The organism is Rhodoferax sp., from assembly GCF_030646845.1.
In the GTDB taxonomy this organism is placed as follows: Bacteria; Pseudomonadota; Gammaproteobacteria; order Burkholderiales; family Burkholderiaceae_C; genus Rhodoferax.
On sequence record NZ_JAUSLE010000003.1, the window covers coordinates 1 to 115,343 of the forward strand.

Consider the following 115,343-nt stretch of genomic DNA (forward strand, 5'->3'; position numbering starts at 1 on the left):
GCGCCGGTCAGCGCTACAACCGCGAAACGCTGGAGGTGCTGTACAAGGGCAAGAACATCGCGCAAATTCTGGACCTCACGGTCGAAGTAGCGCATGAATATTTCAAAGCGGTGCCAACCATTGCGCGCAAGCTGCACACGCTGCTGGACGTGGGCCTGAGCTACATCCGCCTGGGGCAATCGGCCACCACGCTGTCGGGCGGCGAGGCGCAGCGCGTCAAGCTGGCGCTCGAACTCAGCAAACGCGACACCGGGCGCACGCTCTACATCCTGGACGAACCCACGACCGGTCTGCATTTCGCCGATATCGACCTGCTGCTCAAGGTCCTGCACCAGTTGCGCGATGCAGGCAACACCATTGTGGTGATCGAACACAACCTGGACGTCATCAAGACCGCCGACTGGGTGATTGACATGGGACCGGAGGGCGGTGCCGGGGGTGGCACGGTGGTGGGCGTGGGCACGCCGGAAGACATTGCCGCCAATCCGGCCAGCCATACCGGGCGTTACCTGAAACGGCTGCTTTGACCAACGGCTAGCGTTTGATACAGGCTGACTCGCCGCCTCAGATGGCCAGGCCGGTTGACAGCGCGTCGCCTTCATGCCGCATGGCATGCTGCCGCACAAATGTCTCGAACTGGTCCGCAGGCAAGGGCTGACTGAAAAGGTAACCCTGCACTTCGTCACAGCCCTGCTCGCGCAAAAAAGCCAGCTGCCCCTGCGTCTCCACCCCTTCGGCGATGGTCTGGAATCCCAGGCTGCGCGCCAGTGCGATGATGGCAACGACGATGGCCTTGTCGTCCGGGTCATCGGTGATGTCCCGGACAAAAGACTGGTCGATCTTGAGCTTGTAGACAGAGAAGCGCTTGAGGTAGCTGAGCGACGAGTAGCCAGTGCCGAAATCGTCAATCGACATGCGCACGCCGCGCTGCTGCAGGTTGTCCATGACGGCGATCGCGCCCAGCGGGTCGTTCATCGCCACGCCTTCGGTCAGCTCCAGTTCCAGGCACTGCGGCTCCAGCTTGGCCTCGGCTAGAACCTGTGTCACCAGCTCCGGCAGATTGGCATGGCGGAATTGCACGGCCGAGAGGTTGACCGCGATTTGCTGGACCGGCAGGCCGGCATCCAGCCAGGCGCGCAGCTGGCGGGTCGCGGTCCTGAGCACCCATTCGCCTATCGGCAAAATCAGTCCGCTTTCCTCTGCAATCGGGATGAATTCCGCCGGCGACACCTGGCCCAGCGCGGGATGGCGCCAGCGCAGCAAGGCCTCCATGCCGACCACACGGCCATCATGCAGCGACACCTGCGGCTGATACACCACATACAGCTGCTGCAACTCCAGGGCCCGGCGCAGGCCATTTTCCAGTTGCAGGGCGCGGGCCGATTGCGCCTGCATCTGGGCGGTGAAAAAGCGAAAGGTGTTGCGGCCAGCCTGTTTGGCACGGTACATGGCGGTGTCGGCGCTCATCGACAGGGCTTCGAAGGTATTGCCGTCCGCGGGATAAAGGGCGATGCCGATGGAACAGGTGATGGCCAGCTCCTGCTGGGCAATCTGATGCGGTTGCGCCGCAGTCTCCAGCAACTTCGTCGCCACACGCGCGGCGCCCTCCGCATCGGTACCCGTGCACAGCAGCACAAACTCATCGCCACCCACGCGGCACACCGTGTCCTCGTCACGCAGCGCAGCCTTGAGGCGCTGCGCCACCTGGATCAGCAACTCGTCGCCCACGGGATGCCCCAGCGAATCGTTCACATATTTGAATCGGTCCAGGTCCAGGAACATCAGGGCCAGCGGTTCACCGTGGCGCTGCGCATGGCTCAGGGCGGTGTCAATCCGGTCCTGCAACAGGCGGCGATTGGGCAAGCCCGTCAACGGGTCGAAATCAGCCAGCAGGTGGATGTGTGCTTCATCCTCCTTGCGCTTGCTGATGTCGGTGGCGATCCCGACATAGCTCATCACGGCCCCGCTGCGGTCGCGCAGCACGCTGATGGAGAGCCACTCCGGGTACAGGGTGCCGTCCTTGCGGCGGTTCCACAATTCGCCCTGCCACTGCCCGTGGGCTTGAATGGACGCCCACATGGATTCGTAAAAACCGGCATCGTGCCGGCCCGAAGAGAGCATGCGGGGATCGCGCCCCATGACCTCGACTTCGCTGTAGCCCGTCATCCGGCTGAAGGCCTGGTTGACGCGCACGATCTTACGCTGACTGTCTGTGATCACGATGGCTTCACTGCCCTGCTCAAAGACCTTGGACTTCAGTTGCAGCTCCACCTCGGTCTGCTTGCGTTCAATGGTTAAGGCGGTGAGGTGCGCGGCCATCTCGATGAGGTCGATCTCATGGGGCTCGGGCATGGCCGGCGTCCGCCGGTAAATCGCAAAGGCGCCCAGCGCTCGGCTGCTGCCGTTGCGAATGGGTTCGGACCAGCACGATGCGAGGCCGGCCTTTTGAGCAAGCGCCCTGTAGTCGACCCAACAAGGATCACTGGCGATATCACCGGCAATGACGCGCTGGCCGGTAAAGGCGGCCGTACCGCAAGAACCCGACTGCGGCCCAGTCAGCAGGCCGTCAATGGCCACACAGTAGAAATCGGGCAGGTTCGGCGCAGCGCCCAGGCGCAGGTACTGACCGTCGTCATCCAGCAGCAGAACGGAACACAGCGCGCCAGGCAGGGTCGCTTCAATCTTGAGGACGAAATCCGTGAGTATCTGCGGCAGTGGCAAGTCGCTGGTCAGGCGCTCCAGCATGAAGCGGCGCAAGACATCCATTTGCTGCGCGCGTCCCCGCGCCGCCTCGCGGTCAAAGTTCAGCAGCGCGTGGTCAATGTCGGCCGCCATTTCAAGCAGCAGGTCTTGAGCCTGCTCATCAAAGGCGTGGGCCTCGCCGGCATACACCGTGAACGCACCCGTCACCACACCGCCGCGGTGCAGGGGCAGGGCAGCGGACGCTGCCCATCCATACTCGGCGCTCAGCGCGTGCCATGGCGCCGTGATCGGATCAGCCTGATAGTCCTGGCACCAAAACGGCTGGTCATTGCGTACGGCGGTGCCGGTCGGGCCCCGGCCAAAAGGATCATCAGCAGCCACCGTGATGTGAATTTCCTGCAGATACTCAACCCCTGCTCCACACGAAGCCGCCGGCCTGACCGTTCGGCTTGACGAGTCGGTCAAGCCAATCCATGCCATTTTCATGCCCCCGTGTTCAACCGCGGCCCGGCAGATTCCCTCAAAAAGTTCCTGCTCATTCGTGCACCGCACGATGGCTTGATTGCAGGTGCTGAGTGCAGCATAGAGTCTGGCCTGGCGCAGGAGTTTGACGTCAGACTGCTGGCGTGCACGCTCTATTTCATGGAGCTGGCGCTGCGTCTGGGCCAGCCAGCCCAGCACACTGTCGCCCCTGCCCGGGGCAACGGCAATGGCCTCAGCGAAGTTGCCCCGCCCGATGCGGGCGATCTGCGCATGAAGCTCGTCCACAGAGCCACCCAGCGTGGTGCGCAGCGTCTTCAAGGTGCGCCAGAGGGCCAGCAGCAGGCCCAGCCCCACGAGGATGAATGCCAGGCGCAGCAGGGTGGCATGCTTCGCGGCCTCACGGACAGCCAGCAGGGTGCGCTGATCCGTCAACTCATAGAACTCGTTGAGTGGCCGCATGATGTTGGCTTTGGCCTGGTGGTAATCACCGTCATGCAGCATCTGGCTGGCCCCGATGCGACGGGTGTCAAGATTGAGGCCCGGAGACTCAACAAGCGCCATGGCGGCAAACTCAATACGGGTGAGCGCGTCTGAGTTGGCCTTGGCTTGCGCCAATTTGCGAAATTCATCCTCACTGAAACCGGCCTGCTGCATCATCGAGAGCAGCGCCACGCTGGAGCCGCTCCCGATCCCGGGAGGCTTGTCATCGAGCACCACGAGGTCCCAGTAAATGCCTTCGTAATTGACCGGCCGCGGCTTCCTGCCCTCGCGGATGTCCAGGATGTCCAGGTAGTGCTGTTTGTAGACGGGATTGCCGGTGAACACATAGGTGCGAACCATGCGGGTCAGATCATCGGACGACTGGCGCAACTCGTCTGCCAGCAGGCGCGACTGGTAGCGCCGCTCATGGGCATGGTCAATCCGCTTTTCCGAGTAGACATACACGGCAAACAAGGCGATCAGTGCGCACGTCAAGACCACCGCCAGCCGCAGGCTGCGCGAAAACGGTGATGTGGCGGTGGGGGGGGTCATGAGGACATACGGAAGGAGTCTGATGTTGACAGATTATTCACCACCTGTCAGACAGAAACACCCCGGTGCGGCTGCTCGTCACCGTGGCCCGGCTCTTCATTGCTATTAATATGATAGCTATCGACGCTTATTTTACGGGGCCTACAAGCGCATTTACATTCAAGTCCGGACTGGCCGGCTGTTCATCCAGGTGCGCCATCGCGGCCACAGCAGGTTCAAGGCCAGACCCCCCATCACCAGCGCTGCCGCGCCCAGCTTCCAGGCGGGCAGGCCCTCGCCCAGCCACAGGGCCGCGCCGCCCATGCCAAACAGCGGCACCAGCAGCGCCATCGGCGTGATGGTGGCGGCCGGGTAGCGCGCCAGCAGCCAGCCCCAGGCCGCGTAGCCAAACAGCGAGTTGGCCCAGGCCTGCCACGCCACGGCCGCCCAGGCGAACGCGTCAGCCCCGCGCACACCCGCTGACACCGCGTCCCACCCTTCCACGAGGACAGAAAGCGCCGCCAGCGGCGGCACGGCAAAGAGGCTCGACCACACCACATAGGCCACCATGTTGACCCGTCCGGCTTGCCGCGCCACGATGTTGCCACCGGCCCAGGACAGCGCCGCCAGCAGTATCAGACCCAGGCCCAGCAGGGTGGTACTGCCGTCGGTATGCATCACGATGATGCCAATACCAGCGGTTGCCAATGCCAGCGCCAGCCACTGAACGCCCTGCAGCCGTTCACCCGACAGGCGCATGGACAGCCCGATGGTGAAGAACACCTGAATCTGGATCACCAGCGACGCCAGACCCGGCGAGATGTGGCCGTTCATGGCGACAAACAGCAAGCCGAACTGGCCCACGCCGATCAAAAGTCCATAGCCGGCCAGGTTGCGCCACGGCACGTTGGGGCGCGGCAGAAAGAATATCGCGGGCAGCACGGCCAAGGCGAAGCGCAGGGTGGCAAACAGGAGCGGTGGCATATGGCCCAAAGCCAGCTTGATCACCACGAAGTTGGTTCCCCACACCGCCACCACGGCCAGCGCCAGCAGGAAGTGCTTCAGGGAGAGCGTGCTTTTCATGGGCCTATTGTCGGGCAGTCAGCGCACACCACTCACATCTTCCCGAGCGTGCCGCGCACCAGTGTCCTGAGCGTATCCGCCAGGAAGGGCTCAAAGTCCAGGCACATGGATTGCAGGCTGGCGTCCGCAGCGATGACCCGTGCGATCACCGGTGGTGGGTCGGCCAGCTGGGTGATGCTGATCACCAGGGCGTGGGTCTGCAGCACGAGGGTCATGGCGTCTTCAAGGCTCAAGCCCGGAATTTTGGGCGCAATGGCGGCACCCGCCTCGGTGAGCAAGTCACGCAGGAACAACTTGAAATTCCGGGCGGACGCCTCGTCAATATTGGGCTCGATCACCGTATGCAGCAGCACCAGCAGGCGGCGTAATACCGGTCGCTCGGCCAGGCTGCGCGCCACCGCGTTCGGCACGGCGCGTGCCGGCTGGGTGGAGCGCAGGCGTTTGAGTGTGAGCGTCAGGCTATCCAGCCACTGCGTCAGCTCGGCGCGCACCAACTCCAGAAACAGGGCCTCCTTGGTGGCAAAGTAAATGTAGGCCGTGCCCTTGGCCACGCCCGCCGCCTCGGCCACCCGCGCGATCGTCACGGCCTCAAAACTGGCGTGCGCGAACAGGCGCGTGGCGGCCTCGGTCAATTGCGTGCGCCGCACATCCTTGTCGGCCTGACTGCGGGCGCGCTGTTTGCTGACGAGTTTCTTTGGGGCAATGGGCATGGGAAAGCGTGGGCCTCGCCAGTCAGGTGGTGAGTGGCAGCGCGCGCTGGCGCGTGCCCGTGAGTGCAAACAGCGCATTGGCCACCGCGGGTGCCAGTGGCGGCACACCCGGCTCACCCACGCCACCCGGCGCGCGCGTGCTGGGCACGATCCAGGTCTCGACCACGGGGGCCTCGGCCAGCGTCACCATCGGGTAACTCGGGAAATTGCTCTGCTGCACCACGCCATCCTTGATGTCGATCCTGCCGTACAGGGCCGCTGTCAGGGCGAAGATCACCGCACTCTCCATCTGCTGCGCCACCGTGTTGGGGTTGACCACGGTACCGCAATCCACCGCGCAGACCACGCGGTGCACGCGCGGCTTGCCGCCGTGCAGCGAGACCTCGGCCACTTCGGCGACGATGGAACCAAAAGACTCATGCAGGGCAACACCGCGCGCACGCCCTGCTGGCAACTTGCCGCCCCATTGCGCCTTTTCGGCCGCGAGGTTGAGCACCGCGAGGTAACGCGGCGCCTCCTTGAGCAGGGCGCGACGAAACGCCACCGGGTCCTGCCGGGTCTCGAAGGCCAACTCGTCCATGAAGCCTTCCGAGAAGAAGGCGTTATGCGAGTGGCCAACCGAGCGCCAAAAGCCCACCGGCACATCCATGCGGGTGGCCACATGCGACATGTGCTGGTGGGCAAAACCGTAGGGCAGATCGAACAGGCCCTCAGACGCGGTTTTGTCCGGCATGTCGAACGGACCGGACAAGGCGGGCAAGCCGCGCGCCATCCAGCGCGGCGTGATGGCGTCCCCGGCGGACTTGATGCGCAGGCTGCTCACCGAGCCTTGCCCGTCGACTGCGGCGCGCAGGCGGGCCACATGCATCGGGCGGTAAAAGTCGTGCATGGTGTCTTCCTCACGCGTCCATGCCAGTTGCACCGGTCGGCCGCCGCAATCCATCGCCACGCGAACAGCCTGGGCCACATAGTCGACTTCCAGACGGCGACCAAAGCCGCCGCCGAGCAGGGTAACGTGCAGGGTGACGTCGTCGATAGCAACCCCCGCCACTTTGGCAGCGACGGCGCGCGCCATCTGTGGCACCTGCGTCGGCACCCAGACCTCCACCTTGCCGTCTTTCACCTGCGCCGTGCAGTTCATGGGTTCCATGGTGGCGTGCGCCAGATAGGGGGCGCGGTAGACCGCCGCGACCACCCGCGTCGCCCCCGCTTCGGCCTGGTCGATCTCGCCCTTCTCATGGAAGGTGGAACCACTCCCTGTCTCCAGCGCGGCCAGCAGGCTGCCTTCGATCTGCTTTGAATCGAGCGCACCCTTCGCGCGCTGCTGCCATGTCACCTCTACCGCCTGCGCGCCCTGACGGGCATGCCACGTGGTCTGGCCCACCACCGCAAAGCCGGCGGTCGACCCAACCAGCGCCTCCAGCGGCACCAGCCGCTCCACACCAGGCAGGGCCAGCGCCGCCCTGGCCTCAATGGTCCCGGGTGTTCCGCCCAGCATGGGGCACAGGCGCACCTGGGCGAACACCATGCCCGGCAGGCGCACGTCAAGCCCAAACTGCGCGCTGCCGTTGGTCTTGGCAGGGATATCGGTGCGCAAGGCAGGCTGCCCAACCAGCGTCCAGTCTTTGCGATTCTTGAGGATGACGTCACCCGGGGCCGTGCCCGCCGCCCCTTTGGCCAACTCACCATAGTGGGCCGTCTTGCCAGACGCATGGGACACCACGCCGTTCTCGACGGCCAGCTCCCGCAATGGCAACTGCCATTGCGCAGCGGCAGCGCCGAGCAGGCTGGCACGGGCCGTCGCAGCGGCGGTACGCAGCGGCTCCCAGGCGTCGGCCACGCTGGACGAGCCGCCGGTGGCGTTGATACCCAATTCGCGCGCGATCTTGCCCACCACCCACTCGCCCACTCTGACCTTCGCCGGCTTGTTCCCGCCCTCCGATTCCAGCGGGTGAAAGGGCAAACTCGCAACCAGCATCGCCACGTTGCCGTAAATCATGTCGGCGCCGGCCTGCTCAAGGCGCACACGCGCCAGGGGCACGTCCAGCTCTTCGGCCACCAGCATGGCCAACGCTGTGTGCACGCCCTGACCCATTTCGCTGCGCGGCATGGCCAGCACCACGGCGCCATCAGCCGTGATCTTGATCCAGCCATTGAGCGCCACATCACCCTGTGTTGGCAGCATCAGCTCCGGCGAGCCCAGGCGCGAACGCGCCGGCATCACGCCCCAGCCCACCACCAGTGCGCCTGTAGCGCCCAGTGCGCTCAGTATCCAGGTACGGCGCTTCATGCGGCGGCTCCGGCTGCGCGGTGAATCGCGGCGCGCACCCGCTGGTAGGTGCCGCAACGGCAGATGTTGGTCATGGCCTCGTCAATGTCAGCGTCCGTCGGCTTGGGGATCTTCTCCAGCAGCGCGGCAGCCGCCATCAGCATCCCGCTCTGGCAATAACCGCACTGCGGCACCTGCTCGGCAATCCACGCCGCCTGCAGCGCATGCGGCTGGTCCGCCGTGCCCAGGGATTCAATGGTCTGAATCTGCTTGCCCGCCACGGCGGCGACTGGCGTGACGCAGGAACGCACCGCCAGCCCATCCACCCGCACCGTGCAGGCGCCACAAGCGGCCACGCCGCAGCCAAACTTGGAGCCGGTCATGTTCAGAAGGTCGCGCAGCACCCACAGCAGGGGCATGCCGGGGTCGGCATCGGCCTGCACCGATTTGCCGTTGATATTCAACTCCATGTGTTCTCCTGCAAAGTCACAAATGACTGCGGGTCACATAATAAATGAACATCGGTCATCTATCCAGGCGAGTCTTCTTCTGACCAGGCTGAACGCGCTCCAACGATGAATGGTGACCGGCAGGCCTTGCTGCGCCCGGCAATCAGGGCGCGGGCGTTATCAACGGCGAAGCGGCGAACGCCGGGGCCGGCGCGTCGCGCAACTCCCTGCGCAGAATCTTGCCCAGGTTGGTCTTTGGCAGGGGCTCGGTTCGGAACTCGACGATCCTGGGCATCTTGTAGCCGGTCAGGTGCTGGCGGCAATGCGCAAGCAAGGCCGCTTCGGTCAGCGCCGGATCGTTCCTGACCACGATGATCTTCACAACCTCGCCGGACCGCTCGTCGCGCGCGCCGATGGCCGCCACTTCCGCCACGCCCGGGTGCAAGGCCACCGCGTCCTCGATCTGGTTGGGAAAGACCTTGAAGCCCGACACGATGATCATGTCTTTCCTGCGATCGGTGATCTTGAAGTAGCCGCGCTCGTCCATGTAGCCCATGTCGCCGGTACGCAGCCAGCCGTCAGAAGTGAACACCTTGGCAGTCTCGTCGGGCCGGTTCCAGTAGCCGGGCATGACCTGCGGGCCCCGCACACAGATCTCGCCGACCTCGCCAGGCAGGAGTTCGTTGTCACTGTCGTCAAGAATGGTGGCCTCGGTCGACGGCACCGGGATACCGATTGTTCCAGTCCACTGCTCGATGCCCAGCGGGCTGGAGATCACGACCGGCGAGGTCTCGGTCAAACCGTAACCTTCGATGATGGTCACGCCGGTGCGCTGCTTCCAGCGCTCGGCCACCACGCGCTGCACGGCCATGCCCCCGGCGCTGGTGAGCTTCAGGGCACGGGTATCCACGTCCGCAAACTCGGGTGCATCAAGCAGCGCCCGGTACAGCGTGTTGACGCCAATGATGATCGTGAAGGGGTATTTCTTGAGGTCGTGGATGAAGGCGTGCATATCCCTCGGATTGGTCACCAGGATGGTATGCGCGCCGAACTTCATGAAGACGAGCGCGGAGGTCAGTGCGTAGACGTGGTACAGCGGCAACGGGCAGACGAAGATCTCCTTGCCCTCCACCAGGTCACGCGCCATCCACAACGCCATCTGCTGCACATTGGCGACCAGGTTGCCATGCGTCAGCATGACGCCCTTGGCCACGCCGGTGGTGCCGCCGGTGTACTGCAGAAATGCAATGTCCCTATGGCTCAGCGGCACGTGCTGCAGTGTTTGTCCACGGCCTTCGCGCAAGGTGGCATTGAATTCGATCGCACCCGGAATCTTCCACTCCGGCACCATGTGTTTCACGTACTTGACAACCACGTTGGTCAGCAGTTCCTTGACCACCGGGAACATGTCGCCAACCTCCGTCGTGATGACCCTGAGATCCAGCGCAAGATTTTTTTCCAGCACCTGTTGCAGCGTGTGGGCAAAGTTCTCCAGCACCACGATGGCGAGCGCGCCGGAGTCCTTCAACTGGTGCTCCAGCTCGGGCACTGTGTACTGCGGATTGACGTTCACCACCACGAGACCGGCCCGCAGCACACCAAACAGCGCCACCGGGTATTGCAGCAGGTTGGGCATCATGATCGCAACCCGGTCGCCCTTGTGCAACCCCAGCGAGTTCTGCAGGTAGGCGGCAAAGTCGCGGCTGTGCTGGTCAAGCTCGGCGTAGCTCATCGACGCCCCCATGTTGCTGTAGGCCGGCAAGTCCGCAAAGCGGTCACAACTGCGTCGCATGACCTCCCGCAACGAGGCGAACTCGTCTACATCGGCCTCGGCCGCCATCCCTGGCGGGTAGCTCGTCAACCAGAGCTTGTCCATATTCACCTCTCCGTTTTTTGTGTGTCATTTCCCGGACACCCTTGCCGCCGGGGGAGTCTGGTGTGAGCGCTATCGTAGTCCAGCCGTCGATTGAGCCGGACCGCGCGCGGGAACCGTTCGCCCTGGAACCCCACCAAACCAGCGGATCAGGACGCTGGCGCCGGCGCGTCGCGCAACTGCCGGCGCAAAATCTTGCCCAGGTTGGTTTTGGGCAGAGGCTCGGTGCGGAACTCGACAATCTTCGGTATCTTGTAGTCGGTCAGGTGCTGGCGGCAATGCGCGAGCAAGGCCGCTTCGGTCAGCGCCGGATCGATCTTGACCACGATGATCTTGACGATCTCGCCGGACTTCGCATCGGGCACGCCGATGGCCGCCACCTCGGCGACACCTGGATGCATGGCCACGGCGTCCTCGATCTGGTTGGGAAAGACCTTGAAGCCCGAGACGATGATCATGTCTTTCTTGCGGTCGGTGATCTTGAAGTAGCCGCGTTCGTCCATGAAGCCCATGTCGCCGGTCCTCAGCCAGCCGTCAGCAGTGAACACCTTGGCGGTCTCGTCGGGCCGGTTCCAGTAGCCCGTCATGACCTGGGGGCCGCGGATGCAGATTTCACCAACCTCGCCGACCGGAAGTTCTCTCCCATCGTCGTCAAGCACGGCCGCCTCGGTCGACGGAAACGGCATGCCAATGGTGCCGGTCCAGTCGACGATGTTCAGCGGGTTGCAGATCGCGCCGGGCGAAGTCTCGGTCAGCCCGTAGGCCTCAATGATGGGCACGCCGGTGGCCGCCTTCCAGCGTTCGGCCACCACGCGCTGCACGGCCATGCCGCCGGCATTGACCACCTTCAGGCTGTGCAAATCGACTTCCGAAAACTCAGGCGCGTCCAGCAGCGCCCGATAGAGCGTGTTGACGCCTATCATCACCGTAAGCTTGTGCTTCTTGAGATCGTGGATGAAGGCATGCATGTCCCTCGGGTTGGTGATCAACACGTTGTGCGCCCCGATCTTCATGAACACAAGGCTCGAGTTCAGCGCGTAGACGTGGTACAGCGGCAACGGGCAGACGAAGATCTCCTTGCCGTCCAGCAGATCACGGGCGATCCACGCGCCTACCTGCTGCAGGTTCGCCACCATGTTGCCGTGCGACAGGACAGCGCCCTTGGCCACGCCGGTGGTGCCGCCGGTGTACTGCAGAAACGCGATGTCGCTGTGACTCAGCGGCACATGGTGCAGGGTTTGTCCACGGCCTTCGCGCAGGGTGGCATTGAATTCAATTGCGCCCGCAATCTTCCACTCCGGCACCATGTGTTTCACGTACTTCACCACGACGTTGGTCAGCAGCTCCTTGACCACCGGGAACATGTCACCGACCTCCGTCGTGATGACCGTCAGCTTGAGCGCCGGGTTCTTCTCCAGCACCTCCTGCAAGGTGTGGGCAAAGTTTTCCAGCACGACGATGGCCACAGCGCCCGAGTCTTTCAACTGGTGCTCCAGCTCGGGCACCGTGTACTGCGGATTGACGTTCACCACCACCAGGCCGGCCCGCAGCACGCCAAACAGCGCCACCGGGTATTGCAGCAGGTTGGGCATCATGATCGCGACCCGGTCGCCCTTATGCAGCCCCAGCGAGTTCTGCAAGTAGGCGGCAAAGTCGCGGCTGTGCTGGTCAAGCTCCGCGTAGCTCATCGCGGCACCCATATTGCTGTAGGCGGGCAAGCTCGCAAAGCGCTCGCAACTGCTTCGCAGCACCTCCCGCACCGAACTGAATTCGTGAACATCCACCTCGGCCGGGATCCCTGGCGGGTAGTTCTTCAACCAGAGCTTATCCATGTGACTGTCTCCTTTTCTGACCGCACGTGCATCCTGGACCCGACGGCGCGCCGGGAGTCCGGCGTGTTGCGGCACGCCTCAGGATGCTGACAACCGTGCAGAAAATCCAGTCTAGGAAGTGGCCGCTACGCCAGCTTGATATTTCTCAACGTCAAGCCCTGCTGGAGGCGCTTTTTTTGGCACGTTCAGGTTCAGCACTGATCGAACACCAGCCTGACGCCCGGATTTCTTTGAAAGCAGGGCACCAGCCCTCGTTGAATTTGCGTATGTCGCTATCTATTCGATAGCATCAGAGCATAAAGCCGAGATTGACCGGGTAACCGGTTCCGCCAAAATGGCCGAGGTTGGGCAGGATGCCGGTGAGTTCACCGTCAGCCACGCCAAACCATTTGGCCAGCGTCGCGGCGTACTGGTCTACCGAGGTACTGGGCAGCAGCCGGCCTTGCCCCACGTGCCACTGGTCTTCCGGCGCGGCGGTATTGGCGACACTGACCGGCGGTGGGACGCCGTAGAACGCTTTGCCGTTGACCGCACCGCCCACCACCAGGTGATGGCTGCCCCAGCCATGGTCCGAGCCGTCACCGTTGGAGGCCAGGGTCCGGCCGAAGTCGGAGGCGGTGAAAGCCGTCACCTTGTTGGCCACCCCCATCTCGACCGTGGCGTCGTAAAACGCCGTCATGGCGGCACTCACCCGGCCCATCAAAGCGGACTGCTGCCCAACCAGGTTGTCGTGCAGGTCAAAGCCGCCCAGTGACACAAAGAACACCTGGCGCGTCGCGCCGAGCGTGGCCTGGCCCTTGATCAGGCGTGCCACCATTTTCAGCTGCTGTGCAAAGCTGTCGGTCGGAAACACCGTGGCAGGAGGCGTCAGCGCCAGGGCCGCCGTCACCGAGCCTTCCGCATTGATGGCGCGCTGGGTGACCCGGTTGTATTCGTTTTCCAGTTTCTGGGGCCTGGCTTGCTGAATCAGGCTGTTGAGGGCGCCGCGCACTGCACTGGAGCCATAGACCGTGGGGTCTGTGGCGGGTCGGATCCGGATGGCACCGGTGGTGCTGACCTGGTACTGCAGCGCCGTGTCACCCGACAGAAAGACCGCATTGCCCGTCACCGACATGCAGGTAAACAGGGAGTTGGAGTTGCCCGACAACGCCAGGTCACCGATGTTGCCACCCCAGCCCACCTTGGAGCCCTCGGGCGAGGACGATTGCCAGATGGATTGCTGGTCATTGTGGGAAAACAATTGCGGCGGCCGCGGGTACAGGGCCCGGTTTGAATTGCTGTACTGCGCGCGCGTCAGCGGCACCACCAGCGGGCCCACGTTCAGTTGCACCGCCGCGTGGCCGGTGTTGAACAGATTGGCCACGCCACTCATGGACGGATGCAGTGCGTACTGGCGCGCCTGCCCCAGAACATCCACGGGCGCAACGGCGGGATTCAGCAGCGTGGCCGCCAGATCCGCCTTGGCCAACGCGATGCCGCCGGCCGTCTGCCCCACGCCACCGCCGCGGATGGCGCTGTACAGGTTGTAGCTGGGGTCGTCATACGTCACGACGGTATTGGCATAGTCGTTGCCACCGTACAGGAACACGCAAACCAGTGCCTTGTAGTCAGTGGCGTCAAAAGCGGCGGCCTCACCCATGGCCGCCAGGTTCAGCGCGAGTGGCAGGGCGGTGCCGGTCAGTGCCAGCTGACCGGAACGCTTCAGAAAGGCGCGGCGGGTATGGTGTTGGGCTTGTAGTAAATGCATGTCGGGCCTTCTCTTATTTCTGGATCAGGTACTCGGCAGACGCCATCACCATCAACACCGCCGCGCAGACGCGGTTGCGCTTGATGGTGCTGGAGCTGCTCGCCGTGACCGCAGTAGCGTTCAAGGCGTTGACGATGAGCGTGTGGTTGGCCGCCGACAACTGTCCGGCACACAGCAGCAGGTTAATGCGCCGCACCAGCGCTGCCGCGTCGGTGACCAAAGCCAGTTCATTGGTGTAGGCGGCGCTGATGTCGCCCGAATTCAGACCACTGGAGATGACCCCCATCATGTAATTCAGGTATCCGCCGACACTGCTTTCCGTGACGAGCTGAAACTCGGGGGCCACCACGCCGACGGTCAGCCCGGTGGATGGCGGCACATAGCCGGGCCTGAAGAAATTAAAAACCGACGGCGAGCGCAGCGGGCTTTGCCCCAGTTGCGTTCCGGCATTGCTCAAGTCAACGATCTTCCAGGCACCACTGGTGGAGTTGACGCCAAAGGTGCGCACCCATTGCACCAGCCGCAGCATCGGTTCGCGCAGCTTGCCGATTTCGGTCTGGCCCAGATTCGCCGGGTCGCGCGCTTCGTCATCCCTCAGGATGGCGGCAAAGACATACGCCAGGTCCCCACGCACCCCGGCGCCGTTGTTGATGAAGACATCCGCCACGCGCTTCACATACTGCGGGCTGGGGTTGCTGGTGACCAGCCGCTGGATCATTTGCCGGCAAAAAAATGGCGCCGTGTTGGGATGATTGAACAGCGTGTCCAGCGCGGTCTTGAGGGCGACCGCTCCCGGTGTATTGGCGGCAATGGTGGTTCCCAAAAACGTCGCCGCCAGGGTAGAGTGATTGCTGGCCGTCAGCACCATCGGCAGACGGGCAAAGGCCGTGCTACCCACCGTGCGAGTGCCGCCGCCGGTTTGGGGTATCACGGTGTTCACGTTTTGACTTTGGTCCAGGTCGTAACCCGTGAAAACACGCGCCAGATTGCTCACGTCGCTGGCGCTGTAGCTGTCGGTCTTGTTGCCGGCACCGTCAACCTTGGCGCTGCCATCCGGATTGAGTTGGTGCAGCCCGATGGTGAACAGCTGCATCACCTCACGGGCGTAGTTTTCGTCCGGCTGGCGGCCCGACGAGTTTTCTTTCTTGTTGCCTTTGGTATTGAGGTAGTAGCCCATCGCCGGGTTCAGGGTGACGGCTTCCAGCAAGTCACGGTAGTTGCCCAGCGCATGGGCCGCCAGCGTGTCCCAGTAATGCGCCATGGCGTGGCTGCGCCAGCTGAAATCAAGCCCGCTGAGCGACACCACAAAGAACTCGGACAACGCCAGTGCCACGCGCTTGCGCAAGGGGTCAGGCGCGGTCATGAGCTGGTTCCAGACCATGTAGTCGCCGGGCGCACTGCTGTCGTAGTAATTGGCAGGATTGAGCACATCGCCATAGCCCTTGCCATTGAGCCAGTCCCAGCCCGTGGTTCCAAAAGGCAGGGCCACCTGACGCTCCAGCCAGACCGTGCAGCCGGTGGCCCGAAGCGAGGCGATCTCTGCGTCACTGGCCGAAAACTGGGCCTGCAGCAGGAAGCGCGCCGCGTCTTCATCGGTGGCCGGTGTCACATAGTTGAAGCCGGCGTTGCTCAGGCTGATGCTGGTGCCCCCCACCGGGGTGCTGGCGCCAGACGTTGAGCCGCCACCCCCACCACCGCAGGCGGCCAGCGCCGCAGCAGCCAGTGCGGCCGCCGCCGCGGCTCCGGCCGGTGAAGAAGGCTGCTCCGGCAAGGGCGCTTCAACGGCGTCCATTGCACCCACTTCGTCAACAAGGTTTTGCGTCATGGCAACATTTCCCCGAAAAAGGGGCGGAAAAGGCGAAGCCCCGAGGCTAAGTGGACCGTGCCAATTTCACCTAAGGGGCTTGCAATCTGTTACCAGGAAAAACAGTTTGGAGTTGCAAAAAAGCCACCAGATCGGTGGCCTTGCAGGGTCTAGGCGGGCGGTCTGGCCGCCTGCAGGAGATCCCGGGTCCTGATCGCCTCGCGCCGGGCGGCAGCGGCATAGTCTTCGCCGGACGACGCGTAGAGAATGGCGCGCGACGAGTTCACGATGATGGGCGCCACCGTTTCGCCGTTCACCCCACGCCAGCCCGCCCTGACCGTGGCCGCGGCATCGCCGCCTTGCGCACCGACACCGGGAATCAGCAGCGGCAGGGTCGGGGCCACTGCGCGCACCCGTTCAATCTCTGCCGGATAAGTAGCGCCCACCACCAGCCCCAACTGGCCATTGAGGTTCCAGGGACCCTGCGCCAGTCGCGCCACATGCTCGTACAGCAGTGGCGCACCCTCGATGCTGGAGAGGCGCTGCGACTGCAAGTCGTCGCCGCCCGGGTTGGAGGTGCGGCACAGCAAAAATGCACCTTTGCCCTGGTACTTCAGATAGGGCTGCACCGAATCAAAGCCCATGAACGGCGACAGAGTCACTGCGTCGGCCCCATAGCGCTCGAATGCTTCAATCGCGTACTGTTCGGCCGTGCTCCCGATGTCGCCGCGCTTGGCATCCAGGATGATGGGGACCTGGGGCGCGGCACGGCGCATGTGCGCCATCAGACGCTCCAGCTGGTCTTCGGCCCGGTGTGCCGCAAAGTAGGCGATTTGCGGCTTGAAGGCAATCACCAGATCGGCGGTCGCATCCACCATCGCGGCGCAAAAGTCGTAAATCTTGCTGGCGTCACCGCGGAGTTTGGCCGGAAATTTGGTGGGCTCGGGGTCCAGCCCCACGCACAACATCGAGCCGTTTTGGCGCTCGGCGGTGCGCAGCATGTCGAGGAATGTCATCCGGGTATTGTAAGAAGCGCCGCCCGGACTACGGCACCCTGGCGGCCCGGAGCGACGGGCCTCAAAGATCCAGCACCAGCATCGCGGTTTTGGCGCGGGAACAGCAGGGCAGGAACTGGTCGTTCGCCGCCTGCTCTTCGGGCGTGAGGTAGCTGTCCTTGTGGTCCGGCACACCTTCGAGCACCCGCGTCAGGCACGTGCCACACACACCCTGCTCGCAGGACATCATGATTTCCACGCCAGCCGCGGCCAGCGCCTTGGTGACCGTCATGTCTTTGGGTACCGTGACAATGCGGCCCGAACTGGCCAGTTTGATTTCGAAACTCGCGTCACTCTCTGACTTGACCACTTCGGCGGCGAAGAATTCGTAGTGCAGCTGACTCTCGGGCCAGCCTTGCGCACGCGCTGTGCTCAGTACCGCATCCATATAGCCCTTGGGGCCACAGACATACAGATGCACGCCGCTTTGCGGCGCTGCCAGCAACCCGGCGAGGTCCAGCTTCTGGGCCGTGGGTCCATCGTCAAAATGGAACTGCACCTGGGGCGCATAGGCGGACGACACGATGCGCTGGTAGAAGGCGGTGCGCTCGCGCGAGCGCGTGCTGTAGTGCATCTCGAAATCAGCCCCGGTGATGGCCAGCCGCTCGGCCATGCACAGGATCGGCGTCACGCCGATGCCACCGGCCAGCAGCAGGCTGCGCCGGGCATCGTGCGCCAGCGGGAAGTGATTCTTCGGCGCACTGATCTGTAGCACCTGCCCCTCTTGCACCTGCTCGTGCATTGCCTGCGAGCCGCCGCGCGAGGCCGGGTCACGCAGCACGCCGATCAGGTAACGGTGGGTTTCCTTGGGGTCATTGCACAGCGAATACTGGCGTGTCAGGCCACCGGGCAACTGCACGTCCACATGGGAGCCGGCAGCGAAGGCCGGCAGGGGCCCGCCATTGACCTCCACCAACTCGAAGGTGCTGATGTCCAGCGCTTCCGTGGCCTTGCGCGCCACGCGGACCGATAAAGTCGATGCATTGCTCATGGCTTGTCCTCAAGCACCCGCTGACGCTTTGGCCGCCTGCTCCTCGGCCATGATGCGGTTCAGAATCTTGCGCGACTGCACGCCACCGGCGTCGATGTTGAGCATGAGCAGGGCGCGCTCGGGGTAGGTCAGCAGGTTCTTCTGCTGCAGCTCCAGCATCTGGAGGTCTTCGCTGAAAATCTTGCCCTGGCCTTCGCGGATGGTGGCGGTCAGCGCTTTGTCTTTGGGGTTGAACTTGCGCGCCATGCCCCAGAAGTAGTGAATCGAGGTCTCGGTCTCCGGCGTGATGAAGTCGACCACCACGCTGTAGGCCTTGTGCTCGGCCGGTGCGTCGTAGCCGCCCTTGCCGGCATGCGCCACGCCGACTTCGATCATCACATTGCTCGGCGGTGTGAAGCGGCAAATCTGCCAGCGATCGACCGGCACGTCATCGGCCAGGTTGTTGCCGCGCAGTGCCAGCTTCCAGAACGGCGGCGGCATGATGTTGTCCATGAAACGGCTGGTGACCACCATGTCGCCCTCAACCGTGGTCTTGCTCGGGGTCTCGTCGATTTCCTTCTGGCCGATGCTGGTGGAGTGGACGTAGGTCTCGTGCGTCAGATCCATCAGGTTGTCGATCATCAGGCGGTAGTCGCAGTTGATGTGGAACAGGCCGCCACCATACGCCCACTCGGGGTTGTCATACCACTCCAGATGCGGGATCTTGTCAGGACTGGCTTGCGCCGCATCGCCCGGCCAGACCCAGATGAAGCCGTAACGCTCGACCACGGGAAAGCTGCGGATCGCGGGGAAGCCGCGCACGCGCTGGCCCGGCATGGAAATCGTCTTGCCGTCGCAACCCATCTCCAGGCCGTGGTAGCCGCAGACCAGCTTGCCTTCGCACACATAACCCAGTGACAAGGGCGCGCCACGGTGCGGACAGAAGTCTTCGACGGCGGCGACGCGGTTTTCTTCCCCGCGGTAGAAGACGATGCTCTCGCCGCATATCTTGCGACCCAGCGGCTTCTCGTCGATTTCATTGGGGGTGCAGGCGACGTACCACGTGTTTTTCGGGAACATGATGACTCCTTGTTCAATTAAAAATCCTGCGGCAGACCCTGCAGGTGGATTATTGGTCTCGACTCTATATTCAGCATGCTGAATCTCATTCATTGTACGGAATGACTATCTGCAGCGAAAGCCCAAGAACCTAGGTATTAACCCTTAGTTTTGCGTCCGGCCAACTTGTCCTGGCGGTCGTTCAAATGCACGAACTTGCGCAGCAAGCGCATGAACTCCTTTTGCTCTTCCGGCTCCAGGCTGCTCATCATGCCGCGGTACATCACGTCCACGCCCGGGCGAAGCTCGAGCAGCACGTCCTCGCCGGCCGGTGTCAGAGAGAGGCGGCGCTGGCGCCGCGGCAGCACTTCGCGCAGGATCCAGCCCTTGGTTTCCAGCCGGGCCGCGATATCGGCGGTGCTCGAGGTATCTAGTGCAATCATCTGGGCCAGGGTCACCTGGTCGATGCCCGGCGTTTCATGCAAGGTGCGCAGAATGGCGTATTGAATCGGTGTGACATGCCGGCCATGGACGTCGTGAAACTTGGACACCGCAATCTGCTGCGCGCGACGGATCAGGTGGCCCGGTTCGTCGTAAAGTTCGATGGAAGGTGAAGTGTCGGCAGAGGGGGTCATGGGAAGATTTTGCCCCACGGCGGGCACGCGCAGTCCATTTTCACATTGGCCTTGAACTGGTCAAGTAGCGCGCGAATTCGTCCGCCGGCATGGGACGGGCAAAATAATAACCCTGTGCGCCGTCACATTGAATGCTGCGGAGTTGTTGCAGGATCTCCGGGGTTTCCACCCCCTCGGCAACGGCCTGGAGATCCAGGCTGTGTGCCATCTGGACAATGGCTTTCACAATCGCGGCGTCGTCCGGATCTGTCGCCAGATCGCGAACAAACGACTGGTCGATCTTGAGTTTGTCGACGTCAAACCGCTTGAGATACGAGAGACTGGAATAGCCGGTGCCGAAATCGTCGATGGACAGTTTCACGCCCAGTAATTTGAGCCGCTTGACGCTGCCCAGCACCTGCTCGACATTCTGGATCAGGACGGATTCGGTCAGCTCCAGTTCCAGCAGGGAAGGCGCAAGGCCCGACAGTGCCAGGGCCTTGAGCACGGTTTGTTCCACGTGGCCGTGCCTGAACTGCACGGCCGACAGATTCACGGCTATCGCAAGCTCGGGCAAGCCGGCCGTTTGCCAGGCCATGGCCTGTCGACAGGCCTCGTGGATCACCCATTCCCCCATGGGAACGATCAGGCCGCTGTCTTCGGCAATGGAGATGAACCGCCCCGGGGATACCAGACCGAACTCCGGGTGCTGCCAGCGAATCAGCGCCTCCGCGCCAATCACCGCGCCGCTGGCCAGGTCGATCTGGGGCTGGTAGTGGAGGATGAATTCACTTCGCTCCAAAGCGCGTCGCAGTCCATTGCGAATCACAAGGTGTTCAACCACCTCGGCATTCATTTCTTCATCAAAGAAGCGGTAGGTGTTGCGCCCCGCTTCCTTGGCCCGGTACATGGCCGTGTCGGCCTTCTTGCTCAAGGTCTCGAAATTATGCCCATCCTCGGGATAGATGGCCACCCCGATGGAGACCGATGTCGAGAGTTCGTTGCCGTCCGTATCAAACGGATCCTGCAGACGTCCCATGATCTTGGCCAGTACCGGTGTGGTGGCATCGAGGTCGGGCAGGTCGCTCAACACGATGACGAATTCGTCGCCGCCCTGTCGGCTGATGGTGTCCGTGTCCCGAACACATTCACTCAGGCGCGACGCGACCTCCTTGAGCAGCGCATCGCCCGTGGCATGCCCCAGCGAGTCATTGATCTTCTTGAAATTGTCCAGATCGAGAAACATCAGTGCCAGCTGGGTCCCGGTGCGATCTGCATGCGCCATGGCCTGCTGCACGCGGTCCTGCAGCAGCAGGCGGTTGGGCAGCCCGGTCAGGGGATCATGGTAGGCAAGGAATTCGATTTTCTGCTCAGAGACCTTCTGCTCGGTGATGTCCGAGCCCGTGCCGCGATACCCAAGAAATACCCCGTTCTCGAACACCGGCTTGCCGCTGATCGAGAACCATCGCAGTTGACCGGGCTGGGTCTCCATCTGGTAAACAAAGTCCTTGAAGGGCTGATGTGCTTCAAGGACTTGCCGGTGTTCCTGCAGTTGCGCTTGCGTCAAACCAACAATGGGCAATTCCCATCGCGTCTTGCCAATCGTTCTGTAGGGATGCAGCTTCGTTGGGATAAGTCCGACCGACATTTCGATGAAGCGAAAATGGGTGTCCTGCTCCCAGAACCAGTCGGATGACATTTCCGACAAGTCCCGAAATCGTGCTTCGTTGGCGCGCAGATGGTTTTCGATTTCCTTGCGCTCGGCCACTTCCAGCATCAAGCGCGCATTGGCCTGTGCCAGTTCTTCGGTCCGCTCCCGCACCCGCTGCTCAAGCTCCCGGTGGGCGCTGGCCAGGGCCTCCTGCGCTGACTTCTTCTCACGGATGTCTTCGGTAATCCAGATCGTGCTGCGGCTGCCATCGGCCGTTGACAGTGCCTTGGCCAGATGGCGGCACCAGATCAGCACACCGTCCTTGCGGGCATTGAGCCACTCGATGTCGACCAGCTCACCGGCCGCCAGCTTCTGGCCGACCGCCTCCCCAAAACGGGCATAGTCCTGCGCATCCTTGAAGAACACTTCAGCTTTCTGACCCGTCAAGGCACCGACGGGCCAGTGCAGGATGACCTCGGCGCGCGGGTTGCAATGCACGATCCGGCCATTGCTGGTGAACATGATGCCCAGGGAGGCATTTTCGAGAATGGCCTGCTGCTTGAGCAGCACTTCCTCCAGCTCGGCCTGCGCGCGTTTTCGCTCCCCAATGTCCTCGGCAATCCAGATCGTGCCTTCAGCGGTGTTTTGCGGGTTGATGACCTTGGCACGCATGCGGCAACAGACCGTGCTGCCGTCCTTGCGACGCAACTGCATTTCACGGTCCAGCAGCGCCCCGCTGGAGAGAATGGGCGACGCAATGCGTCCTATCTCGGCATAGTCTTCTGGCGATAGATAGAACACGGAGCCGTGCTGGCCAACCAGTTCGCCCTGCGGCCAGCCAAAGATCTTCGAAAACTCGGGATTGCAATGCAGCACCCGCTGGTCGCGGCTGAACAGGATGCCGACCGAGGCATTTTCGAGAATGGCCTGGTACTCAAGCAGCGTCTGCTGGACCGAAGACAGTGGGGAGTTGCCAACGAGCGGGGTGGGCGAGTCGGTCATGGGCGGGAATTCATCATGTTCTTATATATAACCGCTCACTGCAACCAGAACCTTACAAAAACCCTGGCTCGATGCTGCGCCATCCACTGAAATCCACCAAAGTACCGCAATCCGTGATTACCGCCTCGCCGGGCGCTGCGGATGATCGCCTTCACGCGACAGACCCGTAGCGCTGCAGCACCCGGTAGCGCTGCCGGGCGTCCCCCGTGGACTCCATCAGGGCATAGCCGTCGACGTGCCAGCCGAACATTGGGGGCTGCGCCGGGAGTTGCACCAACGCGGCATGGCGGGCCAGCGTGAAATGGGGGCGGTAGGGGCGCGCCTCGGTTTTCAGGCCCAGCCGCTGCAGGGCCTGCGCCAGGCTGCGATGCAGGAGCTGAAAACCCTCAGGCACGGCGTCGGGCAGCAACACCGCCAGGCCGTGCCGCCAGAGTTCAGGTTGCCCGAAGCGCAGTTCGAACGGCGTCATGGGCACGGCCAGCCCCGATCGCAGCTCATCCAGGCGCTGGCGTGGCACGGACCCCAGGAAATGCAGCGTGATATGCCAGTCGGGCGGCGCGTAGCGCGCGGCATCGGTGTTCCACTGCCATGCATCGCTGTGCACGGCGAGCGCGGCCTGGACAGCCTCACCCGGGCACAGGGCCAGGAACAGCCGCGCGGGGTCCTGGTCGGCGGCTTGACGGCTCTGCGGCATGAGCCTGGTACTTCGTTCGCCGCGCTCAGCGTGGGGTCTGCAATTGCCCTTGCGACACGCTGGGCGCCGGTGCAGCCGCTGGCGTATCCACCATTTCCCGCACGCCGTCAACGAAGTACTCGGTTTCTCCAAAGCAGGAGGTGGGGATGAATCGGTGCTGCCGGTAACTGAGAACCACCCGCTTGCCGGCCAGGAGATTGATTTTCTGGGCGACGGCGTCGTCGTGCACAGTGAAGTCGAACTTGTCCGGGATAGCGCCCGGCATCGTCACCATCGCGATTTCGCCTTCCCAGGTCTTGCAGAGCCAGCCCTTTTTGGAAAACTTCTGCACATAGCCGGCGCGCTCACCCGCCGAGTAGTCCCAATGCAGCGTCAGCCAGAGCCAGCCTCCGGCGAGAAGGGCCAGGATGATCAAGGTGAGCGCAATAACGCGCAGGGCTTTCGATGGCATGCTGGTTGACTCCTGAATGTGGCGCGCTGTGTTTCTTGGTTAGGGCTGGGCTGCAAGCGCCCTACTGTGTCAGTTCCAGCGCCAGGCACAAATCAGCCCAGGCGCGGGCCTTGTCCTGCTGGGTGCGCAACAGGTAGCCCGGGTGGTAGCTCACCACGACCGGAATGCCGTGGTAACGGTAGATTTGCCCGCGCAGCTTGCCCAGCGGGATGCTGGCGACTTCGGGCAGGCTGCCCTGCAACAGCGCCTGGGCGGCAAAGCGCCCCATGGCCAGAATGACTTTGGGCTGCACCAGCGCCACCTCGCGGCGCAGGTAGTTTTCACAGGCGGCGAGCTCCTGCGCGTCGGGATTGCGCACCACGGCCGGACGGCACTTGACGACGTTGGTGACATAGGCCGCGCTCGCCCTGCTGGCGGTCCCGCCACGCCGGCTGACGCCAAGGGCCTTGAGCATGTTGTCCAGCAATTGGCCGGCCTGGTCGGCGAAGGGCGCACCCTGGCGCTCCTCGGCCTCATCCGGGGGCTCACCCACCACCAGCCAGTCGGCCTGACGAGGTGCCTCGGCATCGGCAGCGCCGAACACCGGGGCCCGGCGCCCGGTGCGCAAGGCGCACGCCTGACAGTTGGCCACGGTCTGTGCCAGTGTGGGCCAATCCATGCCCGCAATGCCGTCAGACAGTCCGGCGGGCGCAACGGGTGGCGCGGGTTCGCGCCGGTCGGGCACCCGCGAATCTGGTGCCTTTGAGGCTGTAGCCCCCGTGTTTATTGCCTCAATAGCTATTATTTCGATAGCAATCGCGGCAGCCGTTTCCGTTTCCGTTTCCTCTTCACTCCCGGCTACCTCAGCCGCGAGGCCGACATCGGCCACGGCTTCGGGCAGCCAGACGCGCACCCCCATCTCCTGCAACATGGCACGCTGGCGTTGGTCGAGGTCAAGACTCATCAATGCATTCTCCCAGACGCAGGCTCATCACCAGCGCGTCTTCACGCTGGCCATGGACGGCGGGGTAGTAATTCTTGCGCTGGCCCACCCGGCGATAGCCCTGGGCTTCGTAGACCTGCACCGCGCGCAGGTTGCCGACCCGCACCTCCAGCCACAACCAGTCCGCGCCCTGGCCCCGGGCCCAGATCGCCAGCGCATCCAGCATGACGCGCGCCCAGCCCTGGCCCTGGTAATCGGGCGCCACGGTGATGTTGAGCAAATGCACTTCGTCCACCCCTTTCATGGCGACGAAATAGCCGAGCAGGGTGTCATCGGCCATCAACAACTGCGCCTCGTAGCCCGACTTGAGCGCATCGAGGAAGTTGCCGAGAACCCAGGGATGGGCATACGCCACCTGCTCCACGCGCAGCACCGCTTCCAGGTTCTGCGCCGTCATGGGTTCAAACCGGGCTTCGGTCGTTTTGAGGACGGCGCTCATAGGGCGGCTTTCTCCGCGGCGCGCTCCAGGGTGGTCTTGGCCACTTTGTCGCGGATGTAGCGCGGCAGCGCCTGGTCGGCACGCACCGCCGCGCCAGCGGCGAGCAGGGCCGGTGCCAGCCGCAGCATGGCGGTGGCGGTGGGCAGGGCATCGACACGCTGCGCCGCGGGGGCAGACAGGCGCGCGCCATAGGCGGTAAAAACATTGCCGGCCAGCGTCCAGCCCGGCTCACACACCAGCCCTTCGGGGTGAATCAGGCGGCTGTCCCTGATCTGCGTCCAGTGCCCGTTCTTGAAGACATAGCTGCCGGCATATATTTCGTCCATGCGGGCGTCCAGCAGGGCCACCACCTGATAGTTCTGCAGCGCGGCCGCGTGCCGGGCGCGAGCCTCTTCGGCCACGCTGAGCAGGGTATCGACCGGCACCACCTTGACCTCCGCGCCAAACGCCAGCCCCTGCGCCACGGCACAGGCGGTGCGCAAGCCGGTGAACGAGCCGGGGCCGCAGCCGAAGGCAATCGCGTCCAGTTGCCCGTATTGCAGGCCCGCCTGCGCCATCAGGCGCTGAATGGTGGGGATCAGGTTGGCCGAGGTCTGGGCGCCGCCAGGGGCGGTGTGTTGCCACACCTCGCTGGTCTGGCCCGCATCACCCAGCACGCGGCTCACGGCGACCGACATCATCTCGGTACTGGTGTCAAAGGCCAGCAGGTTCATCGCCGCACTCCCGCGCCGGCCGGCATTGCCCGAATTTCGAAAATCATCATTAAATCAGCCTCCAGCCCCCGCCACACCTGCATGAGCAGCTTCTTTTTTAATAGCAACCGGCGCTGCCGCGCGCACACCAAACAGAATGCCCATCGTCACCAGTGCCAGGCCCGCCGCCAGATTCCAGAACAGCGGCTCGCCCAAAAACAGCACCGCGCCCAATGCCGACAAGCCCGGCACCAGCGCCGTGATCATGGTGGAGCGCACCGGGCCGTAGTGCTGGATCATTTTGGTGAAGGTGATGCCGGAGATCACCACCGAACCCCAGCCCTGAAACACGGTCTGGAACAGCACTTCGCGCAATGGGGCCGTGAACACATGACCTTGCACCACCTGCCCCAGCACCAGCGCGGCGTACACCGGCACATAGATCACAAAGGCGAAGGCGGTGATGGCGATGGTGGCGCGCACGGCATCCAGCGCATGACGGCGCGCCAGCACGCTGTAGGTCGACCAGCACAGCGCGGCCACCATGAACAGCACATCACCCTTCCAGACCTCGCCGCCGTCGAACGCCCGCAACAGGCTGGCGCCGCCCACCAGCAGGTCGCCCAGCACGATCAGGCCCAGGCCCAGAGCGCGCAGCGGCGTGATGCGGTCGTGCAGGACCAGTGCCGCCAGCAGGGCCGTCCACAGCGGCAGGCTGCCCGGCATCAGCACCGAGGCGTGCAGCGCCGGCGCAAACACAAAGCCGCTGTAGGCCAGCAGCGCATACAGCAGACCACCAAACAGGCCAACGGTGGCGGTGACCCGAAGCGACAGCGGCGACAAGCCCAGCAGCGACGACTGTCCTACCCCCAGCGCCCGGTCGCGGCGCACCAGCCACGCGCCCCAGGGCAGCAACACCAGGCTGGCGCCGACGATGCGGCAAAACGCAATGTCAAATGGCGTCAGGGTGCCGCCGCGCGCCGGGTCGGCCGAGGCGCGGGCGATCAGGATGAAGGACGTCCAGATGAGCACCGTGACGACGGCGGCGGCCAGGCCAATCGTGCGGGGTGAAAAACCCCTGGAAGAATGGCGTGAGGAAGCGTGCATGCCCCCATTATCCGTGGCGGACAGCCGCGACGGGATAATCAGGGCATGTCTCTACCCCATGGCCTGCTGGGCGTTTTTGCCTCCCTGGCGTGCGGCCTTGCGCTGGCCCAACAACTGCCCCCCGAAGTGGACGCGGCATTGGCCCGCGCCAAAGTGCCGCGCGATGCCGTCTCCCTGCTGGTGGTCGACGCCGAGGGCAAATCGCCGCCACGCCTGAGTCATCGCGCCAACGTCCCCGTCAATCCGGCGTCCGTCATGAAGCTGGTGACCACCTATGCGGCGCTTGAGCTGCTGGGTCCGGCCTTCAGCTGGAGCACGCCGGTGTTTGTGGAAGGCGCGGTGCGCGACGGCACCCTGTTTGGCAACCTGTACATCAAGGGCCAGGGCGACCCCAAACTGGTGATTGAGCGCCTGTGGCTGCTGCTGCGCCGGGTGCAGGGCCTGGGCATCCACAAGATCGCCGGCGACATCGTGCTCGATCGCAGCGCGTTTGAGGCAGTCGACGCGGACCCCGCCAGCTTTGACGGCGAACCGCTGCGACCCTACAATGCCGCGCCCGACGCCCTGTTGCTCAACTTCAAATCGGTCGTGATGACCTTTGTGCCCGACCGCACGGCCAACACCGCGCAGGTGCATTTCGAGCCACCGCTGGCAGGGGTGCAGATGCAGACGAGCGTGCCGCTGTCCAACGGGGTGAATGGCGCCAGTGCGGCCTGCGGCGATTACCGCGCCGCGCTCAAGGCTGATTTTTCTGACGCCACGCGCATCCGCTTCGGCGGCACCTACCCGGCCAGCTGCTTCGAGAAGGTCTGGTCAGTGGCTTATGCCGACCCCAGGAGTTACAACGTGCGCGCCGTGGAAGGCCTGTGGCGCGAGATGGGCGGCCAGCTGGCGGGCACGGTGCGCGACGGGCGCGTGCCCGCGCTGAACGGGGCCGCCAGGAACCCGACATTGCAGCCGCTGCTGGAGCCGGCGTTCGAGATCGCCTCGCCCACGCTGGCGGAGGTTATTCGCGACATCAACAAGTACAGCAACAACGTGATGGCGCAGCAACTGTTCCTCACGCTCAGCCTGCCCGTGCGGGGCCAGAACGGCAGCCAGACCAGTGTGGCAGCCACCCAGGAGGCTTCGCGCGAGGTGCTGCGCCGCTGGTGGACGGACCGTATCGGGTCGAACGACCTGCCCACGCTGGACAACGGCTCGGGCCTGTCGCGCAATGAACGCATCAGCGCGCAAGCGCTGGCGCGCCTGCTGCAAACCGCCTACCGGTCGCCCCTGATGCCCGAGCTGATGTCCTCGCTGCCGATCTCGGGCGTGGACGGCACGCTCAAGCGTGCCCGCGCCATGCCCCAGGGCAGCGCCCACCTCAAGACCGGCAGCCTGCGCGATGTCACTGCCGTGGCCGGTTATGTGCATGCGGCCAGCGGCAAGCGCTATGTGCTGGTCGCCATCGCCAACCACCCGAACGCCAACGCGGCACGCCCGGCCTTTGAGACGCTGGTAGAGTGGGTGGCCCTGGAAAACTGAACCGGGCCACTTTGCCCACCATGACCCAGAACACCAAGAAACCCGTCCACTGGGCGGTTCGGCTGAACCACCAGAACCGGTCGGGCTCCTTCGTCCTGCTCTTCACCGCCATTGGCGCGCACATGGTCAGCCAAGGTTACAGTCTGCTGGCCTGGGGCCTGCTCACACTGCAGTTCCTCGTCTACCCGCACCTGATGTATTGGCGGGCACGGGGCGCGCGCGATGCCATGCAGGCTGAACTGAACAATCTGGTGATCGACTCGCTGCTGTTTGGCATCTGGGCGGCGGCACTGGCGTTCCCGGTGTGGATTACCTTCACCCTGGTCATCGGCACCACCATCACCCATGTCCTCTACCTCGGTCTACGCGGTGTTTGGCGGTCCGTCGCGGCCCTTGCTGGCGGCGCGCTGGCGACCGTGACCATTGCGGGGCTGCGCCTGTCGCCGCACACCGACGGCCTTACTACCCTGCTGTGCGTCGTGGCACTTTTGCTCTACTTGCTGGCCTTCGCCCATCTGGCCTATTTACGCACCCGCATGCTGCGCGACACACGTGAGAAGTTGCGTCTGCGCGAACAGACGCTGCATGCAGCGAACGAGGCCCTGCAGCGGCAGTTCGCCGAAATCCATGCCCTGCAAGCGCAACTGAGCGAACAAGCCAACCGCGACCCGCTCACTGGCCTGTACAACCGACGCTACCTCGATCCCACACTGGCGCGTGAGCTGGCGCGCTGCGAGCGCGAGGGGCAGCCGCTAAGCCTGATGCTGATCGACCTCGATCATTTCAAACAGGTCAATGACAGCTATGGTCATCCGGCGGGCGACGAGGTCCTGAAGAATCTGGCGGCAATGCTGAATGAACAGGCCCGAGCCGCCGACGTGGTCTGCCGTTATGGGGGCGAGGAATTTTTGCTGGTACTGCCCAACATGCCGGCGCACATTGCGTTGGTGCGGGCCGACCAATGGCGCGCTGCGTTTGCCGCAACGACCGTCCGGTTCGATAAATTCCAAATGCAGACTACGCTGTCTATCGGCATTGCCACGTACCCCGGCCATGGCGCGTCGGCTGAAGAACTGATCCGCCACGCCGACCGTGCCCTGTACCGCGCCAAGTCGGAAGGCCGCGACCGTGTCATGTTGTTTCAGACAGAAACCGTCGTCGCCATTACCTAAAAAGATTTCTGGTATGAATGACCCAAAAACTCCCTCTTGAAACCCCCAATGCCCCTCCTCGATTTCATCGGCTACTGCGCCGCCGTCCTCACCACCGCCGCCTTTGTGCCACAGGCCTGGCACACGTTTCAAACGCGGGACGTGCGCGGCATCTCGCTGGGCATGTACAGCGTATTCACCGCCGGTGTGGCCTGCTGGCTGGTCTACGGTTTGCTGCTGGGTGCGTGGCCGATCGTGATTGCTAATTGCGTCACGCTGGCCCTGGCGGCCGCCATTCTGGTGATGAAACTGCGGTATCGCTAGACGCCGCAGCGACGGGCGCCACCGGTCAGGCGGCCGACGCCCGTTGCAGGCGGTCACGCACCCCGTCCCACTCGGGCGTGTCGGGCGGCGTTTCGATCCAGATCAGCTTGACGCCCTGCGCATCAAAGTCGCGCAGCACCGCAAACAGCTGCTGCGCCGTGGCCGCTGCATCGTCGGGCATGCGCCGGCGCAGCACTTTGCTGGACCGGGTTGTCAGAATGGCGCGCGAATAGGTGGCGATGACCAGGCCGGCGCCGTCAATGTCGGCCCCCAGCACGTCCAGCGCCGTCTGCAGGGCACGGGCGTCCATCAGGCGCACCTTGGCCTTGGGCGCGTAGTGGGACTCCAGCGTGCCAGAGGCGCGTGGGGCCTGTGTGTTGTTCGTCATCAACTCCTCGTTTGACAGCACCGGCTGCCCGCACACGGCTTGCACCTGCTCGCGGGAGATGGCGCCGGGGCGCAGCAGCACCGGCACACCGCGCGTGCAGTCGATGATGGTGGACTCGATTCCCACGGCGCAGGAGCCGCCATCCAGAATCAGCAGGTCGTCGCCAAATTCACCTTGCACGTGTTTTGCCGTGGTCGGGCTGACGCGGCCAAACTGGTTGGCGCTGGGGGCGGCGAGGCCCCATACCGGCTTGTGCGGCTGCTGCGGGTTATCTCCCGGCGCCAGACAGGCTTTGAGCACGGCCTGCGCCACGGGATGCGAAGGGCAGCGAAGGCCGATGGAGTTCTGTCCACCGGCGGCGGCCGCCGCCACGCCGGCGCGGCGCGGCAGGATCAGAGTCAACGGTCCCGGCCAGAAGGCCTGGATGAGTTTCTCTGCAAAGTCGGGCACCTGGCTCGCAAAGCGCCCCACGCCGGACGCGTCCAGCACGTGCACGATCAGGGGATGGTCAGCGGGTCGGCCTTTGGCGGCAAAGATCCTGGCAATGGCGGCGTCGTTTTCAGCGTCGGCCGCCAGGCCGTACACCGTCTCGGTTGGCAAGCCCAACAGGCCACCTGCCCTTATCGTCTCTGCAGCAGCCGCTATTGATTTCGCAGCATAACCGTCCAGAATCATGGCTGAATCCGGACTCAAAACGCCTCAAGGCCGAGACATTTGGCCGCCGCCAAAGCGGTGGCACGAACCTCGGCCACCGTGGCGCCGGTGAGGGTCAGGTGTCCCATCTTGCGGCCCTTGCTGGCCTTGAGCTTGCCGTACAGGTGCAGATGCGCGCCGGGCAGCGCCAGTACCTGGTCCCACGGCGGCGAGGCCTTATCCAGCCACAAGTCCCCCAGCAGGTTGAGCATGATGGCCGGGCTGTGCTGGCGCGGCTGCACCAGCGGCAGGCCCGCCAGGGTGCGCACCTGCAGGTCGAACTGCGAGACGTCGCAGGCGTCGACCGTGTAGTGACCGCTGTTGTGCGGACGGGGCGCCATCTCGTTGACGATCAGCGTGCCGTCCTGCAACACAAAGAACTCGACACACAGCACACCGACGTATTGCAGCTCTTCTGCTATCGATTTTGTAGCTGCAACCGCTTGTTTGGCGAGGGCTGGTGGCAGATTTCCTTCATACGCCTCGGTCACGGCCAGAATGCCCTCGCGGTGCAGGTTGAGCTGCACCGGCAGGTTCACCATCACCCCGTCCCAACCGCGCGCCACGATCACCGAGCACTCGGCCTGCAGCGGCAGCATCTTCTCCAGCACACAGGGCGCGCCTTTGAGTTCGGCCCACGCCGTGGCGAGCTCAGTGCGGGTTTTGACGCGCACCTGGCCTTTGCCGTCGTAGCCCAGGCGTGCCGTTTTCAGGATGCCGGGCAGCAAGTCGTCCGTCACGGCGGCGAGGTGCGCCGCCGTGTCAATCACCGCATAGGGTGCGCAAGGGACACCGCAGCGCACAAAATGCGCTTTTTCCTTGGCCCGGTCCTGCGCAATGCCCACCGCCTCGGCGCCGGGGGCCACCGGCCGATGCGAGCCGAGTGTCATCAGGGCCGGGGCCGGCACGTTCTCGAACTCGGTGGTAATCGCCGCGCAACGCTGCATCAACTGCGCCAGGCCCTGCTCGTCGAGGTAGTCGGTCTGGATGTGGTAGTGGCTGACCAGCCCGGCCGGACTGGCGACATCGGGGTCCAGCACCGCGGTGAAGTAGCCCATCGCCTGCGCCGCCTGCACAAACATGCGGCCCAGCTGGCCGCCGCCCATGACACCCAGCGTCGTCTGCTGCCCGCTGCCGGTAGTTCCCGGCAGAATCGTTTGCCGGCTCACAGCAGGGGCGGCAGCGTCATGCCGCGGGCAATTTCGGTTTGCTCGGCGCGAAAGGCATCGAGCTTGGCGCGCAGGCCAGGGTCTTCGTTGGCCAGCATGGCCACCGCAAACAGGGCCGCATTGGCCGCACCGGCAACGCCGATGGCAAACGTGGCCACCGGCACCCCCTTGGGCATCTGCACGATGCTGTGCAGCGAATCCACCCCCGACAGATGCTTGGACGCCACCGGCACACCCAGCACCGGCACCGTGGTTTTGGCTGCCAGCATGCCCGGCAGGTGAGCCGCGCCTCCGGCGCCGGCGATGATCGCCTTCAGTCCACGGCCAACGGCACCTTCCGCGTAGGCGAACATGTCATCCGGCATGCGGTGGGCCGAGACCACCCGCGCCTCGTGCGAAATGCCGAACTGTTGGAGAATATGGACTGCGTGCTGCATGGTGTCCCAGTCGGAACTGGAACCCATGACGACGCCGATTTGAATATGTTTCATAGTGTTGAGGACAGAGCTTGCCAGTGCGCTACGCTCTGCGCCTGGCATGCTGTCCCGCAGGTTGTCAGCATTGAATTTTACTAACTTACCCTGGGTTGCCCGGAATGATGAACGTTACTGTTGAAAACTTTGATGCCGAGGTGGTTGCCGCCTCAATGCAAACCCCGGTCCTGGTCGACTTTTGGGCACCCTGGTGCGGTCCCTGCAAAGTGATCGGTCCGCTGCTGGAAAAGCTGGAAACAGATTACGCCGGCCGCTTCAAGCTGGTCAAGATCGATTCGGACCAGGAACAGGAACTCAGTCAGGCTTTTGGCATTCGCAGCATTCCCACCTGCGTGCTGATGATCGACGGCAAACCGGTGGACGGCTTCATGGGCGCGCTGCCGGAGGGCCAGATCAAGGCCTTTCTGGACAAGCACCTGCCCGCAGGCGAGGTGCTGGAGGCCGAAGTCACCAGCACGGAAGTGTCGGACGCACCCGCTGACAACGACCCCGTCGCCATTCGTGAGGCGCTGCACCAGGCCGTGCTCAAGAACCCGGAGGACGAGAACGCCCGCTTTGACTACATCAAGCTGCTGCTGCAGGCCGGTGACATTGACGACGCCAAAGTGGCGTTTGCCCCGGTAATCGCCAAGACCGCTCAGGTGCGGCGCTTTGATTCACTGCAGCGGTGGATGAATGCTATTGATTTCGTAGCTGACCGGGCAGATTTGACGGGGGCCAATGCCGGATTTGATGCAAAAATAGCAGCCAACAAGCGCGACTTCGACGCCCGCTTTGGCAAGGCCCAAACCCTGATGGCGGCGCAGGACTGGACCGGCGCCATGGATGAGTTGCTGGAAATCCTGATGCGGGACAAAACCTGGGCCGACGAGCTGGCGCGCAAGACCTTCATCGCCATTCTGGACATCATCGAACCACCCCAGGTCAAAGTCGCCGACGGGCAGATCCCACCGGTGGACCCCACCGTGGCGACCTATCGCCGCCGCCTCAGCAGCGTGGTCCTGAGCTGATACCCTGACGCCCGAACCAACCCGAAATCAGCTTGCGCTGGAATTCGGGCGCTGCGCCTTTTTTTAGCCGGGCTGCCCCATCAATCGCTGCATCGCTTCTTGGTATTTGGCAGCGGTCTTGGCGATCACTTCATTCGGCACGCGCGGCGCCGGTGGGGTTTTGCTCCAGGGTTTGCCGTCCACCTGAACCTGCTCCAGCCAGTCACGCACGAACTGCTTGTCAAAACTGGGCGGATTGATGCCTTCCTGGTAGCTCTCGGCGGGCCAGAACCGCGAGGAGTCGGGGGTGAGCACCTCGTCCATCAGGGTCAGCGTACCGTCGGCGTCCAGCCCGAACTCGAACTTGGTGTCGGCAATGATGATGCCTTTGGTCGCAGCAATCTCGCTGGCAGCCTGGTAGAGCCGGATGCTGATGTCGCGGATGCGGGTCGCCAGATCCAGGCCGATCATTTCTACCGTTTGCTCAAACGTGATGTTCTCGTCATGGTCACCGGCTGCCGCCTTGGCCGCCGGTGTGTAAATGGGCTCAGGCAACCTGGAGGCGTTCTTCAAGCCAGCAGGCAGCTTGACGCCACAGACCGCCTGGTTTTCCTGATACTCCTTCCAGCCACTGCCCGCCAGATAGCCGCGCACCACGGCTTCCACCGGCAAGGGTTTGAGGCGCTTGACGAGCATGGAGCGGCCCACCACCTGCGGCACCTCGGCGGGCGTCACCACGCTCTCGGGCGCTTCGCCAGTGAGGTGGATGGGGCAGATGTTCAAGCCCTGGGGGCCGAGCTTGTCAAACCAGTACAGCGCCATCTGCGTCAGCAGCGCGCCCTTGCCCGGAATAGGCTCGCCCATGATCACGTCAAACGCGCTCAGGCGGTCGCTGGCCACCATCAGGATGCGGTCGTCGCCCACGGCGTAGTTGTCACGCACCTTGCCGCGGGCGAGCAAAGGCAGGGAGGTGAGCATGGAGGTGTGCAGGGCAGCAGTCATAGCGGGCAGTCAGAGCGTCGAGGACAGAGTGGAAAAAACAAAGGGCCCGCCGCGGTGCTTGCACCGGCAGCGGACCCTGATTATCGCAATTTCCGGTCAGTGCGCGACCTGCGCCAGCTCACCCCGCGCATATTGCCCGGCCACCTCGAACAGGCTGTGGCTCTTGATCTTGCTGGCCTGGCCTTCACAGCCAAACTGAAGGTAGCGTTGCTTGCACAGTTGCTTGGCCGCTTCACGGGCGGGCTTGAGCCAGTCGCGCATGTCGAATTTGTCAGGGTTTTGCGCCATGAATTGACGCACGGCCCCGGTCATGGCCAGGCGGATGTCGGTATCGATGTTGATCTTGCGCACGCCAAACTGGATCGCCTTCTGGATTTCTTCCACTGGCACGCCGTAGGTTTCCTTCATGTCGCCACCGAATTCACGGATGATGGCCAGCAGCTCTTGCGGCACGCTGCTGGAGCCGTGCATCACCAGATGGGTGTTGGGAATGCGGCGGTTGATTTCCTTGATGCGGTCAATCGCCAGGATGTCGCCGGTGGGCTTGCGCGTGAACTTGTAGGCGCCGTGGCTGGTGCCAATAGCGATGGCCAAGGCGTCGAGCTGGGTGCGCTTGACGAAATCGGCCGCCTGCTCGGGGTCGGTCAGCAACTGGTCACGCGTCATGGTGGCGTCGGTGCCGTGACCGTCTTCCTTGTCGCCTTTCATGGTCTCCAGCGAACCCAGGCAGCCCAGCTCGCCTTCCACCGTCACACCGACGGCGTGCGCCATGTCCACCACCTTGCGGGTGACCTCGACGTTGTAGTCGTAGCTGGCAATGGTCTTGCCGTCAGCCATCAGGGAGCCGTCCATCATCACCGAGCTGAAACCCAGATTGATGGCACCCTGGCACACGTCCGGGCTCTGCCCGTGGTCCTGGTGCATCACCAGAGGAATATGCGGATAGGCCTCGATCGCCGCCGCGATCAAATGCTTGATGAACGCCTCACCGGCATACTTGCGGGCGCCTGCGCTGGCCTGCAGGATGACGGGTGCGCCGACCTCGTCGGCCGCCGCCATGACGGCCTGCACCTGCTCCAGGTTGTTGACATTGAAAGCCGGAATGCCGTAGCCGTTGACGGCTGCATGATCCAGCAGTTCGCGCATCGAAACGAGTGCCATTTTGATATCCCCAGAGAAGTTGGTAACCGACTGGTAACTTGTACCTTGACCGGCGATTTTACCCCCCGGGAAGCGAGAAGCGTGGGGGCAATACCTTCAGGACACCCGGCAGATTTTCAGCATGTTGGTGCCACCCGGCGCACCCATGGGCTCGCCACAGGTAATGGCATAGACGTCGCCACTCTGAACAATGCCGCGGGATTTCAGGTGGTTCTCGGCTTCAGCCAGTGCCGTGTCACGGTCGGCACTGGTGTCGATGAACAGCGGTCGCACATTGCGGTACAGCGCCATCTTGCGTTGCGTCGCCACCTTGGAGGTGAGGGCGTAAATCGGTACCTGAATCAGGTGCCGGCTCATCCACAGCGCCGTCGACCCGCTGTCGGTCATGGCCACGATCGCCTTGGCGCCCAGGTGATGGGCGGTAAAAAGCGCCCCCATGGCAATGGACTGGTCGATGCGTTTGAAGGTCTTGCCGGTGAAATCGGCTTCCAGCTTGAAGTCTTCGTAGCCTTCGGCCACATGGCAGATATTGGCCATCTCGATGACGGTTTCCAGCGGGTACTTGCCGGCCGCCGTCTCGGCTGACAGCATCACGGCGTCCGTGCCGTCCAGCACCGCGTTGGCCACATCGCTGACCTCGGCGCGGGTCGGCACCGGGTTGGTGATCATGGACTCCATCATCTGGGTCGCCGTGATCACCACCTTGTCATGTTCGCGGGCGAGCTTGATCATGCGTTTCTGCAGGGCCGGCACGGCGGCATTGCCCACCTCCACCGCCAGATCACCACGCGCCACCATGATGCCGTCGCTGGCGAGCAGGATTTCTTCCAGTTTCGGGATCGCCTCGGCGCGCTCGATCTTGGCAATCAGCCCCGGCCGGTGCCCATACTCGGCCGCCGCCACGTTGCACAGCTGGCGGGCCATTTCCATGTCGATCGCATTCTTGGGGAAGCTGACCGCCACATAGTCGGCCTGGAAACTCATGGCCGTGCGGATGTCGTCCATGTCCTTGGCGGTGAGCGCCGGGGCGGTCAGTCCGCCGCCCTGCTTGTTGATGCCCTTGTTGTTGGACAGCTCGCCACCCAATCTGACGGTGGTGTGCACCGCCTCGCCCTTGACGGCATCGACCGTGATGACGATCAGGCCATCGTTGAGCACCAGCACATCGCCCGCCTTGACCTCGCTTGGCAGCGCCTTGTAGTCCAGGCCCACGGCATTGATATCGCCCGGCTCGGTGCGCGCAGCATCCAGCACGAACTTCTGGCCGGGCTCCAGCATCACTTTGCCTTCGGCAAATTTTCCGACGCGAATCTTGGGGCCCTGCAGGTCCGCCATGATGGCCACCTCGCGGCCCACACGATGCGCCACTTCACGCACTAGACGGGCCCGGTCAATGTGGTCTTGCGCCTTGCCATGGCTGAAGTTCAGGCGCACCACGTTGACCCCCGCTCGAATCATCTTCTCCAGCAACGCAGGGTCGCTGGAGGCTGGGCCAAGGGTGGCAACGATTTTGGTGGCGCGACGGGGCATGGGGCGGACTCCTTGTTATGAACGTTCGATTTTTACACGGAAGTGGTTACCGGCCAGCATCAGATTGAGGCGCAGAGCAACGGGCAAAAAATGCCGTTGATAATCGCAATACCCCCTTCCATGACCGAGACAATAAGGGCCTATGCGCCGAAAATTCGACTTTAGCCCACGGCAGTATGGCTGGAAACCGTTGCTCTGGACCCTCGTGATGCTTGTCAGCGGGCTGTCGTTGACAGCCTACAGCGTGCATGCCACCCGTCAACGCCTGAATGCTGAGGCGCGGTTGCAGTTCAACCGGCAATTCGACCGCCTTGAAGAGTCCGTCCGGGCCCAGTTCAACCAGCCCTTGTACGGCATACGGGGCGCCATCGGCGCGCAGGCCAGCACAGGCGTCATGCGGCGGGCCAATTTTCGAGCCTATGTGGCATCACGCGACATTGCCGCCGAGTTCCCCGGCATACGTGGCTTTGGCTACATTGAGCGCGTCATGCGCCCCGACCTCGGCCGCTTCGAGGCCGCCGAACAGGCGGACCAGGCGCCCGGCTTCGTCGTCAAGACCTCGGGTGGCGCCGACGAGATGTATGTCATCAAATACCTGGAGCCCCAGGCTGGAAACCGCGCTGCCGAGGGACTGGACGCGGGTGCGGAGCCGATGCGACGCGAGGCGATTGAACGCGCCATCAACTCGGGCCAGCCCAGCCTCTCCGGCGCCATGACGCTGGTTCAGGACGGACGCCAGGGGGCCGGTTTTATCTACCTGGTTCCTGTTTATCGGGACGGCATAACGCCGGACACCCCCAAGGCGCGCCGGGCGGCACTGATCGGGCTCTTCTACTCGCCGCTGGTGGCCAATGAACTGCTGCTCAATTCCACCTTTGTTGCCAATGGTGTGGTTGATTTCGAGTTGATGGACGGACTGGGTGCTGACGCGGAGACGCTGGTTTTTTCCTCGGAGAAAACAGTTGCCGCCAGCACAGGCCGGATCAGGCCTGCAGATTTCAAGGCGACGCGCGCATTTCACAAGTCACGAATTGTGCCCATCGGCGGTCGCTTCCTGACGCTGCGCGCAGGCAGCAGCGCCGTATTTGAGTCGAATCTGGATCGCATCACACCACGGCTGGTGGGCATCGGCGGTGCCGCGCTGAGCCTGCTGCTGGCCACCATCGCCTGGCTCTTGCTCGTCGGCCGTGCCCGTGCCGAGTCGCTGGTGCGTGCCAAGACCCTCGACCTGGACCGTCTGGTTGGCACACAAAAAGCGACCAATGAAGAATTGGGCAAGGCAATCCGGGAATCACGGGCCCTGATGGAAACCATTGACCAGCATTCCATTGTTTCGATTACCGACCCGGCAGGCAACATCACCTACGTCAATGAGATGTTCAGCCGCATCAGCGGCTACAGCAGCACGGAGTTGCTCGGACAAAACCACCGCATCGTCAAGTCCGATGAACAGCCTGATGAATTCTGGACCACCATGTGGACAACGGTTTCAAGCGGCTACGTCTGGCGTGGTGTGATCTGCAACCGCACCAAGGACGGCTCCCGGTATTGGGTGGACAGCGTCATCGCGCCGTTCTTCGACGACAAGGGCGCGATTGAGAAATATGTCTCCATCCGTGCCGACATCACCGCCGCCAAGGTAGCGCAGCAGGACCTGGCGGCCGAGCGCGAACGTCTGAGCCACATCATCACGGGCACCAATGCCGGCACATGGGAATGGAATGTGCAAACCGATGAGCTCGTCATTAACGAACGCTGGGCCGACATCATTGGTTATGCGATTCAGGAACTCGCACCCGCAAGCCGGCAGACCTGGACGAACTATTGCCATCCTGACGATCTCCAGCAAGCCACGCAGTTGCTGACACAGCACATCGAAGGTGGCCTGGGCTATTACGACTGCGAAATGAGGATGCGCCACCGGGATGGCCACTGGGTTTGGATTCACAGTCGCGGCAAGACTTCATCCTGGACCGCGGACGGCAAACCTGAATGGATGTCAGGCACCCACCTGGACATCTCGAAGCGCAAACAGGCCGAAGAAGACCTGCGCCGCAACAACACCGTGATGCAGAGCATTCTGGACAACATTCCGGTGGGTCTGAGTGCGTTTGACAGTGATCTCAATCTCATTGCCAAGAACCGGCTGTTTCAGACCCACCTGGACTTTCCCGATGAATTGTTCAGCGGGCCGACAACCACGTTTGAAAGCATTATCCGGTTCAATGCAGACCGCGGGGAATATGGTGAAGGTGACCATGAGGAGACCATTCAGACCATTGTCGAACGCGCCCGCCACCCCGAGCCGCACCAGTTCGAACGGGTGCGGCCCAACAGTGTGATTCTGAACGTGCGCGGCGCGCCCATGCCGGGGGGCGGATTTGTCACCACCTACACCGACATTTCCCAACGCAAACAGGCCGAAGCAGAAATTGCGCGCACCACCGCGATGCTGCAGTCCGTGCTTGATGCCGCCTCGGAGGTGGCCGTGATCACCACCGGGCTGGACCGCACCATCACGCTGTTCAACAAAGGGGCGGAGCGCATGCTGGGCTATTCGGCCGCCGAAGTCGTGGGGCTTCATTCGGCCGCACTGTTTTTTGACGAACAGGAAGTAGCGGCCCGTGCCGATGTCCTGTCGGTGGAGCTTGGTCGCCCGATCACGGGCTTTGCCGTCGTGACTGACGAGTCGACGCTGGGCAGGAGGGTCGAGTGGAGCTATCTGCGCAAGAATGGGGACCGGATCACGGTGGCGCTCGTCGTCACACCACTGTTTGACACCCTTGGCGTGCGTACCGGCTACCTCGGCATCAGCCACGACATCAGCACCGAGAAAGACTATGAAAACTGGCTGCGCACCGCCATGGAAGACGCGGAAGCAGCGACGGTCGCCAAGAGCCAGTTCCTGGCCAACATGAGCCACGAAATCCGCACCCCCATGAATGCCATTCTGGGCATGCTCAAGCTGCTGCAGAACACCGAGCTGTCAGCCCGCCAGCTTGACTATGCGACCAAGACCGAAGGTGCGGCCAGATCGCTGCTGGGCTTGCTCAACGACATTCTGGACTTCTCCAAAATGGATGCCGGCAAGATGGCGCTGGACCCGCAGCCCTTCCGCCTGGATGACCTGATGCGCGACCTGTCGGTCATCCTGTCAGCCAGCATCGGCAAGAAACCGCTGGAGGTGCTCTTTGACATTGACCCGGCTACTCCCAAGCTCTTGATTGGCGATTCGATGCGCTTGCAGCAGGTACTGGTCAATCTGGCTGGCAATGCCATCAAGTTTACCGCGCAGGGCGAAGTCGTCATCCAGATCAAGGTGCTCGCGCGGACCGGCCCCGACACCACGCTGCAAATCTCGGTGCGCGACAGCGGCATCGGGATTGCCCCGGAGAACCAGAAGCACATTTTCGACGGCTTTTCACAGGCGGAGGCGTCAACGACCCGCCGCTTTGGCGGTACCGGGCTGGGCTTGTCAATTTCCAGGCGGCTGGTGGAACTGATGGGTGGCGAACTGGGCCTGCACAGTGTTTTTGGGCAGGGCAGTACCTTTCACTTCACCGTCACCCTGCCCGCCACCGACCAAGTGCCCGAGGGTGCGGAGATGTCCACCTTGCGACCGCTCACGAGCCTGAACGTGCTGGTGGTGGATGACAACCCCGTGGCGCTCGAGGTGCTGGCGGCCATGGCGCGGTCCTGCGGGTGGCAGGTTGACGCCGCCGGCAGTGGGGCCGAAGCCATTCGCCTGGTCGAGGCACGCGCCAACGCCAGTCTGGCGCCTTACCAGGCCATCTTTGTGGACTGGCAGATGCCCGACATGGATGGCTGGGAAACCTCGCTGCAAATTCGGCAGTTGGCACCGGCAGCCGGCGCCCCCATCATGGTCATGGTGACCGCGCATGGCCGGGAAATGCTCTCGCAACGCACGCAGGACGAGCAAACGCGCCTGAATGGCTTTCTGGTCAAGCCCGTTACCGCATCCATGCTGTTTGACGCGGTGGCCGAAGCCGGGGCAGGGCACAGCAATCTGCGTGCAGGCTCCAGATCAAAAAATGCGAAACTACAGCGCCTGGAAGGTCTGCGCTTGCTGGTGGTCGAAGACAACCTGATCAACCAGCAAGTGGCGCAGGAATTGCTGAGCGCCGAAGGCGCGCTGGTGGAACTCGCTGCCAATGGGCAATTGGGCGTTGCCGCTGTGGCCGGCGCCGACCCGCAATTTGACGCGGTGTTGATGGACCTCCAGATGCCGGTCATGGACGGCTACACCGCCACGCGCGCCATTCGCCATGAGTTGGGCCTGCTGCACCTGCCCATCATTGCCATGACGGCCAACGCCATGGCAACCGACCGGGAGGCCTGCCTCGCCGCCGGCATGAATGATCACGTGGGCAAACCGATTGACCTGCCCCATCTGATCAGGGTGCTGCAGAACCACGTCCGCCGCACCGCCGGCACCACCGCACCGCCAGCGCTCCCCATGACGGCTGACGCAACGCTCCCGGGCGCAGTTGCCAAAAGCCCGGCCGCTACGCTGCCTCCGGTTGACGCCGTCGACGTGGACGGGGCGCTGGAGCGACTGGGGGACAACACCGAACTGTATGCCCGCATTCTCCAGTCCTACCTGGACGAGATCCGCAGTCTGCCCGATCAACTCGACGCGTTCTTGCTCGGCGGCGACCTGGCCGGCGCAACCCGTCTGCTGCATACGCTGAAGGGACTCTCCGCCACGGTGGGCGCCGATTATCTGGCGGCCGTCGCCAGGACTGCAGAAAGCGCGGTCAAAGATGCAGACACCACGCTGGCGCATGACGATCTGCGCGCCAGCTTCCGCGAGGCCGTGGCATCGACCGGTCGCATCATGAGTCAGATCGCCCAGAATTTGACCCAGCCCGCGCCAGAAGAGTCCACCGCAGCAGAACCCGCGCTGGACACTGCCCAGTGGGTGGCGGACCTTCGGGACCTGCAGAGGCTGCTCAAAAGCTCCGACATGCGCGCCCTGGACGCCCATGCGCAATTGCGCCGAATCCATGCCCATGGTGCCGCTGACGAACTCCAAGCGCTGGACGCGGGCATGGCCGCTTTTGACTTCGCGCAGGGTGTGATTCAATGCGACATCCTGATCCGGAAATTCAGCCCTTCGATCTGACCATGCTCTACAACGACACACCCATCGCGGGGCTGCTGGATGCCCCACGCGGGAAACCCCGGCTGCTGGTGGTGGACGATCAGCCGATCAATATTCAGGTGATGTACCAGATCTTTGCGGCAGATTTCCAGGTGTTCATGGCCACCAATGGCGCGCAGGCACTGGCCATCTGCAAAGACAACCCGCCGGATCTGGTGTTGCTCGACGTCGTGATGCCCGGCATGGATGGCTTCGAGGTTTGCACCCTGCTCAAGGCTGATGAGGCCACACAAAACATTCCGGTGATTTTCGTTACCGCGCACAACGACGCGGCACAGGAGACCCACGGTCTGGAGGCAGGCGCCGTTGACTTCATTGCCAAACCAGTCAACCCTGCCGTGGTCCGGGCTCGGGTCAAGACGCATCTCACGTTGAAATTTCAGTCTGACATCATGCGAAAACTGGTATTTCTGGATGGTCTGACGGGCGTCTACAACCGGCGTTATTTTGACCAGCAACTGGCGCTTGAATGGGCGCGCTCGGCACGCCATGACTCACCCCTGAGCATTATCCTGCTCGATGTCGACTTCTTCAAACACTACAACGACCACTATGGCCATCAGGCCGGGGACGACTGTCTGAAACAAGTTGCCATGACGCTCAAGACCTCGCTGAAGCGCCCAGCCGATCTGGTGGCGCGTTACGGCGGCGAGGAATTTATCTGCATCCTGCCTGACACGGCTTTCGACGAGGCGATGACCTTGGCGCGGCAACTGGAGCAGCAGGTCAGGGCCAGGCAAATCCCGCACGAGAAATCTGCCATCGGTCCATTTGTGACAATCAGTCTGGGGGTGGCAGCCCGATCAGAGCCGGACGTGGGCACAGAGTCTGGAGAGACGGTCAACGACAGCAACGCGCTGATTGCCTTGGCGGACGCTCGCCTGTACCGTGCCAAGAGCAGTGGCCGGGGACGGGCTTGCGGCGGCTGACAGCAAGCCCTATTTGAGCGCGGCCTCAATCTTCGCTTGCAGGGCTTCCAGTTTGGGAGGCTTCACGATGTACCCCAGGATCCCCAGCGGCAGCGCTGCACCCAGGGTTTCCTTGCTCGCGTCGGCGCTCATGAAAATCACTTTGGTGTGGCTGACGGCCTGATTGGGCAGCCCCCGCAGCTTTTTCACAAACTCAAGACCGTCCATCGGCTCCATGTGAATGTCTGTCAGGATCAGATCGGGTCGCAGCTTGACCGCGCTGATGAGTGCGGCGCCGCCATGTTCGCATTCATGCACATCCTGAATCCCGATGCGCATCAGACTGTTTGCGACGAAGGTACGCATCAACCGATCATCGTCCACGACCAGTATTCGCGCTTTTGTAATGTTCATGGGTTTGGTTTTTTGCTATCGCGCCACTCAACCGGGGCGCCCGCTTGATTCTATGACGGCCATCGCTGCTTCAGCCGTCCCCTAGAGTGCCGCGATCAGACAAGTAGGACCGGATGTCCTTCAGCAAGAGAAGGAGTGCCGGCGCCAGATCGGCAAAAACAAGCTTGAACGAAGCCGCAGACTCGGTCTTGCTCAAGGCCTCCGCCCGCGTCACGTGTTCAATCAGCAGATCGTGACAAAAAATAGGCACAAATCCTTTGATGGCATGAATCAACCGGCCTGCCGCGGCCATATCACCCAGTTCAAGCTTCTGCCAGATCTTGTCAATGTCACTTCCCAGACTCTGTTCGACCATTCGCAGCAAATCGGCGGCGGCGGCCGCGTCACCGGTATAGCCAATGGCCCGCTCGATGTCGAGATGGGTGGCTTGAGGGAAATGTTGGGGATCAACCATGCTCACGTCATAAGACTCATTGCAGGACCAGCCTGGTATCCACGCGAATATGCACCAGGGGCAGATGGCCAGCGGCCTCGCGCGCGCGTGGTTGACCCCATGTCAAGCCAGTAGGCACGACAATCCGGTACACCTTCCTTAACTCGGAGATTCGATGCAACCACTACGGATACTGCTGGTCGAGGACCACCCGATCAATCAGATGATCGCAACCAATCTGCTGGAAAAGAATGGCCACAAGGTCGTTCTGGCGAAAGATGGGCAAGAGGCGGTCGACCTGTTCCCCACAGCTTCCTGGGACATGGTCCTGATGGACGTGCAGATGCCAGTGCTGGGCGGGCTCGAAGCCACGAAAATCATTCGCGCGACGGAGCCGGCAGGACAACACACCCCGATTGTCGCCATGACGGCCAACACCAGCGACGCCGACCGGGACGACTGTCTGGCCTCGGGCATGGACGACCATTTGGCGAAACCGATCAGTTCGGCAGCCTTGCTTCAGGTGCTGGCGCGCTTCGTCAATATCTCGAATGCCGGCAAGGTCTTGCCCTCCAGCACTTCCAGAAACGCGCCGCCGCCGGTGGAGATGTAGCCCACCTGTTTTTCGATGCCGTACTTGGCAATCGCTGCCAGCGTGTCGCCACCGCCAGCAATGGAAAATGCGCTGGACTCGGCGATGGCGTGGGCGATCACCCGGGTGCCGTTTTCAAACGCAGGGAACTCGAACACACCCACGGGCCCGTTCCAGACGATGGTGCCGGCGGCCTTGAGTTGCGTGGCAAGCGCCGCTGCCGTCTCGGGGCCAATGTCCAGAATCAGGTCATCGTCTGCCACATCGGTGGCGGCCTTGACGGTGGCCACGGCGTCGACCGCGAAGGTCTTGGCAGTAACCACGTCCGTCGGAATCGGAACTGCTGCGCCCCTGGCTTTCATGGCATCCATCACGGCTCTGGCTTCTGCCAACAAATCCGGCTCAGCCAGACTTTTGCCGATCTTCAAACCGGCCGCCAGCATGAAGGTGTTGGCGATACCGCCGCCGACGATGAGCTGGTCCACTTTATCGGCCAGGCTTTTGAGAATGGTGAGTTTGGTCGAGACTTTGGAACCGGCCACAATTGCCACCAGCGGGCGTTTCGGATTGGCAAGCGCCAGGGTGATGGCATCCATCTCGGCCGCCAGCAATGGGCCGGCACATGCCACCTTGGCGAACTGGGCGATGCCGTAGGTGGAAGCCTCGGCCCGGTGCGCGGTACCGAAGGCCTCGTGCACAAAAATGTCGCACAGGGCGGCCATCTTCTTTGCCAGTTCTTCGTTATTCTTCTTCTCACCCTTGTTGACGCGGCAGTTTTCCAGCAGCACCAGCTGGCCAGGCTGCACGCTCACGCCGTCCACCCAGTTGGCGAGGAGCGGCACGTCGCGCCCCATCAACTCGGCCAGGCGTTGAGCCACGGGCGCCAATGAGTCAGCCGGCTTGAATTCGCCCTCCACCGGGCGGCCCAGGTGTGAGGTCACCATCACGGCGGCACCGGCGTCCAGCGCCATCTGGATACAGGGAATGGAGGCACGAATGCGGGTGTCTTCTGTAATATGGCCAGCGTCGTCTTGCGGCACATTGAGGTCGGCGCGGATAAACACACGTTTGCCGGTGACCTGGCCCTGGGCACAGAGGTCGGAGAAGCGGATGACGTTCATAGAGGACCCTGACGGTTGTGAAAGTGACTGCCCGGATTGTAGAAGCGCGCTACGCCCCAATTACCAGCCCAGGCCGAGATGCAGCGGCAGGTACACCGCCATGCCCGCCACAATCGTGCCCAGCACCGCTTGTCCCGCCCCCTTGCGCCAGAAAAACCAGGCGGCGCCAGCCGCAACGGCAAACAGCCGGGCGTCTTGCCAGGTGCTGATGAACTGCCCCTGCGTCATCACCATTTCAGGCACGATGACGGCAGCCAGCGCGGCAATGGGCGCATACTGCAGGCCGCGCTGGGCCCAGTGCGGCAGCGTCCATGGTTTGCTGGAAATAAAGAAGAGTGAGCGGGTGATGACGGTGATCACCGTCAGGCCGATGATGACGCCCACCGTCCACAAGTCGGTGCTGCCGCTCATGCCTGACCTCGCCGGGCCAGCCGTGTTTCTTCCAGCATCAGACACAACGCGACCGCCGCCGCAATGGCCACCAGAATATTGAGCTTGAAAGGCAAGGCGAAAGCCGCCACCGCCGCGGCGCCCGCCACCCCGGCTGAAACCCAGCGCAGCCGACTCGATGCCAACGCACACAAGACGCCCAGCAGCGCCAGGATGCCGGCAAAACCCAGGCCCCAATGGGTCGGAATGAAGTTGGCCAGCACCACGCCCAACGCGCTGCAGCCGACCCAGGCGATCCAGTTCACGCCACAGTTGCCTGCCAGATAGGCCTGCTGGGCGCGCTGTTGCAGCGCATCGCCGTCATGATGGGGGTACCGTTTGGTGAACAGGACATAGCTCAGGTCCGCCGTCAGGTAGCCGGTGACGAGGCGCTGCCACAGGGGCAGATGCATTACATATGGCCGCATGTGGGCGCTGAACACCACAAAACGCAGGTTGACGCAAAAACCGGTGGCCAAAATCACCCACATGGGCGCGCCCCCGGTCAGCAATGGGATGGCCGCCAGTTGCGAGCTGCCCGCATACACGATCGTCCCCATCAGCAGCGCCTCCACGGTGCTCATGCCGGACTTCACCATCGCCACGCCGGTCATCAAGCCCCAGGCGGCGATGCCCGGGGCTGCCGCCAGTGAGTCGAGCGCACCCTGGCGAAACTCGGGATGCCGGTAATTGGCGCGCAGAAAAAACACTAGTCGACGCGTTTCTTAAAGACCATGCCGGGCCGCAGATCAAAACCCCGCAGGAAGTCCGCCACGCCCAGACGTTTTGCCCCGGGGCGCTGCAATTCTGAAACGATCACTATCGAATTCATAGCTGCCACCGCAATACCTTCGGGGGCTACAGCCAGAATTGATCCAAATTCCGCGCCAGAAGGCGGTGCACCCAATCCCACGTTCGCCCCCCAAATTTTGAGCGTCTCGCCGCTCAAGGTTGCCGCCGCGCCAGGAAACGGATTGAACGCGCGAACACGCCGCGTGATCCGCTCGGCCGGTTGGGACCAGTCAATCATGGCCTCGTGCTTTTCAATTTTGTGGGCGTAGGTAACGCCGTCTATGGGTTGCGGCACCGGCTTCGGGCCACCGCGAGCCGCCAGCTCCAGGGCATCCACGATCAAACGGCCACCCAGGGCCGCCAGCTTGTCGTGCAATGTGGCGGTGGTGTCGGTTGCGGCGATCGGCAGTTTTTCCACAAGCAGCATGTCGCCCGTGTCCAGTCCGGCGTCCATTTGCATGATGGTCACGCCGGTCTCGGTGTCACCCGCTTCAATCGCCCGGTGAATGGGTGCGGCACCGCGCCAACGGGGCAGCAGTGAGGCGTGAATGTTGAAACAACCCAGGCGGGGTGCATCGAGCACCCACTGCGGCAGGATCAGGCCATAGGCCGCCACCACCATCGCATCCGCCTGCGCCGCTTCAATGGCAGCACGCGCGGCTGCGGCATCCTCCGGGTATTTGCCGTCCAGCCTCAGGCTGCGCGGTTGCGCTACCGGCACGCCCATATCGAGGGCGCATTGTTTGACACTCGATGCCTGCAGCTTCATGCCGCGCCCTGCGGGTCGGTCGGGCTGGGTCAGCACGAGCGCAATCTGAAAACCAGCGGCTCGCAGACGCTCCAGCGCAACGCGGGCAAACTCGGGCGTGCCAGCGAAGATCAGCCTCAACGCTTTTCCTCGCGCTGCGCCTTGAGCATTTTCGTCTTGATGCGATTGCGTTTGAGCGGCGAAAGGTATTCGACGAACACCTTCCCCATCAGGTGGTCCATTTCGTGTTGAATGCACACCGCCAGCAGGCTGTCGGCCTCGATGACAAGCGATTTGCCCGCACCGTCAAGGGCCGTGACCGTGACGGCGTCAAAACGTTCCACGCCGTCGTAGATGCCAGGCACCGACAGGCAACCTTCCTCGTTGAGGTGAGTCTCTGTGCTGGTCCAGATGATTTCAGGGTTGATGAGCACCAGCGGCTCATCGCGCTCTTCGGACACGTCAATCACAATCAGCCGCTCATGCACATCGACCTGCGTGGCCGCCAGTCCGATGCCTTTGGCGTCGTACATGGTCTCCAGCATGTCCACAATGAGGGCCTGGGTGCGGGCGTCCACCGCCTGCACCGGTTTGGCCACCGTGTGCAGTTTCGGATCGGGAAAACAAAGAATGGGTAATAAAGCCATGGATTCTCTTCAAAGATGTCGTTATTTTCGCTACTTTTCGCCGGCCCGGCATGGGTCAAGGGCAGAAAACGTTGCCGAATCAAGGGCTTGAGCGCAAAATCGCGCCTAATTTATCAAGATTTTCAACGGCAAAGCACGGCTGTCGCCGCCCCCCGAACAGCCTCACTGGCATTTTCAACGCACCGAAATATGACAAAACACATGATGACGAAATCCAGAGTTGCAATGGCTGCCGTAGCGATGCTGGCTGGCACCTTGGTGGTCCTGCCGGCCTGGGCCCAAAACTTTCCGGTGACGGCGGACCAGAAGGCAACAGCGACTCAAGTCGCGCAGACGGGCGTGCCCTTGAGCGAATTGGCGGCCAATGCGCCGGATAACTACACCGTCAAACGGGGCGACACCTTGTGGGCAATATCAGGCGTCTTCCTCAAGCGCCCCTGGCGCTGGCCTGAGTTGTGGGGCATGAATCTGCAGGAAATCAAGAACCCGCACCTTATCTATCCGGGACAAATGTTGTATCTGGAGAAGAAAGACGGGCGCGCCACACTGCGCGCCAGGCAGTCGTCGGCTGCCGGGGAGCCTACCGACACCGTTCGCTTGTCACCGCGGACCCGTTACGAAAGCTTGGCCAGCGATGCCCTGCCCACATTGAAAAGCCACCTGATTGAACCCTTTCTGGCTGAACCTGTGATCGTGGACGAGAACGGCCTGAAGTCTGCGCCGCGCATTGTGGCAGCGCAGGAAGGCCGGGTGTTGCTGACCCGTGGCGACCGCGCCTACGCGCGCGGACATGGCGACGCCGTCCTGCTGGATGACCCAACCCAGAGACAGAAGCAATACCGGATATTCCGCAACGCAACACCCCTGAAAGACCCTGTTACCGGCGAAGTTCTGGGCTATGAAGCGCAATATGTGGGTCAGGCCTTGCTGGTTCGCGGTGAATCCACGCAAGAGTCCACCGGCAAGGACGGCAAACCACGCACTGACATTGTTCCAGCCACGATTGACATTGTGGGTGCCAAGGAAGAGATGCGTGTCGGCGACCGGTTGTTGCCAGAGCCCGAGCGGCAGTTGCTGAGTTACGTACCCCGTGCGCCACAGGGCACAGTGGACGCCCGCATCGTCTCGGTGTATGGCAGTGCCGTTGCCAACGCCGGGCAAAACCAGGTGGTGGTGATCAATCGCGGCACCCGGGACGGTGTGCAGAGCGGGCACGTCATGGCCATCATGAAAGACGGCGCGCGCCTGGTAGACAAGACTGACGCGGCCCGGGACGAGTTGAAATTACCAGATGAGCGCAACGGTTTGCTCATGGTGTTCCGAACTTTCGAGAAGCTCTCCTATGCGCTGGTTCTGGAGGTCGTAGACAGCGTCAAAGCAGGCGACCGGCTGGTCAATCCACGATAAGAGCAGTTCACGCGTTGCCCAGCATCGGCGGCAGATGGAGCTTGAAGAACTCGGCAGCTGGCTGCGACTGACACTCACGCCGGGTGTCGGCAATGAAAGCGCCCGCAAGTTGCTGGCGGCATTTGGGCTGCCAGACGCCGTGTTCAGGCAGTCGACGGCAGCGTTGCAGCAAGTGGTGACTCTGGCGCAGGCCACCGCCCTGCGCACCGAGCCGCCTGCCTTGGCGGCGCTGATTGACCTCACTTGGGCGTGGCTGCAGGGATCCGGAGCCGGCCAGGCGCAACGCCACATTGTGGTGTTGGGTGACGCGGACTACCCGGCGTCACTTCTGACCATTGAGGACCCGCCGCTGATGCTGTACCTGTTGGGCGCCGGTAGATTCTCACCAGATAGCGCTCAAACTACCGCAGATATATCGAACTCAACTGATTATTCAATAGCAAATAGTCTGGCCAACAGCATTGCCGTGGTCGGCAGCCGCAACCCCACCCCGCAAGGCGCCGCCAACGCACGGCATTTTTCCAAAGCGATGGGGATGGCTGGCCTGACCGTGGTGTCCGGCCTGGCATTGGGTGTCGATGGCGCTGCGCACGAGGGTGCCCTGGACAGCGTAACACCGGGTTCGAAGCGACTGGCCACTGTGGCTGTGGTGGGCACGGGACTTGACCGCGTATACCCCAAAGGTCACCTTGAGCTGGCCCACCGTATTGCCCAAAACGGGCTGCTGATCAGCGAGTACCCGCTGGGCACGCCACCTTTGGCGGCCAACTTTCCCAATCGCAACCGAATCATTGCGGGACTGGCCCAGGGCACGCTGGTCATTGAGGCTGCCTTGAAGTCCGGCTCGCTCATCACTGCACGCCTGACGGCCGAGCAAGGCAAGGACGTTTTTGCCATTCCTGGCTCCATTCACTCCACCCAGGCGCGCGGTTGCCACGCGCTCATCAAGCAGGGGGCCAAACTGGTGGAATCCGCGCAGGATGTGCTGGAAGAGATGAACGTCGACACCGGACCGGCGTTTGCCATTCACTCAGTAACGGGTGGCGAGGACATCGTGAGTGCGGATGGACTGTTTGACACGGAGCACGCTCTGCTGGACGCCCTCGGTTTTGACCCGGTGGGACTGGACGCTCTGCAGGCCCGCTGTGGCCTGGACACTGCCAATTTGCAGGCGCAGTTGATGGCATTGGAGCTTGACGGACTGGTCGCGCGCTTGCCCGGCGGCTTGTTTCAGCGCATGGCCGAGGCCTAAAGCCAGAATTGGGACGGAATTGACTGCCAAGTCCAACTTGGTGGTCAACTTCATGTTTTGCGAGTCGCCATTCGCGCTATATTGGAGCCATGTTTGAAGTGCTTGTCTTCGTTTACGAAAATTACTGGCGCGGCGATGCCTGCCCCGAACTGGCTCATCTGGAACGCAAGCTGAACGCGGTGGGTTTTGATGCCGACGAAATTCAGGACGCGCTGGCTTGGCTGAACGACCTGAACTTGGCGGCCCGGGGCCTGCAGCAGCCCACGCCTGACAATGCAGCAGGCATCAGTTCTTTGCCGCTGTCCGACGTCAAACAGTGGGCTCCATCGTCCAACAGCATGCGCGTGTACTCGGTTGCCGAGCAGAACCACCTGAGTTCAGAGTGTCTGGGATTTGTCAGTTTTCTCGAAACCGCAGGCGTGTTACCGCCACACATGCGCGAAATCGTGATCGACCGTGCGATGGCAGCTCCCGGAGACCCGGTACCGCTGGATGATCTCAAGATCATCGTGCTCATGGTCTACTGGAGTCTGGGTGAAGAACCCGATGCACTGGTGCTTGACGAATTGTGTGACGACAGTTCCAGCCGGCTGGCGCACTGACGCTGGGCAGTTCAACCCAGCAGACGTTCCGGATTGGCCTCAAGCTTGACGAGTGCGTCGCGCGTGGCGCGCACCGTGAGCGTTTCCTCCTCCTGCGCCAATAGCAGGCCGGCCTGCAGATAGGCCGCCAGGCGCCCGGCCTGAATCAGGTAGCTGTGCCCATCCGACGAAGCAAACAAATTCAGGTGTTTGCGATCACTGCGCCAAACGAATTGCACCTGAACCACCCGTCCGTTGTGGTCCAGCGTGAACCATGAGCCCAGCTGCAACTCCTGCGCCCACGCCAGCATGGCACCCGTCGGCTTGGAGCCGCCATCGGCCACGACATCGATCGTCGAGGCGTCTATGCCCAACATCATTTCAATACTCTGGGCATCGAGCGGCAGATCCCCCATGCCGTCATCGTTGACAAAGTCTTCAAGGTTCGCCAAGCGTTCCGCCATCGCCTGGATCTGCTCGGTCGGGATTGCCTGGGTCTTGGACAAAAAGGCATCCGCCAGAGTGTCGCTGACAGTCTTGATGTGCGCCTCCTGCTCAGACGGCGCCACACCGAGCAGGGTCATGCCAGCCCGCAGTCTCTGCAGGAGCTGCGGCAAATCCTGAATCACGCGGGCCCGATCAGCGCGATTGGGCTTGGCGCTGGCGGCCCAGACCAGATCCGTTGCCGATTTTTTGAGCCCAAGAGTCTCTGGATGCTGCGGGCCTTTACGCACAGCCGCCACGGCCAGCACTTCGGCCCAGACCTTGAAGAGGAACTCGCGAACCTCCTCTCGCACCGGAATATCCTTGAGCATGTTGCGCATTTCGATCGTGTACTGGATCGTCAGCGTTTCCTTTTCCTCCACCTGCTGGGCCACACTGACCAGTTTTTGTGTCGAGCCTCTGCCGGTCAAAAACTGTGCCAGAAACTTCTGAAACTCGTCGTACACCAGTTGGTACACCCGCTTGCCCGTCTCCGGGTACTGCTCGATCACCTGCACCACCCGCTTGATCTCTGTTTCAAGCGCGCTGCCGTTGATGCCGCTGGCATCAAAACCCATCACGCAGGAACCCATGCGGTCGATCAACTGGCGCGCCGGGTGATTCAGCGTGCTGAAAAAATCCGGCTCGGCCAGCGCTACGCGCAGCACCGGCATCTGCAGGCGGGCAAACCAGACCCGAATGCCGGGCGGGATGCGATCCTCCTGCAAAATGGCCTGAAACATCAGGGCAACGATCTCAATCGTGGCCTTTTCGCTCTTGGTTTCTGCTTTCTCCTTGAGTTCTGCGGTTCGTTGCCGCAACTCACCCGCCACCCGCGCCACACCGGCCGGGCTGTAATCTTCCATGACAGTGCCGCCGACCGAATACGCACCGACCGGTCGCGACTGCACCGCCATGGCCGCCGCCAAGGCAGGCGACGGAGGCTGATAGTGCGTTGCTTCAAAATCCGTGCCGCCCGAACCAATCAGCAGACGCTTGAGTTGTCCCAAGACCCCCTGTGCCCGACTGCGCACCCGGGCAAGCGGTGTGGTCGAAGTCATCAGTCGGGTTTCGTCCGAAGCACTGCCGTAGCCCGAGCTGTGCCGCCCAGCCGCGTGCTGTCCCTGCATGGGTGCAGCGCCAGAGCCGCTCGGCATGGCGCCTGCCGACCTGGAAGACGGCACGCCCGAAGCGCCGACTGGCCCTGCCTCGCTCCCGCCCCAGCCCAAGCGTCCCCCGAAAGCCCCCTCCGACCGGGACCCGGGCTGTCCGCCCTGACCTACGGGATCTTGGGCACCTTGTCCGCCTTGATTCGTCCGCCCTTGTGGACCCTGGCTGCCGCGGTAGCTCCCCTGATCCCCGGCATCAGCGTAATAGCCACCCGGTCCGGAGTCTCGGCCGGACTGTTTTTCGACCGGCGTCTGTCCTGACGGCGGCACAGCCGGCGGGCGAGCACGTGGCGCGGCCGACGGTACGCGCTTGACGCGATCCTTCAACTCGATGGTCGGCAGCACACCCTGCTTGATCAAAAACTCATTGCAGCTGGCGTAGGCTTGTTTGAAACGCTCGGTCAATAGCTTATGGGCGACATCATTCACCAATGGCCAGGAGTCGCGGGGCATGCCAGCGTTGGCCCACTGCTCGATCATTGATAGAACCGACACTTCAGGCCGAAGAATATCGTGGCCCTCCAGGTCTTCCAGTCCCTCAAGAAACTTAATGCGCACCCGCAGATCATTCAACTCGGCGCTGACTTTTTCCATCACGCCAAGTACCAGCCGCGACGCCAATATCTTGTTTTCAACCACCTCTGTGCCGACGAGTTCAAGACCGCCTTCCAGACTGTTCTTGGGAGCAGTCACAGCGGGCTTCAGCGCGGCCTGCCAGTCTTTCAAGGTACCGTCGACCCAAGCCGCCCGATTCCGCTGATAGAAAGTCCACGCATCTCGCCGACTCTGCATTTCGCGTGAAGACGCGGCCTCGTTCATCAGGGTCGTCAGCCGCTCCTGCACCGCCGTACCCAACTCCACCATGGCACGCGAGGCATCCGCTACAAACCGCTTACGCGTCTCCTGGGCGAGCTGGACTCGTTGCGCAAAAGAGGGTTGGGTCGCCATATTTCAAATTCGTCTCAGACTGTCGCACCCGCATTGGGGTCATTCGGGTCTTCGTCTTTCTTGGCACCGCCCTTGACCAAATCTTCGCGCTGAATGCCAAGCCACATGGCAATGGCGGCGGCCACAAACACGGAAGAATAGATGCCGAACAGAATCCCAATGGTAAGCGCCAGTGCAAAGTAGTGCAGCGTGGCACCTCCGAAAAACAGCATGGACAGCACCATGAGCTGGGTCGAACCATGCGTGATGATGGTGCGGCTAATGGTCGAGGTAATGGCACTGTCAATGATTTCCTGGCTGTTCATCTTGCGATAGCGCCGGAAATTCTCACGGATACGGTCAAAGATCACGACCGACTCATTGACCGAGTAGCCCAGTACTGCCAGCACGGCAGCCAGCACCGGCAGGGAAAACTCCCACTGGAAGAAAGCAAAAAACCCGAGAATGATGATGACGTCGTGCAAATTGGCAATGATGGCCGCCACGGCGAATTTCCATTCAAACCGGATGGCCAGATAGATCATGATGCCGGCGATCACGAAGGCCAGCGCCTTGAGGCCGTCGGTTGCCAGCTCGTCGCCCACCTGCGGTCCCACGAACTCGCTGCGACGCATGGTGGCAGTCGGATCTGCCGCCTTGAGCGCTGCCATCACGCGGTCACTCTGCTGGGCAGAACTCACGCCTTTTTGCACTGGCATGCGAATCAGCACGTCGCGGGCAGTGCCAAAATTTTGCACTTGCACGTCGGTCAGACCCAGCGTCGCCACCGTGCCTCGTACTGAATTCAGATCAGCCGGTTGCGAATAGCTAACCTCCATCAAGGTACCGCCCGTGAACTCCACCGACAAATGCAAACCGCGCGTGAACAGGAAAAACACGGCCGCTACAAAAGTGATCAGCGACACGAGATTGAGAACGAGCGCATGCCGCATGAACGGAATGTCGCGTTTTATTCTGAAAAATTCCATGACTACCTCCCCTTAGTTTGGCTTGATCTGAGTACCGGACTCAGGACGCCAAACCGTACCAATTGACACGCTTTTGAGCTTGTTTTGTCGACCGTACCACAAGTTAACGAGTCCGCGCGAAAAGAACACACCCGAAAACATGCTGGTCAGAATGCCAAGGACGTGCACTACGGCAAAACCGCGCACCGGCCCGGAACCGAACGTCAACAATGCCAGGCCCGCAATCAGGGTGGTGACATTGGAGTCCAGAATCGTGGCCCACGCCCGGTCGTAACCGGCATGGATGGCCGCTTGCGGCGACGCGCCATTGCGCAGCTCTTCACGCACCCGCTCGTTGATCAGCACATTGGCGTCAATCGCCATGCCCAGCACCAGCGCCATGGCGGCCATGCCGGGCAGCGTCAGGGTCGCCTGCAACATGGACAAAATCGCCACAAGTAGCAGTAGATTGACGGCCAGCGCGATGCTGGAGAACACACCGAACAGCATGTAGTACAGGCACATGAACACCGCCACGGCAAGAAAACCGTAGGTAACGCTGTTAAACCCCTTGGCAATGTTCTCGGCGCCCAGGCTCGGGCCAATGGTCCGCTCTTCGATGATTTCCATGGGTGCAGCCAGTGAGCCGGCCCGCAACAACAAAGATGTGTCATTGGCTTCCATCGTCGTCATGCGGCCGGAAATCTGAACCCGTCCGCCGCCGATCTCGGAGCGAATCACGGGCGCCGTCACCACTTCACCCTTGCCTTTTTCAAACAGCACAATGGCCATGCGCTTGCCAATGCTTTCGCGGGTCACATCCCTGAAAATCCGGGCACCCTTGGCGTCCAGAGTCAGGTTGACCACGGCTTCCTGTGTCTGGCTGTCAAAACCGGGCTGGGCATCCGTCAGGTTTTCGCCGGTGAGGATGACCTGCTTTTTCACGATGACGGGTTGACCGCTGCTCTCCAGAAAGCGTTCGGAACCAAAGGGCACCGCGGCACTGCCGCTCTCGGCCGCCCGGGCTTCGCTGCTTTCGTCCACCATGCGCACTTCAAGAGTGGCCGTGCGGCCCAGAATGTCTTTGGCCTTGGCAGTGTCCTGCACGCCGGGCAGTTGCACCACGATGCGATCCAGTCCCTGCTGCTGAATGACGGGCTCGGCCACGCCGAGCTCATTGATTCGATTGTGCAAGGTCGTGATGTTCTGCTTGAGCGACTGGTCCTGCACCAGGCGCGCCGCCTCGGGCTTGATGGATGCCGTCAGCTTGAATTCGGCGCCGTCCGCTGCATCGACGGTCTGCAGGTCGGCAAACTGATCCTGGATCACAGCTTTGGCTGCTGCCAGCGTCTGCGCATCGCGAAAGCGCACTTCGATCGTCTGGGCGTTGCGGCTGATGCCGCTGTGACGCACATTCTTCTCGCGCAGGCTGGTACGGATGTCGCCGGTCAGTGATTCGGCCTTCTTGGTCAGCGCCGCCTGCATGTCGACCTGCAACATGAAGTGCACGCCGCCGCGCAAATCCAGCCCCAGATACATGGGAAACGCGTGCAGGGAGGCCAGCCAGGCCGGTGAGCGGGACAACAGATTCAGCGCCACCACATAGCCCGCGTTGTCCGGGTCCGGAATCAGCACCCTCTGAATCGCGTCCTTGGCTTTGAGTTGCGTTTCCGTATTGTCAAAACGCGCTTTGACCGAGGTGCCATCCAGTGTGACCAGATCAGCAGCAAGGCCAGCCGCCTTCAGGGCCTCTTCAACACGCGCCTGCGTGCTGCTATCCACCTTGACGGCCACCTTGGCCGACGACACCTGCACAGCGGGTGCTTCACCAAAAAAATTGGGCAGGGTGTACAAAACCCCCACCACCAGTGCGATCACGATGATCGCGTACTTCCATATCGGGTAACGATTCATGATCGCGCTTATTTCGTCTGTGATCTCTGACTACTTGATGCTTCCTTTGGGCAAGACCTGCACCACAGCGCTGCGCTGGATCTGGATCTCAACGCCCGCTGCCACTTCCAGCGTTACATAGCTTTCACCCAGCTTGGCCACTTTGCCCAGCACGCCACCAGCGGTCACCACTTCGTCACCCTTGGCCAGCGCGTCGATCATCGCGCGATGCTCTTTGGTCTTTTTCATCTGTGGGCGAATCATCACGAAATAAAGCACCACAAACATCAGCACCAGGGGCAGCATGCTCATCAGTGAAGACTGCATATCGCCACCAGCGGCAGCAGCAGGAGCGGTTTGGGCAAAGGCAGAAGAAATAAACACGGGCAACTCCACAATAAGATTGATCAGGAAAACAAGGCGCACCACCCCTATTCACACATCGCTGTGCAAAAAACAGGCAACCCTTCATTGTATGCGGGCGCCGCGGGGCACCAGCCCAAAGCGTCAAGCCGATTTCTGGATGGCCTGCGGTTGACGGAACTGGGCCAGCAACCTCGCCCAATTCTGGCGTGCAAGCTCGAGGTGACGCTTCTTCACATGCCCAAACCCCCTGATTTGCTCGGGGATACGGGCCATGTCCACGGCCAGTTTGTATTGCTCCCTGCTGCACTCCGCTGGGCCGGTGCCACCCAGCACCCCAAGGATCTCGTCCACAGTGGCCCGGTACTCGTTGATCAGCGCACGTTCCTGCTGGCGCTCTTCGGTCCTGCCAAAGACATCCAGGGGAGTTCCCCGCAGACCCTTGAGCCGGGCCAGCACTTTGAATGCCGTCAACATGGCGGGGCCAAACTGTTGCTTCTGCAACTCCCCTTTGTCATTCTTCTTGGCCAGCAATGGCGGCGCCAGGTGGTAGTTGAGCTTGAAGTCGCCTTCGAACATGGCGTTGATTTTTGAATGAAAAGCGCCGTCCGTGTGCAGACGCGCCACTTCGTACTCATCCTTGTACGCCATGAGCTTGAAAAGATATCTGGCAACGGCTTCGGTGAGCGCCAGACTCTTCTCGCCAGCGGACTCGTCCACCGCTTTCACCTTCTGCACGAAGGTTTTGTAGCTTGCGGCGTAGGCGGCATTTTGGTAGGCGGTCAGGAACTCAACCCGTTTGGCAACCATGTCGTCCAGCGAGCTGCGTTTGGCAAACGCCACCACCTGCCCCGGGTTGACCAGCTTTTCAACGGCGGTCCGATCGTGCGCCGCCCAACGACCCCATTCAAACGCGGTCTTGTTTTGTTCCACAGCCACGGCGTTGAGTTCGATGGCTCGCATCAGTGACGCTTTTTCCAGTGGCATCCAGCCTTTTTGCCAGGCGTAGCCCAGCATCATCGGGTTGGTATAAATGCTGTCACCCATCAGCTGGGTGGCCGCTGCGTCGGCATTGAAAGCCCCAACGGAGGCCAGGCCCACGGCCTTGACCACTTCACTGACGCACGCGTCTGACGGGTTCACCCAGTCGGCGTTGGTGACAAAGGCCGCCGTCGGCGTGGCGTGTGAGTTGAGCGCCACGTGGGTGCGCCCTTCGCGCATGCGCAGCACGGTGTCCTTGGCCGCCGCCACGATGGGGTCGCAACCGATGATGAGGTCGGCCGCCGCCATGCTCACGCGGGTGGTGCGAATGTCGCCCTGGCTTGCGCCAATCAGCACGTGACTCCAGGTGGCGCCGCCCTTTTGGGCCAGGCCGCCGGCATCCTGCGTCACGATGCCACGCCCCTCCAGATGCGCCGCCACGCCCAGCAGCTGGCCAATAGTGATGACGCCGGTGCCACCGACACCTGCGACCACGATACCCCAGACGTTTCCATTCAAACCGTCAACTTCTGGCACCGCCGGCTCGGGCAAGACGCCCAGCTCCAGCGGCGACGGTCCCTTGGCTTTGGCCTTCTTTTTGAGTTGCCCGCCCTCCACCGTGACAAAACTGGGGCAAAAGCCTTTCACGCAGGAGTAATCCTTGTTGCAGGTGCTCTGGTTGATCTGGCGCTTGCGCCCGAACTCGGTCTCGACCGGCTCCACGCTCAGGCAGTTGGACTGCACGCCGCAGTCACCACAGCCTTCGCATACCAGCTCATTGATGACCACGCGCTTGGCGGGATCCACCAGGCTGCCCCGCTTGCGGCGGCGGCGTTTCTCGGTGGCACAGGTCTGGTCGTAGATGATGACGGTGGTGCCTTTGATCTCACGGAACTCGCGCTGAATGCGATCCAGTTCGTCGCGATGGTGCACCGCGACGCCTTCCACCAGCTTCACAGCGTCGTACTTGTCGGGTTCGTCCGTCACCACTACTATTTTGATGGCGCCTTCCGCCCGCATGCTTTGGGCGATCTGCGCAACCGAATGCCCTTCGGGCCGCTCGCCGACCTGCTGGCCGCCGGTCATGGCCACCGCGTCGTTGTACAAGATTTTGTAGGTGATGTTCACCCCGGCCGCAATGCTCTGGCGAATGGCCAGCAGCCCGCTGTGGAAGTAGGTGCCGTCGCCCAGATTGGCAAACATGTGCTGGTCGTGGCTGAAGGGCTGCTGACCCACCCAGGGGACGCCCTCGCCACCCATCTGGGTAAAGCCCACGGTGGCACGGTCCATCCAGATGGTCATGAAGTGGCAGCCGATGCCCGCCATGGCCCGCGAGCCTTCGGGCACCTTGGTCGAGGTGTTGTGCGGGCAGCCGGAGCAGAACCAGGGTTGCCGGTCGGCCTTGACCTCAACCACCTGCATGGATCGCTCTTTGGCTTCGAGAATCGCCAGCTGGGCGTCAATGCGGGCGGCAATGTGTGCGTCCACGCCCAGCTTTTTCAGGCGCTGCGCAATGGCGCGGGCAATGATGGCAGGTGACAGGTCGGCGTTGGCGCGCAACAACGTGTTGGCCGTCGGGTTGGCCATCGACCATTCGCCGCCCGAGAAATCACCTTCAACCTCGTTGAACTTGCCCAGCACATTGGGCCGCACATCGGCGCGCCAGTTGTAAAGCTCCTCCTTGAGCTGGTATTCGATGACCTGGCGTTTTTCTTCGATGACCAGAATCTCCTGCAGTCCGGTGGCGAATTCCCGCGTGAGCTGGGCTTCGAGCGGCCACACCACACCGACTTTGTGCAGGCGGATGCCCACCTGCTGGCAGGTCGCATCGTCCAGGCCCAGATCAATCAGGGCCTGGCGTGTGTCGCTATAGGCCTTGCCACTGGCGATCAACCCCAGGCGGTCATTCTGGCCTTCAATGACGTTGTAGTTCAGGCGGTTGGCACGTATGTAAGCCAGCGCGGCGTACCACTTGTAGTGGAACAGGCGGGCCTCTTGCTCCAAGGCGTGATCGGGCCAGCGAATATGCAGGCCACCGGGCGGCATCTCGAAATCAGTCGGGATTTTGATCTGCACCCGGTCGGGGTCGATCATGGCCGTGGCGCTGGATTCGACGATTTCCTGAATCGTCTTCATGCCCGCCCACACGCCCGAAAAGCGGCTCATGGCAAAGGCATGAATGCCCAGATCGAGGATCTCCTGCACCGTGGCGGGAAAGAACACGGGTGTGCCGCAGGCCTTGAAAATATGGTCGCTCTGGTGCGCGGCCGTCGAGCTTTTGGAAATGTGGTCATCGCCGGCGACCGCGATCACGCCGCCCCACGGGGTGGTGCCGGCCATGTTGGCGTGCTTGAACACATCGCTGCAGCGGTCCACGCCCGGGCCCTTGCCGTACCAGATGCCAAAGACACCATCAAACTTGTTAGAGCCGGGCGGCGCAAAGCCCAGTTGCTGCGTGCCCCACAGGGCGGTGGCGGCCAGCTCTTCGTTGACGCCGGGCTGAAAGATGATGTTCTGCGCCTTGAGGTATTTCTCGGCCTTGACCAGCGCCTGGTCATAACCACCGAGAGGTGAGCCCCGGTAACCGCTGATGAACCCCGCCGTATTTTTGCCTGCCTGCTGATCGCGCAGGCGCTGCAGCATGGGCAGCTTCACCAGCGCCTGAACGCCACTCATGAAAGCACGACCGTAATTCAGCGAATACTTGTCATCCAGCGTCACGGTTTCAAGCGCTTTGCGGATGTGTTCAGGCAGGGGGGCGTTCATGGGACAGGTCTCCGGATTGCAGGATTGGATCGCCTTGTGAGCGAGGGTGTCAAGAACTGCCGACCGATAGGTAGCAGCCTCTACTGAAGCGGAAAGTGTATGTCTTGAGCGCGGATATGTCTTTGCTATCTTTGCCCCGATTGTGGGAGTCCTGGAAAGAATCTTGCTCAGATGTCGAGAAAACAGGAAACGTCGTTCACCTTGATCGCTTGATCCTGAGCAAAGCGGGTCAAATGAACGGCCCAATAAAAAGCCCGGCCCCCTTGCGCGGGCCGGGCAACCGGCATGGCCGGATTCAACGTCGTGTTGTGATCAAACGTGTCAACGCATCAGGTACCGATTCGGCCGCCATCATCCTTGGTGATGACGATGGTGGCCGAGCGCGGGCGCTTGCCAGCGCCGTAGCCGGCGTTGCTGGGCCACTGGCTGGTGTACTTCGTCGGGTCGGCGATGTCGGCCATCTTGGTGCCTTCACCGGGATGCTGGATGTTGATGAACATCGCCTTGCCGTCGGGCGTTTCGCACAGACCGGTGATTTCGCAATCCTTGGCACCGACCAGGAAGCGCTTGAGCTTGTCGGCGCCCGGGGCCTTGCCCACAAAAGTGTCCACGCCCAGCGCGCTGCCGTCAGCCTTGGTGTAGTTCAACGTCTTCTTGGCGCCGTCGCCGACCTGGCCAGGCAGCGCCGCCAGCATCATGCAGTTGGTCACGTCGGTATAGGCGCCGTCATCGGTCTGGATCCACATGATGCCGGTCGAGGGGCTGAACACCAGGCCGTCCGGGCTGGAAAAGTCCTGCTCGTCCGTCAGGCTGGACAGGTTCACCGTGCCGGGGGCCGCGCTGGACTCGGCGCCGAACACGTACACATCCCAGGTGAAGCTAGAAGCCGCATTGCCGACCGAGTCTTCCTTGAGGCGCAGGATGTGGCCGTTCGGATTGCCCTTTTGTTCGGTCGTGCCCTTCAGATCGGTGTAGACGCGCGGGTTGGCGCTGTCGGGGGCCATCTGCGACGAACTGCTCGGCTCAAGGCGGCGGTTGCTGTTGTTGGTCAGCGTGAAATACACCTCGCCGTTGGCGATGTTGGTGGAGCACCATTCCGGGCGGTCCATCTTGGTGGCGCCGACGGCATCGGCGGCCAGGCGGGCATTTACCAGCACGTCGGCCTGGTCGGCAAAGGTGTAGCCGGCATAGCCCGCAATGGCGCTGTTGCCGATGGACAGCTCAACCCAGGCACCCTTGCCGTCGCTGTTGAACTTCGCCACGTACAGTTTGCCGTTGTCCAGGTATTTGTCGCCCGTGGTAATGCGGTCCGCGGGGTTGGCGTCCGCCACTGCCCAGTTGGCAGCAGAGACGAACTTGTAGATGTATTCGCCACGCGAGTCGTCGCCCATGTAGACGGCCAGCGGCTGGCCAGCCACCGGCGTGCCGAAGGCTGCGCTCTCGTGAGCGAAGCGGCCGAGCGCGCTGCGCTTGCGGGCTGCCTTGTTCTTGTCATAGGCGTCCAGCTCGACGATGTAGCCCATGCTATTCATCTCGTTGCGATAGTCGTCGCTGCCGTCCACCGAGGTGCCGAGCTTGCTGTTGTTCCAGCGCGCGTACTTGTCGTCGCTGCCGCCCGACTCCCAGCCGTGGCGCGAGACGGCGCCCTGGTTACGGCCATAGCGCCTGAGCGCCGCGACGCTCTTGTCACCACGGGCCGCGTCATCGGTTGCGCTGCGGGTGAAGTACCCGGCCCAGTTCTCCTCGCCGGTCAGGAAGGTGCCCCAAGGAGTCTTGCCAGTACCGCAGTTGTTCAGCGTGCCGCGGGTCTTGGTGCCGTCGGGTGAGTACTTGGTCTTGAGCAGGGCGTTGCCGCGCGCCGGGCCGTTGATCAGGATGTTCTCGCTAAGCGCGGTGAGGCGGAAGTTGAACGCCGAATCCGGCACGGTGGACCATTTACCGTGGCGAGCCTTCACCTCGACGACCGAGACGCCGTGAATTGCCGTTTCCTTGTCCACTTCGACGGCCGGACGCGGCAGCGTCGAGGTGCCGCCGTTGGCGTGCAGGAAGAACGAGCTGAGTTTTTCGTCGGTGGTGGCCTCGTGGTTCATCGCGATCAGGCCACGTGCGGTGGCGTTGGCGGACGGTTTGCCGTGGGTGCCGAGGCCAAACCACTCCATACCGTCGTGGTGGTCGCCCGCGCGGTTTTCAAAGTCGGTGTCGGTGCCGTCGTTCTTGTAGGCCGGGGTGGTGGCTGTGAGCGGGTCGCCCAGGGCATACAACACGCTGGCGGTGTAACCGGCAGGCACGGACACGACATCGGCCTGGCTCTTGGCCACAGCGTCAAAGCCCAGCAGGACGTCCCCGCCGCCGCAGGCCGTGGCACTCAAGCTACCCAAGCCACCAAATACGACCGTGCCCATTGTGCCAACGCTGCCGCGCAGCACGGTACGGCGACTGAGGCGGGCCTGCAGTACCGAGTCGAAGCTCGGATTGGCGCTGGTGTTGGAATTTTCGTCGTTGAAGTCGATTCGGTTTGTCATGGTGTTTTCTTTGAGGTTTCGGAGTGAACAAATGGCTGACTCACGCACGATAGGGATGCACCGTGACACCGACGTGAAGAAAATGTGATCGTTTTGTGACATCGGGCCGATGCAGGCCTTCTGATCTCTTTCTTTCCTTGATTACGCTAATATTCGAAAGAATCTTGCTTGGAAAGGAACACAATGGAAACACTCGACAAGTTCGACCTCGCCATCCTGAATGAACTGCAAATCGATGGTCGTCTCAGCAATGCCGAGCTCAGTGCCCGCGTGGGCCTGAGCGCGGCGCCCTGCTGGCGGCGGGTGCGGGCGCTGGAGGAGTCGGGCTTCATCAAGGGATACCGGGCAGAAATTGATCGGCAAAAAATTGGCCTGGGGGTGCTGGCCTTTGTGCGGCTGGACGCGGATCGCAACGCCGGTGACGTGCTGCGGGGCCTTGAAGATGCGATTCGCGCCATTCCGGAGGTGGTGAGCTGCCACTACATCAGCGGCACTGGAACCTTCGAGTTGCAGGTGGTGAGTTGCGACCTCAACTCCTTCAGCCAGTTCGCGCGCGATGTGCTGATCAACCTGCCCAACGTGAAGGATCTGCACACCAGCTTTTCGCTGGGCGAAATCAAGGCCAGCAGCGCATTGCCCTTGGGCCATCTGGGCGCCGGCGCCACCCGCCCGCCTCAAGGCTTGGCATCACGTCAGACACGGGAGGCTTCGAAATGAATCGCCGACCCTGTATTTTGTTTTTGGCTTTTCTGGCTCTAGCCCCCGTCCTTCATGCGCAGTACGCTATAAATTCAGGAGCAAATGCCAATTCACCAGACGCCGTGCTGCCCCTGCGCAATATCCAGATTGAAGTGCGGCAGCGCCAGCGCGAAGACACGACACGCAGCGCTGTGGAGGCCACCGGCACCGTGCGGATCAGCCCTGGGCAATCCACGGCCAATATCGACATCACGGCCCAGGGCAAGACCCGGGGGCAGGCCGCCATGGCGCACCAGCAGGTGCTGGTGCTCAACGGGCGGCGCGCCACCATTGCACTGCGCAACACCCTGCCGCTTCGCCTGATGCAGGCGTATGTACGCAACGGCGTCATGGTGCTGGTGCCCGGCACGGTGCTGATCGAGACAGGAACCGGTTTTGATGCGACACCACGCTGGGACGGCGAGAACCAGGTGGAACTGGAACTGACAGCCACCCAGGGCCAGGGGATGCATCAGACACAAAACGCCAGTGCGGCCACGCTGGTGATGGTGCCGCTGGGCGAATGGATCACGGTGGCCCAGACGGACCAGGAAGCCACAGGCAGCCGCTCGGGCCGAGATGGCAGCGCAGACTGGACCATGCAATCCGGCACCGAAGTGCAGGTACGGGTCAGCGTGCCCTAGCGGGGAGCACAGGCGTCAGCGCGCAAGCACCCGGCCAATCGTGGCCGCGAACTCTTCTGCAACAAACTTGGCAATGTAAGCGTCGGCACCCACGCTTTTCACATGGCCTTCGTTGGTTGTCCCGGTGAGAGACGAATGAATGACGACCGGGATCGCGTTAAAACGTCCATCCTGCTTGATGTTGCGCGTCAGCGTAAAGCCATCCATCTCGGGCATTTCCAGATCGGTCAACACCAGGGCCACCTTGTCCTTGATCGTCTTGCCTTCAGCCACTGCCTGGACCGACAGGGCCTCCAGACGGTCCCAGGCTTCCTTGCCGGTCTTGGTCATGATGTAGGGCACATCCATGGCCTGGAGTCCCTGCTCAATCATCAGCCGGGCCGTGGCCGAATCGTCGGCCGCCAGGATGACGGTCCCGGGTGGCAGCTGCAACCGGGGCAGCACGCTGCCATCGGGGAGGGCCTGATGCTCCCGCGGAAAGACGTCGCGCAGAATCTGCTCGACGTCCAGCACCTGCGCCAGCCGGGTGTTCTCCGCATTGCCATCGAGCCGGGCAATACTGGTCACCAGACCACCGCCCGTGCCCTCGGCCGAGAGCACCTGCTTCCATTCCAGTCGCACAATCTCGTTGACCTCTTCCACCGCAAACGCCTGGGTGGTACGGGCAAACTCGGTGACCAGCAGAATGCCCAACCCCTTGGTGGGATTGCACCCCACAACCGCCGGCAGGTTGATCACTGGAATCATTTCTCCCCGGATGTTGGCCACGCCCATGACCGTCGGCGGCGCATTGACCATGACGGTGACCTCCGGCATCACCAGAATCTCGCGCACCTTGAAAACGTTGATGCCAAACAACTCCCGACGCTCGGTGCCGGGGGCCTGACCCAAGCGAAACAGCAGCAACTCGAACATGCTGTTGCCAGCCAGGTTGGTTCGTTCGTCGATGTCGCGCATTGCTTTGTTCATGGATTCATTCGTTGGAAGGGGCAGGAGGCTCCGGAGCCCCGATTGTCGGTCTTATCGCGCCCGGCCTATTTGGGCCAAAGAACCCAAAGGCGCAATGGCTGCTTGAGTCGGCCCGCCAGTTCGCCGGCTGCCCCGCCCCATCCGGCAAAATAGTCCGCCCGCACGGCGCCGACGATCGCACTGCCCGTGTCCTGCGCCAGCACGAGTTTTTGCAGGTTGACCATGGGGCCACTGGAGTCCAGCCACACCGGCGTGCCATAGGGAATACTGCCGGGATCCACCGCAATGGATCGGCCCGGCGTCAGCGGAACGCCCTGGGCGCCTTTGGGACCCCATGCGGCATCCAGGTCTGACAAAGACTCCTCCCGGAAGAACACGGTGCGCGGATTGCTCCACAGCATCTCATTGACACGGCCCGGATTCTGGGCCGCCCAGGCCTTGATGGAAGGCCACGACGCATCGCGCAGGGCACCCTGATCGATCAGCCAGCGGCCAACGCTTTTGTAAGGCTGATCGTTGGAGCCGGCGTAAGCCAGCCGCACCAGGCGCTGCGTTCCGTCAGGCTGCGTGATCCGCATGCGCCCGGAACCCTGAATCTGCAACATCAACGCGTCAATGGGGTCAGCCAGAAACATGATTTCTCGACCCTTGAGGGCCGCTTGCGCCTGCGCCAGGGTGTCAATTTCCTGGCGCGTGAACCAGGGCTTGCGTTGCGCCAGGCCGGGCGGCAGCTGGTACAACGGCACTGAAAAGCCGGCGCTGGGCACGCGCGAAGCTTCCATCACCGGCTCGAAATAGGCGGTGAGTAAACCTTCCGCGCCTCCCGCCAAAGCCTCCACCCGGTAAGGCTGCAGCCGCGTCATGAGCCACGCCCGCTGCTCATCCGGACCACCGATGCTCAAACGCCGGACCTCGCCGCACAGCGGGGCAAACACCGGGCCCGGCCGTTCACAGCTCTTGAGCCAGGCATTCCAGGCCTCGTGCAACGGGTCTTCTCCTAGGCCAGGCAACTCGGCCCAACGCACCGCCGTCCAGCGGCTCTTGGCCTGCAAAATGGGAAGCGGCAAGACCGCAGTGTCATCCGCCCAGGCGCCCTTTGACACGGTCGATCCGATGGGTGGCCTGCTTGCCGGCCCCTGCATGGGGACGCTGCCACATGCTGCCAGCATCCCTACAATCAGACAGTTCAATACGGTACACAGGAGTCGGTTCATGAGTTTGCTCTTACTTGAAGCACTGGGGGCCATGGTGCTATTGCTGCTGATTGTCTGGTGGACCATGTTTTCAGGGCGCAAACATGGTGAACTTCCACCACCGCCGGCGAGCGCCGGCGAGGACACGGCAGATTCATCATCCTCGGTTGAAAAACCGTAACTGAAACGGACCATACAGGGGGCATTTCATTGCATCAGGGGGTCAGTCGAAGCAGATTGGCGAGCTCGACCGCTGACTTGACCTCCATTTTGTCAAACACGCGAGCCCGGTGCACCTCGACCGTTCTGACGCTGATATCGAGTCGATCTGCAATCAGCTTGTTGGGAAGACCTTCCACCACCAGCCGCATGACGTCGCGCTCGCGCTCAGTCAACTCGTCCTGACGCTCCCGCAACATCCCGCTTCTTTGGCGCGCCTGAAGCAAGGCACGGGATTGCACCAGCGCCTGCTCCACACGGTCCACCAGAGCATTGTCGGAAAAGGGCTTTTCACAAAAATCAAAGGCACCGCGCTTCACGGCGTCCACTGCCGTGGCGACGTCGGCGTGGCCGGTGAGAAATATCACCGGCATGGCCAAATGCAATTCCCGCGCGATCAGCCAGTCAAACAAGGCCAGGCCGCTCAGGCCCGGCATGCGCACATCCAGCAACAGACAGCTGGGCTGCGCCGGTGTCGTCCGGCCCTCCAGCTTGCGCTGAAATGCTTCGGCACTGTCGGATGACTCGCTCAGCAAACGCCGCGAACGCAACAGCCACGCCAGCGCCTCGCGCACGCTGGCGTCGTCGTCCACCACATAAACCAGGGCATCAATCACAGGCTGCATCAAGCGATGTTATGCCACCGCACCAGTCGGCAAGGTAAAAATGAAAACCGTGCCTTGCGGCACGTGAGGCTCGAATACCAGCGCCCCCCCGTGCTGCTCCACCACCGTGCGACAAAGACTCAGGCCCAGGCCCATGCCCTCGGCCCTGGTGGTGAAGAAGGGATTGAACAACTGTTGTTGCACATCCGGTGCGATCCCGACCCCGATATCGGCCACCGAAAACTCCAGCCATTTCGTGCTGCCACCCACCCGCACGCGACGAACGCGCATCAGCAGCACCCGCTCGACAATGTCCGGCTGGTCCATCGCCTGCATGGCGTTGCGGGCCAGATTGAGCAGGACTTGCTCCACCATGGTCCGGTCGCACAGCACGGACGGCACGTCGGGTCCGACTTCTATCTGCACCCTCACCCGCAGCTTGCGCGCCTGCAGGTTGACCAACGGCAGGATAGCCTCCAGCAATAGCTGCGGTGCGACCGCTTCACGCACCTGATCGCGACGGCGCACAAAGTCATGCACGCTCTTGATGACCTTGCCGGCGCGCTCCGCCTGCTCGGCGATGCGCCGCATCGCCAGCGTGAGATCGGGTCCGAATTCAACCAGCGCCTGTGGTCCATCCTGAAGCAGATTGATCGACCCCGCGGCATAGCCCGAGATGGCGGCCAGCGGCTGGTTCAGCTCGTGACTCAGCAAGGAAGCCATTTCGCCGACGGTTGCCAGCCGGGCCGTGGCCTGCAGCCGCTCCTGGCTGGTGCGTGACAGCTCCTCCACACGGCGTTGTTCACTGATGTCAAGAAAGGCACTCATCCAGCCGGTTTGCACACCCTGGGCATTGATCAACGGAGCTTCGATGATGAGCACCGGGAACCGGGAACCGTCCTTGCGCATGAAAGTGGACTCGAAGCCCGCGCGTGGCGGCAAGTTGCCGGCCAGGCGAATCGACTGGCGCTGCTGGTATTCGTCAATGAACTCGGGCGGCCAGTAAGGCGCCGGCATGCTGTGCCCCAGTAGTTCGACATCCGTGAACCCCACCATCTGGCAAAAGGCCGGGTTGACATAGGTGATGTGGCCCTGCAAGTCGCGCGCACGTAAGCCCGTCACCAAAGAATCCTCCATTGCCTTGCGAAATGCCAGTGCGTCCGCCAGATCGTGCTCGGCCTTGTGGCGTCTGCGCGTATCCTTGCCCAGCAGGGCCATCACCGAAACCAGAGCGATCGACATGGCTGTCACCAACGCAGTCAGCACATTGGGAAAAAGATCCGGGGCGCCTCGCCAGCTGTCCAGGCGCAGCACCAGGGTCGTGCCAGCCAGATCCATCAACTGCTGGGCGGTGAAAACACGGTTTCCCCTGCGCGCAGTTCCGCGCAGCGCCAGACGGGTGCCGTCGCCCTCGGTGAAAGATATCTCGTAGTTGCGCGTCACCTGACGAGCCAGCAGTCCTTCCAGCACTTCCTGCAGAGAGTAGGTGGCGACCAGGAAACCCTCGAGTTTTCCAGCACGCTCCAGCGGCAGGCACAACTCCATGACCTCCACACCCAGCCCATCCGTCAATGGCACGAAATAACTGCCGGCATACGCCGGGCCACTGAAGCGGCGTGCATTGGCACACGCCAGAACCACTTCAGACTGGGTATTGCTACGCCCCACGCGATCAAACACCGGTGTACGAAAAGGCGTATCCACATGAGACCGCACATGCATCGCGTTGTCACGCCACTCTACGCGCACAAGTTCGCGGTGCGCGTGCAAAAACACAGCGGCATCGATAGCCCAGGAGTTGGGCGTCGGGTCCCCGTACTGCAAGGCTTGCAGACTCTGCACATTGCGCATGAAGGCAGCCCGGACGTCACTCACGGCTTCCGCCGCATCACGCTCCAGTCTCCCCTGGACCTGGGCGGTCTCATACTTCCCTGCCAGCCAGACGAGCATGGCCAGCATGGCCACCACCAGAAGCACCAGCACACTCCAGAGTGTGCGGCGACGCAGGGTTGAGGGTGGGCGCTCCTGGGCAAGCCCCTGCTCGGCACTCACAGCACGCGGTGCGCAAGTGCCGGCAACTGCGCCCGGCAGGCTTCAATCCTGGCGAACGCCAGCTCGGCACTGACCACACCCGGGTCTTCAGCGCGTTCGGCGATGACGCTCCCCCAGGGATCGACCAGCATGGAATGTCCCCAGGTACGGCGGCTATTTTCGTGCCGCCCGCCCTGGGCCGCTGCCGCGACAAAGACGAGGTTTTCAATTGCCCGCGCGCGCAGCAGGACCTCCCAGTGATCCTGCCCCGTAGTGTAGGTGAAGGCGCTCGGCACAAGCAGCAGGTCCACTCCCCCGCGTGCGTAGGCACGGTAGAGCTCCGCAAAACGCAAGTCATAACAGACGCTCAGGCCGACGCGCCAGCAATGGCCATCGCGGGATGGCAGCTCAAACACCACCGGCTCCTGCCCCGGCATCAAGACACGGGATTCGTCATATCGCTCCTGCCCGTTGTCGTACCGGAAAAGATGAATTTTGTCGTACCGTGCCACGCACTGTCCCGTCGGTGCGTAGACCAGCGTGCTGTTGTACACGCGGCCCGGACCGCCGGCGGAGGTCGCGTCGTCAGGCGGCGCAAGGGGCAGCGTCCCGCCAACGATCCACAGATCCAGTTCCCGTGCCGCATCGCCGAGAAAGCGCTGGATCAGTCCGTCGCCGAACGACTCCTGGATCCCGAGCTTGTCCGTATCGCTATGCCCCAGCAGGCAAAAATACTCAGGCAGCACCGCCAGCTCAGCGCCTTCTCTGGCCGCTGCCCGCAACAGCGCATGGGCACTGTCCAGGTTGACCTGCAAGTCGGTCGTTGAGACCATCTGGATGACCGACACTTTCAACGTGACACCTCACTCGTAGCGGGCGTAGGAGCGTCCGGCTTGCTGTCGCCCGTCGCCGCTTTGCGTGGCACCTTGGTGATCTTGGGGTCGGCCCAGGAACCATCAATGTGAAACTCCTGCGTCGCGGCTTCCATGAGCGGCCGGCGGAAGAACATCTGGGCCAAAAAGGTTCCGACGCCGATCGCCGGATTGATGACCGACGCAATCAGCGAGGCGGTGCCGGCATTGATTTCCGGAATCACAACCACCTTGATGTCCTGCGTTTCTTTCGCAATATCGGCCTGGCCCTCCATCAGCACAGCCGCATTGACGCCCTTCATCTGCAGGTTGTTGGTTCTGGCAATGCCCTTCTCGATCGTGATGTCCCCCCGCAGGAAATCAAAGGCGAAGCCCTCGCTGAAGACATCCCTGAAATCCAGCGTCAGTCGGCGCGGCAGCGACTGCAGACTCAAAACACCCAGCAATTTGGCAATGCCCGGATCTGCCTTCAAAAACTGCCCCGTCTCCACGTTGACGGTGAATGCACCACTCATGGAAGGGTAATCCAGGCTGATAGGGGACCCGACCCAGGCCACTTGCCCCTGCATCTTGCCCCGTCCTCGCCGGACCACGCCCTTCATGCCGAGGCGCGACAGCAATTCGCCCCCGTCGGCAATGTCAAGCTTGAAATTCATCACCGTGCGCCGACGCAGAGGCGCACTGCCCGATGGCAGCGCCCCGACAGCGGCTCCGTTCTGCGCATCGAGGCTGGCCCAATTGCCGGTCGCCGTCAGTACGGCTTCCGGCGTGATCATGTTCAATTTGTTGAGTCGCCACTCGCGCACACCGCCATCGCGGGCCACCGCACCGGCGCCCCGGTTGATGGCCTCCACCTCCACCCGACCCAGGCGTTTGCCCCGCAGTTCGAAATCCTGAACCACGATGTCGAGCGCAGGAATGCCGGCGGGTTGTTCGTCCAGCAGCGCCTCGACGTCACTCACTGCAGCGGGGGCGATGGTCAACCGGGCCAGCCGGGCATACACGCGCCCCTCCCCGGCACCCGACGGCTGGCGGTATTCCAGATAGCCATCGAGTTCGCGGGCGCCCACATTGGCGCGCCACACAAGCCCTTCGCGCGAGCCCCCTGCCACCACGTTATGCAGTTTGCGCCCGCCGACCGTCAACTCCTGCGCCCGTATCGCCATGCTGGTCGGCAGATAAGTCGACGCCGCACTGATGGCGGTCGCACCCGGCGTTCGTTGAGGCGCTGCGGCGGTGGCAGCGGCTCGCGCCAACGAAGTGCCGGCCGCCTGCGACAACACGGAACCCCAGGTGTCCAGATCGACCCCGCTCAGGTTGATGTTGGCAACCACCCCCTCATCGGGCATCGGCGCCGACTCTTGCGGCGACAGGCCAACGCCGATACTGCCGCGCGTCACGCGCGGCTCAGGGCCCGACAGGTCGCGGACGTAGACAATCGACGCGATGCGCCCCAGATCCAGCGTCAACTGGTCGTGCAGGCGCACCTGGCCACCAGGCCCCGGAAGCAGGGACTCGCGAAGCAGCGCCGTCTCCAGCCGAAACGGCAGCTGCGCGTCAGCGCTCTTGTTCAGGGGCGCGGGCAGGCCAAGCGCCAGTCCCTGCAGATTGCTGGACACAGTCAGCTCGGCTTCGCCCTGACGAAACCCCAACACGGCCGCATAAGCCGCACTGCCGGTGGCATGCTGCGCCATGCGCGCCACAAAGCCAAGTTCCCGGGCCTGGCGCAAACCTTCGGCCGTGACCGTACCGCTGGCGCGGATCGCAATCGGGGCCGCGGCGCGGCTGGCAGCGGCTGCGGGGCTGGCGCCTGCCAGTGCCGATGAACCACCTTCCAGGCGCACGTCGCCCCCCAGCATTCGCGCTTGCCCGCCGGTGATGGTGAATCCATTTTCGGAGAAGTTCACCACCCCGCGGGCGCGCGCCAGTTTGGGTGTATCCGGGGAAATCTGAATGTCGTTGCCCGCCAGGGTGACGCTGCCCTGCACCGTTGATTTGTCGATCGCGGCAATGGGCAAGGAGAGCTTCAGTTTGTAGTCGGCGATTCCGGTGGCGACCGCCCGGCCCAGGGCCTGGCCGGTCATGGCGCCCAGCGGAGAACCGTTGACAATGCCCAGCACCTCGGCCAGCGGACCACGCGCTTCGGCGCTGACGGCGACCGTGGTCTGGCTCAAATCGGGAATCATCGCCTCCGCTTTGCTGATCTGCACGGAGGATGAGGCGCCCATCCTGGCACGCGCACCCTTGACCTGCAGCTGCGCCCGGTCAATCACCAACTCGCCGCTGAGTTGGGTCAGCGCCGGCCAGGGCAGGGCGTCCTGCGGCTGGATGCTGCGGGGAACGTACACCAGCGTGGCGTTCTGCACGTCGGCAGAAATCCTGAATTCCCCCAGCTTCGGGTCGGTAAAGGGCATGTCATGCAGATCTCCCCTGACCTTGAACTTGGCCCCGCTGGCCGTCCCGGCCACCACAGCGTCACGCACGTAGTCACGCGCCGGACGGGGAATGATCAACGGCAGGTAGCGGTGAACCCGCGTCCCGTCGGCACGGCTCAATGACGCCTGCAGATCCAGCACGCCTGGAAACCGCGCCCGACCACTGGAAGCCGCCGGATCGCTGGTCTCCCATTTAATCTGCGCCTCGCCCTGTGCATCGGCATTGCTGAACTTCACGTTGGGCAATTGCACGGCCACATGTTCGCCCTTGATCTGCCATTTGGCATCGGCCGACAACTGGGTCAGGGGAATCACAGACTCGTCAAAAATACCCGGCAATGTCACCGCACCATTCGCCACGCTGATGCTGGCCCGTCCGGCGGACTGATTCAAGTCAAACTCCAGGTTCACACCCCGGACACCGGGAGACGCAACCGTTGCAGCAGGATCTGCCGGGGAGTTCGTCGTGAGGTTCGGGGAGGGCTTGGGCCCTGGCGTCGCCCCACGCGCAGCCAGTTCAAGCTGGCGCACCAGCCCCTTGACCTGATATTGGGTGAAATCACCCATGGGTCCCTGCCAGCTGGCCTGTATCCGTTCCACCAGCCCCTTGGGCGCATAGGCCAGCAGCGCGGCACGGACCTTGGGGTCAATCGGCACGCGATCGGCAATCTGGGACAGCGCCGCCAGGTCGAGCTTGTCCCCTTTGAGCTCGCCATGGGCGGCCGTCTTGCCCTCAGCGTCCTGATACGAGACGCTGATATTGCCACCGGGCCAGCGCAAGCCATCACGGGTGTCAAACTGAAGTGCCTGGGTTGAGAAGTCGAAGCCGGCCGCAAGCACCTGCCCGCCCAGGCGCCCCCGCACCGACCGCAGTTCCAGGGCCTGCAAGCCGGCGCCCAGGGTGACACTGACTTCCCCCAGGGCAAGGTCCGCCACCCCGCCCACGACCTGTCCCCGGCTCACGTCCACCCAGGCAGTCAGCGCGCCATTGCCCTGGCGCAAATCGATGCCCAGATCGGCATGGCGCCGCAGTTCGGACAGGTCCACCCGGGTAAACGCGGCATAGAGCTGGCCCTGCCAATCGCGCCACTGCCCATTGTTACGCGCCAGCAGTGGCTGCTGGAACATGCCCCTGACACTGAATCGCTCGCCCCACAGCGCCGGCGGCGTGGCGTCCAGCCGCATGTCGTGCTGGCGCGCCCGGTTGCGCACCGTCAGATCGACCTGCCGCAAGGCGATGGTGGGGGCCGCCCGCAAGTCATCGGTCCACTGGATGGTGCCGTCATGAATGGCAAACTCGATCTGCGAAAAGAACCAGTCGGCCGCGCCATCCCCCAAGTCGCCGTTCCTGGAGACATCAAGCCCTGCCACGTGGATTTTTCCATCCGGACCGCGCCGGATGTTGAGTTCGGGCCGGTCAATGTAGAGCTGCTCGAACCCGAGGTTCCAGAGAGAGCGGGGCGACAGGGCGGCCAGGATGCGCGGCAGTCGCAAGGCTTCGCGACCCTGGGCGTCAAACAGCTGAACATTGGTGAGTTCGAACGACGGAATCATGCCGGTCGAATGCGCCGCGATGGCACCGATGCGCACAGGAACACCCAGAATCGCCGCGGCCCGGGTCTCCAGCTGCGGGCGAAAGTCGCCGATTCGCGGCACAATCAACCAGTGCAGCGCGCCCCAGGCAAGAAGAAAAATGAGCCACGCCGCGACCAGCAACCCCAGGGACCAGCGGGCAACGGTTGTCAATGTTTTCAGCAGTGAGGAAGGGGCGGGCGTCAAGTCAATCATTGAGAACTTGGAGATATGACAGGAATTATGACCCGCCACGCATGGTCATCCCACTCGCGCTTCGGCCAGCGCATTCGACGTCGCTATGAAAGTCAGCTGCACTTGTTGCCCCCGGGTCTTCCGGACCAGGCGTCGATGGCACAGGTATTTGACGCACTGCAATCTCTGGGCCTTGACACCGGCAGCGCCTTGCGAACCACGCGACAGCTGGTGCTGGAACGCCTGCTGGAGCTGGACTGCGATGAGCAGGCGCCGTTGCAGCAGATCACGCAGGCCATGACGGACCTCGCGGAGTTCGCATTGAACAAAGCCTGCGCCGAGGTACAGCAAACGCTGGATCAGACCTACGGGGCACCAGGCACCCCGGAAGGCGCCCGCGCGGAACTCTGGATCGTCGGCATGGGAAAACTGGGGGCCCGTGAGCTCAACGTGTCCAGCGACATTGACCTGATCTACGTGTACGACCAGGATGGGGACACCGCCGGCGATGCGCTGGGGCGCGGTCGGATTTCAAACCAGGAGTACTTTGCCAAGGCGGTGCGGGCCATCTACGCGCTGATCGGCGACGCCACAGAACACGGCTTTGTCTTTCGCGTCGACCTGGCACTGCGGCCCAATGGCAACTCCGGACCGCCCGCGGTATCGCTGGGCGCGCTGGAAGAATACCTTCATGTGCAGGGCCGCGAATGGGAACGATTTGCCTGGCTGAAAAGCCGGGTGGTGGCATCCCTGGGCGGCGTGGACAGGGGCTCTGCCCTGAGCCTGCGCAGCGTGGTCATGCCCTTCGTGTTCCGACGCTATCTCGACTACAACGTGTTTGACTCGCTGCGCATCCTGCACCGGCAAATACGCGACCATGCCAGCAAGCGCAGCACCGGCCGCCCGGAGCGCGCCAACGACGTCAAGCTCTCGCGCGGCGGCATCCGTGAAATCGAATTCATCGTGCAACTGCTCCAGGTCGTTCGGGGCGGCCAGTTTCCCGAGCTCAGGACACGGCCCACGCTCAGTGCGCTGCCCCGTCTTGCCAAAGCCGGCCTGATGCCGCAGAAGACCGCAGAAGCGCTGGCCGAGGCCTATACCTTCCTGCGCCGGGTCGAGCACCGCATTCAGTACCTGGATGATCAGCAGACCCATGTCCTGCCGACACAGGACCATGACCTGGACTGGATTGCCGGCACCCTGGGCTATGCCACGTGTTACCAGCTGCTACACCAGCTGGACTCGCACCGCGAACTGGTGGCCCAGGAATTCGATGCGCTGCTGGGTGGCGGGGTCGACAAGGAATGCAAGGGCTGCAACGGCGGCAAGCCAGCGGCCTCAGCGCCCGGTTTCGACGAAGTGCTGGAAGATCTGCCTGAGGATTTCCGAAGCCGGATAGCCACCTGGCGTGAGCACCCGCGGGTACTGGCCTTGCGGGAAGAGTCCCGCGCCAGACTGGTGCGACTGATTGCCCGCACGGCGCAGTGGGTCCGCGAAGGCAAGGTCACCGAGCAGGCCGCCGTTCGGATCGCCGACTGGATTGAACCGCTGCTGCGGCGTGAAAGCTACCTGGCCCTGCTGCTGGAGCGACCCAACGTGCATGAGCGTTTGCTGCGCTTGCTGGGGGCTGCGCGCTGGCCGGCACGCTACCTGCTGCTGCACCCGGGCGTGATTGATGAACTGGCCGGCGCCGACATGCTCAATGAACGCTTTGCGGCGGCCGAGTTCGAACACGAGCTCGATCATCGGCGCGCCTCGCTGGCCGGCACCGGGGAGGACGACGACGAGGCCCTGCTCAACCTGCTGCGCCGCGCCCACCACGCCGAGGTTTTTCGAACCCTGGCGCGCGATGTGGAAGGCAAGCTGACGGTCGAGCAGGTGGCGGACGACCTGAGTTCGCTGGCCGAGGCGGTGCTGCGCGTGACCACCCGGTGGTGCTGGGACCGCCTGAAAAACAAACACCGCGAAGCGCCGCAGTTTGCGATCATTGCCTACGGCAAACTCGGCGGCAAGGAGCTTGGCTACGGCAGCGATCTGGACATTGTGTTCGTGTACGCGGATGAGGATGAGCGGGCGCCCGAGGTCTATGCCAGCCTGGTGCGCAAGCTGATCAACTGGCTCACGGTCAAGACCGGCGAGGGCGACCTGTACGAGATCGACACCGCCCTGCGCCCCAACGGCAACTCCGGCCTCCTGATCACCACCTTTGACGCCTACGCCAACTACCAGCAGCAGCGTGGCTCCAACACCGCCTGGACCTGGGAGCATCAGGCGATGACCCGGGCACGCTTCATTCTGGGCGACGACACGCTGCGACAACGCTTTGACGCCATCCGCAAAGCCGTCATTGCCGCGCCGCGCAACGCGGATGACCTGAAAGTCGAGATCGTCGCCATGCGCGACAAGGTGCGTGCGGCCCACCCGATACGAGGCGAGCATTTCGACGTCAAGCACAGCCCGGGCGGCATGATCGATGTGGAGTTCGTCATGCAGTACCTGGTGCTGTCACAAGCGGCGCTGCACCCCGAGTTGACCGACAACGCGGGCAACATCGCCCTGCTGGAACGCGCCGAAACGCTCGGACTGCTGCCCGTGGGCGTTGGCCACGCCGCTGCCGGTGCCTACCGGGAACTGCGTCGGGTGCAGCACCGCGCACGCCTGAACGAAGAGCCAACCCACGTTGTCATGCCCGAACTGCAGGCACAGCGTGACGCGGTTCTGCTCCTGTGGAAGACCGTATTTGGCAGCACCGGACATTGAGGTAAACCCCCATCGGATACAGGCATCGGCCGCGTAACATGTGCCGGGTACCAACAAGGACCCCACATGCCAACAGCCAAGCTGATCCTGGATTACGTCTACGACCATGAAGCCGCGCACCCGGACCAGGTGTACCTGACCCAGCCCGTTGGCGGCGGGCAGGTGGTGGACTACACATGGGGCCAAGCCCTTGACCAGGCACGGCGCATGGCGGCGCATCTTCGCAGCCGGGGGCTCGAGCCGGGCACGCGCATTGCCATCCTGTCCAAGAACTGCGCCCACTTCTTCATGGCTGAACTGGCGATCTGGATGGCCGGCGGTACCACTGTGGCAATCTTTCCCACCGAGACCGCCGATACCGTGCGCTTCGTGCTGGAGCACAGCGGTGCCAGCCTGCTGTTCGTTGGCAAGCTCGACACCTGGCAGCAGCAGGCGCCGGGCGTACCGGCCGGCCTGCCCTGCATTGCCTTGCCGCTGGCGCCGCGCACGGACTTCGAGACCTGGGACGCCATCGTCGCCCGCACGGCGCCGCTGGGGGGCCGGCCGCAACGCGCCCCGCACGATCTGGCGATGCTGATCTACACCTCTGGTTCCACGGGACAGCCCAAGGGCGTGATGCACAGCTTCGAGCGCGTCTCGCGTGCCAGCGAGGGCATGGTGAACGATCTGAAAACCCGCATCGGCGACAAGCTGGACAACCGCGTCCTTTCCTACCTGCCGCTGGCGCACGTCTTCGAGCGCGCCTGGGTGGAATGCGCCTCGATGGTGAGTGGCACGACGCACATCTACTTCGCCGAGTCGCTCGACACTTTCCTGCAGGACCTCAATCGCGCCCGGCCGACCACTTTCATCTCGGTGCCGCGCCTGTGGCTCAAGTTCCAGCAGGGCGTTTTTTCCAAAATGCCGCCCAAAAAGCTGGACCGGCTGCTGGGCATCCCCATCCTGGGCCGCATCGTCGGGCGCAAGGTGCTCAAGGGCCTGGGGCTGGACCAGGTCCTGCTGGCCGGCAGCGGCTCCGCGCCCATCCCGGCGGACCTGATCAGCTGGTACCGGCGCCTGGGCCTGAACCTGGTCGAAGGCTACGCGATGACGGAAGACTTCGCCTACTCATTCAACTCCACGGAAAAGCAGAACGCACCCGGCTATGTGGGGGTGCCGCTGGAGGGGGTTCAGGCGCGCATCAGCGAGGACGGCGAGATCCTGATCAAGTCACCCGGGCAGATGGTGGGCTACTACATGCGCCCCGACCTGGATGCCGAATGCTTCACAGCCGATGGCTTCTTCCGTACCGGTGATCGCGGTGCACAGCGGGCCGACGGGCTGCTGAAGATCACCGGGCGCGTCAAGGAGCTGTTCAAGACGTCCAAAGGCAAGTACGTGGCGCCTGCGCCTATCGAGAACCTGCTGAACGCCCATCCCATGGTCGAACTGACACTGGTGTCCGGCGTCGGGCAACAAGCCGCCTATGCCATGGTCGTGCTGGCGGAAGACCTGCGTCCGAAAGTGGGAGACCCTGCGGTTCGCGCGCAGGTGCAGGACGAACTCAGCCGACTGCTGGGGCAGGTGAACCAGGAGCTGGCCGACTATGAGCAGCTGAAGATGATCGTGGTGGCGCCAGAGCCGTGGACGATCGAGAACGGCTTCCTCACGCCGACCATGAAGATCCGGCGCGCGCGCATCGAGGCGGCCGTTGATCCGCAGCTGGAGAGCTGGTACCTGAAGACCGAAACGATTCACTGGGCCTGACGGGTCCATCCGTTGCAGCGGCAGGTCTGTGGCCACTGGCGGCCACCCGCAAGCTGCCAGTTCAAGGGAAATCCGATTGAAGTTAAATCAAACGTTTGATTTAACTGTTCTAATCGGGCCCCATGAACAAACCCAAGAAAACCGCTGCAGTTCGCAGCGACGGCATTGAGGCCCGCGAGCGACTCCTGCACGCCGCGCTGAGGCTGTTTGCCGAGAAGGGTTTTGCCAAGACCTCCACCCGCGAGATCGCTCTGGCCGCGGGCGCCAATATCGCCTCCATCAGCTACTACTTTGGCGAAAAGGCCGGCCTGTACCGCGCGGTCTTCACCGAACCGCTGGGCCGCCCCGCCAAAGCCCCGGCCCTGTTTGACCAGCCGCAGATGAGCCTGCGCGAGTCGCTGGCGGGTCTGCTGACGGCATTCACCGAGCCGCTCAAGCAGGGTGACCTGGCGCAGCACTGCATGCGGCTGCGCTTTCGCGAAATGCTGGAGCCCACGGGTCTGTGGGGCCAGCAGATCGACGCCAGCCTCAAGCCTGCGCACGAAGCCCTGCTGCGGGTGCTGTGCCGCCACCTGGACGTGCCCGTCGCGGACGATGACCTGCACCGTCTGGCGTTTTCCATCGTGGGCCTGGGCATCCACCTGTTTGTCGGCCACGACGTGATGCAGGCCATCAAGCCAGGCCTGGCGGGCACGGCGCAGGCCATCAACCTCTACACCGAACGCCTGGTGGGCTACGCGCTGGCCATGGTGCACAGCGAAGCCCTGCGCCGCCAGCCAGCCTGACCCCGAACATTTCCACCCAACAAAAACAAGCGCACACCATGAACCGTTTCAAACTCAAACCAATCGCTATTATTTTGATAGCTGTCTGCGCAATCAGTGCGGGGGCTATTGCCCTATTTCTATCAAAATCCGGCGCGACCGACAAACCCGCCGCTGCGCCGGCCTCGACCGCCCGACCCGCGCTCACCGTGACCACCACACAGCCCCAGATGAGCGCGCTGCCGATCAAACTGACGGCCAACGGCAATATTGCCGCCTGGCAGGACGCCAGCATCGGGACCGAGAGCAACGGCCTGCGTCTGGCCGAGGTGCTGGTCAATGTCGGCGACGTGGTCCAACGCGGGCAGCTGCTGGCCCGCTTTGCGGTTGAGAGCATGCAGGCCGACGTGGCGCAGGCCCGCGCTGGCGTGGCCGAGGCGACGGCCAACGCCGCAGAGGCCACCGCCAACGCCGACCGCGTGCGCACGCTGCAAAGCACGGGCACCTTCAGCGGCCAGCAGATCAACCAGTACCTGACCGCAGAGCAGACGGCACGCGCGCGGGTGGAGTCGGCCAAAGCGGCTCTGGCGGCGCAGCAGTTGCGCCTGCAGAACACCCAGGTCCTGGCGCCCGACAGCGGCATCATCTCGGCGCGCAGTGCCACGGTGGGCGCGGTGGTGGCCAACGGCACCGAGCTGTTTCGCCTGATTCGCCAGGGACGGCTTGAGTGGCGCGCGGAAGTCACCTCCACCGAACTGGGCCGCATGGTGCCCGGCACCAAAGTCACGGTGACGGCGGCCAGCGGCACACAGCTCCCGGGCAAGGTGCGCATGGTGGCACCCACCGTGGACCCGCAAACCCGCGCCGGCCTGGTCTACGTCGATCTGCCGCCGATGCTGGCGCCAGCGAGCGCCGCCGCGCCGGGCCGCCCCAGGCAAGGCACGGCCCCCTCGGGGGGCAGCGCAGTACGCGAAGCGGCAAGCGTGGGGGCCGTCATCCCCGGCATGTTTGCCCGTGGCGAGTTCGAGCTGGGCAGCTCCAGCGCGCTGACCGTGCCGCAACAGTCGGTGGTGGTGCGCGATGGCTTCAGCTACGTGTTTCGCCTGAATGCCGACCAGCGCGTCAGCCAGATCAAACTGCAAACCGGGCGGCGCGTGGGCGACCGGGTCGAGGTGCTGGACGGCGTCGCGGCGGATGCCGTGCTGGTGGCCAGTGGCGCCGGCTTCCTCAATGACGGCGATCTGGTCAAAGCGGTGCCGGCTGCTGCTGCCGCGCCCGCAATAGTGCCAAATACGGCGCCAGCCCCCGTCTCCTCTGCCTCATCAGCTATTAAATAAGGAGCGAGCATGAACTTGTCCTCGCTCTCCATCAAGAACCCGGTGCCGGCCATCATGCTGTTCGCGCTGCTGTCGCTGGCCGGCATCCTGTCGTTCCGGGCCAGCGTGGTGCAGGACTTCCCCGACATCGAGCTGCCCATCGTCACCATCAGCGCCACCCTGTCGGGCGCCGCCCCGGCGCAGCTGGAAACCGAGGTGGCCCGCAAGCTGGAAGACTCGGTGGCCACGCTGCAGGGCGTGAAAAATATCTATACCAAGGTGCTGGACGGCGACGTGCAGGTCACCGTCGAGTTCATCCTGGAAAAACCGATCACCGAAGCGGTGACCGATGTGCGCGACGCGGTGGCCCGCGTGCGCGCCGACCTGCCCGCCGATGTGCGCGACCCCTCGGTCACCAAAGCCTCCACCGCCGGGCGCGTGGTGCTGGCCTACACGGCCGCGGCGGCACCGTCGACGCAAGGCACGGCGAGCCCGCTTGACGACCAGTCGCTGAGCTGGTTTGTGGACAACACGGTGGCCAAGCGCCTGCTCAACGTGCCGGGCGTCGGCGCGGTCAAACGCATGGGTGGCGTCAACCGTGAGATCCGGGTGGAGCTCGATGCCGCCAGGATGGCAGCGCTGAATGTGGCCGCCATTGATGTGTCGCGCCAGCTCAAGCGCGTGCAACAGGAAGCCCCGGGTGGCCGCGGCGACGTGAGCGGCGCCGAGCAATCGGTGCGCACCATTGCCACCGTGCGGACCGCGGCCGAGCTGGCCCAGCTGGACATTCCGCTCGTCGATGGCCGGCACATTCGCCTGGACCAGGTGGCCACGGTGCTCGACACCGTGGCCGAGCCCCGCTCCGTGGCGACCCAGGACGGCCGCACCGTGGTCGGCTTCGAGGTCTTTCGCACCAAGGGCGCGGGCGAGGTGGACGTGGCGAAAGGCGTGCGCGCCGCCGTAGCCGAGCTGCAGGCGGCCAACCCCACCATCGCCCTGGCGCTGGCCATTGACAACGCCCAGCCGGTGGCCGAGAACTTCCAGGGTTCGATGGAATTGCTCTATGAGGGCGCGCTGCTGGCGGTGCTGGTGGTGTGGTGGTTCTTGCGCGACTGGCGCGCCACGCTGATCGCGGCTGCAGCGCTGCCGCTGTCGGTCATCCCCACCTTCCTCGGTCTGAAATATTTTGGCTACACACTCAACACCGTCACGCTGCTGTCGCTGGCCCTGGTGGTCGGCGTGCTGGTGGACGATGCCATCGTGGAGATCGAGAACATCGAGCGCCACCTGCGCATGGGCAAAACACCATTCCAGGCCGCCATGGAAGCCGCTGACGAGATTGGCATGGCGGTGATTGCCACCACCTTCGCGCTGGTCGCGGTGTTTTTGCCCACCGCCTTCATGGGCGGCGTGCCGGGCCTGTTTTTCAAGCAGTTCGGCTGGACCGCAGTGCTGGCGATTCTGGCCTCGCTCATGGTGGCGCGGCTGCTGACACCGATGATGGCGGCCTACATCTTGAAGCCCCACAAAAATGCCGCGCACACCGACCCCGCTGCCGCCTACGTGGAGGCCCCCGACAGCTGGCTCATGGCCCGCTACATGGCCACCATGCGCTGGTGTTTGCGCCACCGCGGCATCACCATGACCGGCGCTGCCCTGTTCTTTGTGGGCTCCATCGCGCTGGTGCCGCTGCTGCCCACCGGCTTTGTGCCGGCGGCGGACCGGGCCCAGACACAGATCAACATTGAGCTGCCACCCGGCAGCACGCTGGCCGAGACCCGCACGGTGGCCGAGCAGGCGCGCGTGGCCAGCATGAGCGTGGCGAACGTCAAGAGCGTGTTCAGCTCGATTGGTGGCGGCTCCAGCGGCGACGCCTTCGCGCCGGGCGCCGCCGCCGAGGCGCGCCGCGCCGTGCTGACCCTCACCACCACCCACCGCAATGACCGGGCGGCGTCCATGCCCGATATCGAGTCGCAGCTGCGGCTCAAGATGTCCGACATTGCCGGGGCCCGTTTCAACGTGGGCCCACCGGACACGGGTGTCAAGATGCAGCTGGTGCTGCAGAGCGAAGACCCGGTGGCCCTGATGGCCAGCGCACAAAAGGTGGAGCGCGATCTGCGCACGCTGCAAGGCATAGGCAACGTCAGCTCCAGCGCCTCACTGGTGCGGCCGGAAATCATCGTGCGACCGGACTTTGCGCGCGCCGCCGACCTGGGCGTCACCGCGGCCAGCATTGGCGAGACCGTGCGCGTGGCGACGGCGGGCGACTATGACACCAGCCTGTCCAAACTCAATCTGTCGGAGCGCCAGGTGCCCATTCGCGTCAAGTTGCCCGACGCCGTGCGCGCCGACCTGGCGGCCATCGAACGGCTGACGGTGCCCGGCAAAAACGGACCGGTGATGCTGGGCAACGTGGCCAGCATCACCATGGAGAGCGGCCCGGCACAGATCGACCGGCTCAACCGCAACCGCAACGTGACGCTGGACGTGGAGCTGGGCGGGCGTCAACTGGGCGAGCTCAATGCCGAGGCGCGCGCCCTGCCCAGCATGAAAAGCCTGCCGCCAGGCGTGAAGATTGCCGAGCTGGGTGACGCGCAGGAGATGCAGGCCCTGTTTGCCAGCTTTGGCATTGCCATGCTGATCGGTGTGCTGTGCATTTACGGCGTGCTGGTGCTGCTGTTCAAGGACTTCATGCAGCCCGTCACCATCCTGGCCGCGCTGCCCTTGAGCATGGGTGGTGCCTTTGTCGCCCTGCTGATCACCGGGCGGGCACTGTCGATGCCTTCCATGATCGGCCTCATCATGCTGATGGGCATCGTCACCAAGAACTCGATTCTGCTGGTGGACTACGCCATATTGGCGCGGGAAGCGGGCATGAGCCGCTTTGATGCGCTGGTGGACGCCTGCCACAAACGCAGCCGCCCCATCATCATGACCACGATTGCCATGGGCGCCGGCATGATGCCCTTAGCCCTAGGCTGGGGGGCCGACCCGAGCTTTCGCTCGCCGATGGCGATTGCCGTGATTGGCGGCCTGATCACCTCCACGCTGTTGAGCCTGCTGGTGGTGCCTGCCGTGTTCACCTACATCGATGATCTGGAGCACCTGCTCAAACGGGCCATGGCACGGCTGCGGCGGCCGGCGCCGGCTGCCGCAGGCCATCAGTCGCTATGAATTAGATAGCGGGTTGCGTAGGTAGAACGGGGGCTGGAGCCTGGTTTCCGGGCTCGCGTCTGCCCTTTCAATGGGAGGGCTCAGCGTTCATCTTTGCTCCTGCTTCCTCAGCCAACTTATCGCCGCTTCTACGACCTGCTTCTCGTGCCCGCGATAGTGATGTTTTGCCCCGGCGACAGGAACCTGCACAAAGCGCTCCGATAGAAAGGCCTTCCGGTTCGCAGCGAACTGCGCGTCGGTGTCATTCTCCGCATAGATATCGATCACCGGAACCTTGACCTTGCGCAGGTTCATGTTCGTGTTCAGCGGCTCCGGTCCGCCTGCCACCAGCCCCACTCCGATGTAACCAACAATGCCCGCGTCCGGGTTGTTGGCCAGGAACGCCGTCGTCATCCGACCGCCCATGCTGTAGTCCATCAGATAGATGCGCTCCACGCCCTTGTCCTTCTTCAGGAAGTCGATGCCAGCCTGAATGCGGGCGTACGCATCCGGGAAGGTGGACGCATAGGCATGAAAGAGCTCGGGCGAGCGTTGCCCTGGAAGGGTTGGCATTTGAAGCGAAAGGGTGTGAAACCCGAGCTCCGTGTGAATGGCTTTGCGTAGTGGACTGACAACCTGAGAGTCAGCATCGAGCCCCTGGCCGTGCGCCAATATGACGGCCACTTTCGAACCGCGTGCTTCAAGGTACTTCCCCTGCGGCATCTGCGCCGCTGCGCTCAAGGAGATTGCGGCAGCCAGAAATAGCAGGATCCGTGTAAACAATTGCATGACTGTTCTCCTTGAATGAAAGTCAGCGTTGAGTTCCGCAAGCGACGCGTCACAGGCGCCGAGTCTGCTGGAACGCAAGCAGAAACGATGGTTTCACAATACTTTTTCTTATAAATTTGTTGCACCATCAATCCAATATAGCGACCCGACTCATTCATTGACGGGTAGCCACGGCGCCGGATTGAAGATTCTCTTTTTTGGTCGCAGGGAATTGTGAAGTCATAGCAGTTTTCCGTCTGTACGAAATCGCAAATCGGGTTGCTGAGAGGCCAAAAGCGCGACCGGGATTGCACATCCCGTTGCACATCTGCCGCACGCTGCACGACAAAGTCCATTGCTGACTGGCTTGCGATGTGAGGTGGCCACTACACTCACGCCTTACTCAAATACCTCCCGCACGTCGTCATGGAAATATTCACTATGCTGATGGCGCTGGCCATTGGCATTTACGCGCTCAAGTCGCGAGATCAGAACCGGCGCATTGCCCTCCTGGGAACGCATCTCGGGAAGTACCAGATTGAACAACTGATGGAGAGTCTGACGGAGGGTTACCTGCGCACGCTGGGGGAGTCCGATCCGGAACGGCGGGCACAGATCTGGAATTTGTTGAGCACGACCGAGATGGCGCTGTGCGAGCAGTTCACGCGCTTCGTGACCGAGTTCTCCCGGGTTGATGAGGCCGACGCGCGGGTGAGCAAGCTCGCATTGTCCGTGCCCTATGCGGCCAAGCTTTTCCCGAGCCTCACGTTTGACTTGCGCAAAGCCCTGAGCATTCATGCGCATGGGATCAGCCACGCGGCGAACAACACCGATCAGACACCCAAAGACAAGGCCTTCACCCTGTCCGCCGAACTGTTCTTGATGCAGCACACCTGCCACTGGTTCTGCCGATCCAAAACCGTGGCCTCGGCACGGCTGCTGGCAAGACACAAGACATCGTATGCGCAAGTGCTTGCGTCGGTGTCACCCGATACACGCAAGGCCTATGGCACCTTGACTGCGGGCTGAGTCGCTCCATCAAGAGACCAGAGACCCTTTTTGTCGTTACGCCTGGCGAATCTTCTGCACCAGTGCAGTGGTGGAATAGCCATCCACGAACGGCAGCGCCAGGGCGCGCCCGCCATAGGACTCGACCACGCGTGTCTCGGCCAGCTTTTGCATGTCATAGTCCCCGCCCTTGACCAGGAGGTCGGGCTTGACTTGCGCAATCAGTTCCAGGGGCGTGTCTTCATCAAACCAGGTCACCAGGCTGGTGGAGGCCAGGGCCGCCATGACGAAAGCCCGGTCGGCCTCGTTGTTGAGAGGGCGGTCCGGGCCCTTGCCCAGTCGGCGGGCAGACGCATCGGTGTTCAGCGCCACCAGCAGGCTGGCACCCAACGCACGCGCCTGGGCCAGGTACATCACATGGCCGCGGTGCAGCACATCAAACACGCCATTGGTGAACACCAGCGGCCGGGGCAGCCGGGCAACCCGGGCCAAAACACTGTCACGACCGCAAATTTTGTCTGAAAGCGCAGAAATGGAGGGTATGTCGGTCATGTCTTCAATGCTAGCAGGCTGGGTCCATCCCTTAAGCTAGGGAGGCAAGCGATCGCGTTGCCAATGTTTGCGCGTGAATTGGCATAATTCCCTCACCTCATGAATCTCGTTACCGTCAACGTCGACACCATTCGCATCGGCCATCCCCTGCCGTTCTCGCTGCGGGATGAGAGCGGGGTTTTGCTGGCGGCCAAGGGCTATGTGGTGGACAACCGCGATGAACTGGAGCTGATGGTCGGGCGGCGCACCAATCTGTTCATCGATGTCACCGAGTCCGAGAGCCATCACCGGGCCTATGTCGGCAAACTCCACACCCTGGTGCGCGAGGACCGGCCACTCGGACAGATTGCGGAAAGCCAGTTTTCTTCCCTCGAACTGGCGAGCAGCCGCGACACCACCGGCACGGGAGAGCCTGACTGGCTGGACCTGCAGGTGCAGGCGCATGCCATGCTGCGCGACAGCAACCCGGCGAGCTTTCGCGACCGGCTGGACAGGCTGCAGGCGCAGCTCAGCCGGCATGCGCGTCTCAACCCGGATGGCACCCTGTTTGCGCTGATTCACCTTTCCAGCAGTGAGGTGCAGTTGTACAGTGCGACCCACGCCATGCTGGTGAGCGTCATGTGCAGCCTGGCCGCACGGGAAGTACTGAAATGGCCCGCCGAAATGGAGGCCACGCTGTGCAGTGCCGCGCTGACCATGAACATCGGCATGACCGAGCTGCAGGACCGGCTGGCGGTGCAAAAAGAGCCGCCCAGCCCGGAGCAGCGGCGACAGATCGACCAGCATGCGCTGCGCTCGGTGAGGCTGCTTGAGCAGCTGGGGGTCAACGACTCCTGCTGGCTTGAAGCCGTGCTGGACCATCACACCAAGACGCCGGGCCCGCTGGCCGCTCGCGGGCAAAGCCAGCGCATGGCGCGTCTGATCCAGCGTGCTGACATGTTCGCAGCACGCCTGGCGCCGCGCGCCTCGCGCCCGCCCGAGCTTCCGGCGACCGCCATGCAGGCCAGTTATTTTGATGAAAATCGCCAGATCGACGAGGCCGGTGCGGCGCTGATCAAGGCCGTGGGAATTTACTCACCAGGCTCGTTCGTGCGCCTGGCCACCAACGAGATTGCCGTCGTGATCAAACGCGGCGCCAACACCACGACCCCGCGCGTGGCCATCCTGATCAACCGTGCCGGCATGCCGACCGGGGAGCTGATCGTGCGCGACACCAGTCAGCGTGACTTCCGCATTGTCACCAGCGTCGCGGAGCGCGACGTCAAAGTGAAGATCAACCTGCAGCGCCTGCTGGTACTGACCAAGGCACCCGCGTCAGACCGCCTCTGGCAGGGACAGGGGCGCTGACGCCAATCGCGCGGTCAGCCCCCGGCTCCAGTTTCCTGCCCAGTTCCTTTCGATAGCGCTTGAGTTCCTGAACGGCCGCAGAACGGCAGCCCGACCCGGCGGCGTTTGATGCCCCTGATTTAAACAGGGGATAAAACCCTTTCATCCGATTTAATACCATGCAGTCACAAAAATACTGTATAGTTCAAATCACGATGAAAACCCATGCTTTTACCTCCCTTTGTCGCCCACTGCCCGCTGTGACGGCGGCCTTTGCCGCGGACTGCGCGCCATGAAGATCGCGATCGTCGGTTCGGGCATCTCCGGTCTGGCCGTCGCCCACGCCTTGCGCGGTCAGGCCGACATCACGCTGCTGGAGGCCGGTGACTACTTTGGGGGCCACACGCACACCGTGGACCTGACCCTGGACGGGCCCGCGGGTCCGGTCACCCACGGCATCGATACCGGCTTCCTGGTCTTCAATGAGCGAACCTACCCGCAACTGATCAAGCTTTTTGCCGAACTGAACGTGGCCACGGCCCGTTCGGACATGTCGTTCTCGGTGCAGGTGCCGGGTGCGCGCGCCGGTAGCGCGCTGGAGTGGAGCGGCTCGTCCCTCAACACGGTCTTTGCCCAACGCAGCAACCTGGCCAACCCGCGGTTCATGCGCATGCTGCGTGACGTGCTGCGCTTCAACCGCCTCGCCACCGATATCGCCGAGCGCGGCGAGGAAACGCAGCTGATGCAGCCGCTGGGTGACTTCCTGACGCAGCACGCCCTGTCTGCGGAGTTCAGGGACTGGTACTTCCTGCCGATGCTGGGGTGCATCTGGAGTTGCCCCACTGACCAGATGCTGCAATTCCCCGTGGCCACCATGATCCGCTTTTGCCACAACCACGGTCTCATCCAGGTGACCAAGCGACCGCAATGGTGGACGGTGGCGGGTGGGGCACGGCACTATGTGGAAAAGATCGTTACCCACATCGCGGACAAGCGGCTGCGCAGCCCGGTGCAGCGCATCGCGCGCGACGCCTGGGGCGTGAACATCACCGTGCGCGGCCAGACCGAACGCTTTGACAAGGTCGTGCTGGCCAGCCACTCGGACCAGTCGCTGGCCATGTTGGGCGACGCCAGCACGCCTGAGCGCGAGACGCTGGGCGCCATCCGCTACCAGCCCAACCGCGCCGTGCTGCACACCGATGCCTCGGTCTTGCCGCGCAAACGCCGCGCCTGGGCGGCCTGGAACTACGTAAGCGCAGCCCAGCATGGCGGCACACGCCCCGATGAAACCCGGGTCTGCCTGCACTACCTCATCAACATGCTGCAGCCCGTGCCCTTCACGCAGCCGGTGCTGGTGTCGCTCAATCCGCAGCATGAGATCGATCCGCGCCAGGTGCATGGCAGCTTTGACTACGCGCACCCGGTGTTCGACGTGGACGCGATTCGCGCCCAGGGACGGGTGCCGGCGCTGCAAGGCCAGCGGCACACGTATTTCTGTGGCGCCTGGACCGGCTATGGCTTCCATGAGGACGGGCTGAAATCAGGGCTGGAGGTGGCGGCGCGACTGCAGGCGCTGATCGCCATGCCGGAGAGGTTAGCAGCATGAACCTGAGCGCAGCACTCCCAACTCGGCAACCCGCTGCGCTGATGGGTTTCGGCGAGGTGCGCCATACGCGGCTGGCGCCGGTGCGTCACGCCTTTGCCTACGGCACTTATTTCCTGATGCTGCCCATGCGCACCCTGCAGCGCGAAGGCTTTGGAGCGCTCGCCCACAACCGCCTTGCCGCCCTGAGCTTTTACGACGCTGACCACGGCGATGGCCGTAGCCCGCAACAAGGCGGTGCATTGGCCTGGCTGGATGAACTGCTGCGAAACGAGGGCATTGACGGCGCGGACGGCGAGGTCTGGCTGCATTGCTACCCGCGCGTCCTGGGCTTCACCTTCAAGCCGGTCAGCTTCTGGTATTGCCACCGGCTGGACGGCACGTTGCGTGCCATCGTGGTGGAAGTGAACAACACCTTTGGCGAGCGCCACTGTTACCTGCTTGATGCACCCAGGTTCGGCGTGGAGCAGCGCGCCGCCAAGGTGTTTCATGTGTCGCCGTTCTGCCCGGTCGAAGGCGGCTACCGCTTTCGCTTCATGGTCACGCCGGACCGCAGCCGCACCGTGGCGCGCATCGATTTTGACGACGCGCAGGGGCCGTTGATCGAGACCAGCGTCAGCGGCAACTTGGAGCCCTTGACGGCGCACGCCATGCGCCGTGCGCTGTGGCGCTACCCGGCGATGACGTTCGGCGTGGTGCTGCGCATTCACTGGCAGGCGCTCAAGCTTTTTCTGAAAAAAGTACGCTTTTTTGGCAAACCCAAGCCGCCCCAATCCTTCACCACCCGCTGAACTCCCGAGGTCCACGATGAATAGCACCAACAGCACCACGGTCCCGCCCTTTGCGATTCCCCAAGGCACGCCCGCGGCCGCGCGCAGCGTGCTGAAACTGTTGAAAGGGCTGCGACACGGCAGCCTGACGCTGCAACTGCCCGACGGTTCGATGCACCGGTTTGGCAGCGAGGCCTTGCCGCATGCGACGTTGCACCTGAACAACTGGAACGTGTTTGCCGCCGCGCTCAAATCGGGTGATATCGGTTTTGCCGAGAGCTACATCGCCGGCGACTGGACGACACCCAACCTGACCGAGTTGCTGCGCGTGCTGGTAAAGAACCGTGCCGAAGTGGAGGGCGTCATCTACGGCTCATGGGCCGGGCGCTTGCTGTACCGGATCAAGCACCTGCTCAACCGCAACACGCGCGCCAACAGCCAGAAGAATATCCACGCCCATTACGACCTGGGCAACGGGTTTTACCGCCTGTGGCTGGACGAGACCATGAACTACTCGGCGGCCATTTTTGACGGTGACCTGAGCCAGCCGATGGCTCAGGCGCAAAAAACCAAGGTTCGCCGCGCGCTGACGCTGGCCGGTGTCCAGCCGGGCGACCGGCTGCTGGAAATCGGTTGCGGCTGGGGCGCACTGGCCGAGATGGCGACCACCGAATTCGGCGCCACGGTGGCGGGCGTCACGCTGAGCACCGAGCAACTGGCGTTTGCGCAGGAGCGCATGCAGCGACTCGGCGTGGCCGACAAGGCCGACCTGCGCCTGCAGGACTACCGCGACATCCAGGACGCGCCCTTTGATGCCATCTGCTCGATCGAAATGGTAGAGGCAGTCGGGCGTGAGTACTGGCCCACCTACTTTGCCACGGTGGCGCGTCTGCTCAAGCCCGGTGGGCGGGCCTGCGTGCAGAGCATCGTGATCGACGACGCCCTGTTTGAGCGCTACGTGGGCTCCACCGACTTCATCCAGCAATACATCTTCCCCGGCGGCTGCCTGCCGTGTCCGCGCGAAATGCGCCAGCAGGCCGCCGCGGCGGGGCTGGAGGTGATCGACGAATACGCCTTTGGCCAGGATTACGCCGAGACGCTGCGGCGCTGGCGCGACGCCTTTCTGGCGCACCGGGCGCAGGTGCTGCAAAACGGCTTTGACGAACGCTTTGTGCACATCTGGGAGTTCTACCTCGCCTACTGCGAAGCGGCGTTCGACGAGCGCAACATCGATGTGGTCCAGTACACCTTTCGCAAACGCGGCGCCTGAGCCTGCCCGCGTTGACCCCATGCCAAAACGCCGCACCCTGTTGAGCGCCTGCGCTGCCAGTCTGCTGACGGGCGCCAGCCTGACGCTGCCACGCCAGGCGCTTGCGCAGGCCGCCCCGCCCGCGGAGCTCGCCACCGAGCTGCCCGGCGCACTGTGGGCCGGCTCGGCACGCATGCGCTTTTTCGGCCTTGATGTTTACGACACCACGCTGTGGGTCGCGCCCGGCTTTCGCGCCGGCAGCTATGCCCAACACGATCTGGCGCTGGCGCTGACTTACCTGCGCGGCCTGTCCGGGCGCGCCATCGCGCAGCGCTCACTGAAGGAGATGGGCCGCCTGGGCGACATCAGCCCCGAGTCGGCGCAACGCTGGCTCGCTGCCATGCTGGCGGCCTTTCCCGATGTGAAGGTGGGCGACCGCATCACCGGGCTGCACAGCCCCGCGGCGGGCGCGCGTTTCTGGCACAACGGCCAGCCCCGCGCTGCCATTCGGGACCCGGAGTTCAGCCGCCTGTTCTTTGGCATCTGGCTGTCCGAATCCACCAGTGAGCCGCAACTGCGCAGCGCCTTGCTGGCACAGACCCGCCCCTAGCCACGCCATGAGCAGCCCTGTCTTGAGCGCCGCGGTCCTGCGCCTGCGTTTTACCTGGCGCGATGGCTGGCGCTATGGCCTGATGGGATTGCCGCTGGCCTTTGTTGCCTTGCCGCTGTATGTGGTCTTGCCCAACTACTACGCCCGCACCTTCGGTGTGCCGCTGGCGACACTGGGCGCGGTTCTGCTGGGCGCGCGCCTGTTCGACGCGTTCATCGACCCGCTGCTGGGGCGCTGGAGCGATCGGCTGTTTGCCCGCTCGCTCAATGCGGTGCTGGCGTGGGGTGCAGCCGCCGCGCTGGTGCTGGGTTTGGGGTTTGCGCTGTTGTTCTTTCCGCCAACGCGCCAGATGCCGGCGCTGGTGCTATGGGCCACGCTGTGCCTCATGCTGACCTATACCGCCTTCAGCGCCCTGAGCGTCATGCACCAGTCGTGGGGTGCGATGCTGGGTGGCGACGAGGGCCAGCGCAGCCGCGTGGTGGCGTGGCGTGAGGGCCTGGGCCTGCTGGGCGTCATCCTGGCATCCATTGCGCCGGCAGCCTTCGGTTTGCCTGCGACAACAGCTCTTTTTTTCATAGCACTCACCGGCGGTTGGTTGGCCTGGCGCAGCGCGCAGCGACCCCGCGCTGCGGGCGCCTCCACGCGAGCTGGCCAGCCCTACTCGGTATGGCTGCCTTTTTCCCGGCCCGGCTTTCGCGCCTTGCTGGCCGTGTTTGTGGTCAACGGCATCGCCAGCGCGGTGCCCGCCACGCTGATCCTGTTTTTTGTGCAGGACCGGCTGCAGGCAGCACCCGCCACCGAGCCGCTGTTTCTGGGCAGCTACTTTTTGTGCGCGGCGCTGGCGATTCCCCTGTGGCTGCGCCTGGTGCCACGCATCGGGCTGGCGCGCACCTGGGGCGTGGGCATGCTGCTGTCGATCGCGGTGTTCGTGTTCGCATCGACCCTGGGCAGCGGCGACGTGGCGGCCTTTGTCGTGGTGTGCGCGCTGTCGGGTGCCGCGCTGGGCACCGATCTGGCCCTGCCCGGCGCGCTGCTGGCCGGCACGATCGAGCGCGGCGGCGACCGGGGGCGTGCCGAAGGCGCCTACTTTGGCTGGTGGAACTTTGCCACCAAACTCAATCTGGCCCTGGCGGCCGGCGTGGCACTGCCGGTGCTGGGCGCCCTGGGCTACGTGCCGGGTACGCGTGACGAGGCCGCCCTGCAAACCCTCACCCTGGCCTATTGCCTGCTGCCCTGCGCGCTCAAGGCGGTGGCTGCGGGCCTCCTTCATACCCTCATCATCCGAAAGACACCATGACAAGACGACGCATCCTGGTGGCCGCCGCCATCGCCACTTCCGCCCTGATCCTCGGTGGCTGCGCCTCGCAGCAAATTGACGCTTACGCCACCGAGAAGCCGGTACTGGATCTGCAGCAGTACTTCAACGGCACGCTGGACGCCTACGGTGTGTTCACCGACCGTTCCGGCACCGTGGTCAAGCGTTTCACCGTGGTCATGATCTGCAACTGGAATGGCGCGCAGGGCGTATTGGACGAGACCTTCACCTACGCCGATGGCAGCACGCAAAAGCGCATCTGGAAGCTGCAAAAACAGGCGGATGGCCGCTTCACCGGCCGCGCCGACGACGTGGTGGGCGAGGCCCTGGGCGAGAGCCGCGGCAACGCCTTTCACTGGGCCTACACGTTGCGCCTGCCGGTGGACGGAAAAGTCTACGAAGTCCAGTTCGACGACTGGATGTACCTGATGACGGACAAGGTGATGCTGAACAAGGCAGCGATGAGCAAATTCGGGGTGCGGCTGGGCGAGGTCACGCTGTCGTTTGTGAAACGTTGAGGCCTGCCTTGAATTCAATCAAAACAGGCCACAGCCCCCGCTGCAATTGCGCAGGCCACTACAAAAACAATAGCGAAAGTTGACTTCATGGCCTTCTTCCCCGCACTGAATCCCCCGATCAAAGACTGGCACGGCAAGACAGTGTGGATCCTGGGCGCCTCCACGGGCATCGGTCGGGCCACTGCCGCGGCGCTGTACGGCCACGGCGCTCGCGTGATCGTGTCGGCTCGCAGTGCGCAGGCACTCGATGGCTTTGCGCGGCAGTACCCCGGCAGCCAGGCGCTGGCGCTCGACGCCACCGACCCGCAGGCGGTACAGGAGGCGGCGGCGCTGGTGCTGGCACAAGGCCCGCTGGATTGCGTGATGTACTGCGCCGGGCATTACCAGGCCATGCGCGCCGATGCGCTCGACCTCGACGACATGCTGCGCCACGTCCAGGTGAACTACTCCGGGGCCCTGCACCTGCTGGATGCCGTGCTGCCCGCCCTGCTGGCGCGCGGCGCGGGCCATGTGAGTCTGGTGGGCAGCGTGGCCGGCTACCGGGGCCTGCCGCAAAGCCTGGCTTACGGCCCCACCAAGGCCGCGCTCATCAACCTGGCGGAGACCCTGTACCAGGACCTGCGTGACAAGGGCATTGGCGTGTCCATCATCAACCCGGGCTTTGTGCAGACGCCGCTCACCGCCGGCAACCAGTTCAACATGCCCGCGTTGTTGACGCCCGAGCAGGCGGCCACGGCCATCGTGCAGGGATGGGCGCAGGGGGCGTTTGAAATCCACTTCCCCAAACGCTTCACAATATGGATGCAGATCCTGCGCCTACTGCCCGACCGCATGTTTTTCAATCTGGTTCGGCGAACCACCCAATGATGCCAACTGTCAATTCAGCGGCCGTGACCCGCGTCATCGCTTACTTTGAATCGCTCACGCCGCAAAGCGTGGGCGAGCTGGGTGCTTATTACGAGGCGCAGGCGCGTTTCAAGGACCCCTTCAACGACGTGCAGGGTGTGGCCGCTATCCGCCATATCTTTATCCACATGTTTGAGACACTGGAGGCACCTCGCTTTGTGATCACCGGCCAGGTGGTGCAGGACCGCCAGTGTTTCCTGACCTGGGAGTTTCGCTTTCGCTTCAAAAGCTTCTCGCGTGCCTCAGAACAAACCATTCACGGTGGCTCGCATCTGTTGTTTTCCGAACAGGGTCTGATCACGCTGCATCGCGATTACTGGGATGCAGCAGAAGAACTTTACGAGAAATTACCTTGGCTCGGCGCCTTGATGCGCTGGCTCAAGAAGCGCGCCAGCAGCTGAGGCGCCACTTCGGGCAGGCCTCTTAGTCGGCCGGGAATCTGCTGGAAACGCCGCTGGACTGCAGCTCCACTGAGCGGTGCGGCTCCCACCATGCCCGCAGGCTGGCAAACACATTTCTGCATCCCGTGCACCGGTATTGCCCGGTGGTTTGCAGCGCGCCATCCGCGGCGCGGTCAATCATCCGCTGGTAGCTGGTGGCGCCGCATTTGCAGCATTTATAGATTGTTTTGAATATGCCCATGGTGTGCGCACTGTAAGAGCGGGCGCACCAGATGGCGAATCAATTTATGTAAAACAATGTTAACGGCGTGACGCCTGGCCGTTATGCAGCACGCCGTGAGTGGCGCGCCATTCAGACCGGCAGGGTATCCGCGAAACTGGGACGCTGCATCAGCTTGTCATGCAACCGGACCAGATTGGGGTACTCGGTACGCCATTCAATCTGCGGGAAACGGAAGTCCAGATACCCCAGCGCGCAGCCCACGGCGATGTCAGCCAGGCTCAGATGAATGCCGGCGCAAAAAGGCTTTTCGCCCAGTCCCTGGCTCATGGCCTTCACGGATGCCTGCACCTTGCCCAGCTGGCGGTCGATCCAGGCCTGGCTGCGCTGTGCCTCAGTCCGCCCAGCCCAGGTGGCTTCCAGCCGCGCCAAGATCGACGCATCCAGCACGCCATCGGCCAGGGCTTCCCAGGTCTTGATCTCGGCCCGCTCGCGACCCACCGACGGAATCAGTTTGCCCACCGGTGACAGGGTGTCCAGGTACTCGACGATCACGCGCGAATCAAACAGGGCTTCGGCCCCTTCCATGATCAGGCAGGGGACCTTGCCGAGAGGGTTGGAGTCTGCAATCGTGGTCTGCGCCGCCCAGACGTCCTCGGTCACGAAGTCGTAGTCAAGTTTTTTCTCGGCCATGACGACGCGCACTTTACGCACATAAGGGCTGGAGCTGGATCCGATTAATTTCATGGGCTGTTCGTCGTTGCAGGATCGGTCATTCTATCCATTGGGGGTGTGCCAGAGCTTGCCCACGGACAAATGGTGGGCACAACTTACAATCGACCTATGACTTTTTCCGCCATCTCAGCCCTTTCACCGCTTGACGGCCGCTACGCCGCCAAGCTTGCCAAACTCCGTCCTGTCATGAGCGAGCAGGGCTATATGCAGCGCCGCGTTCAAGTGGAGGTGGCCTGGTTCATCGCCCTGAGTGACTGCGGCTTCGCCGAGTTCAGGCCACTGTCGCCCGGAGCACGCACTTACTTGCTGGGCCTGGTCAAACATTTTTCGGAAGCGGATGGCGAAGCCATCAAGACCATCGAAAAAACCACCAACCATGACGTGAAAGCCGTCGAATACTGGATCAAGTCCAAATTTGAGGCCCGGCCCGAGCTGCTCGCCGCCGGGGAGTTTGTGCACTTTGCCTGCACCAGTGAAGACATCAACAACACCAGCCACGCGTTGCAGCTGAAAGCCGGACGGGACCAGGTGCTGCTGCCGGCACTGGACGCCATCATCGCCAAGCTGCGCGACATGGCCCACGCGTTTGCCGACGTCTCCATGCTCAGCCGCACGCACGGCCAGACCGCCAGCCCCACCACCGTGGGCAAGGAAATCGCCAACGTCGTGGTGCGCCTGGTGGCCGCGCGCGACAAAATCGCCAGCATCAAGCTGATGGCCAAGATGAACGGCGCGGTGGGCAACTACAACGCCCACCTGTCGGCCTGGCCCGACTTCGACTGGGAGGCCTTCAGTCGCAAGGTGATCGAAACGCCTGAGCCGCTCGGCTTGGGACTGACATTCCAGCCGTACAGCATCCAGATCGAGCCGCACGACTACATGGCGGAGCTGTTTGACGCCGTGGCCCGTACCAACACCATCCTGATCGACTGGTCGCGCGATGTCTGGGGCTATGTCTCCCTGGGTTACTTCAAGCAAAAGCTCAAGGATGGCGAAGTGGGCTCGTCCACCATGCCGCACAAGGTCAACCCGATTGATTTCGAGAACGCCGAAGGCAACCTGGGTCTGGCCAACGCTTTGCTCCGCCACCTGAGCGAGAAGCTGCCGATCAGCCGCTGGCAGCGCGATCTGACCGACAGCACGGTGTTGCGCAACATGGGTGTGGCGCTGGGTTACGCGGTGCTGGCCTACCAGTCGCTGGGTACCGGCCTGGGCAAACTCGAAATCAATGAGGCGGCGATCGCGGCCGATCTGGACACCTCCTGGGAAGTGCTGGCCGAGCCGATTCAAACCGTGATGCGCCGCTTTGGACTGCCCCAGCCCTACGAGCAACTCAAGAAGTTCACGCGCGGCGAACCCATGACGCGTGAGTTGATGCAGGGCTTTATCGCCAACCTGGAAATACCGCAAGCCGAGAAGACCCGCCTGCTGGCCATGACCCCGGGCAGCTATACCGGCAAGGCCGCCGAGTTGGCTCGCCGCGTCTGACTATGACCCCCACGCTCGGCACTGCGTGTCCTCCCTGCCCCCGAAGTGGGCTGATCCGTCTTGGGGCGGCCCGGCGCCTGATCTGATGGCCATCAAATCCACCATCTTCAAAGCCAGTCTGCAGATCGCCGACATTGACCACGCCTACTACGCCGACCACGCGCTCACTCTGGCGCGCCACCCCAGCGAAACCGACGAACGCATGATGGTGCGGCTGTGCGCCCTGGCGCTACAGGCGCACAAGCTGCAAACCGTGTGCGGCGGCGACGGCACGCTGGCCTTTGGCGCCGGTTTGAGCGACCCCGACGAGCCGGATGTGTGGCTGCGCGACTACACCGGCCAGACCCGTCTCTGGATCGAAGTGGGCCAGCCCGAAGACAAGCCGCTGCTCAAAGCCTGTGGCAAAGCCGATGAAGTCGTGCTGTACTGCTTCAACCATGCCGCCGAGGTCTGGTGGCGCACCATGGAGGCCAAGCTGGCGCGGCCGAAAAACCTCAGTGTGTTCCGGGTGCCGACCGCCGCCGCACAGGCACTCATTCCGATGGCGCAGCGCAGCATGCAACTGCAGGCCACGATTCAGGAAGGCGTGTTGATGCTGGGCGACGGCAAACACAACGTGGACATTGAACCAGTGCGCTGGAAATAAGAGCTAAATAGGCCTCTGGCCCTCGTGGATATTGCCTAAAAAGCTATTTATTTAATAGCACGTCAGAACACCCTTCGGCCGCCCGCTCCGCATATTTGTTGAAGCGCCAGGACGTCCCCTCGATGGTGATGCGGCGCCAGGTCTGGCGTTTTTCAGCCGGGCGCATTTCCGTCCAGTACTGAACTTCGGCAAAAGTCCGCCCGCAGCCTTTGCATTCCTCGTCACCCTGGCTGGTGGAGCAGATCGCAATGCACGGCGTATCTGGCGTGGTGTCGTACCACGCCAGCCAGGCTTGCAGGGCCTGGGGCGGCATCGAGATTTCGTCGGCCTGCACCTCGTGGTAGAACACCATCAGGGCGTACACCTCGGCCAAAGCGCGGGTTTCGGGCGCCAGCGAAAAGCCGTCCGGCGAGGGTTGTCGCTCACGCCAGTAATTGATGGCCGACTCAATGTCGGTGATGTGTATGCCTGCCATGGGGGACGGATCATAGCCCGGCGCGAGGCGAACCCCACATCCACCAGAGAAAAAGCGGCAGCCACTAAAATCCGGGCTGGCACACCGTGCTCCTTTTCACCGAAATGACTCCGCCGTGACCGACTTCGACAGCCCATCGCTCGACCCTGACAACAAGATCCAGCAGCCGCGCCTGTGGCGTGGCGACGGCTGGACCGCCAGCGTCATCAAAAACGAGGACGACGATGGCTGGGCCGTCGCCATGATCAAGGATGCTGAACCCGAGCCCGCCCTGGTGGGGCCGTGGACCATGGGACGCGACAAAAAGAACCCCAAACCGCTGGACGGCCCGGCCTTCAGCACGCTGGTCAAGACGGCGAAGGAGTTTGTGCGCCGGCACGAGCAGCAACTGCACGCCACGCTGCACCAGAGCATTGCGGTGACGTCGCGGGGCGCCCGGGTGACTGTGTCACTCGACATCGTGCCCGATGAAGACAACCCCTACGCCGTCCTGACGGCACAGGATGAAGCCGGCGAGCAGCTGGCGCAGGTACGTGTGGCACCGGCTTTCAAGCTCAACCGGGCCAGCGCCACGGCCTGGGCCGACGGCAACTTTCCCAAACCGGGAACCGCGAACAATTAGCGCGAATTGACGATCATCATGGGCTGCGCGTCTCAGGGTGCTATCCTTTGAGTCATGAAACTTATTGTCAAATGGCTGCTCAGCGCAGCCGCCCTGCTGGCCGTTGCGTACATCTACAGTGGCGTCGAGGTGACCAGCTTCACGTCGGCACTGATAGCGGCATTTGTCATCGGGCTGTTCAACATGATCTTGCGCCCGGTGCTGGTGGTGCTGACCCTGCCGGTGACCGTGATCACGCTGGGTCTGTTCCTGTTCGTCATCAACGCATTGATGTTCTGGGCCTCAGCGAGCGTGCTGGACGGGTTTCATGTGCGCGGCTTTGGCGCCGCCCTGCTGGGGTCGCTGATCTACTCGGTGTTTGGTATCGTGATCGACTCAGCGATCGAGCGTCTGTTCCTTAAATAACAGTTCGACCTGTCGCTGGCGGGTGTCGATGATGGACGCGTCGATGTGGTCCGCAGCAGCTGCGCCCGCACGCCCCTGCCGTATCAGTTCCTGTGCCGCCTTGAAGCGGTCAAGCGCCGCGCCGTAATCCATGAATGCCACCTGTGTCTCGGCATCGGCGCGAATGGCACGCAAGGTCTGTCCCTGCACGGCATAGGCGCCGGAGAGCAGTTGCCAGGCCTGGCCATCACGCGGATGCGCGGCCACCCAGCCTTGCAGGCGCTGCGCGACGTCACCGGCGCGGTCGCTCTGGCCCGTTTGCGTGGCGACCTGTGCCGCCAGAAACAACTCGGGACGACGCACTGCAGCGCCTTCACCGCCGGCATTGGCTGGTCCCGCAGCCGCGTTCAACACGGCGGCCGCACGCGCTGCATCCCCCGCAGCAAGCGCCATTTCAGCCTCCAGCAAACGAGACAGGCGGGCCGCCCGCGCATCGGAGCGAACCAGCACCGTCAACCGCTCCAGGTAGGCTTTGGAAGCAGCAAAATCACGCAGGCGGCTGGCGGCGAGGGCGGCGCCATACAAGGCGGCAACCTGCCGCGGCGCGGCCAGGGTCGCCAGCTTGGCGCCGTCCGCCTCCGTCAGCAAAGCCCGCAAGGCGTCGACGCCCGGATTGGACAGCACGCGGGCACGGGCAGCGACCATCACATGCTCCAGGGCAGGGGCCGCGTCGACAGGGCTCCGTGCAGCCAGTGGCTGGCGCGACCGCATGTCAGCGATCCGCTCGGTGGTGAGCGGGTGGCTGCGCAAATAGGGGTAGGCGCCGTTGTCGTTGAGCCGCGAGGCCTGCTGCAGCTTGTCGAACATCGACACAAATCCCTGTCCGTCAAAACCCGCCTGCGTCATGACCCCAAAACCCACACGGTCGGCCTCGCGCTCCATGTCGCGGGAGAAATTGAGCTGGTTCTGCGCCGCGACGGCCTGGCCGCCCACGATCAGGGCATTGCCGGCATCGGCATTCTTGCTGGCAGCCAGCGCACCCAGAATCATGGCGCCGACCATCCAGGGCGTTTGCTGGCTCTGTTTGGCGATCAGGCGTGAAATGTGCCGTTGCGTGACGTGGCTGAGTTCGTGCCCCAGCACCGAGGCCAGTTCATCCCGGCTGCTGACGATGGCGATCAGACCCAGATGAACGCCCAAGTATCCCCCCGGCAAGGCAAAGGCATTCACGGTCCGGTCACGCCCGAGCATGATCTCCCAGGCAAAACGCTCGTCCAGCTCACTCGACAGATCGCCACGTGCGCGCGCTGCGGCCAGCAGGGGCTGCCAGATGCCCTGCACATATTCGGCCAGCACCGGGTCATCCATATAGTCCGGATCCCGGTAGATCTCGCGGGCGATACGGTCCCCCAGACGCCGCTCGGCGCTGCTCGTCATGTCACTGTTGTCACCCAGCGTAGGCAATTGGGCACTTGGCTGTGCGGACGGCGGTGGCGTTGCGGGGGCACCGCTCTGCGCCTGCAGCGAAATCGGGCTGACGACACCAAACGCTATTAAAAAAATAGCTGCTCGCGCTTTATGGACGAGGGCTAGAGCCCGATTTGATTTGAGTAGCTTGATCAAAATGAGTCCAGTGGCATGAAGGCCAGCACTTCGGCAGTCACCGGGTCCAAGAACACGGTCCAGAACGATTTGCGGCCCACCATCGGCAGGTAGACCAGCGCCTTCGGCGCTCGTCCCGTGGACGCCAGGACTCGGTCGATCTCGCTGGCCTGGTTGGCGAATCGGGTCTTTAGCGCGCTGACCGGTCGGGCTTCCCTGAGTATTTCGGGAATAGCGGCGGCGTAGGGTTGCCACAAGTTGGGCTGGGCGGAAAGGGACAAGCCCTCCAGCGCCACCAAGGTCGCATTCATTTTTTCCTGGCTGTCCCTGAAGGGGCGCAGCGACAACAGGGTCGGGCCCAAAAGCGGCAATGCGTCCACGCCGGGCGGTGTCTTTGCCAGCAACTCAAGCGGCACATCGACCGCGTGCACCACACGAAAACGGTCGTATTCAAACACCATGTGCACCGGTCGCGCGACGAATACCGTCCACAAGCCGTAGCCCAAACCACTGAGCTGGATCAACGCCACCATCACCAGGTCGCGCCGCAACTCGCGCCAGGGCTTGGCGCGGTTGAACACCGCCAAAGTGATCAGCGGCCCGAGGACGACGTCCACCGCCACCACGATCAGAAACAATTCGCGCCCCCCCGAAATCTCCCGATACGGGTAGGGATACCAGAGTCCGAACACCAGCAGGGCGGCCAGTAGCGCGATCACCAGGCTGATGCCAAAATGAATCCCGCTGGCCTTGAGGCGGTCTTTCCAGAAGAAGGCATTGCTGGTTGGCATGGTCGTATGATGCATGGCTGATATGAACGTTCTGTAAATTTGGCATTTGCCAACGGTTTTCCAACTGTAACGAAATCCCCATGAGCTCTCTCACCCATTTCGACGCCCAGGGCCAGGCCCACATGGTGGACGTGGCCGACAAGGCCAGCACGCACCGCATCGGCGTGGCCGGTGGCCGCATTGAAATGCTGCCTGCCACACTGGCGATCATCGAAGCCGGCACCGCCAAGAAAGGCGACGTGCTGGGCATTGCCCGTATTGCCGGCATCATGGCCGCCAAGAAGACCAGTGACCTGATCCCCTTGTGCCATCCGCTGGCTCTGACCCGCGTCGCTATTGATTTCGAAGCTACTCAGGGCGATTCGGCGACGGTTAGCAGCATATTCTGCACTGCGACGGTGGAAACCGTGGGCCCCACCGGCGTGGAGATGGAAGCCCTGACCGCCGTCCAGGTGGCGCTGCTGACCATTTATGACATGTGCAAGGCCGTGGATCGCGGCATGACGATCACCGGCGTCCGGCTGATGGAAAAGCACGGCGGCAAGTCGGGCAGTTTCATCAACGCTGCCTAGGTCGTTGATTGGAAAGGGGGTTTTTGCCCCATTGAAAATCTGCGGCACGGCTGCATGGTGCGGGCGTCGCTCTCCCCCCCAAAAAAACCGCCCTGCCACATTTGTGTATTCGCGTTTTTCTTTTCCCAGCGCGCATGACTTTCGGGAAATGCCGCCCGATAACGCACCAGGTAGTAAGACGCTTCCTCTTCGCGCCCCAGCAGAACGGCGCTCTCAATCAGCTTTTCGATGACACGCGGTTCGGGTGAGAAATGCAGCACTGCCTTTGCGAGGTCATTGATGTGCGCCGCATTGTCGATGGTCAACCGCGTGGTGGTGAGTTCTGCAAAGCGCACCTGATTCTGAAACAACCTCGAGTCACGAACCTTCGCCAGGGTGTTGTCGCGATAGGCCTCTGAGCGCATTTTGGGAATCAGGTAGATCTGGCTGACGCGGTGATAGTCCCAGGCGGCATAGGCAGTAAACATCATCAAAACAAGAGCTACGACAATACGGATACCACGGGCCAGGGCCCGATTTTCATGGATGCTCGGATCTGCTTTTTTTGCCGCAAGGGCCGAGCGCACCGGGGGAGTCATCCACAGCAAGCCAATGCAAAGCCCAAACGCCATCTGGAACGGCCCGTACCACAGCGGGTATTCCAGCATGCTGTGCAGCAGAATGACAGCCAGCACAGCCCAAGCCATCTGGCGGGTCGCGTCAAACTCACGCCAAGGTTTGGCGCGCCACACTAGCCAGAGCGCGCCACCGCAAACAGCCAAGGCAAGCGGAACTCCAAGTTCTACGGCCAGATGCAGAGGCAGGTTATGGGCGTTGTCAAGAATTTCGCAAAAACGCGGACCGGGGTAGAGCGTGATGAAGTGCGCAAAATCCAGCTCACCCCAGCCCCAGCCAAGCCAGGGTTTTTCGGCGATCAAATGCAGCACATTACGCCACAGCGTCAGGCGGCTAGCGCAGACCGGGTCACCGGCATGCAAGCGCGCCAGAATGCCCGTGGCTTTTGGGTCAAGGCCTGCCAATGCAGGCAAGGCCAATGCAGCGATGCAATAAGCCAACGTGGCGGCCACCAGCACGCGACGCGTATCAGTATGCCGCCAGCCACCCCAGTTCAAGACCATCGCCACCAACATCACGAGCTGCACTAGTCCTGTGCGCGAAGATGACGCAGCATTGCCGATCGCCAGGAGAGCTGCCACTGGTGCCGCAAATGGCCAGTTAAGGGGAGTTGAACGCCATGTGCCATCAGATGCAGTGGAAATAGTTTGGGCACGGGCAACCCACCACAGCAAGGCCGCCAGCCCGATGTTGGTCAGGCCTGCAAACTGGTTGCGCTGACGCAGGTTGGCATACGCCTCGCCCAGAGCGGTACTGTTGACCCACGGTGACAGCAGCTGTGCGACACCAAAGTATTGCAGCAAGCCCATCATGCAGCTTATCAAGGCCACGCCAACCCACGCCCCGGCCGACTGTTTGATCAAGCTGTCCGCGTCCAATCGCCACGAAAAAGCCAGCAACACCAGGGCCACACACCCCAGCGTGACCAGACTTTGCACGACCGGCGGGGATGGGCCTATGGCGAAGGGGTTGAGCCACGGCAGCGCAAGAGCCAGCAGCACGAGGGCCTTACTGGTTGACAGGGCGACTAACTTCATTCCAGCATTTGAGCAGACTCGAACGGCACCAGCACGGTTCAATGCGGGCGAACTGAAAGGCAGGTGCCGACACACGGTTCAGACCCACTCCGCGTTGCGTCAAGGCAAGTTCAGACCACGAAGCTGAGGGTATTCTTCGTTTGCCAGATTGACCCAACTTTTTTTGATCTGCGCATATGTCTGCTCTCCATGTAGTGCTCGCATAACGCGCAACTGACGAACTGCTTCATCTGGGTGGCCGTTCAGTGCTAGCGATAGTGCGTAGCGATTTTGGGTTGCTGGCCAAGGGAAACGTATCGCGACTTTTTTGGCCAGATCCAATTCAGCCGCAGTCATATCAGGCTTGGGTACGATTCGGCCCCCACTTAACAACGCGTCGAGTTGCGTCAAAAGGACCACCTGCGGCCTTTGATAACTCGACGGAGTTTTTCCAATTCGAAGCGCCTCGAAGCGCACCACGCGAAAATCTTCTTCGATCGCCATGTATTCAACAACAGACCAGGCCATCACTGCCGTGGTGATTGACAGCATCGCTGCCACTGGTTTCACGCCCAGGCGAAATGCCGGTTTACCCCCCGTCATTCCCTCCAGTGCGCCCAGCGCGAACATCACAGGGGCCAGAAAGTACGCGTAAGCAAACGGGAACTCCAACATTGAATGCACCGCCACCGGCAATGTGACCGCCAGACAGTACCAAGGCAGCAGTTGATTGACAGCCCGTATCCGTCGCCACAGCCAGACAGCCGTGATCAGCACCCCAACCGCAGCAAGCGGCACACCGACACCCAGAGCCAAATCCAACAAAATATTATGGCTGTAGGTGAACGCTTCACTCGTGGCGTAAGCGTGCGCCACAGCGTTGAGCGCGTCCGAAACCCGACCAATACCCCAGCCCCACCAGGGCTGTAGCTCCAACGCGTCAAGCAGTTGAGGCCACACGATCAGACGCGTTCCAGGCTTCGTATTCACTGCCGCGCTGCTGCCCGACATCTCCATTGCGCTGATCAATACTGGCCATAGCCAAAACAGACATAAGAAGCTAAGCGTCGAAAGCGCCATCACCCAAGCTCTCAACTGAAAACCGACCACCCTGCGTTTTGCATAGAACCAAAACACCAGGATAAAAAAGCTTAAGACGCCGGTACGCGATTCCGTAGCCGCCAAGCCAATAGTCAAGGTAAAAAGGATCAAGGCTGCGGCAAGCGCGGGGAGCATCCTGGACTCATACAAGAACACCAGACTGGCGATACCCATCAAAAGCAAGGTGGCGAGCTGGTTGGGTTGCCCGATATTGCCGCCCGGGCGGCGCAATTCCGGCATCCTGCTAATCCAGCTGGCGCCTTCCCACAGGTCAAACACCTGCGCCAATGCCACCACAGTCGACATGAATGCGGCCGCCAATAACGTAAATGCCATCAGCGTCACTGCGGCGTCGCTCTGGTCGCTTGCGGTCTTTCCAGATCCGGCCTGCACGGCAACTGCCTGTCGACCGTAGGCAGCCCCCAGGCTCAAACAAATGATACACAGCAACAAATAGAACCCGATCACCAGGGCATCACCCGCAAAGGTGATCAAACCGACGGTCATCTGCAGCGCGGCAATTACACCCAACGCGAGAATAGGCAGCGTTGACACCGGGAACCACAGCGCCCCGGAGTCCTTCTTTCTGGCGACCTCAAACAAACCACGCCATGCCAATAGCAGTGCTGCGAAAAATGACAACCACTCGCTATGCCAGCTGACCCAGGGCAGAAAGTGGAGCGGCATCATCCAGCTTGCAGCGAGGCATAACAGCGCAATATATTTGATCATGAATGGTCGATTGGTTCGGTGACACGCTTCGTCCTACCGACTTGGAAAACTGAGTGTCACGCTGAAGATCGCTTATTCCTCTTCGTGCGACGCGTGACCATCGTAGTCACTGAACAAGGCTCGGATGACAGTTTTATTGTCCGTCTGTCAGTCTCCCTCCGGCAGGGGAACTCGACCATAGTCCTGCCTGAGCTCAACATATATCCCAGCAACAAAAAAAGGGGCTCAAGCGAGCCCCTTGGAAGACGGAGGGAAACTCCGCGCTTGCCTCAACTTTATTAAGGCAAGAAAGTGGTTTGGGTACCCACAGTGGTGTCACGGCAAGAGCCCGGCAAGTATTTGGCTGGCATCACCGGATTGGGAGCGGCGCTTGGGCCGCAGTTCCATGCAGCGACCGAATTGCCCGCCACTGGAGGCATAACGCTTGGCGCCAAGATCACGCCAGCACCGGTAGGTATGTTCGGATTGATCGTGGTGCCTGTTCCCACTACGAAAATAGCGCCATTGGCGTTGGTCTGAACCTTGGCGACATACTTGGACGTGGTCGTGGACGACTCGCAGCCCCAGTTGCCAGCAGTCGGGAGTGAGCCCGTTTGCGAAGTCTGGACCGATTCAGTGACACCGGTGCGGCAAGCGGAAGCCGCCAGAATCAACTCGGACACCTTGGCACGCACGGTGTAATCCTGGTAAGCAGGCAACGCCACCGCAGCCAAAATACCAATAATCGCAACCACGATCATCAATTCGATCAGGGTAAAACCCTTTTGCATAGAACGCTTCATGAATAGCTCCTTAGTGAAAAAACAAGATCCGACAATGGGACACTTGTACTCAGCAGATTCTGTGCCAAGCCTTCCAAGCCTCGAATTTGCCTGTTTTCCTGAGGAAATCGCCTGATTCACGGGAAAATGTGACGTCTCTTGTCTGCTTTCAACCCAGGCGTGACATTTTTGTCAGCCCATTCTGGTCACTTACTTGATGCAGACCGACCTGACCATCTTGATATCCGTCAGACCCATCATGATTTTCTCCATGCCGTCCATCTTCAGGGTGCGCATGCCACCCTCCACGGCAGCGGCAAAGATCTCGGCTACGCGGGCCCGCTCCTGGATGAGCTTCTTGATGTCGTCATCGGCGATCAGCAGTTCGTGCAGGCCAATGCGCCCCTTGTAGCCGGTCTTGTTGCACTTGTCGCAGCCAACATGGCGGTAGAACTTGAGTTGCCCGTCCAGGCCATAGGCCTCCACCCAGCTGTCCAGCAATTTCTGGGTTTCGCCTTCATAGTCGGCCTTCCAGGCCTTGGAATGCCGTAGCTCTTCAGCGTACTCGGCCAAAAACCGCTTCAGCTCCGAGCCGTCGGGTACATACGATTCCTTGCAGTCGCACAGCTTCTTGGCCAGCCGCTGCGCCAGAATGCCCAACAAGGCATCCGCGAAGTTGAAAGGGTCCATGCCCATATCCAGCAAGCGCGTGATGGACTCGGGCGCCGAGTTGGTGTGCAGGGTCGAGAACACCAGGTGGCCGGTCAGCGAGGCTTCCACGCCCATGGCCACCGTTTCTTTGTCGCGCGATTCACCGACCATGATGATGTCGGGGTCGGCCCGCAAAAAGGCCCGCATGATCAACGCGAAGTCGATGCCGGCTTTGCGGTTGATCTGGACCTGGCGAAGCCCATTTTGCGTGATTTCGACCGGGTCTTCCGCGGTCCAGATTTTGGTATCTGGCGTGTTCAGGTGCTTGAGGATGGAGTGCAGCGTGGTGGTCTTGCCAGAACCGGTCGGACCACACACATAAAACAAGCCGTAGGGCTTCTCGATCGTCCGCACCACCCGCTCTTTGTTATGCGGGGTCAGACCGAGCTTGTCCAGCGGAATCGGTTCACCGGCGGCCAGGATTCGCATCACCACGTCTTCGACACCGCCGGCCGACGGAATGGTGGCCACCCGCAGCTCGATGTCAATCGGGCCATATTTCTTGAACTTGATCTTGCCGTCCTGCGGCTTGCGGCGCTCTGAGATGTCGAGGTCGCACATGATCTTCAATCGGGTCACCATGGCCTGGCGGAAATGCGCTGGCACCTCGATATAAGGCATCAACGTGCCGTCAATACGAAACCGGATGCCGGTCTTGAGCTTGCCCGGCATCGGCTCAATGTGAATGTCGGAGACCTTCTGGTGGTAGGCGTCGATGATCACCTTGTTGACAAACTTGACCAGTTCATTGTCGGCTGCCGCCGACTCCAGCGAGTCGTCATTGCTGCCGTCATCCATGGGAGCGCCATCCATGTCGGCCAGCAGCTCGTCAATGGACCCGCCTTCAACCCCTGCGCCGAATATCTGCGCCAGTGTTTCCGCAAACTCGGTCTGGGTAGTCACCCGGTAAGCGAACCGGTTGGTGCGCGGGAACACCTGCGGCACCACCCGGGAGCCGCGCACGGCCTCCGGGTCCACACACATGATGACGAGGCCCTCGGGCGACTCTTCCAGCGGAATCCAGCCCTCCTCTTCAATGAACTCGCGCTTCAGCGAGCCGTGCAACATTTCTGAACGAATGCGGCCCGCATTGAACGGCTCGTACGGGACACCAAAGAACTTGGCCAGCGAGGGGCCAATCTGGGCGGGGCGCAGCTTGAATTGCGCCATCAGGACATGCTCAACGGGCTTGCCGTCATGGCGCGCTTCCTGCAGGCACTGCTGAAGCTCCTCGTCCGTCATCACGCCATCCGCCACCAGACCATCGTATTTGGTCGCCTTGCGTCGCCCGCCGTCGTCAGCCTTCTGCACACGTTGCCGAATGGCGGTGGCCAGCGTCTTGCACAGCTGCAACACGCCCTCGACTTCAAGGTCACCAAAGGGCTGATCGTTCTTGTTGTTGATGACCTGCAGCACGCCATGAAGCCGGCTCCCCTCCAGAATGGGCGCCACCAGCATCTGACGGGTCCGGTAACCCGAGCGCTTGTCCACTTCTTTCAGGAAGGTCAGGGCTGGATGAATCTGCTTCAGCGCGTCGTCGTCGTAAACGTCTGGCAGGTTGAGCAGCTGCTTGCTGAAGGCCGCGTACCCCGCGATGCTTTGCGGCGTGATCGGCAAGCGGAGGTCGCGGCTGCTGTTCAGGCCAGTTTTAACCTTGGAAACAATGGCGGACTGGTCATCATTGACGACGTACAGCGTCAGGCGATCCGCATTGAACAACTTGCAGATATCCTGGCTGGCCTCCAGCATGATCTGCTCAAGATTTTCGGTTTCATGAATGCGGGCGGTGACAAGTTGCAGCTGCTTGTAAAAAAGCGCCTCAAATGTCATCCCCCGTTTTTCGGCAGGCAGCTTCTGGGACTCAAAAAAGGCCTGTTCGGAACTTTGTTCTGATCCTGCGGGTTTCATCACTGCACTCACAAATCAAACTCCTGACCCGCCCGCAACAATCGATACATCCTTGTATCGATGGTCAGGCCTGAACAAACTGCATCTGGGTACCCGCAAGCTCGATCAGGTCCCCATTCTTCAACGCAACCGGTTCCGTCCCGATCGGCGCGCCATTGAGCGCCGGGTTGCCTGCGCCTTCGACGTGGTGCACGACAAAACCGCGCTGGCGGCGCGTAATCGCCGCGACCGCCACACCGGGTTTACCGATCGTGGTCACCACTTTGGTCAAGGGCACCTCGCGGCCGGCCGCCGCACCGGACAAGACCTTGATCGCTGCATGAACAGCATCCGCGCCCCCGGAGAGACCCCCGAAACCGGACGGGACGCCCGATGGCGCTGTCGAACCAGGTGCCAACCCAGCAGAACCGGCTTTGAACATCATGGTCTTCTCAAAACCGTCGCCTGCGACGTCATTGACAAACTTGATCTTGTACTTGCCCACCTCGACGGAGTCCCCGTTCTGAAGCAACTGCTTCTTGGCAGCTTTGCCATTCACGTAGGTGCCGTTGGTACTGTTGAGATCTTCCAGATAGACTTCGCTGCCTACCATCTGCAACACGGCATGCTCGCCGCTCACGGCCAGATTGTCGATCACGATATCGTTATAGGGTCGCCGCCCCAAGGTTGTCCGGTCTTTGGTCAATTGGACTTCCTTGATGACAACACCGTCGATCGACACGATCATTTTCGGCATGACCGACTCCTGTTCCTGAAACTTGTTATTGGAAATTTCATAAGCCTGCTATTTTCCAAGCAATCTGGATATTAACCCGCGCCTCTCAGGCGCACTCGCCGCCCGGGTCAACAATACCGTGATGTTATCCCGCCCACCATTTTCATTGGCCGCGGAAACCAAATCTGCTGCCATCTTCTCCAGCGACGCGCCATTTTGCAGAATACGCGCAATCGCCGCGTCGCCCATCATGTCAGAAAGTCCATCGGAACACATCAAGTAGATATCACCCGCCTCAACATGATGCTCATTGAGATCCAGCATCACGTCACTTTCGACGCCCATTGCCCGCGTCACCAGATTCTTGTTTGGCGACAGTGCGGCCTGCTCAGGCGTCAACAACCCGGCGTCCATCTGTTCCTGCAAGAGTGAGTGGTCTTTCGTGATCTGCAACAACTCGGTGCCACGCAAGCGGTAGCAGCGCGAATCCCCGATATGCCCCAACATCAGCCGCGCTTCCTGAAAGACGCCGACGACCAGCGTTGTCCCCATGCCCGAATACTGTGGGTTGGCGGTCGATGCATTGAAGATCGAGCGGTTGGCATTGTCAACACAGATCTCGATGGCGCGCCTGATTTGTCCGGCATTGGCGTGCTCGCCAGCCTCGGACAGCCACCGGGCCAATTCAGACTTGATAAACGCGGTGGCCATGCCGCTGGCAATCTCACCCGCGTTATAGCCCCCCATGCCATCAGCGAGGACAGCCACGTTCGTGGCATCATCAAACGCAACTGAGTCTTCGTTGTTTTCCCGGAGCTGGCCTGGATCGGTTTGCGCGCAGAATGTGTAATTCATGGTGTTTCGGGCTGTGGTTCCAGGTCGATTGGGTTGCCACCCGATAATACCGCCCGCAAGTCCCGGGCCAACTGGTCCCCATCCTGATATCTGGCTTCTGGTCGTTTGCGGAGTAACACGGCCACCAGTTTTGCCAGCCCTTCGGGCAAGTCCTTGCGGAGGATACGAATGTCAGGAGCATCCTGCTTGACAATCTTGTCCATCAACTCGGCCATAGAGTCACCCCGGAATGGCAGCACGCCCGCGAGCAGTTGGAACAGCGTGACGCCCAGCGAATAGAGATCCGAGCGGCCATCCACCTTGTTACCGGCGAGTTGTTCGGGCGACATGAAACTGGGCGTGCCCAGGACCAGGCCGGTGCGGGTCTTGCTTGAATCAGTGATGCGTGCGATGCCAAAGTCAGTGACCTTCACCGTGTCGCTCCCGGATTCATACATGATATTGGCCGGCTTGATGTCGCGATGCACGACATTGTGCCGATGCGCGTAGGCCAGTGCCTGCGCTACCCGCGCCACGATGGAGAGTACCGTCGGCACCGGTAACAACTGGCCGTCCTTGCAGCAGCTCACCAAGTCTGCGCCTTTGATGAATTCCATGGCGATATACGCCAGATCATGTTCTTCGCCGGCATCAAATATCGTGACGATGTTCTGGTGCTGCAAACGCCCGGCCGTCTCCGCCTCACGAAAAAAGCGCTCGCGGGCATCGACCAGGGCCGCGCCGTCAAACTCCTGGCCCAAGGCCATGGTTTTAATGGCCACGACCCGACCGATTTTCGGATCCTTGCCCAGGTACACGACCCCCATGGCACCCTTGCCAATCTCCTTCTCAACCTGATAGCGGCCCAAAGAAGCAGTTGACGGCAGATGCTGCGACCGCGCCACCTTGGCTTTGAGGTCCTTGTAGCTCCCGTCATAGGCCGCCATGTGTTCGTATACAGCGTCGGCCTTGTTGAACTGGCGCTGGCGCTCAAAATCGAGTGCCAGTCCGTACAAATCGCCCATGACGGCGTCGTCCATGGGCACACGGCGAAACCGGTCAAACGCGAGGTCGAGTTGGCCCTGACCCTGCAGGGCGAGCCCCATCATCCGGCTGGTCTGCGCCGACGCCTGCTCAGACTCGGGCTCGCGCACCGGCCTCGACAAGAGCCGTTGACTGGTCAATGCCAGATGCGCAAGGACCAGAACTGCCGCCGGGAATACCATTTTGAGCCACAGGGCCGCACCTGCCAGCAGGCCGAATTCAACCCCCAATAAACCAGTGAGAAACAGGACGGTGAGTAGGGCGGCCGCTCCCGTGGACAGGCGGGGCAATACCGCGATGACGTAGGCGCACACCAGAAGGAGCGCACCCAGCGTCGCCCAATCGCCCCAGGCCGGCCGGACAATGAAATGCCCGCCCAGAATGCTGGAAGTGATGTGGGCAACAGCTTCTGCCGGCGACAGCGCGGGATTTCCGGGCGCCGCGAACGGGGTCACCAGGCCTGCTGCCGTGAGGCCGATCACAACCGTCTTGTCCGCATACTTGGCGGCAGGGATTTTTCCGGAAAGCACATCCTCAAACGAGTCCAGGGCAAACGCCGGATTCCCGCTGCGCCCTTTGTAGAAACGCGGCAGCATGCGCGCATCCCCGGCCGTCGGGATGCGCAACTTGCCGATTTGCACGGAGTCACCCTCACGCAGCCTGATATCGGCCGGGGTCGCATTGAGGCTTCGGACCGCGGCCAGGAGCGCCAGCGACGGCATCGCTTTGCCATTGTGGTTCACCAGCAGGGCTTCCTGCCGCACGATCCCGTCGGCATCCGGTTGCCAACTCAAATGCCCGACCCCGGCGGCGGCTGTCTCCAGGCCTTCGATCGGTTTTTGCCCTGGCGTGAAATGCGAGGGGATGATCACGTTGCCGGCACTCTTGATGCTGGCGGCCAACTGGCCGTCGGTGTCGAGCGCCGCTTCAGCCTCGGCAATGAGCCGCGCCAACTGCTCTTGGGCCACAGATGGCGGGCTGGCGGCATCCGCGGTGGTGGCCAGTACCTCCTTCATTCTGCGAATAAAGCTCAGGCCACGATCAAGCTGGGGCTCCGAAAAATAGACCGTGTGAACAATGGTGTGTGCTTTGGCCGCCGCCAACTGGTCAATCAGTCGGGCATGGATATCACGGGACCAAGGCCAGTGGCCGAGCCTGGCAATGCTCTGCTCATCGATGGCAATAACGGCAAGTTGACCGGCGGGCTGGGGCGACACGATCGTGCTGGCAACGTCGTAGAAGCGGCGCTCTAGCGCGCCGACCAGGTCAGTCGCCAGATGAAGCACGGTCACGACAGCCACCACCAACACGCTGGTGAACCAGTCGGCCCGCCAGAACGGTTTTTGCCTGGTTGATGAAGAAATTGCCACTTGCCGCCTCTGCCCAAATTGCCATCCCGCAAAGGTCAGCAAGCAGCATCCGGCACGAAATCACGCCATCAGGATGCTGCAGTAAGCGCGTAACCTTAGCAGACGCCGTTCGCGCCAACAAGGAAATGAGTCACGCAATTTTGTCTTTTCTTTGCCACACATTGCGGCCATGCACCCGGTCAGCTTGCCGGTTGCGCGCGTTTTTTAAGAACAGTGCCCACAAGAAAGACACTTAGAGCACCCACAAGACCCAGACCGTAGTTCCACGTGGTTGTTTGCGGCAGCCAATCCCGCACCGCCGGATCGCTGTGCGCCATGGTGCCCGCGATCCAGCCCAACAGCATGCCGCCGATCGTGATGATGGCCGGGAACCGGTCCATCAGCTTGAGAACCATCTGGCTACCCCCAATAATGATGGGAATGCTGACCAGCAGACCGAATATCACCAGCGGCAACTGGTGCTGGGATGCAGCGCCCGTGGCCGCCCCGGCAATGGCAATGACATTGTCGATGCTCATGACCAGATCCGCGACGATCACGGTTTTGACCGCAGCCCACAGTTTGTCGCTGCCCTGGATATTGGAATGACCTTCTTCTTCAGGCACCAGCAGCTTGACGCCGATCCACAACAACAAAGCGGCGCCCACCAGCTTCAGAAACGGCACCTGCAGCAGAGTCAAGGCGAAGGCAATGAGGATGACCCGCAGAACAATCGCGCCGGCCGTGCCCCACAAAATTCCCTTGGTGCGCTGATGCGGCGGCAACTGCCGACACGCCAAGGCGATGACGACGGCGTTGTCGCCGCCCAACAAGATGTCGATCATGATGATCTGACCAACAGCAACCCAGAAATGAGCGGTGAAGAACTCTTCCACGATTTTCTTTCTCTATAGATGCCCGGGGCATATAAACGACCAAGCCGGATTGTCCCTCAGGAAACCCGGCTTGGTATTGTGGGAAACCGCAGGTCCGCGGCCCCGGCAGGTCTGCTCGTTACGCCTTACAGCAGAGCCTTCAGCAATTTGGCCATTTCGGACGGATTGCGCGTGATCGTGAAACCGCACTCTTCCATCA

Annotated in this window: 94 protein-coding genes and 1 pseudogene (1 of these 95 running past the window's edge); 34 read left to right on the forward strand and 61 right to left on the reverse strand. The window is 62.5% G+C overall.

All coding sequences use genetic code 11. The features are described from left to right. Nucleotides 1-527: pseudogene (locus Q7T10_RS00200) on the forward strand (ATP-binding cassette domain-containing protein); the annotation flags it as partial. A 37-nt stretch (nt 528-564) separates the two neighbouring features. Here the strand turns inward: Q7T10_RS00200 and Q7T10_RS00205 are convergent. The 20 genes from Q7T10_RS00205 to Q7T10_RS00300 all read right to left on the reverse strand — a co-directional run bounded on the left by Q7T10_RS00205 (nt 565) and on the right by Q7T10_RS00300 (nt 26,680). Continuing rightward, nucleotides 565-4,218 (reverse strand): EAL domain-containing protein, encoded by a 3,654-nt coding sequence (locus Q7T10_RS00205; RefSeq protein WP_304744602.1) that lies wholly within the window; start codon nt 4,216-4,218, stop codon nt 565-567. Between the two features lie 159 nt (nt 4,219-4,377). Continuing rightward, nucleotides 4,378-5,280 carry an EamA family transporter gene (locus Q7T10_RS00210; RefSeq protein ID WP_304744605.1) on the reverse strand — a complete coding sequence of 301 codons (903 nt, stop codon included), beginning with the start codon at nt 5,278-5,280 and terminating at the stop codon, nt 4,378-4,380. Nucleotides 5,281-5,312: 32 nt separating this feature from the next. Further along, complete coding sequence (locus Q7T10_RS00215) at nt 5,313-5,990, reverse strand: TetR family transcriptional regulator (RefSeq protein ID WP_304744607.1); 678 nt, start codon at nt 5,988-5,990, stop codon at nt 5,313-5,315. A 22-nt stretch (nt 5,991-6,012) separates the two neighbouring features. Next, on the reverse strand, nt 6,013-8,280 hold the full coding sequence (locus Q7T10_RS00220; protein WP_304744609.1) for a xanthine dehydrogenase family protein molybdopterin-binding subunit: 2,268 nt from the start codon (nt 8,278-8,280) through the stop codon (nt 6,013-6,015). Beyond that, nucleotides 8,277-8,729 (reverse strand): (2Fe-2S)-binding protein, encoded by a 453-nt coding sequence (locus Q7T10_RS00225; RefSeq protein ID WP_304744611.1) that lies wholly within the window; start codon nt 8,727-8,729, stop codon nt 8,277-8,279. Before Q7T10_RS00225 ends, Q7T10_RS00220 begins: the two co-directional genes overlap by 4 nt. Nucleotides 8,730-8,871: 142 nt before the next feature. Further along, nucleotides 8,872-10,584, reverse strand: a complete 1,713-nt coding sequence (locus tag Q7T10_RS00230; protein ID WP_304744613.1) for an AMP-binding protein — start codon at nt 10,582-10,584, stop codon at nt 8,872-8,874. Between the two features lie 146 nt (nt 10,585-10,730). Beyond that, entirely contained in the window at nt 10,731-12,413 is a 1,683-nt protein-coding gene (locus Q7T10_RS00235) for an AMP-binding protein (RefSeq protein ID WP_304744615.1), read from the reverse strand. Between the two features lie 289 nt (nt 12,414-12,702). Then, the gene (locus Q7T10_RS00240) at nt 12,703-14,160 is read right to left on the reverse strand and encodes a DUF1501 domain-containing protein (protein ID WP_304744617.1); all 1,458 of its coding nucleotides are present in this window, start codon (nt 14,158-14,160) and stop codon (nt 12,703-12,705) included. 13 nt (nt 14,161-14,173) lie between these two features. Beyond that, nucleotides 14,174-15,985: a DUF1800 family protein gene (locus tag Q7T10_RS00245; RefSeq protein ID WP_370653701.1), complete on the reverse strand. Its 1,812-nt coding sequence runs from the start codon at nt 15,983-15,985 to the stop codon at nt 14,174-14,176. Nucleotides 15,986-16,134: 149 nt separating this feature from the next. Continuing rightward, complete coding sequence (pyrF, locus tag Q7T10_RS00250; protein WP_304744619.1) at nt 16,135-16,980, reverse strand: orotidine-5'-phosphate decarboxylase; 846 nt, start codon at nt 16,978-16,980, stop codon at nt 16,135-16,137. Between the two features lie 61 nt (nt 16,981-17,041). Next, on the reverse strand, nt 17,042-18,010 hold the full coding sequence (locus Q7T10_RS00255) for a PDR/VanB family oxidoreductase (protein ID WP_304744621.1): 969 nt from the start codon (nt 18,008-18,010) through the stop codon (nt 17,042-17,044). A 9-nt stretch (nt 18,011-18,019) separates the two neighbouring features. Next, nucleotides 18,020-19,069, reverse strand: coding sequence for an aromatic ring-hydroxylating dioxygenase subunit alpha (locus Q7T10_RS00260; protein WP_304744623.1), 1,050 nt, complete (start codon nt 19,067-19,069; stop codon nt 18,020-18,022). Nucleotides 19,070-19,206: 137 nt separating this feature from the next. Continuing rightward, complete coding sequence (locus Q7T10_RS00265; RefSeq protein WP_304744625.1) at nt 19,207-19,683, reverse strand: MarR family winged helix-turn-helix transcriptional regulator; 477 nt, start codon at nt 19,681-19,683, stop codon at nt 19,207-19,209. 40 nt (nt 19,684-19,723) lie between these two features. Beyond that, nucleotides 19,724-22,315, reverse strand: a complete 2,592-nt coding sequence (locus tag Q7T10_RS00270; protein WP_304744627.1) for an EAL domain-containing protein — start codon at nt 22,313-22,315, stop codon at nt 19,724-19,726. Nucleotides 22,316-22,466: 151 nt separating this feature from the next. After that, nucleotides 22,467-23,009 (reverse strand): RNA 2',3'-cyclic phosphodiesterase, encoded by a 543-nt coding sequence (thpR, locus tag Q7T10_RS00275; RefSeq protein ID WP_304744629.1) that lies wholly within the window; start codon nt 23,007-23,009, stop codon nt 22,467-22,469. Nucleotides 23,010-23,034: 25 nt separating this feature from the next. Continuing rightward, the gene (locus Q7T10_RS00280; RefSeq protein ID WP_304744631.1) at nt 23,035-23,460 is read right to left on the reverse strand and encodes a hypothetical protein; all 426 of its coding nucleotides are present in this window, start codon (nt 23,458-23,460) and stop codon (nt 23,035-23,037) included. Between the two features lie 61 nt (nt 23,461-23,521). Further along, on the reverse strand, nt 23,522-24,403 hold the full coding sequence (locus tag Q7T10_RS00285) for a uracil-DNA glycosylase (protein WP_304744633.1): 882 nt from the start codon (nt 24,401-24,403) through the stop codon (nt 23,522-23,524). Further along, nucleotides 24,393-24,881, reverse strand: coding sequence for a ribosomal protein S18-alanine N-acetyltransferase (gene rimI / locus Q7T10_RS00290; RefSeq protein ID WP_304744636.1), 489 nt, complete (start codon nt 24,879-24,881; stop codon nt 24,393-24,395). Before rimI ends, Q7T10_RS00285 begins: the two co-directional genes overlap by 11 nt. Further along, nucleotides 24,878-25,594 (reverse strand): tRNA (adenosine(37)-N6)-threonylcarbamoyltransferase complex dimerization subunit type 1 TsaB, encoded by a 717-nt coding sequence (tsaB, locus tag Q7T10_RS00295; protein ID WP_304744638.1) that lies wholly within the window; start codon nt 25,592-25,594, stop codon nt 24,878-24,880. Before tsaB ends, rimI begins: the two co-directional genes overlap by 4 nt. A 54-nt stretch (nt 25,595-25,648) precedes the next feature. Beyond that, nucleotides 25,649-26,680 carry a DMT family transporter gene (locus Q7T10_RS00300; protein WP_304744640.1) on the reverse strand — a complete coding sequence of 344 codons (1,032 nt, stop codon included), beginning with the start codon at nt 26,678-26,680 and terminating at the stop codon, nt 25,649-25,651. 45 nt (nt 26,681-26,725) lie between these two features. Between Q7T10_RS00300 and dacB the strand changes: the two genes are divergently transcribed. From dacB to Q7T10_RS00315, 3 genes are read left to right on the forward strand one after another with little or no spacing between them, the layout of a single operon-like run. After that, nucleotides 26,726-28,207: a D-alanyl-D-alanine carboxypeptidase/D-alanyl-D-alanine-endopeptidase gene (gene dacB / locus Q7T10_RS00305; protein WP_304744642.1), complete on the forward strand. Its 1,482-nt coding sequence runs from the start codon at nt 26,726-26,728 to the stop codon at nt 28,205-28,207. Nucleotides 28,208-28,227: 20 nt separating this feature from the next. Further along, nucleotides 28,228-29,379, forward strand: coding sequence for a sensor domain-containing diguanylate cyclase (locus Q7T10_RS00310; RefSeq protein WP_304744645.1), 1,152 nt, complete (start codon nt 28,228-28,230; stop codon nt 29,377-29,379). A gap of 48 nt (nt 29,380-29,427) precedes the next feature. Continuing rightward, on the forward strand, nt 29,428-29,682 hold the full coding sequence (locus tag Q7T10_RS00315; RefSeq protein ID WP_304744647.1) for a SemiSWEET transporter: 255 nt from the start codon (nt 29,428-29,430) through the stop codon (nt 29,680-29,682). Nucleotides 29,683-29,707: 25 nt separating this feature from the next. On the opposite strand, the gene Q7T10_RS00320 is transcribed toward Q7T10_RS00315, so the two are convergent. Genes Q7T10_RS00320 through purE form a run of 3 tightly spaced genes read right to left on the reverse strand, consistent with a single transcriptional unit; the run spans nt 29,708 to nt 32,423 of the window. Next, on the reverse strand, nt 29,708-30,745 hold the full coding sequence (locus tag Q7T10_RS00320) for an L-threonylcarbamoyladenylate synthase (protein ID WP_304744822.1): 1,038 nt from the start codon (nt 30,743-30,745) through the stop codon (nt 29,708-29,710). 14 nt (nt 30,746-30,759) lie between these two features. Next, entirely contained in the window at nt 30,760-31,932 is a 1,173-nt protein-coding gene (locus tag Q7T10_RS00325; RefSeq protein WP_304744649.1) for a 5-(carboxyamino)imidazole ribonucleotide synthase, read from the reverse strand. Next, nucleotides 31,929-32,423 carry a 5-(carboxyamino)imidazole ribonucleotide mutase gene (gene purE / locus Q7T10_RS00330; protein ID WP_304744651.1) on the reverse strand — a complete coding sequence of 165 codons (495 nt, stop codon included), beginning with the start codon at nt 32,421-32,423 and terminating at the stop codon, nt 31,929-31,931. Before purE ends, Q7T10_RS00325 begins: the two co-directional genes overlap by 4 nt. 104 nt (nt 32,424-32,527) lie before the next feature. Here purE and trxA point away from each other — a divergent pair, with 104 nt between their 5' ends. After that, on the forward strand, nt 32,528-33,436 hold the full coding sequence (gene trxA / locus Q7T10_RS00335; RefSeq protein ID WP_304744654.1) for a thioredoxin: 909 nt from the start codon (nt 32,528-32,530) through the stop codon (nt 33,434-33,436). Between the two features lie 63 nt (nt 33,437-33,499). On the opposite strand, the gene Q7T10_RS00340 is transcribed toward trxA, so the two are convergent. The 3 genes from Q7T10_RS00340 to pyk all read right to left on the reverse strand — a co-directional run bounded on the left by Q7T10_RS00340 (nt 33,500) and on the right by pyk (nt 37,108). Beyond that, nucleotides 33,500-34,417 (reverse strand): phosphoribosylaminoimidazolesuccinocarboxamide synthase, encoded by a 918-nt coding sequence (locus Q7T10_RS00340; protein ID WP_304744656.1) that lies wholly within the window; start codon nt 34,415-34,417, stop codon nt 33,500-33,502. 96 nt (nt 34,418-34,513) lie between these two features. Then, the gene (gene fba / locus Q7T10_RS00345; protein WP_304744658.1) at nt 34,514-35,578 is read right to left on the reverse strand and encodes a class II fructose-bisphosphate aldolase; all 1,065 of its coding nucleotides are present in this window, start codon (nt 35,576-35,578) and stop codon (nt 34,514-34,516) included. 96 nt (nt 35,579-35,674) lie between these two features. Continuing rightward, a complete protein-coding gene (pyk, locus tag Q7T10_RS00350) occupies nt 35,675-37,108 on the reverse strand; it encodes a pyruvate kinase (protein ID WP_304744660.1) in 1,434 nt (477 codons plus the stop codon). Nucleotides 37,109-37,298: 190 nt separating this feature from the next. Between pyk and Q7T10_RS00355 the strand changes: the two genes are divergently transcribed. Both Q7T10_RS00355 and Q7T10_RS00360 read left to right on the forward strand, forming a co-directional pair. Next, complete coding sequence (locus Q7T10_RS00355; protein WP_304744662.1) at nt 37,299-42,254, forward strand: PAS domain S-box protein; 4,956 nt, start codon at nt 37,299-37,301, stop codon at nt 42,252-42,254. After that, nucleotides 42,215-43,222, forward strand: coding sequence for a diguanylate cyclase (locus Q7T10_RS00360; RefSeq protein ID WP_304744664.1), 1,008 nt, complete (start codon nt 42,215-42,217; stop codon nt 43,220-43,222). Before Q7T10_RS00355 ends, Q7T10_RS00360 begins: the two co-directional genes overlap by 40 nt. A gap of 9 nt (nt 43,223-43,231) precedes the next feature. Here the strand turns inward: Q7T10_RS00360 and Q7T10_RS00365 are convergent, their stop codons facing one another. Next, nucleotides 43,232-43,615, reverse strand: coding sequence for a response regulator (locus Q7T10_RS00365; RefSeq protein ID WP_304744666.1), 384 nt, complete (start codon nt 43,613-43,615; stop codon nt 43,232-43,234). Between the two features lie 70 nt (nt 43,616-43,685). Then, nucleotides 43,686-44,069, reverse strand: coding sequence for a hypothetical protein (locus Q7T10_RS00370; RefSeq protein ID WP_304744668.1), 384 nt, complete (start codon nt 44,067-44,069; stop codon nt 43,686-43,688). A 154-nt stretch (nt 44,070-44,223) separates the two neighbouring features. On the opposite strand from Q7T10_RS00370, the gene Q7T10_RS00375 reads away from it, so the two are divergent. After that, nucleotides 44,224-44,661 carry a response regulator gene (locus tag Q7T10_RS00375; protein WP_304744670.1) on the forward strand — a complete coding sequence of 146 codons (438 nt, stop codon included), beginning with the start codon at nt 44,224-44,226 and terminating at the stop codon, nt 44,659-44,661. Here Q7T10_RS00375 and Q7T10_RS00380 read toward each other — a convergent pair. Genes Q7T10_RS00380 through def form a run of 5 tightly spaced genes read right to left on the reverse strand, consistent with a single transcriptional unit; the run spans nt 44,568 to nt 48,377 of the window. Next, nucleotides 44,568-45,761 carry a phosphoglycerate kinase gene (locus Q7T10_RS00380; RefSeq protein WP_304744672.1) on the reverse strand — a complete coding sequence of 398 codons (1,194 nt, stop codon included), beginning with the start codon at nt 45,759-45,761 and terminating at the stop codon, nt 44,568-44,570. The genes Q7T10_RS00375 and Q7T10_RS00380 overlap by 94 nt on opposite strands. Nucleotides 45,762-45,821: 60 nt before the next feature. After that, complete coding sequence (locus tag Q7T10_RS00385; protein WP_304744674.1) at nt 45,822-46,172, reverse strand: AzlD domain-containing protein; 351 nt, start codon at nt 46,170-46,172, stop codon at nt 45,822-45,824. After that, a complete protein-coding gene (locus Q7T10_RS00390; protein WP_370653702.1) occupies nt 46,169-46,900 on the reverse strand; it encodes an AzlC family ABC transporter permease in 732 nt (243 codons plus the stop codon). Before Q7T10_RS00390 ends, Q7T10_RS00385 begins: the two co-directional genes overlap by 4 nt. Continuing rightward, nucleotides 46,900-47,871, reverse strand: a complete 972-nt coding sequence (gene fmt, locus Q7T10_RS00395; RefSeq protein WP_304744676.1) for a methionyl-tRNA formyltransferase — start codon at nt 47,869-47,871, stop codon at nt 46,900-46,902. Before fmt ends, Q7T10_RS00390 begins: the two co-directional genes overlap by 1 nt. Further along, on the reverse strand, nt 47,868-48,377 hold the full coding sequence (gene def, locus Q7T10_RS00400; RefSeq protein WP_304744678.1) for a peptide deformylase: 510 nt from the start codon (nt 48,375-48,377) through the stop codon (nt 47,868-47,870). The genes fmt and def overlap by 4 nt, the downstream gene beginning before the upstream one ends. A gap of 189 nt (nt 48,378-48,566) precedes the next feature. Between def and Q7T10_RS00405 the strand changes: the two genes are divergently transcribed. From Q7T10_RS00405 to Q7T10_RS00415, 3 genes are all read left to right on the forward strand, one after another. Continuing rightward, nucleotides 48,567-49,784 carry a LysM peptidoglycan-binding domain-containing protein gene (locus tag Q7T10_RS00405; RefSeq protein ID WP_304744680.1) on the forward strand — a complete coding sequence of 406 codons (1,218 nt, stop codon included), beginning with the start codon at nt 48,567-48,569 and terminating at the stop codon, nt 49,782-49,784. 34 nt (nt 49,785-49,818) lie between these two features. After that, complete coding sequence (gene dprA / locus Q7T10_RS00410; protein WP_304744682.1) at nt 49,819-51,036, forward strand: DNA-processing protein DprA; 1,218 nt, start codon at nt 49,819-49,821, stop codon at nt 51,034-51,036. A gap of 89 nt (nt 51,037-51,125) precedes the next feature. Further along, the gene (locus Q7T10_RS00415) at nt 51,126-51,638 is read left to right on the forward strand and encodes a DUF494 domain-containing protein (protein WP_304744684.1); all 513 of its coding nucleotides are present in this window, start codon (nt 51,126-51,128) and stop codon (nt 51,636-51,638) included. A gap of 11 nt (nt 51,639-51,649) precedes the next feature. Here Q7T10_RS00415 and Q7T10_RS00420 read toward each other — a convergent pair whose 3' ends face one another. The 6 genes from Q7T10_RS00420 to Q7T10_RS00445 all read right to left on the reverse strand — a co-directional run bounded on the left by Q7T10_RS00420 (nt 51,650) and on the right by Q7T10_RS00445 (nt 63,689). Beyond that, complete coding sequence (locus Q7T10_RS00420; protein ID WP_304744686.1) at nt 51,650-54,217, reverse strand: DUF1631 family protein; 2,568 nt, start codon at nt 54,215-54,217, stop codon at nt 51,650-51,652. A 14-nt stretch (nt 54,218-54,231) separates the two neighbouring features. After that, the gene (gene secF, locus Q7T10_RS00425) at nt 54,232-55,185 is read right to left on the reverse strand and encodes a protein translocase subunit SecF (RefSeq protein WP_304744689.1); all 954 of its coding nucleotides are present in this window, start codon (nt 55,183-55,185) and stop codon (nt 54,232-54,234) included. Between the two features lie 12 nt (nt 55,186-55,197). Then, nucleotides 55,198-57,078, reverse strand: coding sequence for a protein translocase subunit SecD (gene secD, locus Q7T10_RS00430; RefSeq protein ID WP_304744691.1), 1,881 nt, complete (start codon nt 57,076-57,078; stop codon nt 55,198-55,200). Between the two features lie 30 nt (nt 57,079-57,108). After that, on the reverse strand, nt 57,109-57,441 hold the full coding sequence (gene yajC / locus Q7T10_RS00435) for a preprotein translocase subunit YajC (RefSeq protein WP_304744693.1): 333 nt from the start codon (nt 57,439-57,441) through the stop codon (nt 57,109-57,111). 123 nt (nt 57,442-57,564) lie between these two features. After that, a complete protein-coding gene (locus Q7T10_RS00440) occupies nt 57,565-61,167 on the reverse strand; it encodes an indolepyruvate ferredoxin oxidoreductase family protein (RefSeq protein ID WP_304744695.1) in 3,603 nt (1,200 codons plus the stop codon). A 329-nt stretch (nt 61,168-61,496) separates the two neighbouring features. After that, the gene (locus Q7T10_RS00445) at nt 61,497-63,689 is read right to left on the reverse strand and encodes a PhoX family phosphatase (RefSeq protein ID WP_304744697.1); all 2,193 of its coding nucleotides are present in this window, start codon (nt 63,687-63,689) and stop codon (nt 61,497-61,499) included. A gap of 183 nt (nt 63,690-63,872) precedes the next feature. On the opposite strand from Q7T10_RS00445, the gene Q7T10_RS00450 reads away from it, so the two are divergent. Beyond that, entirely contained in the window at nt 63,873-64,406 is a 534-nt protein-coding gene (locus tag Q7T10_RS00450) for an Lrp/AsnC family transcriptional regulator (protein ID WP_304744699.1), read from the forward strand. Beyond that, nucleotides 64,403-65,071, forward strand: coding sequence for a hypothetical protein (locus Q7T10_RS00455; RefSeq protein ID WP_304744701.1), 669 nt, complete (start codon nt 64,403-64,405; stop codon nt 65,069-65,071). Before Q7T10_RS00450 ends, Q7T10_RS00455 begins: the two co-directional genes overlap by 4 nt. A 15-nt stretch (nt 65,072-65,086) precedes the next feature. Here the strand turns inward: Q7T10_RS00455 and Q7T10_RS00460 are convergent, their stop codons facing one another. Beyond that, nucleotides 65,087-66,040, reverse strand: a complete 954-nt coding sequence (locus Q7T10_RS00460; protein WP_304744703.1) for a chemotaxis protein — start codon at nt 66,038-66,040, stop codon at nt 65,087-65,089. Between the two features lie 65 nt (nt 66,041-66,105). Next, nucleotides 66,106-67,320: a murein transglycosylase A gene (locus Q7T10_RS00465; protein ID WP_304744705.1), complete on the reverse strand. Its 1,215-nt coding sequence runs from the start codon at nt 67,318-67,320 to the stop codon at nt 66,106-66,108. Here Q7T10_RS00465 and Q7T10_RS00470 point away from each other — a divergent pair. Then, nucleotides 67,253-67,414 (forward strand): hypothetical protein, encoded by a 162-nt coding sequence (locus Q7T10_RS00470; RefSeq protein ID WP_304744707.1) that lies wholly within the window; start codon nt 67,253-67,255, stop codon nt 67,412-67,414. The two genes, Q7T10_RS00465 and Q7T10_RS00470, sit on opposite strands and share 68 nt — an antisense overlap. A 34-nt stretch (nt 67,415-67,448) precedes the next feature. On the opposite strand, the gene Q7T10_RS00475 is transcribed toward Q7T10_RS00470, so the two are convergent. From Q7T10_RS00475 to Q7T10_RS00490, 4 genes are read right to left on the reverse strand one after another with little or no spacing between them, the layout of a single operon-like run. Continuing rightward, nucleotides 67,449-68,078: a response regulator transcription factor gene (locus tag Q7T10_RS00475; RefSeq protein WP_304744709.1), complete on the reverse strand. Its 630-nt coding sequence runs from the start codon at nt 68,076-68,078 to the stop codon at nt 67,449-67,451. A gap of 9 nt (nt 68,079-68,087) precedes the next feature. Then, the gene (locus Q7T10_RS00480; protein ID WP_304744711.1) at nt 68,088-70,109 is read right to left on the reverse strand and encodes a nitrogen regulation protein NR(II); all 2,022 of its coding nucleotides are present in this window, start codon (nt 70,107-70,109) and stop codon (nt 68,088-68,090) included. After that, a complete protein-coding gene (locus Q7T10_RS00485) occupies nt 70,106-70,942 on the reverse strand; it encodes a carbon-nitrogen hydrolase family protein (protein ID WP_304744713.1) in 837 nt (278 codons plus the stop codon). The genes Q7T10_RS00480 and Q7T10_RS00485 overlap by 4 nt, the downstream gene beginning before the upstream one ends. Next, nucleotides 70,939-75,183, reverse strand: coding sequence for a YhdP family protein (locus Q7T10_RS00490; protein WP_370653703.1), 4,245 nt, complete (start codon nt 75,181-75,183; stop codon nt 70,939-70,941). The genes Q7T10_RS00485 and Q7T10_RS00490 overlap by 4 nt, the downstream gene beginning before the upstream one ends. 27 nt (nt 75,184-75,210) lie before the next feature. On the opposite strand from Q7T10_RS00490, the gene glnE reads away from it, so the two are divergent. The 5 genes from glnE to Q7T10_RS00515 all read left to right on the forward strand — a co-directional run bounded on the left by glnE (nt 75,211) and on the right by Q7T10_RS00515 (nt 84,922). Continuing rightward, nucleotides 75,211-77,922 carry a bifunctional [glutamate--ammonia ligase]-adenylyl-L-tyrosine phosphorylase/[glutamate--ammonia-ligase] adenylyltransferase gene (gene glnE / locus Q7T10_RS00495; protein ID WP_304744718.1) on the forward strand — a complete coding sequence of 904 codons (2,712 nt, stop codon included), beginning with the start codon at nt 75,211-75,213 and terminating at the stop codon, nt 77,920-77,922. A gap of 66 nt (nt 77,923-77,988) precedes the next feature. Then, nucleotides 77,989-79,668 carry an AMP-binding protein gene (locus Q7T10_RS00500; RefSeq protein ID WP_304744720.1) on the forward strand — a complete coding sequence of 560 codons (1,680 nt, stop codon included), beginning with the start codon at nt 77,989-77,991 and terminating at the stop codon, nt 79,666-79,668. A gap of 122 nt (nt 79,669-79,790) precedes the next feature. Then, nucleotides 79,791-80,453 (forward strand): CerR family C-terminal domain-containing protein, encoded by a 663-nt coding sequence (locus Q7T10_RS00505; RefSeq protein WP_304744722.1) that lies wholly within the window; start codon nt 79,791-79,793, stop codon nt 80,451-80,453. A gap of 38 nt (nt 80,454-80,491) precedes the next feature. Next, nucleotides 80,492-81,769 carry an efflux RND transporter periplasmic adaptor subunit gene (locus Q7T10_RS00510; RefSeq protein ID WP_304744725.1) on the forward strand — a complete coding sequence of 426 codons (1,278 nt, stop codon included), beginning with the start codon at nt 80,492-80,494 and terminating at the stop codon, nt 81,767-81,769. A gap of 9 nt (nt 81,770-81,778) precedes the next feature. Next, nucleotides 81,779-84,922, forward strand: a complete 3,144-nt coding sequence (locus Q7T10_RS00515) for an efflux RND transporter permease subunit (RefSeq protein WP_304744727.1) — start codon at nt 81,779-81,781, stop codon at nt 84,920-84,922. 87 nt (nt 84,923-85,009) lie between these two features. On the opposite strand, the gene Q7T10_RS00520 is transcribed toward Q7T10_RS00515, so the two are convergent. Beyond that, nucleotides 85,010-85,690 (reverse strand): alpha/beta hydrolase, encoded by a 681-nt coding sequence (locus Q7T10_RS00520; RefSeq protein ID WP_304744729.1) that lies wholly within the window; start codon nt 85,688-85,690, stop codon nt 85,010-85,012. A gap of 405 nt (nt 85,691-86,095) precedes the next feature. Here Q7T10_RS00520 and Q7T10_RS00525 point away from each other — a divergent pair, with 405 nt between their 5' ends. Beyond that, complete coding sequence (locus tag Q7T10_RS00525; protein ID WP_304744731.1) at nt 86,096-86,698, forward strand: hypothetical protein; 603 nt, start codon at nt 86,096-86,098, stop codon at nt 86,696-86,698. Between the two features lie 36 nt (nt 86,699-86,734). Here the strand turns inward: Q7T10_RS00525 and rfaE2 are convergent, their stop codons facing one another. Then, complete coding sequence (rfaE2, locus tag Q7T10_RS00530; RefSeq protein WP_304744733.1) at nt 86,735-87,229, reverse strand: D-glycero-beta-D-manno-heptose 1-phosphate adenylyltransferase; 495 nt, start codon at nt 87,227-87,229, stop codon at nt 86,735-86,737. A gap of 99 nt (nt 87,230-87,328) precedes the next feature. Here rfaE2 and Q7T10_RS00535 point away from each other — a divergent pair, with 99 nt between their 5' ends. The 9 genes from Q7T10_RS00535 to Q7T10_RS00575 all read left to right on the forward strand — a co-directional run bounded on the left by Q7T10_RS00535 (nt 87,329) and on the right by Q7T10_RS00575 (nt 95,927). Next, complete coding sequence (locus Q7T10_RS00535) at nt 87,329-88,576, forward strand: HD-GYP domain-containing protein (protein WP_304744735.1); 1,248 nt, start codon at nt 87,329-87,331, stop codon at nt 88,574-88,576. A gap of 271 nt (nt 88,577-88,847) precedes the next feature. Further along, the gene (locus Q7T10_RS00540) at nt 88,848-90,161 is read left to right on the forward strand and encodes an NAD(P)/FAD-dependent oxidoreductase (protein ID WP_304744737.1); all 1,314 of its coding nucleotides are present in this window, start codon (nt 88,848-88,850) and stop codon (nt 90,159-90,161) included. Further along, nucleotides 90,158-90,949, forward strand: coding sequence for a DUF1365 domain-containing protein (locus Q7T10_RS00545; RefSeq protein WP_304744739.1), 792 nt, complete (start codon nt 90,158-90,160; stop codon nt 90,947-90,949). Before Q7T10_RS00540 ends, Q7T10_RS00545 begins: the two co-directional genes overlap by 4 nt. Before the next feature lie 16 nt (nt 90,950-90,965). Beyond that, nucleotides 90,966-92,198, forward strand: a complete 1,233-nt coding sequence (locus Q7T10_RS00550; protein ID WP_304744741.1) for a cyclopropane-fatty-acyl-phospholipid synthase family protein — start codon at nt 90,966-90,968, stop codon at nt 92,196-92,198. Between the two features lie 19 nt (nt 92,199-92,217). Continuing rightward, on the forward strand, nt 92,218-92,787 hold the full coding sequence (locus Q7T10_RS00555) for a chalcone isomerase family protein (protein ID WP_304744743.1): 570 nt from the start codon (nt 92,218-92,220) through the stop codon (nt 92,785-92,787). Nucleotides 92,788-92,794: 7 nt separating this feature from the next. Continuing rightward, nucleotides 92,795-94,084, forward strand: coding sequence for an MFS transporter (locus tag Q7T10_RS00560; protein ID WP_304744745.1), 1,290 nt, complete (start codon nt 92,795-92,797; stop codon nt 94,082-94,084). Continuing rightward, nucleotides 94,081-94,620 (forward strand): DUF3833 domain-containing protein, encoded by a 540-nt coding sequence (locus Q7T10_RS00565; RefSeq protein WP_304744747.1) that lies wholly within the window; start codon nt 94,081-94,083, stop codon nt 94,618-94,620. Before Q7T10_RS00560 ends, Q7T10_RS00565 begins: the two co-directional genes overlap by 4 nt. An 87-nt stretch (nt 94,621-94,707) precedes the next feature. Continuing rightward, the gene (locus Q7T10_RS00570) at nt 94,708-95,487 is read left to right on the forward strand and encodes an SDR family oxidoreductase (protein ID WP_304744749.1); all 780 of its coding nucleotides are present in this window, start codon (nt 94,708-94,710) and stop codon (nt 95,485-95,487) included. Next, a complete protein-coding gene (locus Q7T10_RS00575; RefSeq protein WP_304744751.1) occupies nt 95,484-95,927 on the forward strand; it encodes a nuclear transport factor 2 family protein in 444 nt (147 codons plus the stop codon). The genes Q7T10_RS00570 and Q7T10_RS00575 overlap by 4 nt, the downstream gene beginning before the upstream one ends. 22 nt (nt 95,928-95,949) lie before the next feature. Here Q7T10_RS00575 and Q7T10_RS00580 read toward each other — a convergent pair whose 3' ends face one another. After that, a complete protein-coding gene (locus Q7T10_RS00580; RefSeq protein WP_304744753.1) occupies nt 95,950-96,168 on the reverse strand; it encodes a hypothetical protein in 219 nt (72 codons plus the stop codon). 111 nt (nt 96,169-96,279) lie between these two features. Beyond that, a complete protein-coding gene (locus Q7T10_RS00585; RefSeq protein WP_304744755.1) occupies nt 96,280-96,894 on the reverse strand; it encodes a glutathione S-transferase C-terminal domain-containing protein in 615 nt (204 codons plus the stop codon). A 96-nt stretch (nt 96,895-96,990) separates the two neighbouring features. Here Q7T10_RS00585 and purB point away from each other — a divergent pair, with 96 nt between their 5' ends. Both purB and Q7T10_RS00595 read left to right on the forward strand, forming a co-directional pair. Then, on the forward strand, nt 96,991-98,370 hold the full coding sequence (gene purB / locus Q7T10_RS00590; protein WP_304744757.1) for an adenylosuccinate lyase: 1,380 nt from the start codon (nt 96,991-96,993) through the stop codon (nt 98,368-98,370). 85 nt (nt 98,371-98,455) lie between these two features. Continuing rightward, complete coding sequence (locus tag Q7T10_RS00595) at nt 98,456-99,016, forward strand: YaeQ family protein (protein WP_304744759.1); 561 nt, start codon at nt 98,456-98,458, stop codon at nt 99,014-99,016. Nucleotides 99,017-99,059: 43 nt separating this feature from the next. Here Q7T10_RS00595 and Q7T10_RS00600 read toward each other — a convergent pair whose 3' ends face one another. Beyond that, on the reverse strand, nt 99,060-99,491 hold the full coding sequence (locus Q7T10_RS00600) for a DUF3717 domain-containing protein (protein WP_304744761.1): 432 nt from the start codon (nt 99,489-99,491) through the stop codon (nt 99,060-99,062). Nucleotides 99,492-99,606: 115 nt separating this feature from the next. On the opposite strand from Q7T10_RS00600, the gene Q7T10_RS00605 reads away from it, so the two are divergent. After that, nucleotides 99,607-100,113, forward strand: coding sequence for a hypothetical protein (locus Q7T10_RS00605; protein ID WP_304744763.1), 507 nt, complete (start codon nt 99,607-99,609; stop codon nt 100,111-100,113). A gap of 54 nt (nt 100,114-100,167) precedes the next feature. Next, nucleotides 100,168-100,518 carry a phage holin family protein gene (locus Q7T10_RS00610; protein WP_304744765.1) on the forward strand — a complete coding sequence of 117 codons (351 nt, stop codon included), beginning with the start codon at nt 100,168-100,170 and terminating at the stop codon, nt 100,516-100,518. On the opposite strand, the gene Q7T10_RS00615 is transcribed toward Q7T10_RS00610, so the two are convergent. Beyond that, a complete protein-coding gene (locus Q7T10_RS00615; protein WP_304744827.1) occupies nt 100,489-101,934 on the reverse strand; it encodes a M48 family metalloprotease in 1,446 nt (481 codons plus the stop codon). The two genes, Q7T10_RS00610 and Q7T10_RS00615, sit on opposite strands and share 30 nt — an antisense overlap. A gap of 182 nt (nt 101,935-102,116) precedes the next feature. Continuing rightward, complete coding sequence (gene tfpZ, locus Q7T10_RS00620; RefSeq protein WP_304744767.1) at nt 102,117-102,890, reverse strand: TfpX/TfpZ family type IV pilin accessory protein; 774 nt, start codon at nt 102,888-102,890, stop codon at nt 102,117-102,119. Between the two features lie 80 nt (nt 102,891-102,970). Between tfpZ and moaC the strand changes: the two genes are divergently transcribed. Beyond that, nucleotides 102,971-103,462, forward strand: coding sequence for a cyclic pyranopterin monophosphate synthase MoaC (gene moaC, locus Q7T10_RS00625; RefSeq protein ID WP_304744769.1), 492 nt, complete (start codon nt 102,971-102,973; stop codon nt 103,460-103,462). On the opposite strand, the gene Q7T10_RS00630 is transcribed toward moaC, so the two are convergent. The 9 genes from Q7T10_RS00630 to sucD all read right to left on the reverse strand — a co-directional run. After that, nucleotides 103,459-105,114 carry a Wzy polymerase domain-containing protein gene (locus tag Q7T10_RS00630; protein ID WP_304744771.1) on the reverse strand — a complete coding sequence of 552 codons (1,656 nt, stop codon included), beginning with the start codon at nt 105,112-105,114 and terminating at the stop codon, nt 103,459-103,461. The two genes, moaC and Q7T10_RS00630, sit on opposite strands and share 4 nt — an antisense overlap. Nucleotides 105,115-105,213: 99 nt before the next feature. Continuing rightward, entirely contained in the window at nt 105,214-106,926 is a 1,713-nt protein-coding gene (locus Q7T10_RS00635; RefSeq protein ID WP_304744773.1) for a PglL family O-oligosaccharyltransferase, read from the reverse strand. A gap of 278 nt (nt 106,927-107,204) precedes the next feature. Then, nucleotides 107,205-107,708 (reverse strand): pilin, encoded by a 504-nt coding sequence (locus Q7T10_RS00640; RefSeq protein WP_304744775.1) that lies wholly within the window; start codon nt 107,706-107,708, stop codon nt 107,205-107,207. 189 nt (nt 107,709-107,897) lie between these two features. Beyond that, a complete protein-coding gene (locus Q7T10_RS00645) occupies nt 107,898-110,306 on the reverse strand; it encodes a GspE/PulE family protein (protein ID WP_304744778.1) in 2,409 nt (802 codons plus the stop codon). Nucleotides 110,307-110,370: 64 nt separating this feature from the next. Then, nucleotides 110,371-111,042 (reverse strand): FHA domain-containing protein, encoded by a 672-nt coding sequence (locus Q7T10_RS00650; protein WP_304744780.1) that lies wholly within the window; start codon nt 111,040-111,042, stop codon nt 110,371-110,373. Between the two features lie 48 nt (nt 111,043-111,090). Beyond that, complete coding sequence (locus tag Q7T10_RS00655) at nt 111,091-111,876, reverse strand: Stp1/IreP family PP2C-type Ser/Thr phosphatase (protein WP_304744782.1); 786 nt, start codon at nt 111,874-111,876, stop codon at nt 111,091-111,093. Further along, the gene (locus Q7T10_RS00660) at nt 111,873-114,269 is read right to left on the reverse strand and encodes a CHASE2 domain-containing serine/threonine-protein kinase (protein ID WP_304744784.1); all 2,397 of its coding nucleotides are present in this window, start codon (nt 114,267-114,269) and stop codon (nt 111,873-111,875) included. The genes Q7T10_RS00655 and Q7T10_RS00660 overlap by 4 nt, the downstream gene beginning before the upstream one ends. A gap of 179 nt (nt 114,270-114,448) precedes the next feature. Next, nucleotides 114,449-115,144, reverse strand: a complete 696-nt coding sequence (locus Q7T10_RS00665) for a TerC family protein (RefSeq protein WP_304744786.1) — start codon at nt 115,142-115,144, stop codon at nt 114,449-114,451. Between the two features lie 125 nt (nt 115,145-115,269). Continuing rightward, nucleotides 115,270-115,343, reverse strand: the final stretch of a protein-coding gene (gene sucD / locus Q7T10_RS00670) for a succinate--CoA ligase subunit alpha (RefSeq protein ID WP_304744788.1). Its footprint extends 820 nt past the window's final position; only the last 74 of its 894 coding nucleotides appear in the window; its start codon lies beyond the right edge, outside the window; the stop codon is at nt 115,270-115,272.

Bases quoted from the DNA above. Each gene is read 5' to 3' on its own strand.
- Q7T10_RS00205 (WP_304744602.1), bottom strand. From the start codon at position 4,218: ATGACCCCCCCCACCGCCACATCACCGTTTTCGCGCAGCCTGCGGCTG.
- Q7T10_RS00210 (WP_304744605.1), bottom strand. From the start codon at position 5,280: ATGAAAAGCACGCTCTCCCTGAAGCACTTCCTGCTGGCGCTGGCCGTG.
- Q7T10_RS00215 (WP_304744607.1), bottom strand. From the start codon at position 5,990: ATGCCCATTGCCCCAAAGAAACTCGTCAGCAAACAGCGCGCCCGCAGT.
- Q7T10_RS00220 (WP_304744609.1), bottom strand. From the start codon at position 8,280: ATGAAGCGCCGTACCTGGATACTGAGCGCACTGGGCGCTACAGGCGCA.
- Q7T10_RS00225 (WP_304744611.1), bottom strand. From the start codon at position 8,729: ATGGAGTTGAATATCAACGGCAAATCGGTGCAGGCCGATGCCGACCCC.
- Q7T10_RS00230 (WP_304744613.1), bottom strand. From the start codon at position 10,584: ATGGACAAGCTCTGGTTGACGAGCTACCCGCCAGGGATGGCGGCCGAG.
- Q7T10_RS00235 (WP_304744615.1), bottom strand. From the start codon at position 12,413: ATGGATAAGCTCTGGTTGAAGAACTACCCGCCAGGGATCCCGGCCGAG.
- Q7T10_RS00240 (WP_304744617.1), bottom strand. From the start codon at position 14,160: ATGCATTTACTACAAGCCCAACACCATACCCGCCGCGCCTTTCTGAAG.
- Q7T10_RS00245 (WP_370653701.1), bottom strand. From the start codon at position 15,985: ATGACGCAAAACCTTGTTGACGAAGTGGGTGCAATGGACGCCGTTGAA.
- pyrF (WP_304744619.1), bottom strand. From the start codon at position 16,980: ATGACATTCCTCGACATGCTGCGCACCGCCGAGCGCCAAAACGGCTCG.
- Q7T10_RS00255 (WP_304744621.1), bottom strand. From the start codon at position 18,010: ATGAGCAATGCATCGACTTTATCGGTCCGCGTGGCGCGCAAGGCCACG.
- Q7T10_RS00260 (WP_304744623.1), bottom strand. From the start codon at position 19,069: ATGTTCCCGAAAAACACGTGGTACGTCGCCTGCACCCCCAATGAAATC.
- Q7T10_RS00265 (WP_304744625.1), bottom strand. From the start codon at position 19,683: ATGACCCCCTCTGCCGACACTTCACCTTCCATCGAACTTTACGACGAA.
- Q7T10_RS00270 (WP_304744627.1), bottom strand. From the start codon at position 22,315: ATGACCGACTCGCCCACCCCGCTCGTTGGCAACTCCCCACTGTCTTCG.
- thpR (WP_304744629.1), bottom strand. From the start codon at position 23,009: ATGCCGCAGAGCCGTCAAGCCGCCGACCAGGACCCCGCGCGGCTGTTC.
- Q7T10_RS00280 (WP_304744631.1), bottom strand. From the start codon at position 23,460: ATGCCATCGAAAGCCCTGCGCGTTATTGCGCTCACCTTGATCATCCTG.
- Q7T10_RS00285 (WP_304744633.1), bottom strand. From the start codon at position 24,403: ATGAGTCTTGACCTCGACCAACGCCAGCGTGCCATGTTGCAGGAGATG.
- rimI (WP_304744636.1), bottom strand. From the start codon at position 24,881: ATGAGCGCCGTCCTCAAAACGACCGAAGCCCGGTTTGAACCCATGACG.
- tsaB (WP_304744638.1), bottom strand. From the start codon at position 25,594: ATGAACCTGCTGGCCTTTGACACCAGTACCGAGATGATGTCGGTCGCC.
- Q7T10_RS00300 (WP_304744640.1), bottom strand. From the start codon at position 26,680: ATGCACGCTTCCTCACGCCATTCTTCCAGGGGTTTTTCACCCCGCACG.
- dacB (WP_304744642.1), top strand. From the start codon at position 26,726: ATGTCTCTACCCCATGGCCTGCTGGGCGTTTTTGCCTCCCTGGCGTGC.
- Q7T10_RS00310 (WP_304744645.1), top strand. From the start codon at position 28,228: ATGACCCAGAACACCAAGAAACCCGTCCACTGGGCGGTTCGGCTGAAC.
- Q7T10_RS00315 (WP_304744647.1), top strand. From the start codon at position 29,428: ATGCCCCTCCTCGATTTCATCGGCTACTGCGCCGCCGTCCTCACCACC.
- Q7T10_RS00320 (WP_304744822.1), bottom strand. From the start codon at position 30,745: ATGATTCTGGACGGTTATGCTGCGAAATCAATAGCGGCTGCTGCAGAG.
- purE (WP_304744651.1), bottom strand. From the start codon at position 32,423: ATGAAACATATTCAAATCGGCGTCGTCATGGGTTCCAGTTCCGACTGG.
- trxA (WP_304744654.1), top strand. From the start codon at position 32,528: ATGATGAACGTTACTGTTGAAAACTTTGATGCCGAGGTGGTTGCCGCC.
- Q7T10_RS00340 (WP_304744656.1), bottom strand. From the start codon at position 34,417: ATGACTGCTGCCCTGCACACCTCCATGCTCACCTCCCTGCCTTTGCTC.
- fba (WP_304744658.1), bottom strand. From the start codon at position 35,578: ATGGCACTCGTTTCGATGCGCGAACTGCTGGATCATGCAGCCGTCAAC.
- pyk (WP_304744660.1), bottom strand. From the start codon at position 37,108: ATGCCCCGTCGCGCCACCAAAATCGTTGCCACCCTTGGCCCAGCCTCC.
- Q7T10_RS00360 (WP_304744664.1), top strand. From the start codon at position 42,215: ATGCGACATCCTGATCCGGAAATTCAGCCCTTCGATCTGACCATGCTC.
- Q7T10_RS00365 (WP_304744666.1), bottom strand. From the start codon at position 43,615: ATGAACATTACAAAAGCGCGAATACTGGTCGTGGACGATGATCGGTTG.
- Q7T10_RS00370 (WP_304744668.1), bottom strand. From the start codon at position 44,069: ATGGTTGATCCCCAACATTTCCCTCAAGCCACCCATCTCGACATCGAG.
- Q7T10_RS00375 (WP_304744670.1), top strand. From the start codon at position 44,224: ATGCAACCACTACGGATACTGCTGGTCGAGGACCACCCGATCAATCAG.
- Q7T10_RS00380 (WP_304744672.1), bottom strand. From the start codon at position 45,761: ATGAACGTCATCCGCTTCTCCGACCTCTGTGCCCAGGGCCAGGTCACC.
- Q7T10_RS00385 (WP_304744674.1), bottom strand. From the start codon at position 46,172: ATGAGCGGCAGCACCGACTTGTGGACGGTGGGCGTCATCATCGGCCTG.
- def (WP_304744678.1), bottom strand. From the start codon at position 48,377: ATGGCTTTATTACCCATTCTTTGTTTTCCCGATCCGAAACTGCACACG.
- Q7T10_RS00405 (WP_304744680.1), top strand. From the start codon at position 48,567: ATGACAAAACACATGATGACGAAATCCAGAGTTGCAATGGCTGCCGTA.
- dprA (WP_304744682.1), top strand. From the start codon at position 49,819: ATGGAGCTTGAAGAACTCGGCAGCTGGCTGCGACTGACACTCACGCCG.
- Q7T10_RS00415 (WP_304744684.1), top strand. From the start codon at position 51,126: ATGTTTGAAGTGCTTGTCTTCGTTTACGAAAATTACTGGCGCGGCGAT.
- Q7T10_RS00420 (WP_304744686.1), bottom strand. From the start codon at position 54,217: ATGGCGACCCAACCCTCTTTTGCGCAACGAGTCCAGCTCGCCCAGGAG.
- secF (WP_304744689.1), bottom strand. From the start codon at position 55,185: ATGGAATTTTTCAGAATAAAACGCGACATTCCGTTCATGCGGCATGCG.
- secD (WP_304744691.1), bottom strand. From the start codon at position 57,078: ATGAATCGTTACCCGATATGGAAGTACGCGATCATCGTGATCGCACTG.
- Q7T10_RS00440 (WP_304744695.1), bottom strand. From the start codon at position 61,167: ATGAACGCCCCCCTGCCTGAACACATCCGCAAAGCGCTTGAAACCGTG.
- Q7T10_RS00445 (WP_304744697.1), bottom strand. From the start codon at position 63,689: ATGACAAACCGAATCGACTTCAACGACGAAAATTCCAACACCAGCGCC.
- Q7T10_RS00450 (WP_304744699.1), top strand. From the start codon at position 63,873: ATGGAAACACTCGACAAGTTCGACCTCGCCATCCTGAATGAACTGCAA.
- Q7T10_RS00455 (WP_304744701.1), top strand. From the start codon at position 64,403: ATGAATCGCCGACCCTGTATTTTGTTTTTGGCTTTTCTGGCTCTAGCC.
- Q7T10_RS00460 (WP_304744703.1), bottom strand. From the start codon at position 66,040: ATGAACAAAGCAATGCGCGACATCGACGAACGAACCAACCTGGCTGGC.
- Q7T10_RS00470 (WP_304744707.1), top strand. From the start codon at position 67,253: ATGAGTTTGCTCTTACTTGAAGCACTGGGGGCCATGGTGCTATTGCTG.
- Q7T10_RS00465 (WP_304744705.1), bottom strand. From the start codon at position 67,320: ATGGTCCACCAGACAATCAGCAGCAATAGCACCATGGCCCCCAGTGCT.
- Q7T10_RS00475 (WP_304744709.1), bottom strand. From the start codon at position 68,078: ATGCAGCCTGTGATTGATGCCCTGGTTTATGTGGTGGACGACGACGCC.
- Q7T10_RS00490 (WP_370653703.1), bottom strand. From the start codon at position 75,183: ATGATTGACTTGACGCCCGCCCCTTCCTCACTGCTGAAAACATTGACA.
- glnE (WP_304744718.1), top strand. From the start codon at position 75,211: ATGACCCGCCACGCATGGTCATCCCACTCGCGCTTCGGCCAGCGCATT.
- Q7T10_RS00500 (WP_304744720.1), top strand. From the start codon at position 77,989: ATGCCAACAGCCAAGCTGATCCTGGATTACGTCTACGACCATGAAGCC.
- Q7T10_RS00505 (WP_304744722.1), top strand. From the start codon at position 79,791: ATGAACAAACCCAAGAAAACCGCTGCAGTTCGCAGCGACGGCATTGAG.
- Q7T10_RS00510 (WP_304744725.1), top strand. From the start codon at position 80,492: ATGAACCGTTTCAAACTCAAACCAATCGCTATTATTTTGATAGCTGTC.
- Q7T10_RS00515 (WP_304744727.1), top strand. From the start codon at position 81,779: ATGAACTTGTCCTCGCTCTCCATCAAGAACCCGGTGCCGGCCATCATG.
- Q7T10_RS00520 (WP_304744729.1), bottom strand. From the start codon at position 85,690: ATGCAATTGTTTACACGGATCCTGCTATTTCTGGCTGCCGCAATCTCC.
- Q7T10_RS00525 (WP_304744731.1), top strand. From the start codon at position 86,096: ATGGAAATATTCACTATGCTGATGGCGCTGGCCATTGGCATTTACGCG.
- rfaE2 (WP_304744733.1), bottom strand. From the start codon at position 87,229: ATGACCGACATACCCTCCATTTCTGCGCTTTCAGACAAAATTTGCGGT.
- Q7T10_RS00535 (WP_304744735.1), top strand. From the start codon at position 87,329: ATGAATCTCGTTACCGTCAACGTCGACACCATTCGCATCGGCCATCCC.
- Q7T10_RS00540 (WP_304744737.1), top strand. From the start codon at position 88,848: ATGAAGATCGCGATCGTCGGTTCGGGCATCTCCGGTCTGGCCGTCGCC.
- Q7T10_RS00545 (WP_304744739.1), top strand. From the start codon at position 90,158: ATGAACCTGAGCGCAGCACTCCCAACTCGGCAACCCGCTGCGCTGATG.
- Q7T10_RS00550 (WP_304744741.1), top strand. From the start codon at position 90,966: ATGAATAGCACCAACAGCACCACGGTCCCGCCCTTTGCGATTCCCCAA.
- Q7T10_RS00555 (WP_304744743.1), top strand. From the start codon at position 92,218: ATGCCAAAACGCCGCACCCTGTTGAGCGCCTGCGCTGCCAGTCTGCTG.
- Q7T10_RS00560 (WP_304744745.1), top strand. From the start codon at position 92,795: ATGAGCAGCCCTGTCTTGAGCGCCGCGGTCCTGCGCCTGCGTTTTACC.
- Q7T10_RS00565 (WP_304744747.1), top strand. From the start codon at position 94,081: ATGACAAGACGACGCATCCTGGTGGCCGCCGCCATCGCCACTTCCGCC.
- Q7T10_RS00570 (WP_304744749.1), top strand. From the start codon at position 94,708: ATGGCCTTCTTCCCCGCACTGAATCCCCCGATCAAAGACTGGCACGGC.
- Q7T10_RS00575 (WP_304744751.1), top strand. From the start codon at position 95,484: ATGATGCCAACTGTCAATTCAGCGGCCGTGACCCGCGTCATCGCTTAC.
- Q7T10_RS00580 (WP_304744753.1), bottom strand. From the start codon at position 96,168: ATGGGCATATTCAAAACAATCTATAAATGCTGCAAATGCGGCGCCACC.
- Q7T10_RS00585 (WP_304744755.1), bottom strand. From the start codon at position 96,894: ATGAAATTAATCGGATCCAGCTCCAGCCCTTATGTGCGTAAAGTGCGC.
- purB (WP_304744757.1), top strand. From the start codon at position 96,991: ATGACTTTTTCCGCCATCTCAGCCCTTTCACCGCTTGACGGCCGCTAC.
- Q7T10_RS00595 (WP_304744759.1), top strand. From the start codon at position 98,456: ATGGCCATCAAATCCACCATCTTCAAAGCCAGTCTGCAGATCGCCGAC.
- Q7T10_RS00600 (WP_304744761.1), bottom strand. From the start codon at position 99,491: ATGGCAGGCATACACATCACCGACATTGAGTCGGCCATCAATTACTGG.
- Q7T10_RS00610 (WP_304744765.1), top strand. From the start codon at position 100,168: ATGAAACTTATTGTCAAATGGCTGCTCAGCGCAGCCGCCCTGCTGGCC.
- Q7T10_RS00615 (WP_304744827.1), bottom strand. From the start codon at position 101,934: ATGACGAGCAGCGCCGAGCGGCGTCTGGGGGACCGTATCGCCCGCGAG.
- tfpZ (WP_304744767.1), bottom strand. From the start codon at position 102,890: ATGCCAACCAGCAATGCCTTCTTCTGGAAAGACCGCCTCAAGGCCAGC.
- moaC (WP_304744769.1), top strand. From the start codon at position 102,971: ATGAGCTCTCTCACCCATTTCGACGCCCAGGGCCAGGCCCACATGGTG.
- Q7T10_RS00630 (WP_304744771.1), bottom strand. From the start codon at position 105,114: ATGAAGTTAGTCGCCCTGTCAACCAGTAAGGCCCTCGTGCTGCTGGCT.
- Q7T10_RS00635 (WP_304744773.1), bottom strand. From the start codon at position 106,926: ATGATCAAATATATTGCGCTGTTATGCCTCGCTGCAAGCTGGATGATG.
- Q7T10_RS00640 (WP_304744775.1), bottom strand. From the start codon at position 107,708: ATGAAGCGTTCTATGCAAAAGGGTTTTACCCTGATCGAATTGATGATC.
- Q7T10_RS00645 (WP_304744778.1), bottom strand. From the start codon at position 110,306: ATGAAACCCGCAGGATCAGAACAAAGTTCCGAACAGGCCTTTTTTGAG.
- Q7T10_RS00650 (WP_304744780.1), bottom strand. From the start codon at position 111,042: ATGCCGAAAATGATCGTGTCGATCGACGGTGTTGTCATCAAGGAAGTC.
- Q7T10_RS00655 (WP_304744782.1), bottom strand. From the start codon at position 111,876: ATGAATTACACATTCTGCGCGCAAACCGATCCAGGCCAGCTCCGGGAA.